General features: G+C 63.3%; 73 protein-coding genes, 2 tRNA genes and 2 rRNA genes. 54 read left to right on the top strand and 23 right to left on the bottom strand.

Going from position 1 to position 103,191, the window contains the following annotated elements; translation table 11 throughout:
* Positions 1-268 precede the first annotated feature (268 nt).
* A 5S ribosomal RNA gene (gene rrf, locus AC1AXT_RS08410) occupies positions 269-385 on the top strand.
* Between the two features lie 304 nt (positions 386-689).
* Here the strand turns inward: rrf and AC1AXT_RS08405 are convergent.
* Positions 690-1,472, bottom strand: coding sequence for a nitroreductase family protein (locus tag AC1AXT_RS08405; RefSeq protein WP_476542099.1), 783 nt, complete (start codon positions 1,470-1,472; stop codon positions 690-692).
* Positions 1,473-1,538: 66 nt separating this feature from the next.
* Positions 1,539-1,949, bottom strand: a complete 411-nt coding sequence (locus AC1AXT_RS08400; RefSeq protein ID WP_476542097.1) for a DUF4235 domain-containing protein — start codon at positions 1,947-1,949, stop codon at positions 1,539-1,541.
* Positions 1,950-2,168: 219 nt separating this feature from the next.
* Between AC1AXT_RS08400 and AC1AXT_RS08395 the strand changes: the two genes are divergently transcribed.
* Complete coding sequence (locus tag AC1AXT_RS08395; RefSeq protein ID WP_476542095.1) at positions 2,169-2,900, top strand: histidine phosphatase family protein; 732 nt, start codon at positions 2,169-2,171, stop codon at positions 2,898-2,900.
* 118 nt (positions 2,901-3,018) lie between these two features.
* Here the strand turns inward: AC1AXT_RS08395 and AC1AXT_RS08390 are convergent, their stop codons facing one another.
* On the bottom strand, positions 3,019-4,875 hold the full coding sequence (locus AC1AXT_RS08390; protein ID WP_476542094.1) for a glycoside hydrolase family 13 protein: 1,857 nt from the start codon (positions 4,873-4,875) through the stop codon (positions 3,019-3,021).
* 453 nt (positions 4,876-5,328) lie between these two features.
* Between AC1AXT_RS08390 and AC1AXT_RS08385 the strand changes: the two genes are divergently transcribed.
* The gene (locus tag AC1AXT_RS08385; RefSeq protein WP_476542092.1) at positions 5,329-6,660 is read left to right on the top strand and encodes an ABC transporter substrate-binding protein; all 1,332 of its coding nucleotides are present in this window, start codon (positions 5,329-5,331) and stop codon (positions 6,658-6,660) included.
* A 196-nt stretch (positions 6,661-6,856) separates the two neighbouring features.
* On the opposite strand, the gene AC1AXT_RS08380 is transcribed toward AC1AXT_RS08385, so the two are convergent.
* A complete protein-coding gene (locus AC1AXT_RS08380; RefSeq protein WP_476542091.1) occupies positions 6,857-7,873 on the bottom strand; it encodes a LacI family DNA-binding transcriptional regulator in 1,017 nt (338 codons plus the stop codon).
* A 353-nt stretch (positions 7,874-8,226) separates the two neighbouring features.
* Here AC1AXT_RS08380 and AC1AXT_RS08375 point away from each other — a divergent pair, with 353 nt between their 5' ends.
* The 3 genes from AC1AXT_RS08375 (at position 8,227) to AC1AXT_RS08365 (ending at position 10,841) form a co-directional block, all read left to right on the top strand.
* The gene (locus AC1AXT_RS08375; protein WP_476542089.1) at positions 8,227-9,081 is read left to right on the top strand and encodes a carbohydrate ABC transporter permease; all 855 of its coding nucleotides are present in this window, start codon (positions 8,227-8,229) and stop codon (positions 9,079-9,081) included.
* Positions 9,078-9,917, top strand: coding sequence for a carbohydrate ABC transporter permease (locus AC1AXT_RS08370; protein ID WP_476542087.1), 840 nt, complete (start codon positions 9,078-9,080; stop codon positions 9,915-9,917). The genes AC1AXT_RS08375 and AC1AXT_RS08370 overlap by 4 nt, the downstream gene beginning before the upstream one ends.
* Positions 9,918-10,244: 327 nt before the next feature.
* Positions 10,245-10,841: a DUF624 domain-containing protein gene (locus AC1AXT_RS08365; protein WP_476542085.1), complete on the top strand. Its 597-nt coding sequence runs from the start codon at positions 10,245-10,247 to the stop codon at positions 10,839-10,841.
* A 389-nt stretch (positions 10,842-11,230) separates the two neighbouring features.
* Here the strand turns inward: AC1AXT_RS08365 and malQ are convergent, their stop codons facing one another.
* Together malQ and AC1AXT_RS08355 are read right to left on the bottom strand one after the other, a co-directional pair.
* Complete coding sequence (gene malQ / locus AC1AXT_RS08360; protein ID WP_476542083.1) at positions 11,231-13,429, bottom strand: 4-alpha-glucanotransferase; 2,199 nt, start codon at positions 13,427-13,429, stop codon at positions 11,231-11,233.
* A 233-nt stretch (positions 13,430-13,662) separates the two neighbouring features.
* A complete protein-coding gene (locus tag AC1AXT_RS08355) occupies positions 13,663-15,339 on the bottom strand; it encodes an alpha-amylase family glycosyl hydrolase (RefSeq protein WP_476542081.1) in 1,677 nt (558 codons plus the stop codon).
* A 470-nt stretch (positions 15,340-15,809) separates the two neighbouring features.
* Between AC1AXT_RS08355 and AC1AXT_RS08350 the strand changes: the two genes are divergently transcribed.
* From AC1AXT_RS08350 to AC1AXT_RS08295, 12 genes are all read left to right on the top strand, one after another.
* Positions 15,810-17,078, top strand: a complete 1,269-nt coding sequence (locus AC1AXT_RS08350; RefSeq protein WP_476542079.1) for an extracellular solute-binding protein — start codon at positions 15,810-15,812, stop codon at positions 17,076-17,078.
* A 229-nt stretch (positions 17,079-17,307) separates the two neighbouring features.
* Positions 17,308-18,735: a carbohydrate ABC transporter permease gene (locus tag AC1AXT_RS08345; RefSeq protein WP_476542077.1), complete on the top strand. Its 1,428-nt coding sequence runs from the start codon at positions 17,308-17,310 to the stop codon at positions 18,733-18,735.
* A gap of 53 nt (positions 18,736-18,788) precedes the next feature.
* Positions 18,789-19,700: a sugar ABC transporter permease gene (locus AC1AXT_RS08340; protein WP_476542111.1), complete on the top strand. Its 912-nt coding sequence runs from the start codon at positions 18,789-18,791 to the stop codon at positions 19,698-19,700.
* Between the two features lie 160 nt (positions 19,701-19,860).
* Positions 19,861-20,628, top strand: coding sequence for a TraX family protein (locus AC1AXT_RS08335; RefSeq protein ID WP_476542075.1), 768 nt, complete (start codon positions 19,861-19,863; stop codon positions 20,626-20,628).
* Positions 20,628-21,458: an HAD family hydrolase gene (locus tag AC1AXT_RS08330; protein WP_476542074.1), complete on the top strand. Its 831-nt coding sequence runs from the start codon at positions 20,628-20,630 to the stop codon at positions 21,456-21,458. Before AC1AXT_RS08335 ends, AC1AXT_RS08330 begins: the two co-directional genes overlap by 1 nt.
* A 37-nt stretch (positions 21,459-21,495) precedes the next feature.
* A complete protein-coding gene (locus tag AC1AXT_RS08325; protein ID WP_476542073.1) occupies positions 21,496-22,230 on the top strand; it encodes an HAD family hydrolase in 735 nt (244 codons plus the stop codon).
* A gap of 249 nt (positions 22,231-22,479) precedes the next feature.
* A complete protein-coding gene (dnaK, locus tag AC1AXT_RS08320) occupies positions 22,480-24,348 on the top strand; it encodes a molecular chaperone DnaK (protein WP_476542071.1) in 1,869 nt (622 codons plus the stop codon).
* Between the two features lie 2 nt (positions 24,349-24,350).
* Entirely contained in the window at positions 24,351-25,058 is a 708-nt protein-coding gene (grpE, locus tag AC1AXT_RS08315; RefSeq protein WP_476542070.1) for a nucleotide exchange factor GrpE, read from the top strand.
* A gap of 48 nt (positions 25,059-25,106) precedes the next feature.
* Entirely contained in the window at positions 25,107-26,165 is a 1,059-nt protein-coding gene (locus AC1AXT_RS08310; RefSeq protein WP_476542068.1) for a DnaJ C-terminal domain-containing protein, read from the top strand.
* 5 nt (positions 26,166-26,170) lie between these two features.
* Positions 26,171-26,779, top strand: a complete 609-nt coding sequence (locus AC1AXT_RS08305) for a heat shock protein transcriptional repressor HspR (protein WP_476542067.1) — start codon at positions 26,171-26,173, stop codon at positions 26,777-26,779.
* Positions 26,780-27,081: 302 nt separating this feature from the next.
* Positions 27,082-27,360: a hypothetical protein gene (locus AC1AXT_RS08300; protein ID WP_476542065.1), complete on the top strand. Its 279-nt coding sequence runs from the start codon at positions 27,082-27,084 to the stop codon at positions 27,358-27,360.
* 198 nt (positions 27,361-27,558) lie between these two features.
* A complete protein-coding gene (locus tag AC1AXT_RS08295; protein ID WP_476553040.1) occupies positions 27,559-28,218 on the top strand; it encodes an HAD family hydrolase in 660 nt (219 codons plus the stop codon).
* A 210-nt stretch (positions 28,219-28,428) separates the two neighbouring features.
* Here AC1AXT_RS08295 and AC1AXT_RS08290 read toward each other — a convergent pair.
* Positions 28,429-28,501 (bottom strand) — tRNA-Ala (locus AC1AXT_RS08290).
* A 521-nt stretch (positions 28,502-29,022) separates the two neighbouring features.
* Here AC1AXT_RS08290 and AC1AXT_RS08285 point away from each other — a divergent pair.
* The 6 genes from AC1AXT_RS08285 (at position 29,023) to AC1AXT_RS08260 (ending at position 36,610) form a co-directional block, all read left to right on the top strand.
* Positions 29,023-30,198 carry a LacI family DNA-binding transcriptional regulator gene (locus tag AC1AXT_RS08285; protein WP_476542063.1) on the top strand — a complete coding sequence of 392 codons (1,176 nt, stop codon included), beginning with the start codon at positions 29,023-29,025 and terminating at the stop codon, positions 30,196-30,198.
* Positions 30,199-30,571: 373 nt separating this feature from the next.
* Positions 30,572-31,762: an ABC transporter substrate-binding protein gene (locus AC1AXT_RS08280; RefSeq protein WP_476562632.1), complete on the top strand. Its 1,191-nt coding sequence runs from the start codon at positions 30,572-30,574 to the stop codon at positions 31,760-31,762.
* 271 nt (positions 31,763-32,033) lie between these two features.
* Positions 32,034-32,942, top strand: coding sequence for a carbohydrate ABC transporter permease (locus AC1AXT_RS08275; protein ID WP_476542107.1), 909 nt, complete (start codon positions 32,034-32,036; stop codon positions 32,940-32,942).
* Positions 32,943-33,053: 111 nt separating this feature from the next.
* Positions 33,054-33,917: a carbohydrate ABC transporter permease gene (locus tag AC1AXT_RS08270; RefSeq protein ID WP_476542105.1), complete on the top strand. Its 864-nt coding sequence runs from the start codon at positions 33,054-33,056 to the stop codon at positions 33,915-33,917.
* A gap of 20 nt (positions 33,918-33,937) precedes the next feature.
* Positions 33,938-36,313 carry an alpha-xylosidase gene (yicI, locus tag AC1AXT_RS08265; protein WP_476542059.1) on the top strand — a complete coding sequence of 792 codons (2,376 nt, stop codon included), beginning with the start codon at positions 33,938-33,940 and terminating at the stop codon, positions 36,311-36,313.
* 96 nt (positions 36,314-36,409) lie between these two features.
* Entirely contained in the window at positions 36,410-36,610 is a 201-nt protein-coding gene (locus AC1AXT_RS08260; RefSeq protein ID WP_476542057.1) for a hypothetical protein, read from the top strand.
* Positions 36,611-36,613: 3 nt separating this feature from the next.
* On the opposite strand, the gene AC1AXT_RS08255 is transcribed toward AC1AXT_RS08260, so the two are convergent.
* Together AC1AXT_RS08255 and AC1AXT_RS08250 are read right to left on the bottom strand one after the other, a co-directional pair.
* Positions 36,614-37,456, bottom strand: a complete 843-nt coding sequence (locus AC1AXT_RS08255; protein ID WP_476542055.1) for a DedA family protein — start codon at positions 37,454-37,456, stop codon at positions 36,614-36,616.
* Positions 37,457-37,846: 390 nt separating this feature from the next.
* On the bottom strand, positions 37,847-38,500 hold the full coding sequence (locus AC1AXT_RS08250; protein WP_476542054.1) for a YesL family protein: 654 nt from the start codon (positions 38,498-38,500) through the stop codon (positions 37,847-37,849).
* 351 nt (positions 38,501-38,851) lie between these two features.
* On the opposite strand from AC1AXT_RS08250, the gene AC1AXT_RS08245 reads away from it, so the two are divergent.
* The 12 genes from AC1AXT_RS08245 (at position 38,852) to AC1AXT_RS08190 (ending at position 54,866) form a co-directional block, all read left to right on the top strand.
* On the top strand, positions 38,852-39,919 hold the full coding sequence (locus AC1AXT_RS08245) for an ABC transporter permease (RefSeq protein WP_476542052.1): 1,068 nt from the start codon (positions 38,852-38,854) through the stop codon (positions 39,917-39,919).
* Positions 39,920-39,965: 46 nt separating this feature from the next.
* Positions 39,966-40,880: a carbohydrate ABC transporter permease gene (locus tag AC1AXT_RS08240; protein WP_476542051.1), complete on the top strand. Its 915-nt coding sequence runs from the start codon at positions 39,966-39,968 to the stop codon at positions 40,878-40,880.
* A 108-nt stretch (positions 40,881-40,988) separates the two neighbouring features.
* Entirely contained in the window at positions 40,989-42,752 is a 1,764-nt protein-coding gene (locus tag AC1AXT_RS08235) for an extracellular solute-binding protein (RefSeq protein WP_476542049.1), read from the top strand.
* Between the two features lie 135 nt (positions 42,753-42,887).
* Positions 42,888-44,423, top strand: a complete 1,536-nt coding sequence (locus tag AC1AXT_RS08230; protein WP_476542048.1) for an alpha-L-fucosidase — start codon at positions 42,888-42,890, stop codon at positions 44,421-44,423.
* Positions 44,424-44,471: 48 nt separating this feature from the next.
* The gene (locus AC1AXT_RS08225; RefSeq protein WP_476542046.1) at positions 44,472-46,700 is read left to right on the top strand and encodes a beta-glucosidase; all 2,229 of its coding nucleotides are present in this window, start codon (positions 44,472-44,474) and stop codon (positions 46,698-46,700) included.
* The gene (gene yicI, locus AC1AXT_RS08220) at positions 46,697-48,742 is read left to right on the top strand and encodes an alpha-xylosidase (RefSeq protein WP_476542044.1); all 2,046 of its coding nucleotides are present in this window, start codon (positions 46,697-46,699) and stop codon (positions 48,740-48,742) included. Before AC1AXT_RS08225 ends, yicI (AC1AXT_RS08220) begins: the two co-directional genes overlap by 4 nt.
* Positions 48,743-48,869: 127 nt before the next feature.
* Positions 48,870-50,945, top strand: a complete 2,076-nt coding sequence (locus tag AC1AXT_RS08215; RefSeq protein WP_476542042.1) for a beta-galactosidase — start codon at positions 48,870-48,872, stop codon at positions 50,943-50,945.
* Positions 50,946-51,067: 122 nt separating this feature from the next.
* Positions 51,068-51,274, top strand: coding sequence for an antitoxin VbhA family protein (locus tag AC1AXT_RS08210; RefSeq protein ID WP_476542041.1), 207 nt, complete (start codon positions 51,068-51,070; stop codon positions 51,272-51,274).
* Positions 51,271-51,999: a Fic/DOC family protein gene (locus AC1AXT_RS08205; protein ID WP_476542039.1), complete on the top strand. Its 729-nt coding sequence runs from the start codon at positions 51,271-51,273 to the stop codon at positions 51,997-51,999. The genes AC1AXT_RS08210 and AC1AXT_RS08205 overlap by 4 nt, the downstream gene beginning before the upstream one ends.
* 106 nt (positions 52,000-52,105) lie before the next feature.
* Entirely contained in the window at positions 52,106-53,059 is a 954-nt protein-coding gene (locus AC1AXT_RS08200) for an ROK family protein (RefSeq protein ID WP_476542038.1), read from the top strand.
* 107 nt (positions 53,060-53,166) lie between these two features.
* Entirely contained in the window at positions 53,167-53,982 is an 816-nt protein-coding gene (locus tag AC1AXT_RS08195; RefSeq protein WP_476542036.1) for an alpha/beta hydrolase, read from the top strand.
* Complete coding sequence (locus AC1AXT_RS08190; protein ID WP_476542035.1) at positions 53,979-54,866, top strand: TetR/AcrR family transcriptional regulator; 888 nt, start codon at positions 53,979-53,981, stop codon at positions 54,864-54,866. The genes AC1AXT_RS08195 and AC1AXT_RS08190 overlap by 4 nt, the downstream gene beginning before the upstream one ends.
* Positions 54,867-54,945: 79 nt before the next feature.
* On the opposite strand, the gene AC1AXT_RS08185 is transcribed toward AC1AXT_RS08190, so the two are convergent.
* Positions 54,946-56,667, bottom strand: coding sequence for a dolichyl-phosphate-mannose--protein mannosyltransferase (locus AC1AXT_RS08185; RefSeq protein ID WP_476542034.1), 1,722 nt, complete (start codon positions 56,665-56,667; stop codon positions 54,946-54,948).
* A gap of 134 nt (positions 56,668-56,801) precedes the next feature.
* Between AC1AXT_RS08185 and rsmI the strand changes: the two genes are divergently transcribed.
* Positions 56,802-57,698, top strand: coding sequence for a 16S rRNA (cytidine(1402)-2'-O)-methyltransferase (rsmI, locus tag AC1AXT_RS08180; protein ID WP_476542032.1), 897 nt, complete (start codon positions 56,802-56,804; stop codon positions 57,696-57,698).
* Here rsmI and AC1AXT_RS08175 read toward each other — a convergent pair whose 3' ends face one another.
* Both AC1AXT_RS08175 and AC1AXT_RS08170 read right to left on the bottom strand, forming a co-directional pair.
* Positions 57,699-57,932 carry a variant leucine-rich repeat-containing protein gene (locus AC1AXT_RS08175; protein WP_476542030.1) on the bottom strand — a complete coding sequence of 78 codons (234 nt, stop codon included), beginning with the start codon at positions 57,930-57,932 and terminating at the stop codon, positions 57,699-57,701.
* Positions 57,933-58,039: 107 nt separating this feature from the next.
* Positions 58,040-58,846 (bottom strand): hypothetical protein, encoded by an 807-nt coding sequence (locus tag AC1AXT_RS08170; RefSeq protein WP_476542029.1) that lies wholly within the window; start codon positions 58,844-58,846, stop codon positions 58,040-58,042.
* Positions 58,847-59,080: 234 nt separating this feature from the next.
* Between AC1AXT_RS08170 and metG the strand changes: the two genes are divergently transcribed.
* From metG to AC1AXT_RS08140, 6 genes are all read left to right on the top strand, one after another.
* Positions 59,081-60,943 carry a methionine--tRNA ligase gene (gene metG, locus AC1AXT_RS08165; protein WP_476542027.1) on the top strand — a complete coding sequence of 621 codons (1,863 nt, stop codon included), beginning with the start codon at positions 59,081-59,083 and terminating at the stop codon, positions 60,941-60,943.
* Between the two features lie 758 nt (positions 60,944-61,701).
* Positions 61,702-62,556, top strand: a complete 855-nt coding sequence (locus AC1AXT_RS08160; protein WP_476542025.1) for a hypothetical protein — start codon at positions 61,702-61,704, stop codon at positions 62,554-62,556.
* 196 nt (positions 62,557-62,752) lie between these two features.
* Positions 62,753-65,173, top strand: a complete 2,421-nt coding sequence (locus AC1AXT_RS08155) for a glycoside hydrolase family 36 protein (protein WP_476542023.1) — start codon at positions 62,753-62,755, stop codon at positions 65,171-65,173.
* Between the two features lie 65 nt (positions 65,174-65,238).
* Entirely contained in the window at positions 65,239-66,195 is a 957-nt protein-coding gene (locus AC1AXT_RS08150) for a TatD family hydrolase (protein WP_476542022.1), read from the top strand.
* 250 nt (positions 66,196-66,445) lie between these two features.
* On the top strand, positions 66,446-68,617 hold the full coding sequence (locus AC1AXT_RS08145) for a KUP/HAK/KT family potassium transporter (RefSeq protein WP_476542020.1): 2,172 nt from the start codon (positions 66,446-66,448) through the stop codon (positions 68,615-68,617).
* A 1-nt stretch (position 68,618) separates the two neighbouring features.
* A complete protein-coding gene (locus tag AC1AXT_RS08140; protein WP_476542018.1) occupies positions 68,619-69,329 on the top strand; it encodes an HD domain-containing protein in 711 nt (236 codons plus the stop codon).
* A 52-nt stretch (positions 69,330-69,381) separates the two neighbouring features.
* On the opposite strand, the gene AC1AXT_RS08135 is transcribed toward AC1AXT_RS08140, so the two are convergent.
* The 3 genes from AC1AXT_RS08135 to AC1AXT_RS08125 form a co-directional block, all read right to left on the bottom strand.
* Positions 69,382-70,251 carry a class II glutamine amidotransferase gene (locus AC1AXT_RS08135; protein WP_476542017.1) on the bottom strand — a complete coding sequence of 290 codons (870 nt, stop codon included), beginning with the start codon at positions 70,249-70,251 and terminating at the stop codon, positions 69,382-69,384.
* Positions 70,252-70,335: 84 nt separating this feature from the next.
* The gene (locus AC1AXT_RS08130) at positions 70,336-71,313 is read right to left on the bottom strand and encodes an ATP-binding cassette domain-containing protein (protein WP_476542015.1); all 978 of its coding nucleotides are present in this window, start codon (positions 71,311-71,313) and stop codon (positions 70,336-70,338) included.
* A gap of 2 nt (positions 71,314-71,315) precedes the next feature.
* Positions 71,316-72,743 carry an ABC transporter permease gene (locus AC1AXT_RS08125; protein ID WP_476542013.1) on the bottom strand — a complete coding sequence of 476 codons (1,428 nt, stop codon included), beginning with the start codon at positions 72,741-72,743 and terminating at the stop codon, positions 71,316-71,318.
* A gap of 350 nt (positions 72,744-73,093) precedes the next feature.
* Between AC1AXT_RS08125 and AC1AXT_RS08120 the strand changes: the two genes are divergently transcribed.
* The gene (locus tag AC1AXT_RS08120) at positions 73,094-74,482 is read left to right on the top strand and encodes a hypothetical protein (protein WP_476542012.1); all 1,389 of its coding nucleotides are present in this window, start codon (positions 73,094-73,096) and stop codon (positions 74,480-74,482) included.
* Here the strand turns inward: AC1AXT_RS08120 and AC1AXT_RS08115 are convergent.
* The 3 genes from AC1AXT_RS08115 to AC1AXT_RS08105 all read right to left on the bottom strand — a co-directional run bounded on the left by AC1AXT_RS08115 (position 74,466) and on the right by AC1AXT_RS08105 (position 77,853).
* Entirely contained in the window at positions 74,466-76,007 is a 1,542-nt protein-coding gene (locus AC1AXT_RS08115) for a DUF2142 domain-containing protein (protein WP_476542010.1), read from the bottom strand. The two genes, AC1AXT_RS08120 and AC1AXT_RS08115, sit on opposite strands and share 17 nt — an antisense overlap.
* Before the next feature lie 582 nt (positions 76,008-76,589).
* A tRNA-Ser gene (locus AC1AXT_RS08110) sits at positions 76,590-76,677 on the bottom strand.
* Positions 76,678-76,857: 180 nt separating this feature from the next.
* Positions 76,858-77,853, bottom strand: a complete 996-nt coding sequence (locus AC1AXT_RS08105; protein WP_476553036.1) for a hypothetical protein — start codon at positions 77,851-77,853, stop codon at positions 76,858-76,860.
* Positions 77,854-78,033: 180 nt separating this feature from the next.
* On the opposite strand from AC1AXT_RS08105, the gene AC1AXT_RS08100 reads away from it, so the two are divergent.
* The 7 genes from AC1AXT_RS08100 (at position 78,034) to AC1AXT_RS08070 (ending at position 89,853) form a co-directional block, all read left to right on the top strand.
* A complete protein-coding gene (locus tag AC1AXT_RS08100) occupies positions 78,034-79,773 on the top strand; it encodes a hypothetical protein (protein ID WP_476553038.1) in 1,740 nt (579 codons plus the stop codon).
* A gap of 89 nt (positions 79,774-79,862) precedes the next feature.
* A complete protein-coding gene (locus AC1AXT_RS08095) occupies positions 79,863-80,711 on the top strand; it encodes an ABC transporter permease (protein ID WP_476542005.1) in 849 nt (282 codons plus the stop codon).
* Positions 80,712-80,777: 66 nt separating this feature from the next.
* Positions 80,778-82,097 (top strand): ABC transporter ATP-binding protein, encoded by a 1,320-nt coding sequence (locus AC1AXT_RS08090; protein WP_476542103.1) that lies wholly within the window; start codon positions 80,778-80,780, stop codon positions 82,095-82,097.
* Positions 82,098-82,179: 82 nt separating this feature from the next.
* Entirely contained in the window at positions 82,180-83,643 is a 1,464-nt protein-coding gene (locus AC1AXT_RS08085; RefSeq protein ID WP_476542003.1) for a polysaccharide pyruvyl transferase family protein, read from the top strand.
* Between the two features lie 127 nt (positions 83,644-83,770).
* Positions 83,771-85,639: a glycosyltransferase family protein gene (locus tag AC1AXT_RS08080; RefSeq protein WP_476542002.1), complete on the top strand. Its 1,869-nt coding sequence runs from the start codon at positions 83,771-83,773 to the stop codon at positions 85,637-85,639.
* 31 nt (positions 85,640-85,670) lie between these two features.
* Positions 85,671-87,590, top strand: coding sequence for a glycosyltransferase family protein (locus tag AC1AXT_RS08075; RefSeq protein ID WP_476542000.1), 1,920 nt, complete (start codon positions 85,671-85,673; stop codon positions 87,588-87,590).
* A gap of 349 nt (positions 87,591-87,939) precedes the next feature.
* Entirely contained in the window at positions 87,940-89,853 is a 1,914-nt protein-coding gene (locus tag AC1AXT_RS08070) for an S-layer homology domain-containing protein (RefSeq protein WP_476541998.1), read from the top strand.
* A gap of 186 nt (positions 89,854-90,039) precedes the next feature.
* On the opposite strand, the gene AC1AXT_RS08065 is transcribed toward AC1AXT_RS08070, so the two are convergent.
* The 4 genes from AC1AXT_RS08065 to AC1AXT_RS08050 form a co-directional block, all read right to left on the bottom strand.
* The gene (locus tag AC1AXT_RS08065) at positions 90,040-91,542 is read right to left on the bottom strand and encodes a GH25 family lysozyme (RefSeq protein WP_476541997.1); all 1,503 of its coding nucleotides are present in this window, start codon (positions 91,540-91,542) and stop codon (positions 90,040-90,042) included.
* Positions 91,543-91,682: 140 nt separating this feature from the next.
* A complete protein-coding gene (locus tag AC1AXT_RS08060) occupies positions 91,683-93,149 on the bottom strand; it encodes an Ig-like domain-containing protein (protein ID WP_476541995.1) in 1,467 nt (488 codons plus the stop codon).
* A gap of 147 nt (positions 93,150-93,296) precedes the next feature.
* Positions 93,297-95,393 (bottom strand): glycosyltransferase, encoded by a 2,097-nt coding sequence (locus tag AC1AXT_RS08055; protein ID WP_476541993.1) that lies wholly within the window; start codon positions 95,391-95,393, stop codon positions 93,297-93,299.
* 324 nt (positions 95,394-95,717) lie between these two features.
* Positions 95,718-98,582 carry an LTA synthase family protein gene (locus tag AC1AXT_RS08050; protein ID WP_476541991.1) on the bottom strand — a complete coding sequence of 955 codons (2,865 nt, stop codon included), beginning with the start codon at positions 98,580-98,582 and terminating at the stop codon, positions 95,718-95,720.
* Between the two features lie 140 nt (positions 98,583-98,722).
* Between AC1AXT_RS08050 and AC1AXT_RS08045 the strand changes: the two genes are divergently transcribed.
* Complete coding sequence (locus tag AC1AXT_RS08045; protein WP_476541990.1) at positions 98,723-99,703, top strand: glycosyltransferase; 981 nt, start codon at positions 98,723-98,725, stop codon at positions 99,701-99,703.
* Positions 99,704-99,721: 18 nt separating this feature from the next.
* Here the strand turns inward: AC1AXT_RS08045 and AC1AXT_RS08040 are convergent, their stop codons facing one another.
* A complete protein-coding gene (locus AC1AXT_RS08040) occupies positions 99,722-100,636 on the bottom strand; it encodes a glycosyltransferase (RefSeq protein WP_476542101.1) in 915 nt (304 codons plus the stop codon).
* A gap of 136 nt (positions 100,637-100,772) precedes the next feature.
* On the opposite strand from AC1AXT_RS08040, the gene glf reads away from it, so the two are divergent.
* Complete coding sequence (gene glf / locus AC1AXT_RS08035; protein WP_476541988.1) at positions 100,773-101,963, top strand: UDP-galactopyranose mutase; 1,191 nt, start codon at positions 100,773-100,775, stop codon at positions 101,961-101,963.
* A gap of 636 nt (positions 101,964-102,599) precedes the next feature.
* Positions 102,600-103,191, top strand: a 16S ribosomal RNA gene (locus AC1AXT_RS08030); the annotation flags it as partial.

Raw genomic sequence — 103,191 nt, 5'->3', positions numbered from 1 at the left:
CCATGTGGTGGATAGGCCGGACGTGGAAGCCCCGCGAGGGGTGGAGCTGACCGGTACTAACGGCCGAACCGCAACCAACACTATGACTCCCGTGCAACCAGCCCTTTTCAAGGGCCAGAACGGCACTGGGTCACGCCAGCGGGTTCCACCGGAACCAGCCGGCAATCACTGCAAGACCGATCCCATTCTTCTACGCGTCCACCATCCGGTTCCCAAACCGGACACCCGGAACCCGCCCCTCGGGGGCGCGTGTTCCGCATCAGGATTTCGCGGCGGCCATGGCCCAGGCGATACGCCCGGCCCCATTCCGAACCCGGAAGCTAAGGCCTGGCACGGCGATGGTACTGCATCCGAGAGGATGTGGGAGAGTAGCACGCCGCCGCGTTTACACGTTATGGAAACCCCCGGAAAGGCTTAGAGCCCCCGGGGGTTTCCGCATACCCGGGCCCCTGGAACCCGTTATGGTTCCGGGGCCTTTCGCATACCCGCCGGAGCCTATCCGGATGAAGCCCCCGCAGGCCTATGCCTGGCGGGGGCTTTCCCGTATCCGGGGCTTGTTTCGCATCCGGGGCCTTGTCGCGTGCGGGGCTGGCTGCCCGCGCTGGCGGCGCGGGACCACCCCCCGGATCGCGCTTCGCTCCGCTCGCGCTCTCCGGCCCCCGCCAGCGGGGGGGGGCGACGGGGATGGGTTAGCGGTCTAGGTGGAAGCCTTGGGGCTTGGCGTGGGTGAGGGCCTGGTTCAGGACGTTGGTGGCGACGGCCTTTTCGGCGACCTGGTCGCTGAACGGATCGACCGGGCGGCTGGTGTCGCGCTCGTCGTAGTACTGGTGCACTTGCTCGTCGAACGTCTTGACGTGCTCGAGGATGCGCTCGGGGTCGACATCATAGCCATTGACGAAGAACTGGTCTTCGCGGGCCATGCGCGGCTTGAGCTCCTCGTTCCACGGAGCCGGGTACCCGAGCGCGAGGCCCAGCACCGGATACGTGTATTCCGGCAGGTTGAGCAGCTCGATGAGCCTGGGGATATCGGCAAGGATCGAGCCGAGGATCACGCATCCCAGCCCGAACGACTCGGCCGCGGTCTCCATGGCATGCAGCGCGAGCACCGTATCGTTCTGCGCCTGCGAGAACCGGTAGCTGTCGCGCAGCGTGAACGCATCGGAGTAGATATCGACGCCTTTGCTCTGCGCGATGACGGCATTGCGATACTCGTCCAGCACGAACACGTACAGCAGCGGCGCCTGCGCGATGTAGGCCTGGCCACCGATCTTGGCGAGTTCGGCCTTGAGCTCCGGATCCTCGATGCGGATTGCCGACCAGTCATTGAGGTACTGGCTCGACGCCGCGCGCTGCGCTGCCGATTCCATTGCGTCGATAATGGCGCCGTCAATCTTGCGGTCGCTGAAGGAGCGGACGGAACGGCGTCCCAGCAGTACCTTCATCGTTTCGTTGCTCGTAAAATCGTCCACCATAATGTTCCTTTCCATCCCCTTTCGAAAGCTTATGCCGCGAAGTGCTGCGGGGAAAAATCCTGGGGTTTATTTGCTGCGTTTCGCTTCCCAATGCCTGACCAGCGCGTTCGAACCCTTCGTCGACAGCGACGTAATGGCGGTGCAGAACGCCGCCGACAGCGCTGCGAACAGCATGCTCATCAGCAGCCCCTGCTGGCGGTCCTTCGCGTCGTCGTCGGGCGACGGGTGGATCTTCTTCATGATCGCGTTCCATCCCAGCTGGAACGCTTTGCCGGCCACCGCTCCCGACAGCGCCGGCAGCGCGGCCTTGACGACCTTGTCGCCGGCCGTTTCCGGATCGCTGGCGCGGTCGTTGCGCAGCTTCGTTACCTTCTCGTTGACTTTGTCAAGCTGCTCGACGACGGTGTCGGCGGTGCCGGCAAGCTTGCTTTCGGTTGCGGCCGCCTTGGCGCCGCTCGCAGAAGACTTCGTACTCATATCCTCCAGTGTAGGCGAGTTGGAGCTGCGCGGCGCCTTTGTACCGCGGATGGCGGATGCCGTTTGGACGAAAGTTGGTGGGAAGGAATAATCTCGGGTAACGTCGGTACTCTTAACGAACGCCGCGCCGAACGCCTCTTTCAGGGAAGATTGAGACTGGCGGAGGACAATGCCGCAACGTATGCCGAGAAGCGAAGCCGCTGAAGGGAGCAGATCGAAATGACCGCTACGGAACCCAACGAATACGCAAGCGCCGCGCAAGCCGACCAAAGCGAGCTGCACCGCGGAGGCTGGGGGCGGCTCGTGCTGCTGCGGCACGGGCAGACGGCATGGAGCGTTTCCGGACAGCACACCGGGTGGAGTGACATTCCGCTCACCAGCGAGGGGGAGCGGCAGGCAGTGGCGGCCGGCGAACGGCTGCGCGCCGCGTTCCCGGACGGATTCGAGCCGGCGAACGTGCACGTCAGCGTGCTGCAGCGGGCCCGCAGCACCGCCGCGCTGGCCGGCTTCGGCGACAACCGGCCGACCGAAGCGATCAAGGAATGGGATTACGGCCGCGCCGAGGGCCGTACGCGGCAGGAGATTCAGGCCGGGGCCGGCTTCGCGTGGGACGTGTGGGCGGACGGTCCCACCGCGTTGCCTGCGGCAATGTCCGGCGAACGCGACGTCGCGCTGCCGGACGGCACCGTAATCCACGTCGTCAACGGCGCCGGCGAATCGCTGGACGACGCGGCAGCCCGCGCCCGCAGGGCAATCGAGGCGGTGATGCCGACGCTGGCGACCGGAGTGGACGTGCTGTTCGTCGCCCATGCACACATCCTGCGGATCCTGACGACGCAGTGGCTGGGCGTGGAGCCGGCGTTCGCCAAGCATCTCAAGCTCGATACCGCGCACTATTCGGTGCTCGGCATGTACAAGGGCGAGCCGGTCATCGAAGCGTGGAACTGCTAAGGCGATTTCCGGGAGCCCCTTGCGGCGCCTAGGCGGGGAAGGGGCGGCTTCGGAGAAAACTGCAGCCCGGCGTCTTGATAGGCGCCGGGCTGTTGCGTTTGCGGGAGATTGCGTGCCGCTAGATGCGCATCCAGGCGGCGGTGTCCTGCGGCAGCTCGTAGCCGTCAAACGGGGAGGACTTGAGGATGATCTCGCCGTTCGGCAGCGTTACCGGCCGTTCGCCGAAGTTGACGATGCAGGCGAAGCGGTCGCCGTTTTCGTCGTCGAGCGGGCGCGAATAGGCGATGACGTCGGCGCTCTGGTCGCCGAACGCGCCGGGAGCCGCCCACGTGAACTCGGTGCTGCGCGTCGAGGTCAGCGCCGACTGGCGCAGCGCGATGGCACGGCGGTAGAGGTTGAGCATCGAATCCGGGTCGGCGTCCTCGACGTCGGCGCAGTAGGAGCGGTACCACAGCGGCTGAGGCAGATGCGGGTCCGGGGTCGTGCCGTCGGCTGCAGGGGCTGCCGGGGCGGCAGCTTCTGCATTGCCAGCGCTATTGGTGTCGGAAGCGGAATTGCTGGTGTCGGCGGTGTCGGTAGCGTCGACGGACGGGCCGGAGAAGCCGAACGAGGCGCCGGTGCCGAACTGCGGATCCCAGTCAGCCGGCGACGGTTCGTCAGACGAATCCCACGGCAGCGGCACACGGCAGCCGTCGCGGCCCTTTTCGGCGCCGGCATGGTCGGTGTTGCGGGCTACCGGGTCCTCCAGGCGGTCCCACGGAATCGTCGCCACTTCCGGCAGCCCCAGCTCCTCGCCCTGGTAGACGTAGACGGAGCCGGGCAGCCCGAGCTCCATCATGATGGCGGCGCGGGCGCGGCGGTTGCCGGCCTCGCGGTCCTCGATGTAGGTGGTGCCGTTGCGCAGCAGCCAGTCGTTGGCGAGGCGGTGGTACTCGCGGCAGGCGGCCTGCGGCAGCCCGTAGCGGGTGGCGTGGCGCACGACGTCGTGGTTGCTCATCACCCATGTCGTCGTCGAGCCGGACTCGTCGGCCGACTGAAGCCCCTCGGTGATGGCGGCGCGGAAGCCGGGCGCGTTCCAGTCTGTCTTGGCGAACTCGAAGTTGAAGACCTGGCCGAGCTCGTCTTCGCGCGCGTACAGATGCTGGTGCTCAGGCATGACCCAGGCCTCGCCGACGGCGAAGCGCGGCGGATCGTACTCGTTGAACACCTCGTTCCATTCGCGGTAGATGTCGTGGACCTCGGCGCGGTCCCACAGCGGATGCGTGCCGTCCGGATTCGATGTGTCGAACACCGAGTAGGCGTCGAGCTCCTCGAGCGGGCGCGAGTCGAGGTCCTTCGCCAGGCCGTGCGCGACGTCGATGCGGAAGCCGTCGGCGCCGTGGTCGGACCAGAAGCGCAGCGTGTTCTTGAAGTCCTCGTGGACGTCCGGATGGTTCCAGTTCAGGTCCGGCTGCTCGGGCGTGAACAGGTGCAGGTACCACTGGCCGTCGTCGACGCGCTGCCATGCCGAGCCGCCGAACAGCGACTCCCAGTCGTTCGGCGGCAGCTCGCCCTGCTCGCCTCGGCCCTCGCGGAAGATGTAGCGCTCGCGGGTGGCCGAACCGCGGCCGGCTTTCAGCGCCTCCTGGAACCAAGTATGATGGTAGGACGTGTGGTTCGGAACGATATCGATGATGATCTTCATTCCGGCTGCATGCGCGGCAGCGACGAGGGCGTCGAAATCGTCGAGCGTGCCTAGGCGCGGATCGACATTGCGGTAGTCGATGACGTCGTAGCCGCCGTCAGCGAGGTCGGACGGATAAAAGGGGGACAGCCAGATGGCATCAACGCCTAGGGACTTGAGGTATCCGACGCGTTCGGTGATGCCGGCGATATCGCCGAGGCCATCGCCGTTCAAGTCGCGGAAGCTGCGTGGGTATACCTGATAGACCACCGCCTGCTTCCACCAGTCGGCGTGCGTATTGTTAGCGGTCATGAAAAGCCCCTTTTCTGTTCCTGTAGTTCGCTGACCCCGCCAGAGATTGGCCGTATATCTCCGATGCTACAGCGACGGCAGCGGCTCGCGACACGCTTGGAGCCCGATTGCGCGACTCGCGGAGAGGCATGACGCTCCGCAAGTGCGGGGCAGCAGCCGGCGATGGCTGCAAGGGGCTCCCTAGGGAACGCCGGAACGGAGCTGCTTCAAGCGTTTGCAGCCATTTCAGCAAACGCTTGCAAAATGGTTGACTACGCTGGAAGCGTTGAAAAACGCCGAATCTTAAGCGCTTAAGCGCAGTTCTTGTGACAAAATTTCACTCATTTTCTGATTACGTTTGCATTTCCGGCGAGGTTCGTGCATAATGAGTGAGTAAAGAAGTTATGAGGAAAGCAGCTTCTTGCTAGCGCACAGGCGCTGACATCGTATTCGATGTTTATGAAGAAAGGTTCGATGATGAATCGTAATGTAAAAACAGCACTGGGCCTCGTGGCCGTCGCCGCCATGTCCGTTACGTCGCTTGCCGCTTGCGGCTCCGACAACTCCAGCTCTGATAGCGAAGGCAGCGTGTACTTCCTGAACTTCAAGCCGGAGACCGCGGACGAGTGGACCACCCTCGCCTCGGAATACGAGAAGGAAACCGGCGTGAAGGTCAAGGTGCAGACCGCTGCTTCGGGCACCTACGAGCAGACGCTGAAGTCGGAACTCGCCAAGAGCGAAGCCCCGACGATCTTCCAGGTCAATGGCCCGGTCGGCCTTGCCTCCTGGAAGGACTACTGCGCGGACCTGTCCAACACCACCATCTACAAGGACCTCAACGACCAGTCGCTGGCCCTGAAGAACGGCGATGAAGTCGCCGGCGTGCCGTACGTCATCGAATCCTACGGCATCATCTACAACAAGGACATCCTGAACAAGTACATCGCCACCGACGGCGCCAAGATCTCCTCGATCGACGATCTCAACAGCTTCGACAAGCTCAAGGAAGTTGCCGACGACATCCAGGCGAAGAAGGCCGACCTCGGCGTGGACGGCGCGTTCACCTCTGCCGGCTTCGATTCCTCCTCCGACTGGCGCTTCAAGACGCACCTCGCCAACATCCCGCTGTACTACCAGTTCAAGAAGGACAACGTCACCACTGAGCCGTCGTCCATCAAGGACATGTACATGGACAACTTCAAGAACATCTTCGACCTGTACATCACCGACTCCACGACCGCTGCCTCGCAGCTGAGCTCCAAGACCGGTGACGACGCCAGCTCCGAATTCGCGCTGGGCAAGGCCGTGTTCTACCAGAACGGCACCTGGGCCTGGTCCGACCTCGAGAAGGCCGGCATGAAGGCTGACTCCATCGGCATGATCCCGATCTACATCGGCGTCGACGACGCGACCGAAGGCCTCGCCACCGGCTCCGAGAACTACTGGTGCATCAACTCCCAGGCTTCGGACGCCGACCAGAAGGCTTCCGAGAAGTTCCTGGAGTGGGTCATCACCTCCGACACCGGCAAGAAGGCCCTCTCCGAGACGATGGGCTTCACCACGCCGTTCTCCACCTTCAACGACGTCGAGACCGACAACCCGCTGATCAAGGACGCCAACGCCTCGATCCAGAACAAGGACCTCACCCAGGTCGCTTGGGACTTCTCGATGATGCCGTCTGAAGAGTACAAGGACGACCTCGGCCAGGCGATGCTTGCCTACGCCCAGGGCACCGGCAGCTGGGATGACGTCGTCAAGGCCTTCGTCGACAACTGGGCCACCCAGTACAAGGAAGCCAACGAGTGATCCTCGCCTGACGGCCTGAGCTGATCGGGCCGCCGCGGCACTACTTCCGCCCCCGCCTCGCGCGGGGGCTTTTTCGTATTCGGATGCAGCACATACAGGAAGGCCCCGCTCTAGGCGGGGCCTTCCTGATGGGGCGGCTTGCGGTGTTGCCGTTGGCCTGGGAATCTTGTGTTCCTGTAACGCTGGAACGTTCCGGTTAGCCGACGAGGCGGGCGGGGCCGGTGCTGGAACGGACGCACAGGCGCGCCGGCTCGACGATGAACAGCTTCTCAGGCTGCTCGCCGGAGATGAGGTCCAGCGTCATGTGCGCGGCGGTGCGCGCCATCTCGACCGGGTCCTGCGCAATCGTGGTCAGCCCCAGATCGTGGGCGAACGAGCTGTTGTCGTAGCCGATGACGGAAATGTCGCCCGGAATCGAGAAGCCGTTGCGCATCAGCTGGAACATCAGCGGGATGGCGATGCCGTCTTCCTGGCAGGCGACGGCGGTCGGCAGGTCGTCCATGCTCAGCAGTTCGGTGACGACGCGGCTGATGCGGTCGCGGCCCTCGCCGGCCGTGATGACGGTCGGTTCGATGCCGGCTTCGGCGCAGCAGGCCATGAACGCGTCGAAACGCTGCTGGACGCTGAAGTGCACCGAAACGTTGCGCGCGGTGCGCACGTAGGCGATGCGGCGGTGGTTGAGGTTGATCAGGTGCCGCGCGGCGAGCACCGAGCCCTGCGGGTCGTCGATGTTGATGGCGCCGGTGAAGCCGCGTTCCTGCGGCAGCACCGAGTTGATGCCGACGATCGGCACGCCGATCGTGGCGAGCTCGGCGATTTCCTCCGGCTCGGTGTCGAACGATTCGACGATGACGGCGTCGGCGTTGCGGCGCACCGGCAGCATGCTGAAGAACTCCTTGCGTTCCTCGACGCTGGAAATCTGGAAAATCGACAGATCGTAGCCTTCGGCGCCGAGGACCTCGTTGAGGCCTTCGATGACCGACGCGCCGAACCAGCGGCGGATATGGTCGCTCATTAGCAGCGCAATGCGCATGGAGCGGCCCGTCTTCAGGGCGGCTGCGGAGCGCGACGTCGAGAAGTTCAACTCGTCGGCGACGCGAAGGACCTTGTCGCGCGTGGCCTTCGAAACCAGTTCCGGTCGCGTGAAGGAACGCGAAACGGTGGAAATGGAGACCTGTGCCGCACGCGCAACATCTTGAATGCTCGTGTTCATAAGGGTGACCTCTTCATCGTTGAAGTTCTAGTATATTGCAAACGTTTGTTGTGAAGCCCCTTTCACAAACGTTTGCAAAAGAGTTTTGAATCCTCACAAATGGCTTACTTTCAATCATTATAGGGCAAAACGACGCAGAAACAAATATTGCAACACGCGGGTCAACACGCAAAAAATGACAACGTTTGACATTGCTCCAATGCGTTGATACTCTTAAGGCCTAGAAGGTTCGGCAATGGCGCCTGGCAAACGTCCGGCACTATCGCAGGGCCGTCACCAACACATTCAACCATGCAGGCACGCTGCCGTGGTGCGTGGGTCTTGAATATTGAAGGAAAGAAAGTGGGCGAACTATGATCAGCATGGCCGGTAAGGCGATTCGCCGCTGGTGGGCGCTGTTTGTGCTTCCGACGTTCGCAGCATTCATTATCGGTTTCATCGTGCCGTTTGTTTACGGCGTCTACCTGAGCTTCTGCAAGTTCTCGACGGTGACCAATGCGAAATGGGTCGGTTTATCCAATTACAAGAAGGCGCTGTCGGACTCGACGTTCCTGCACGCGCTGGGCTTCTCGACGCTGCTGACGATCGTCACGACGATCATCATCAACGTCATCGCGTTCGCGGTTGCATACCTCCTGACGAAGGGCATCCGCGGCTCCAACCTGTTCCGTTCGGTGTTCTTCATGCCGAACCTGATCGGCGGCATCATCCTCGGCTACATCTGGATGCTGCTGCTCAACGGCGTCCTCTCCCACTGGGCGAAGTCGCTGACCTATAGCGAAACCTATGGCTTCTGGGGCCTGGTCATCCTCGTGTGCTGGCAGCAAATCGGCTACATGATGATCATCTACATCGCCGGCATGCAGTCGCTGCCGACCGACGTGCTCGAGGCGGCCGCCGTCGATGGCGCCAATGGCCGCCAGACGATGTTCAAGGTCATCATCCCGCTGATGATGCCGTCCATCACCGTCTGCTCGTTCCTGACCGTCACCAACGGCTTCAAGCTCTACGACCAGAACCTGGCCCTCACCAACGGCGCCCCGTCGCGCATGTCGGAAGGCCTGGCGCTCAACATCACCAACACGTTCTACTCCAAGGTCGGCTATGAAGGCGTTGGCCAGGCGAAGGCAGTGCTGTTCTTCATCCTGGTCGCCATCGTCGCCCTGCTGCAGAACAAGCTCACCACTTCAAAGGAGGTCGCAGCGTGAACACCGATAAGCCGAAGCATGGCCTGCTGTGGACGCTGTTCTTCTCGGCGCTGTCCATCGCCTGGGTCTTCCCGATCTTCCTGGTCATCATCAACTCCTTCAAGTCGAAGGTGTACATCAGCACCGACACGTTCTCCTTCCCGGTGGGCGAGACCTTCGTGGGCCTCGACAACTACACCCGCGGCATTGAGACGACGAACTTCTTCGCCAGCTTTGGCTGGACGCTGCTGATCACCGTCGGCTCCGTGGTCCTGATCCTGCTGTGCACCTCGATGTGCGCCTGGTGGATCGTGCGCGTGAACAACTGGGTGGCCAAGCTGCTCTACACGCTGTTCCTGTTCAACATGATCGTGCCGTTCCAGATGCTGATGTTCACGCTCTCCTGGCTCGCCGATCGCCTGGACCTCAATACCCCGTGGGGCCTGTGCCTCATCTACCTCGGCTTCGGCGCCGGCCTGGCGGTGTTCATCTTCACCGGCGTGGTCAAGGGCATCCCGGAGTCGCTTGAAGAATCCGCCATGATCGACGGCGCTTCGGTGCCGCGCATCTTCTTCCAGATCGTCGTGCCGATCATGCGGCCCTCCATCATCTCCGTCGCCATCCTTCAGGCGATGTGGATCTGGAACGACTACCTCCTGCCGTACCTGACGCTCGACCTCAACAAGTACAAGACGATTTCGGTCGCCATCCAGTACCTGAAGGGCGGCTACGGTTCGGTGGACATGGGCGCCATGATGGCCTGCCTCGTGCTCGCCATCATCCCGATCATCATCTTCTACCTGCTGTGCCAGAAGTACATCGTCAAGGGTGTCATGGCCGGCGCGGTGAAGGGCTGACCGGGCCCAGCATAACTGAACAATAACTGAACAACTCTCTTCCATTCTCTCTTCTCTCTGGCAAAACGGGGCTGCTGGCACAACCGGCGCCCCGTTTTGTTTTCCGGGGATGGGCGCATGCCGGGGCCTCCTCCCCGGGATGCGGTTCAGAGCCGAGACGAACGTCCATCAACGAGAAAAAGAACGTATCCCCCGTGTATGTGCGGGAAGCTGGGGTCCGCAGTCCGGATTCCCGGACCGTGTTCACGGGCCGCCCTAGGCTGCATGCGGGCCGGATGCGATACGCTAGGTGCTGCAAGACGGCCGAAGCCAACAAACGAGGTGTCCATGAAATTCCTGTCCGCCGATTCCAAGTTCATGACCGCTTGGACGAACCTGACCGACGCCATCTACATCAACATCCTGATGCTCGTCACCAGCATCCCCATCGTCACAGCCGGGGCTGCGCTGGTCGCCGGCCAGACGGCCGTGCGCAAGATGCACAACTCGGAAGGCCACCTGACGCGCGCCTACTTCAAGGCGTTCAAGGAAAGCTTCGGCCATGCCACCGTGCTATGGCTCGTCTACCTGTTGTCGGGCGCCGCGCTGGCCTATTCGTGGATCGCGCTGCAGATTACGCCGCTGATGGTGCCGAAGATCGCGCTGACGCTGGTGTGGGCCATCGGCTTCGAGTGGACGTTCGCCCTCGAAGCCCGCTTCGAGAATACGGCGGGACGCACGTTCGTCAATGCGTTCATTTTCGGCGTCAGCTACATCTGGGCCACGCTGGCGCTCGCCGCCATCGACGTGGCGTTCATCGCGCTGATCGTGGCCGCATGGATCTACATGCCCGGCGGCCTGTTCCTGCTGATCGTCCTCGGCTACGGCAGCGTGCTGACGCTGCACGTGCCAATCCAGGAATACGTCTTCCGCAAGCACATGTAGCTTTTCTCCCAGCTCGAGTTCCTCAACACGCCGTCCCCAGAGGAACCCAACCCATGAAATCCCGGTTTTCTTGGTTCCGGTTCCTCAACACGCCGGGCGGGGAGGAACCCGACCCATGAAATCCGGGCCATTTTGGTTCCGGTTCCTCGACACGCCGTCATGGGAGGAACCCGACCCATGAAATCCAGGTCATTTTGTGTCGGGTTCCTCAACACGCCGTTCCTGGAGGAACCCGACCCGGAAAAACCGCGCTGTCGTGGTTCCGGTTCCTCAACACGCTGGGCGCAGAGGAACCGAACACAAGAAAAGGCCCCGGCCAGATCGTTCTGGCTGGGGCCTTGCCGTTGGCCGGCGTGCCGACCGCCAACGGCTGGGATGAGGAAAGTCTCCTAGGCGTTCATGATCGCCGCCAGCGCCTTGACGCGCGGCAGGTCGAACACGTCGCCGGCATACACGACGTCGCCGTGCTCGTCGGCCAGCGGCACGCGCCAGTTGCAGTACTCCGAGGACGTGCCCGGCTGGTTCTGCGTGCGCGTTTCGCCGGTGCCGTCGACCAGCGCTGCCTGCAGCAGCAGTGCGGGGGAGTCCTTGAGCATGCGGTGCATCGCCTCGACGATCTCCTGCACATGGCCCGGCACGTAGTCGGCTGCCTCCTGCGCCAGCCAGCCGCCTGACACGAGCAGCTCGAGCATGCGGCGCTGTTCGGTTTCGCAGGCCTTCTGGAACTCCTCGACCGGTTCGCTCAGCAGCCCCAGCTCGTCGCGCAGCTTGACCTGCTCAAACTGCAGGTAGCCGGCCGTCGGCGGCAGGTCGTGCGTCGTCACCGACGCCAGCGAGTATTCGCGGTAGTCCTGCGGCGGCATGTACGGGTCGTTGACGTCGCCGGAATTGTCGACGCGCGCGAACCATTCGACGGTCGCGCCCAGCACGCCGTGGTCGGCCAGCACCTTCGCGACGTACGCCGGAACGGTGCCGAGGTCCTCGCCGATGACCATGCCGCCGGCGCGCACCGCCTCGATGGTCAGCACCGCGAGCATCGCCTCATAGTTGTAGGCCACGTAGGCGCCGTTCTTCGCGCCCTTGCCGGCCGGGATCCACCACAGGCGGAACAGTCCGAGCACGTGGTCGATGCGGATGGCGCCGGCATGGGCGAACATGTTGTGCACCATCTCGCGGTACACCTGGTAGCCGGTGGCCTCCATGAAGTTGGGGTTGAACGGCGGCTGGCCCCAATCCTGGCCCTGCTGGTTGTAGAAGTCCGGCGGGCAGCCGACGGTGACGGTGCCGATGGCGAAGCGTTCGGGGCTCCACCACACGTCCGAGCCGTAGGTATGCACGCCGACGGCCATGTCCTGCATGAGGCCCAGCTCCATGCCGCTGTCCTTCGCGGCCTGCTGCGCCTGCGCCACCTGCTGGTCGGCGATCCACTGCAGCCAGCACGAGAACTCGAACAGCTCCGAATGCTCCTGCTTGAGCGCCTCGATCGCCTCGGTGCCGCGCGTGGCCGTATGGAACCAGTCGTTCTCGGCCTGCCACGGCGCGCCCCACACCTCGAAGGCGACCGACCACAGCGCGAACGCCTCGAGGTCCTCGCCGGCTTCCTTCTTGAACGCATCGAATTCGGCTTCGCGTTCGGGGCTGCGCGGCTGCGCGAAGATCAGCTGCAGCGCCTTGCGCTTCGCGTCCCACGCCGCGTTGATGTCGATTGGATCGGGCGTGGCGTTGGCGGCCGCGACCGTTTCGTGCAGCTGCGCCACCTGCTGCTTGTCCGCTTCCGGCAGCTCCTCGTATTCCGGGATGGCTTCGGGACGGATGTAGGTGACGTTGAGGAAGCGACGCGATTCCGGCAGATACGGCGAGGGTTCCAGCGGCGTCAGCGGCGCCGTGGCATGGATCGGGTTGATCAGCATGAAGTCGGCGCCGGACTTGGCCGCGCCTTCGGCCAGCGTCTTCAGGTCGGCATAGTCGCCCACGCCCCAGGACTGCGGCGAGCGGACCGAATACATCTGCGCCATCCAGCCCCAGCGGTGGCGTTCTGCCACCGCCGGTGGCACCGGAATGCGGGCGGGGGCGGCGATGAGCGTCGCATCGGTCTCGCGCTCGCCGTCGCGTACATGCAGCGTATGGTAGCCGGTCGGGATATCGTCGGAAACAACAAGATTGTAGACTTCGACGTCATCGTCGCGCGTAGCGAACTGCGCGGTGGCAAGCGTGGCCACGTCGGCGACGCGCTCGCCGTTTTCCAGCGTCAGCGACAGTTCCGGCTCGCCGTGGAATGTGCGGATTTCCACCGGCGCCGTTTTGCCGATGAACTTGACGACGGTGGGCGGCACCAGCTGCTCGTGCATGCTGGCGCGGATCGCCTTGAGCGCCGCGTCGATCTTCTCGTCATCGCTGGCGTCGACGCCCAGCGCCTGCAGCACCGTGACGAGCACTTCGTCGCGGATCTCCACATACGTGCCGAGCTGGTCGATGTACGAGGTCGCCACCCCCCACGACTTGGCGAGCTGGATCAGCGGTCGCGCGAGCCGTTCCGCCGATTCCTCGGTGCGGCCGGCGGCAGGCAATGCGGTAGTGTTTTCGGGCATCGTTGCTCTCCTTCAAGCGGCACGCTCAGGGCCGCTTCATGAATAATCCTTGGCGCACGGCGCAGCTCGCATCGTTTGAGCTCCGGGGCGTCTTCCCTTCGACTGTACCGCAAAATGCTATCGTTTGCAATTACCGCAAAACGCCGGTTTCCCTAGGAAAATGGCCCAAGATTGTTGGGCGGCGTTCCGTTTGCGCACGAAAAAACCGCCCACGTTTGCAATCTTGGGAAATGCTAACGCTGAATGAACGCGGCGTAGCTCTGCGGGCCCATCGTGAGCACGGTGCCTTCCAGCGCGGCGTCGCCGATCATGAACAGCGGCTCCCACTGCGCGGCCTGCAGCGCCGTGCGCACGCCGCTGGCGCCGGCGTCGCCCAGATCGTGCGTTTCCGCTTCGCGCGACGGATTGGCGGCGGCGACGATGCGTTCGCCGCCGCCTTCGCGCACGAACGCGAACGTACGGGCGTCGTCGGCGCCGAAGACGGCGCGGAACGCGGCGCCGGGAGCCAGCGCGGCGTGCGCGCGGCGAATCTCGATGACGTCGTGGACCGCAGTCCACAGCGATTCGGGGTCGCGCCGCTGCTCGGCGACGTTCGGCGCGTCGGCGGCCGGGTCGACCGGCAGGTACAGCTGGTCGGGAGCCGCGACCGAGAAGCCGGCGTCGGGCGCGGCGCTCCACTGCATCGGCGTGCGGCTGCCGGTGCGGGTATAGGCGCCTTCCTTCGTGGGCAGCTCCCGGTAGCGCATGCCGATTTCGTCGCCGTAGTAGAGGAACGGGACGCCCGGCATCGTGAACATCGTGGCGTAGGCGACCTTGATTTCGCGCGGGCTCAGGCGCGGCGCGACGCGGGCCGTGTCGTGGTTGCAGGTAATCAGGTCGAAATAGCGGCCGGCTTGCTCGGCGGCGGCCAGGCGCGGCTCGTATTCGGCGAGGAACGGCGCGATGCCGGTGCCGCTGTCGGCGTTGAAGTAGCTCTGGTCGCCCTCGTGCTCCAGCGGGGTGGACGTGTTGCGCAGCAGCATGTTGTAGCCGTTCGGGACGCCGTCCCAGCGCCAGTCGAGGTAGAAGTCCATGTCGAAGCCGGCCTGGAACGATTCGTCGGGGCGCCCCCATTCGGACACGAACACGGCGTCGGGGAACTCCTCGCGGATCTGGCGGAACATATGCTGCCAGGTGGCGATGGTGTACGGCTTGCCGTCGTCGTCGCGCTTGACGAGGCTGTCGGCCATGTCGACGCGGAAGCCGCTGGCGCCCAGCGACAGCCAGAAGCGCATGACGTCGAGCATCGCGTCGCACGTTTGCAGCGCGTCCGGGCCCAGGGCCGGCTTCTCCCAGCTGCGCTGGGGGTGGGCGAAACCGTAGTTCAGCGCCGGCTGGAACGCGAAGAAGTTCGTGATGAACGCGCCGTCGCGGTCGGCCTCGCCGCCGACGAACGGCAGCCCGTCGCCGCCGGAAATCCAGCTGTCGGTCCAGATGAAACGCTGGGAATATTCATTGGGTTGCGCGAGGGAACTCTGGACGAACCAGGGGTGTTCGCTGCTCGTGTGGCCCGGCACCAGATCGAGGATGACGTGCATCGAGCGTTCTTGCGCTTGGTGAAAAAGGTTTTGCAAATCCTCATTGTTGCCATAGCGTTGTGCCACGCGAAGGTAGTTGCGTACGTCATAGCCCGCGTCTCGGAAGGGGGAATCGTAACAGGGGTTCAGCCACAACGCGTTCACGCCAAGATCTGCAAGATAGTCCAGGCGTTCGATGATGCCCGGAATGTCGCCAATGCCGTCGCCGTTGGAATCCGAGAAACTGGCGGGAAACACCTGATAGAACACCGCGTTGGCGAGCCAAGAGGCGCGAGGGGCTGTTGCATTGGTTGCAGTGGCTGCGGCTTGCTGTGCATGGGGATTGGTGGACATGGTCTTTCGTGGACCTCCCTCTTTCCTGTGCCGCGGCTGGGGCCGCGGGAATGCGGGCGCATGGAAACGAACGGGCGCAGGGTGCGGTTGCGCAGGGCGGATGCCCCCGTGGCGCACAGCGCCGATGTCACTATGTGGACTGGAGCCATGTGCCAGGCTCGCGTCCTCGTGGCAACGTTTTCAATTGAACCCGATAGCCGGCGAAAGTCAATTGCGCTTACGGCGCGTTGATGTCGAGGCCAATGCAAAAACGGCCCGACGGATGATGTCTTTGCTGCAAAACCGTTCCGGGTTTTGAGAAAAGAACATGCCGAAGCTTGATAACGTTTGCAGATTGGGTGTACATTGCAAGGTACTGAAACGTTGCAAGTCCGACAACGGGCTTGCAGCATGGACGGCGCACGGTTGCACGCTGCCGGCCATGCTACGGCGTTGAAGTGGTATAGATGAGGAAAGAAAGGCGATCAAAGATGATCAATTGGAAGAAAGTAGTTGGAATCGGTGCAGCATGTGCCATGCTGATCCCGGTGGCCGCCTGCGGTAGCGACAACTCCAGCAGCAGCAGCTCCTCTACTTCCACGGAAGTCACGGATGTCACGCTGAGCGTGTGGGCTCCGTCCGAAGACCAGTCGAAGGACAACGGCGACTGGCTCGGCACGATGGAGGAAGCCTTCGAGAAGGCCCATCCGGAATACAAGATCACCTGGAAGAACGACGTCGTCTCCGAAGGCGACGTGGCCACCCAGGTCAAGACCGACCCGACTGCCGCCGCGGACGTCTACATGTTCGCGAACGACCAGCTGGGCACGCTGATTGACAACAACGCAATCGGCTCCCTGCCGGATTCTTCCGCCGAGCAGGTCAAGGAACAGAACTCGCAGTCGATGATCGACTCGGTTACCGGCACCGACGGCAAGCTCTACGGCGTGCCGTACACCGGCAACACCTGGTTCATGTACTACAACAAGTCCAAGCTGTCCGACAGCGACGTGAAGAACCTCGACACGATCCTCGAGAAGGCCAAGGTGACCTTCCCGCTGAACAACTCCTGGTACATGCCGGCCTTCTACGCCGGTGACGGCGCCTCCTTCTTCGGCGACCAGGGCACCGATGTCAAGGACGGCATCAACCTGGGCGACAACGCTGCCAAGGTGACCGAGTACCTCGTGTCCCTCAAGGAAAACGCCAACTTCACCAACGATGACGGCTCCTCCGGCCTGGCTGCCCTCAAGAGCGGCGACGCCGACGTCTACTTCTCCGGCTCCTGGAGCTCCGCTGACGTCAAGGCCGCCCTCGGCGACAACTACGGCGCCGTGCAGCTGCCGACCTTCACGCTGGACGGCAAGGATGTCCAGATGAAGGCCTTCGCCGGCTCCAAGGCCGTTGGCTACAACCCGAACGCCAAGAACGCCAAGGCCGCGGCCCAGTTCGCCGCCTACCTCGGCTCCACCGAAGCCCAGACCAAGCACTGGGAGATGCGTTCGATCATCCCGACCGACAAGACCCTGACCGACCTGAGCGGCATGAGCGATGACCCGTCCGTGCAGGCCCAGATGGACACCATCGAGAACACCTCCATCGTCCAGCCGACCATCGGCGCGATGAGCGTGTGGTGGGATCCGTGCCAGGCCATGGGCGAAGGCATCGTGAACGGCGATGTGACCGCGTCCAACGCTGCCGAGAAGACCACCGATTGGCAGAACCAGCTCAACGACGCCCTGAAGACCTATCAGGACTGAGCTGAAAACAACACCATAAGGCGATGAGGGCGCAAACCAGTGCAATGCCGGCACGCGCCCTCGCACCAACCAGCGGCGCATGAGGAAATGTGGCGAATGTTTCCTCCATGCGCCGCCCGCATAGGCAGATTCGGTTAATATCTGCCTTTTGCATGTCCGGGTTTCGCCGCCCTGGCATGCGCTCCGTTCCACTGTCCGAAAGCTTTAAGAGAGGCGGTTAGGGGTACCAATGACTACTGCGACCCTTTCCCCCGGCGAACGGCAAAAGAAGGCCCACAAGAAGAAAAAGAAGTACGGGCCCGACTACATTGCCCCCTCGCCGTACACGTTGAGGAATGCCCTCGCCAAGGGTGACATCTGGACCAAGCTGTCCATCGTCGTCTTCGGCCTCGGCAACCTCGTCCACAAGCAGATCGTCAAGGGTCTGCTGCTGCTCGCCGGCGAAGTCGGCTTCATCCTGTTCATGATCTTCTCGGGCGCCCACAACCTGTCGATGCTGCCCAGCCTCGGCAAGGTCGGCCCCCACGAGGTCAAGGACGCCGACGGCTTCATCGTCGCCTACGATCCGGGCGACAACTCCGTCGTCATCCTGCTCTACGGCGTCGCTACCATCGTCTTCATGATCGTGTTCGTGCTGTGGTGGATCATGTCGATCCGCTCCGCCTACAAGGCGCAGTGCGAAGCCGCCGCCAACAACGGCCACGCGATGACGTTCAAGGAAGACCTCAGCCAGCTGGCCAACGGCCGCGCATGGCTGACGCTGATGTCGCTGCCGACGCTCGGCATCCTGATCTTCACGGTGCTGCCGCTGATCTTCATGATCTCGATGGCGTTCACCAACTACGACCACAACCACCTGACGCTGTTCCACTGGACCGGCTTCGAAGCCTTCAAGCAGGTCTTCTCCAACTCGGGCTCGACCGTTTCGGCGCGCCTGTTCTGCTCGGTCCTCGGCTGGACGCTGATCTGGGCCATCTTCGCGACGTTCCTGAACTTCTTCCTCGGCATGTTCCTATCGATGATCATCAACCGCAAGACGACGCGCGCGAAGGGCTTCTGGCGCGCCTGCTTCTCGATGTCCATCGCCGTGCCGCAGTTCGTGTCGCTGCTGATCATGAGCCAGATGCTCAAGCAGCAGGGCGCCATCAACCGACTGCTGGAAAGCTGGGGCTGGATCGACGGCCCGCTGCCGTTCCTGACGGACGCCAACTGGGCCCGCGTGACGGTCATCGTCATCAACCTGTGGATCGGCATTCCGTACACGATCATGCAGATCACCGGCATCCTGCAGAACATTCCGGCCGAGCTCTACGAAGCCGCGAAGATCGACGGCGCCAACTGGTGGCAGACGTTCTGCAAGATCACCATGCCGTACATCTTCTTCGTGCTCACGCCGTACCTGATTACGACGTTCACCGGCAACGTCAACAACTTCAACGTCATCTACCTGTTGACGCAGGGCGCCCCGACACCGGTAGGCGATTCGGCCGGCAAGACCGACTTGCTCATCACGTGGCTCTACAAGCTCACCGTCGACAAGAACGACTACAACCTTGGCGCCGTCATCGGCATCATGACGTTCATCGTCCTTGCCATCGTGTCGCTCGCTACCTACCGCTCCAGCGGTTCGTACAAGAATGAGGAGGGATTCCAGTGAGTTCGCAGGTCAATTCCGCCAGCCCGTCCGCCACGTCGGCGCAGGGCTCCGCGATGGCGCAGTCCGGCGCGGGCACCGTCGAAGCGGCCAAGCCGGAACGCCAGGGCTTCTTCAAGGACCAGAAGAAGCGCCGCGTTGCGGGCGATATCGTCGCCCACGTGTTCCTGGCGCTGCTGGCCATCATCTGGCTCGTCCCGATCGTGTGGGTGGTGCTGGAAAGCTTCAACGCCAATCCGGCCCCGTACACGAAGACGTTCTTCCCGGAGCAGTACTCGCTGGACAACTACGTCAAGCTGTTCACGCAGCGCAACGTGCTTGACTTCCCGCGCATGTTCCTGAACACGCTGATCATCGCCATCTTCGTGTGCATCATCTCGCTGTTCTTCGTCCTCTCGGTCGCCTACTGCATGAGCCGCCTGCGGTTCCGCGGGCGCAAGGGCTTCATGAACATCGTGCTGGTGCTGGGCATGTTCCCGGGCATCATGTCGGTCGTCGCCATCTACTTCATCCTGAAGGCAGTGGGCCTGACCTCCGACAACGTCACGATCATCGCGCTGATCCTCGTGTACTCGGCAGGTACCGGCGCAGGCTTCTACGTCATGAAGGGCTTCATGGACACGATCCCGAAGTCGCTTGACGAGGCCGCCATGCTCGACGGCTGCTCGCGCCTGCAGATCTTCTTCAAGATCATCATCCCGATCTGCCGCCCGATGATCGTGTACCAGGCCATCATCGGCTTCCTGACCCCGTGGCTCGACTTCGTCATGGCCAAGGTCATCTGCCGTACGCAGACCAACTACACGGCAGCGCTCGGCCTGTGGCAGATGCTGCAGAAGGAATACATCCAGAACTGGTTCGCCCGCTTCGCGGCGGCCGCGGTCGTGATCTCGATCCCGATCGCCATCCTGTTCATCGTGATGCAGCGCTTCTACCAGGAGTCGATGGGCGGTTCCGTCAAGGGCTGATCCTGATGGTGGCCGTTCGGCATTCCTCAAGGTCCCCCTCCTAGCGGAGGGGGACCTTCTGTATATTGTGTGGGTTTGGGGCGGGGGTGGCGGGGGTTTGCAAACGTTTGATACGCTACGTACCGAGGGGCTTTCACTCTGGACGCAAAGGAACCCACGGATGGATGAATACAGCTATTCCCTGCAACAACGGCAAGGCCGCAAGACGGCGCGCAAGGGCCTGAGCCGCTTCAAGCTCAAGGTGCTCGCCGACATCCTGCTGTTCATGTCCATCGCCAGCACGACGATCGTGCCGCTGTTCGTGGGCGAGCCCAGCGCCGACAACATGACCGCGCTGACCGCGGCCGTCATCTGCGAAGCGATTTCCTGGGCGTCGATCCCGCTGTACGCCTGGTTCCTGTACACCGGTTTCCGCGAAACGTCGAATGCCGGCTTCTACCTGCTGCGCCTGGTCATCCTGGCCTGCGTGTGCGAAGTGCCCTACGACATGGTCACCTATGGCAAGCCGATCGACTGGTCGAGCCAGAACCCGGTGTTCGGCCTGGCCATCGCGCTCGTCGTGCTCTGGCTGCTCGATTCGCTGGAGCGCTACTCGAAGTCGGTGCGCATCGTGCTGTCCGTCCTCGTCATCCTCGTCGGCCTGCTGTGGGTCATGATGTTCAACATCGGCAGCGCGCAGGCGCTGATCAACATCGGCGTGCTCACGCTGGGCCTGTGCGTCATCTACTACTATTTCGACGGCAAGGAAAACACGATGATGCTCACCGCCGGCATGCTGTCGGCGATGTTCATGGTCATCCCGGCCCTCGGCGTCGTGGCGCTGCACTACCGCAACAACGAGTACGGCGAACGCCACAAGTGGACGAAGTGGGCGTTCTACGCCGTCTACCCGGTGTTCCTGCTCATCGGATGGGCGGTGAAGGGGTGATGGACGCCAAGCAGTACGATCTCGTGCTGTTCAACTACTACGGCACGCTCGTCCACCACGAAGTCGACGAAACGCAGGAATCGGCGTGGACGGCGCTGCGCCGCTCGCTGTACGACGACGGCGCCGACTACGTGACGAACGACCGGCTGAAGGCGCAGTTCCAGCGGGCGAAGGCGAAGCTCGCGGCGCTGTGCGGGCGCGACGGCACCGATGCGGGCGCCGACGATACGCAGGATCTGCTGGAAGCCTACGAAGCGCTGTTCGACAATCTGTGGATCGAAGGCAACGTCGAAATGTCGAAACGGGCCGCGTGGACGTTCCGCAAGGCCGCTACCCGCAAGCTTACGGTCGTCGACGGCGCGCTCGACTGCCTGCGCCAGCTCAAGCGGCACGGCAAGCGCATCATCCTGCTGTCCAACTCGCAGGCGTGCTATACGCGCCCCGAAATCGAAGAGCTTGGCCTTGCCGAGCTCTTCGATGGCGTCGTCATTTCCAGCGACGAAGGCGTCACGACGGCGTCGGCGGAAATCTATGGCCGCATCCTCGAACGCGAACAGGTGCCGGCAGAGCGCGTGCTGATGGTCAGCAACGACGAAACGTGCGATGTCGTCGGCGCGCAGGCAGCCGGCATCGACGCGGTGCTGCTCAAGCCCGACGTCATCCGCGTCATCAGCAACGGCGTCGCCCAGCGCGACGCCGAGCGCGAAATCGTCGAGCGGCAGCAGCGTGCCGTACGGAACGCCATTACGTCGTCCGCAGGCGGCGATTACCGCAGTCTTGTGGATTTCATCCTCAAGGAGGGGACGACGGCAGTCGTGCAACGGCTTTAATGTTGCTGACAGTACCGTCGACCGCACAGGAGGAGCAATGTTTCACACGAAACGACCGGTAGAGGCCGTGCTGTTTGATCTCTACGGAACGCTCGTGGACATCGAAACCAACGAGGAGATCACCCGTCCGTGGCGCGAAGTGACCGCCCGCGTATGGGATCTGGGCGGCGATGGCTGGACCCCGCCGGCGCTGAAGGAATACTTCGCGCGGCAGGAGGCGGCGCAGCGGATGGCGCATGCCGACATCCCCGACTACGAAGCCGACCTCGTGCCGATCTACGAAACGTTGCTGCCTCCCGGGCTGGAGCATCCCCGCGAAGCCGCCGAGGAACTGGCGTGGCGCTTCCGGCAGGCTTCGACGCAGCGCATCGGCCTGTACCCGGGGGCGCTGGAACTGCTCGCGAAGCTGCGCAAGTCCGGACGCAAGGTGCTGCTGGTCAGCAACGCCCAGTCGGCCTATACGAGGCCGGAACTTCAAATGCTGGGACTGGCGGACGCGTTCGACCACATCCTCATTTCCAGCGAAGTCGGACGCTCGAAGCCGTCCGCGGAAATCTTCCGGCAGGCGCTGGAACTGGCCGGCTGCGGGCCGGACGAAGCGGTGATGGTCGGCAACGACCCGCGCTGCGACATCGAGGGCGCCGCGGCCGCCCGCATCGGCGCGCTCTTCCTGGACACCTGGCCCGACAAAGCCGAAGCGCCGTTCGCTGAAGCGTACTTCCGCGGGCCTGATTACGGAAATCTTTTTCAATATATTGATTCCCGCGGCTGAAGCGGAAAGCCGGAACCTATTTTCTCTCCCACAAAATCGCGCGGCACGCCCGGTTTTGCGGGAGTTTTCTTTTTCGGTTCCGCACAGGGAATAAAGATTGACTTGGAATGTTGAGTTCGGTAGGCTCAAGTTTTGGATGGTTCGGAAACGACCCACTGACCGCGATCCCAGCGGACGGCGGATGGTTGGCCGAACCGGACCCAGGAGCTTACATACGTAACGAAGCGAACCGAACAAAGGAGAACAGTTATGGGACGCGCAGTAGGCATTGATCTCGGTACGACGAACTCGTGCATCGCCACGCTCGAAGGCGGCCAGCCGACCGTCATCGTCAACGCGGAAGGCTCGCGCACGACGCCGTCGGTCGTCGCGTTCAGCAAGTCCGGCGAAATCCTCGTCGGCGAAGTGGCCAAGCGCCAGGCCGTCACCAACGTCGACCGCACGATCAGCTCGGTCAAGCGCCACATGGGCACCGACTGGACCGTCGACATCGACGGCAAGGAATGGACGCCGCAGGAGATCTCCGCGCAGATTCTGATGAAGCTCAAGCGCGATGCCGAAGCCTACCTGGGCGAGCCGGTCACCGACGCCGTCATCACCTGCCCTGCATACTTCAACGACGCGCAGCGCCAGGCCACCAAGGACGCCGGCACGATCGCCGGCCTCAACGTGCTGCGCATCATCAACGAGCCGACCGCGGCCGCCCTCGCCTACGGCCTTGAGAAGGGCAAGGAAGACGAACGCATCCTCGTGTTCGACCTCGGCGGCGGCACGTTCGACGTCTCCCTGCTGGAAATCGGCAAGGACGACGACGGCTTCTCCACCATCCAGGTGCAGGCCACCTCGGGCGACAACCACCTCGGCGGCGACGATTGGGACCAGAAGATCATCGACTGGCTCGTCGGCGAAGTCAAGAGCAAGTACGGCGTCGACCTGTCCAAGGACAAGATCGCGCTGCAGCGCCTGAAGGAAGCCGCGGAGCAGGCCAAGAAGGAACTGTCCTCCTCGATGAGCACCACCATTTCGATGCAGTACCTGGCGATGACCCCCGACGGCACGCCGGTGCACCTCGACGAGAAGCTCACCCGCGCCCACTTCGAGGAAATGACCGCCGACCTGCTCAACCGCTGCCGCGCGCCGTTCAACAACGTGCTGGCCGATGCGGGCGTGTCCGTTTCCCAGATCGACCACGTCATCCTCGTCGGCGGCTCGACCCGTATGCCGGCCGTCAAGGAGCTCGTCAAGGAGCTCGACGGCGGCAAGGAGCCGAACCAGTCCGTCAACCCGGATGAGGTCGTCGCCATCGGCGCCGCCGTGCAGTCCGGCGTCATCAAGGGCGACCGCAAGGACGTGCTGCTCATCGACGTCACGCCGCTTTCCCTCGGCATCGAGACCAAGGGCGGCATCATGACGAAGCTGATCGACCGCAACACCGCCATCCCGGCGAAGCGTTCGGAGATCTTCTCCACCGCCGAGGACAACCAGCCGTCCGTGCTCATCCAGGTGTACCAGGGCGAGCGTGAATTCGCCCGCGACAACAAGCCGCTGGGCACGTTCGAGCTGACCGGCATCGCGCCGGCCCCGCGCGGCATCCCGCAGATCGAGGTCACCTTCGACATCGACGCCAACGGCATCGTCCACGTCTCCGCGAAGGACAAGGGCACCGGCAAGGAGCAGTCGATGACGATCACCGGCGGCTCGGCCCTGCCGAAGGACGAGATCGACCGCATGGTGCGCGACGCCGAAGCCCACGAGGCCGAGGACAAGAAGCGCAAGGACGAGGCCGAGACCCGCAACCAGGCCGAAGCCTTCGCCTACCAGACCGAGAAGCTCGTCAACGACAACAAGGACAAGCTCGCCGACGACGTGGCCCAGGAAGTCACCGAGAAGGTCAACGCCCTCAAGGAAGCCCTCAAGGGCGACGACATCGACAAGGTGAAGTCGGCCCAGGAGGCGCTGATGGAAGCCGCCCAGAAGATCGGCCAGGCCCTCTACGCCCAGCAGGGCGCCGAAGGCGCTGCCGCCGGCGACGGCGCTGCTTCGGGCGCTGCCGACAACGGCGATGACGACGTCGTGGACGCCGAAATCGTGGACGACGACGACAAGGACAACAAGTAACCATGGCCGCCTTCGACAAGGACGACTACCTCAACGACCTGCCCGACGCGGACGCCTTCGGCGCCCCCGGGCAGGCCGCCCCTGCGGGCGCATCCGCGTCCGCCGACAACGCATCCGCTTCAGCGGATGCCGACGAAGCCGCCTCGGACGGCGCGTCTGCGGCGCAGGAAGCCGGCGACGGCGCCAGCGCCGCTGAATCTGGTGCCGATAACGGCGCCGGTGACGCCGCGGAGGGTGCCGAAAGCCACGAAGCCGACTCGGTGGACGGCAAGCTGACGCCGCTGGGCCAGGCCAAGAAGGAAGCGGCGGAGTACCTCGAGGCGCTGCAGCGGGAGCGCGCGGAGTTCATCAACTACCGCAACCGCACCGCCAAGGACATGGACCGCGCCCGCCAGCAAGGCATCATCGACGTGCTCAACTCGCTGCTGCCGGCGCTGGACGACATCGACCGCATCCGCGAACACGGCGAGATGGACGATTCGTTCAAGGCCGTGGCCGCCAAGATCGACAAGACGTTCGAGAAGTTCGGCGTCGAGAAGTTCGGCATCAAGGGCGAGGAGTTCGACCCGACGCGCCATGACGCGATTCTCCACAAGCCCGATTCCGACGTCGACAAGCCGATGGTCGACACCGTCGTCGAGGCGGGGTACCGCATCGGCGACCGCGTCGTGCGTCCGGCACGCGTCGTCGTCGCCTCGCCGCAGTCGTGACGGCATGGCCATGGATGAATCCAACAAGACATCGAAAGGGGGCACAGCATGGCTGAGAATGATTGGCTGAACAAGGACTTCTACAAGATCCTCGGCGTTTCCAAGGACGCTACCGAAAGCGAAATCACGAAGGCCTACCGCAAGCTGGCCCGCAAGTACCATCCCGACATCAACAAGACGAAGGAAGGCGAGGAGAAGTTCAAGGACATCTCCGAAGCCTACGACGTGCTGAAGGACAAGGAGACGCGCGAGAAGTACGACGCGATCCGGCAGTTCGGCATGGGCGGCGCGCGCTTCGCCGGCGGTTCCGGCGCGGGCGGATTCAACGCGGCCGGCTTCGACGACATCTTCGGCTCGATGTTCGGCGGTGGCGGCGGGGACTCCCACATCCGGTTCCAGACGAACGGCGCCGGCGGTGCGGGCAATCTCAACGACATCTTCAGCTCGATGTTCGGGGGCGGGGCGTCCGGCTCGCCGTACGGCGGCAGCTACGGCAGCCAGGGGTACGGCGCGTACGACGACTACGATGACGGCTCGTTCGCCGGCTACCGGCCGACGCCGCGGCCCGAAGACGGCGGCGACCGCAACTCGAAGATTACGCTGACGTTCCGGCAGGCCGCGAAAGGCGCGACCGTCTCGCTCGCGGCGGACGGCAAGAAGTTCAAGACGCATCTGCCGGCTGGCGTGAAGAACGGCCAGAAGATCCGGCTCGCCGGCAAGGGCAAGCCGGGCAAGAACGGCGGCAAGAACGGCGACCTGTTCCTGACCGTCACCGTCCAGCCCGACGAACGCTTCACGATGGAGGGCACCGACCTCGTCATGCAGCTGCCGGTATCGGTCGGGCAGGCCGTCGACGGCGCGAAGATCGAGGTCAAGGACCTCGACGGCGAGACGGTGACGTTCAAGGTGCCGGCGGGCAGCTCGAGCGGCTCGCGGGTGCACGTGCACGGCAAGGGCATCCACACCGCCCATAAGAAGGGCGACCTGATCGGCATCGTGCAGATTTGCGTGCCCAAGAAGCCCAACAGCGCACAGAAGGCCGCGGCGAAGGAATTCGACGAGGCGTGCGGAGACTTCGTGGAGCAGCTGCATACGCAGGAAGGGTGACGATCATGGCGCGCATAGCCCAGCAGATACGCAGGCTCTACGACATGTGCGCCAAGGCTCTCGTAGCGGGACGGGCGGATCTCGACGGGGCGGCGAATGCCGGCTTCGACGTCGATCTGCCCGTCTTCACCGTTTCCCGGGCCGCGGAACTCGCCGGCGTCCATCCGCAGACGCTGCGCCAGTACGACCGCGTCGGCATCGTCGTGCCGAACCGTACCGGCGGCGGCGCGCGGCGCTACTCGCTGCGCGACATCGACCGGCTCGCCCAGGCCCAGCGCCTCAGCCAGGAAGAAGGCGTGAACCTGCCCGGCATCGTGCGCATCCTGGGGCTCGAGGAGGAAAACCGCGAGCTGCGCCGGCAGATCGACCGGCTGCGCAAGCCGCGCGGGTCGAGCGTGTTCACCGCCGACTCCGGCGGCGACATCGTCGAAGTCCAGCGCTCGCAGCACATGCGGCACTGGCGCAACCAGATCCGCGCCAACCGGCGCGCGCTGCCGGCAGGCACCGCTCCCGGCGCCGTCCATGAACGTTCGATGGTGCTGTGGCGAGACCCCGACGTCGAGCGCGGCGCGACCGACGCCGAAGGGCTCGCGGCCGGACGCTACGATGAGTAGCGCTGGCATATGGCGGAATAAATAGGACGGGATTTTCTTCGGAAATTACGGAACCTTGCGTACGGAACTTTTGGGCCGCCGCCCTCCCTCGATGGGAGGGCGGCGGCTTGTTTTTTACGCTGGAAATGGGCGGGATGGGGATGGGCGCCTAGACGGAATCTTAAGAAAAGTCGCAGAAAAAGCCGCAGATACCCCCTATTATTCTCTTTGGGCGTATTATTCCGAGGATGGACTAGTGTCTTCACTCTGGTTTGAGAAAGTGGCGGCGATTGTGCCGCTGTAGAGACCGAATCTAAGGAGTGATGGTGACCGGAGGCGAACTTTCTTCAAAAACGCGCAAATACCTGTGGACGCTGTCGGCAGTGGAATCGGTAACGCGCAAGCGCATTAATTATTCGCCGGTGTTCCGCGCCGATTGCATGCGTCGCTATAAAAACGGCGAGAGCCCGGCCGTTATTTTCCGCGAGGCCGGTCTCGATCCGAAGATCATCGGCTACAAGCGCGTCGAGCGCTGCATTTCGTGCTGGAAGCAGGCGGAAGCCGCTGCCGCAGCCGTGGAGGAAGTGGCGGCTGAAGCCTGAACGGTGGCCGGCAGCCGGGGCGTGCCGGGAACCGGGCGGTGAACCGGTTAAGTAACCGGGCGGCGGTAGGGTAGAGGCGAACTTCAACGACAGGAGGACGCCGTGAATCCGAACGCTTGCGCAGCCGCCGGGGCGACCGGTACGGCCAGTGTGGCCGGTGCCGAACCGGCCGGGGCCGCCCCGCAACTCAAGGCCGTCATGTGGGACATGGACGGCACGCTTATCGATTCGGAGCCGCTGTGGCATGCCGGCGAAATGAAAATCGCCGCGGAACATGGCGGCTATTGGGACGAGGAGCTCGCGTGGCAGGGTTCCGGTACGCCGGTGCCGCATGTCGCCGCGCGGATGGCCGAACGCGGCTGCAAGCTGCCGGTCGAGGAAATCGGCGCGCAGATGATCCAGTACGTCACCGACCAGGAAATGATCGCGCTGCCGTGGTGCCCCGGCGTGCTGGGGGTGCTGGAAGCGCTGCGCGACGCCGGCATTCCGTCGGCGCTGGTGACGACGTCGCCGCGCGAACTGGCCGAGAACCTGATTGCGAAGGCGCCGCTGGGCGCGTTCGCTACGTATGTGTGCGGCGATGACGACGTACGCAAGAAGCCCGATCCGGAACCGTACCTGACGGCGGCCGCCCGGCTCGGCATTCCCGGCGACGCTGCGTCGATGGCGCAGTGCATTGCCATTGAGGATTCGATGAGCGGCCTGAAATCGGCCGCCGCTTCCGGCGCGACGACGCTGCGGCAGACGGCGTTCATGCGGCTCGACAACGCCGCAGGTCCCCAGTTCGCCGACATCCATGGCTATGAGGGCCTCACCGTCGCCAGGCTGCAGGAGTACGTGGAGGCCCGCGCCTGCTGATTTGCGTCCAGAGTTTTCCGGGGTCGGGGCCACTGGACACTGGCGCACAGGCGGCTTGGCGCCAGACCCTTGGAATCAAGCCATTTTGCCGTGCCAGACATCCCCGGCGAACCCTTGTTTGTGTCCAGTGGCGTCGGCTCGCCAAAAGTCTGGACACTACTTTGGAAAATAAAAAGGGCCACCGCGGTGGAATGAATGCAGTGGCCCTCGTGGAGCTGATGGTAATCGAAACCACGACCTCTTCGATGCGAACGAAGCGCTCTACCAACTGAGCTACAGCCCCTTGGATGTTACCTTGCTACGCAGGGCAACTCAACCGAGTGTAGTGCAAGCCTTTGAGAAATGCAATTTGCCGCCGCGGCGTGTCGCGGACGGTTCCTGGAAGGTCCAGAGAAGATGCGCGAAGGGGTGCGGGTGAGGAGGGTTCACAGTGGGTGCGCGGAGGTTGGGCAAAGGTGCGTGGGAGGTCGTGGGAATTTGCGGAGGATTTGCGGGAAGCATGAGGAAGGCTCATGCTGGGGGATGCGTTCCTGAGCGGGCCTTCTGAACGCGTTTTGTCGAAATTCTAAGAAATTTCGACAAAGCAATGGTGGAGACGCGGGGATTTGGCGATAATGGGAGGCAGGGAAAGGCGACGGCGCCTTTCGAAGTTTCGATAACCGAATCCATGACGATAGCCGAGCGCCGATTATCGACGCGGCACAGCCGTTGCGGCTGCGCCGGAATGCAACGCACGCACAGGCGGCGTTCCGGTTGCGCCGGGACGGGCGGCGATGGCGTGGGCATGCGGTGGAGGGAGGGAAGATGCGGGTAGGAATCAAGGACGTGGCGGCGAAGGCCGGGGTGTCGATCAGCACCGTCTCCTATGTCATGAGCGGCAAGCGCAGCATCAGCGAGGAGACCGCGCGGCGCGTGCGGCAGGCGGCGGACGATCTGGGGTATGTGCCGCGGGCTGCGCGCAATGCCGGCGGCGGTGCGGGCATGAGCGGCACATCGGCGGGGCGTGGGGCTGCCGGGACGGGAATCTACGGCGTGGCGTCTGCAGGTGCCGTCGCCAACGGAACGCGCAGGGGAGCGGCTGCCTACGGTGCCTCGGCGTACGGGCCGGCCGGGAACGGGGGTGCCGACGGGCGCGCGCCGACGAATGTGCTGGCGATCAGCGCTCCGGTGCGCGGGCAGACCGATCTGTCGAACTACGCGGTGTTCTTCTTCGCGCTCGCCACGGCGGCGAAGAAGTACGGCTACGACATCCTGTTGCTGATGGACGAACGCGCCGACCGCGAGCTGGTGCGGGTCGCCAACGAGCATCTGGTGGATGGCGTGTTCCTGCTGGACGTCGAAATCGACGATTCGCGCGCGGATGTCGCCGCGTCGCTGCCGGTGCCCGTGGTCAGCGTCGGCTATCCGGCCAACCACGACGCCGTCTACGCCATCGATTCCGACTTCGCGGCGATGGGCCGCGAAGCGGTCAATGTCGCCCATGGGCTGGGCCATCGCCATCTGCTGCTGGCGGGCGGCGTCGAGCCTGCGCTGCAGGCCGGCGCGAACTACCTGAGCCGCTTCGTCGAAGGCGTGCGTGAACGCAGCGAGGAGCTCGACGTCGAATTGACCGTCATGTTTACGTCCGGCAGCGGCATCGACGACGCGACTCTCGTCGTTGACAGCGCGTTCGGCGCCGACAGCGGGATTTCCGCCATCGTCTGCGCGGAGACGACGCCGCTGGCCGGCGCGCTGATCGGCGCGCTCAGGCAGCGCGGCAAGTCGGTGCCCGGCGACGTGTCGCTGCTGCTGGCGATGAACGCGTCCGGCACCGGGCAGCTGCCGCGGGCGGTCGACGAAATGCCGATGAACCCGAACGCCGTATGCCGGCGCGCCGTCGAAACGATGGTCGCCGCGCTCGAAGGCAGCCGCCGCGACGTCGGCTCGGTAGAGCTGCTGCCGTTCGAATACCGCGCGCATGGCACGATGACGGCTCGCTGACCGTGTGCGGGCGCCGGCGCGTGTGCGCGGGCGGAGGGCTGGAAGGCCCTGCACAGGGAAGGATTCCAAAGCTACGGTGGGCTATCGGCTGGAAACCGCCGCCGCAATCTTGTGAAGAAAACCGTAAGGTTTCGAAATTTCGTCGAAATAAGTTGAACGACTTAGTCAAACCATATAACGTAGTAGTCACGGAACGATTAGAGACGATCGCGACCGATTTCAGCAACGAGGCTGACCGTAAGGAGAAGAAATGTCAATTCGCAAGTATGTGGCGGCAGGACTGACTGCGGCGATGACGCTCGCCGGCGCCTTTTCCCTTGCCGGCTGCGGCTCCAGCAGCGCCGACCAGGAATAGAACCCGACGTCGATCAAGGTGTGGCACTACGAAGACGAAAGCGGCGCGCTGTCGAAAGCGTGGGACAAGGCCATCGAAATCTTCGAGAAGGAAACCGGCGTGAAGGTCGAATTCGAACGCAAGTCGTTCGAGCAGATCCGCCAGAACGCCTCGCAGATCCTCAACTCCGACGAAGCGCCGGACGTCATGGAATACAACAAGGGCAACGCGACCGCCGGTCTGCTTGCCTCCCAGGGGCTGCTGACCAATCTTGACGACTACGTCAAGCAGTACGGCTGGGAAGACAAGATCTCCGGCACGCTCGCCGACACCGGAAAATACAACGACAAGGGCGTCATGGGTTCCGGCAACTGGTACGGCATCACGAACTACGGCGAAGACTGCGTGATGTACTACAACAAGGACATGTTCGACAAGTACGGCATCGCCATCCCGACGACGCAGGACGAACTGGTCGACGCGATGCAGAAGTTCGTCGACGCCGGCGTCACGCCGCTGTCGGAAGGCGTCGCCGAGTACCCGCTGCAGCACCTGTGGTGGCAGCTCGTGCTGACGAAGGCCGACGATTCGTTCATCCGCGCCTACGAAATGTACGACGGGGACGTCGACTGGAACTCCGAGCCGATTACCTACGCGACGCAGACGATCAAGGACTGGGTCGACAAAGGCTATATTTCCAAGGATTCGACTGGCCTGAAGGCTGAAGACGCCGGCCAGGGCTTCATCAACGGCACCTACCCGATGTTCTTCTCCGGTTCGTGGTGGTGGAGCCGCTTCACCAGCGAAATGGAAGGGACGAACGTAACGTTCAGCACCTATCCGGACGCGGCGAAGGTCGTCGGTTCCTCCGGCAACATCTGGGTCATTCCGGAGAACTCGAAGAAGAAGGCGATGGCGGCGAAGTTCATCGACATCACGCTGAGCAAGGAAGTGCAGGACCTGATGGGCAATGACGGCGGCCTGCCGATTGCCGCCGATGCCGACGCGATTACGAACGAAGACGCGAAGGCGTTCATCTCCTCCTTCAACGAAGTCATCGCCGACAACAAGATCGGCTTCTACCCCGACTGGCCGACCTCCACGTTCTACGACGAGCTGAATGCGTCGCTGCAGGAACTTGTCAACGGCACCGCTTCCGTCGACGAATGCATCGGCCAGCTCAAGGACAACTACGACAAGGGCGTCGAGACTTCCGGCGTCAAGGACTGAGCCGGCGTAATCCAAGATTCATTTCCGGTTCCTGCTTGTGCTGGGTGGGTAGGCCCCTCCTTTGGAGGGGCTGACCACCCCCCGAAAACCGCTACGCGGTTTTCGACCCCCGAACAAGGCCGCAAACGCTGTCGCGTTCGCGTATTTCAGCGGCGGGCGCCAGCGGGGGTGGAAATAGGTTTGAAAAGAGAGTGCTATGAGTGCTGTAAGCGAGAGGGGCGCTGCCGAGGGCAAGCGCAAGGCCGCGAAGGTTTCGCGGCGGCCGAAGGGCATGTCCCGCATTCCGGGCGATCCGTCGCGCCGCTTCTGGATCTACCTCATTCCCGGGTTCCTGCTGCTGATGTGGATCATCGTGATCCCGCTGATCTGGAACATCTACCTGAGCTTCACGAACTACCGCGGCATCAAGGCCCCGACCTGGGCCGGGCTGAAGAACTGGAGCCGGCTGATGCAGGACTCCACGTTCTGGATGAGCTTCAGGAACTCGATCTGGATGATCATCGCGATGGTGGTCATTCCGATTCTGATCGGCCTGGTGCTCTCCAGCCTGATCTTCGACGTCGTCCAGAAGAAGTTCGGCGCGAAGACCGCTTCTACGATGCGCGCGGTCTACTACTTCCCCCAGCTCATCCCGATCGCCGTCGGCTCGCTGGTGATGGGATGGATTTTCCGTTCCGAGAACGGCGCGCTGAACGCCGTGCTCGAGGCCATCGGCCTGGGCAATCTGCAGCATGACTGGCTCGGCAAGCCCGACACGGCGCTGATCTTCCTGATGCTGATCATGATCTGGATCCAGGTGGGCTACCCGCTCGTCATCTTCATGTCGGGGCTGCAGCGCGTCGATCCGGAACTCTACGAAGCCGCGTCGCTCGATGGCGCCAACTGGTGGCAGCGCTTCCGTGCGATCACGCTGCCGGCCATCAAGCCGGAAATCTTCGTCGTCGCCCTGACCTGCACGATCGCCGCCCTCAAGGTGTTCGCGCCGGTGCAGATGCTGACCCGCGGCGGTCCGGGCACCTCGACGATGGTGCCGTCGTACTACTCGTACCAGCAGTTCTTCCAGACCCAGCAGGTGGGCTATGGCGCCGCCATCGCCACCGCGCTGACCGTCGTCATCATCATTGTGGCCATCCTGTTCACCCATGCGCAGGAACGCGTGGCCATGGACAACGAGGAGTAGTGAGTACCGATGAAAGCTACGAAGGAAACCGTGGAAATCGCCGGCGGCACCGTTGGCGGCGGCATTGCGATCACCAAGAGCCCCACGCCGGTCAAGAACTTCAAGTACTCGATGGCGCCGGAAGAATACAAGAAGATTTCCCACGTCAAGAAGAACCGCTCGTTCGGCGACTGGCTGATCATCATCCTGCTCATTCTCGGCGGCCTGGTCATGCTGTTCCCGTTCATCGTGCTGCTGCTCAATGCCTTCAAGACGACGGCCCAGTACAATTCGTCCGGCCCGCTGTCGTGGCCGACCGAGCTGAGCTTCTCGGGCATCCAGACGTTCTGGGAGCGCGTGAACTTCCCGCAGAAGCTGTGGAATTCGGTGTGGACGAGCGGCCTGGTGGCGCTGTTCGCCGTCATCCTCTCGCTGTTCAACTCGTTCGCGCTGGGCATCGGCCGCGTCAAGGGGCGCCGCTGGATCATCCTGCTGATCATGCTGGCGAACATGGTGCCGCAGGAAGCGCTGCTGTACCCGCTGTACACGATGTTCAAGAACATCGGCCTGTACAACAACCCGTGGGCCATCGTCATCATCTTCACCGTGATCCAGAGCGCCTTCGGCACCTACCTGCTCTCGAGCGTGCTCGATACGTTCCCGCGCTCGATCCTCGAAGCGGCGACGATCGACGGCGCCTCGCGCTGGAAGATCTTCAAGGACATCGTGTTCCCGATCTCCAAGCCGACGCTGTCGGTGCTGATGGTGTTCTTCTTCATCTGGACGTGGAACGAATACATGATCCCGCTCGCGTTCCTCGTGGACAACAGCTCGCAGACGATTCCGATTGCCATCTCGTCGCTGTCCGGCGACCGACTGATGGACGTGACGACCACCGCCGGCGCCTCGCTGATCTCGATCCTGCCGACGCTGGTGTTCTACCTGATCTTCCAGCGCACGCTGAGCCGCGGCGTCACCGCCGGCGCTGTGAAGTAACGAACGAGAAGGAAAGACTTATGAAGTTTACTAATGGTTACTGGCTGCTGCGCGACGGCGTCGACGCGCTGTATGCACGCGACGACTACGAACTGGTTGCCGACCCGGAAGCGGAGCGCGTTGAGGTGCTCGCACCGGCGGCGGTGGTCCGCGACCGCGCCAATACGCTCAATCTCGGTACGTTCACCGTCGAGGCGACGGCGCCGGCCGAAGGCGTCATCCGCATCCGCGCCACCCACTGGGAAGGCGCCGAGGATGCGCCTGGCTTCCCGCTCAACGCCGACGAACCCGGCGGCCGCGACTACGTAACGGTAGCCGCGCAGGGCAACGGCGACGGCGAGCTCGGCGAGGCCGGCGCCACGGTGACGCTCTCCAGCGGCGACCTGAACGTGACGTTCCGCAAAGGTTCCCCCTGGAACATGACGTTCACCGACGCCCAGGGGCGGACGCTGACGCAGTCGGCCGGGAAATCTTTGGCAAGATTCAAGCTCAACGCGCTCGCCAACGTGACAGCGGAACCGGTCGGCGAGTTCGGCGTGACGAAAACCGGCCTCGCCGTCGACGAATCGGAAACGTTCACGTCGATCCAGCTGGGGCTGGCCGTCGGCGAGAGCGTGTACGGGCTGGGCGAGCGGTTCGGCGCGTTCGTGAAGAACGGGCAGAGCGTCGACATCTGGAACGAGGACGCCGGAACGTCGTCGGAACAGGGCTACAAGGACATTCCGTTCTACATGACGTCGAACGGATACGGCGTGCTCGTCAACAACCGCGGCCATGTGTCGTTCGAAGTCGGCAGCGAGAATACCGAAGCCGTGCAGTTCTCGGTGCCCGGCGAAACGCTCGATTTCTGCGTGGTGTACGGGCCCGAGCCGAAGGAGATTCTGCGTCGCTACACGGCGCTCGTCGGGCGCCCGGCGAACGTGCCGGCGTGGAGCTACGGCCTGTGGCTGACGACGTCGTTCACGACGAACTACGACGACGCGACGATCAACTCGTTCATCGACGGGATGGAGGAGCGCGGCATTCCGCTGTCGGTATTCCATTACGACTGCTTCTGGATGCGCGAGTTCCGCTGGACCGATTTCGAATGGGACGAGCGGTTCTTCTCCGACGTCGAAGGCACGCTGGAACGGCTCAAGCGCGACAAAGGCGTGCACGTATGCGCCTGGATCAACCCGTATATCGCGCAGCGCGGCACGATGTTCAAGGAAGGCAAGGAGCGAGGGTTTCTCGTGAAACGCGCCGACGGCACGATCTGGCAGACCGATAACTGGCAGGCCGGCATGGCGCTCGTCGACTTCACGAATCCGGAGGCGCGGGCGTGGTTCAAGGAACGCGTCGTGCGGCTGCTCAAGCAGGGTGTCGAGGCGATCAAGACCGATTTCGGCGAACGCATTCCGCGCGACGTCGTCTGGTATGACGGTTCGCCGAAGCTGTCGATGCACAACTGGTATACGCAGCTGTACAACGAAACGGTGTTCGAGGCGATCGAGGAAGTCTACGGCGAAGGCGAGGCGTGCCTGTTCGCGCGCTCGGCCACCGTCGGCGGCCAGAAGCAGCCGGTGCACTGGGGCGGCGACTGCGAATCGACGTTCAATGGCATGGCGCAGACGCTGCGCGGCGGCCTGTCGCTGACGTCGTCGGGCTTTGGGTTCTGGAGCCACGACATCGGCGGCTTCGAAGGGGCGTTCCCGGACCCGGCCGTCTACAAGCGCTGGCTGGCGTTCGGTCTGCTCGGCTCCCACTCGCGGCTGCACGGCTCCACCGTCTACCGCGTGCCGTGGCTGTTCGACGAAGCCGACGAGAAGGCCGGCAACGAGCTGGTGCCGGGGCAGACCGCCGTCGACGTGTGCCGCGAGTTCACGCTGCTCAAGCTGTCGTTGATGCCCTACCTGTACGAAACCGGCCTGCAGCCGCACCTGAACGGCACGCCGGTCATGCGGTCGATGTTCGTCGAGTTCCCCGACGACCCGGCCTGCCGCACGCTCGACCGCCAGTACATGCTGGGCGATTCGCTGCTCGTCGCGCCGGTGTTCACGTACTCCGGCGACGTCGACTACTACCTGCCCGCAGGCACGTGGACGAACTGGTTCACCGGCGAAGTCGTGCGCTCGGCCAGCGGTACGTGGCGGCACGAGCGGCTTGGGTTCGACCAGGTTCCGCTGTGGGTGCGCGACGGTTCGCTGATCGTGACGGCGCCGGACGCCGACCGCCCCGATTTCGACTACGCCGATCCGTCCCGGGTCGTCGTGCGCGCGTTCCTCGACGAGGCGCCGTCCGCTTCGGCGACGGTAACGCGGCTGGACGGCACGGCGGTGGAGTTCACCGCCGTGAAGGACGCATCCGGCGCCGTAAGCGTCACGCGTTCCGACGGCGAGCCGGTGAGCGTGGCGTAGGGCCCCGTTGTACGGGTGCCCGCAACTCCCTGCGCAACGTCGGCGAGCGTTGCGCAGGGGCGGGTGCTGCGCGCATGCGGGTGCTGCCCGGTTTGCGTGGCCGCGCCTCCGGACGGCATCAGCAGTGATATTGATGACGGCAATGCCGATGGTGGAAAAGCAGCCGTCGGGAAAGCGACCGTCGGAAAAGGCGCCGCCGTGGAAGCGCTGCGCGGCATGACCGTCCGCAAAGACCCCCTCGCCGCGCTGTCGCGCCCGGTCTTCCACGCCCTAGAAGAGGCCCTCGCCCGCCAGTAACGGTTACTGCTTGATGCCGCTGTGGTGGCGGCCGTTGACGGCGCCGGGAAGGGCGCCGTCGAATTCGCGCTCTTCGAGCGCGATGGCCGCCGCCTTGTCGGCGCTCGCTGCTGCGAGGTCGGCTTCGACGTCGCCGACTGTCTCGCCGGTCATGCGGGAAATTTCCTCGGCTTCGGTTTCAGCCGGCTTCTTCTTGCCGAACTTGGCCTTAAGCAGGCCGACGAACGTCGGGATCAGCGAAATGACGAGAATTGCAACGATGACGAGCTCGAAATGCTCCTGCACGGCCGGAATGCCGCCGAAGAAATAGCCCAGCAGCGTGAACAGCGTCGACCAGGTCAGGCCGCCAAGCACCGAGAACGGGGTGAACCGGCGCCATTTCATGCCCGAAATGCCGGAGATGAACGGCATGAACGTCCTGATGAACGGGAAGAAGCGCCCGAGGAATACGGCCAGCGGACCCCACTTGTCGATCATGCCCTCCGTTTTCGCAAGGCGCTCCGGCGTCAACGACTTGACCTTGCCGGATTCGATGATCTTGCGCCCGAAGAAGTGGCCGATGAAATAGTTGCACTGGTCGCCTAGGATCGGCGCCGCCCACACGACCGGCAGCAGCGCGGCCAGCGGCAGCGCTGCCTTGCCGGTGACGGCGTCCGGCGCGGCGAAGAAGCCGGCTGCGAACAGCAGCGAATCGCCGGGAAGGAACGGGAAGAACACCACGCCCGTTTCGATGAACACGATCAGGAAAATGAAGCCGAGCGTTGGCCCCACGCCCATTGCGATCCATCCGGCAATGGCGGTGCGCGGATCCTTGAGCAGGTTGGCAATGAAATGAATGAAACCCATGGCGTCCTTTTCGTCGGCGTTCACTAGCCGCGCCGGCGCCTAAGACGCACGCGGCGCGTTGGGCGGTGCAACTTCCCTCCGCCGTAAAACGCTAGCTACCTTACCAGCGCCGGTACCTCAGGAGCCTCATTCCATGGAATGAGGCTCCTGAGCTGTCCAGACTTTTCGGTTCCTCGGCCCACTGGACACGGGCTCCATACCCTTTTGTTGGAAATCCGCCATTTTGGAGGGTCGAAGGACTATCTCGCTGTCCAGTGAGGCGGGCAGCCCCGAAAGTCTGGACACCAGAGGGGGTGAGGGACGTTGGGCGACGGCGACGGGGTAGATGAGTGGAGCCGCCGGAGGAGGAGTGAAAGGGCCTAGAAAGAGGGTGCTGGGAGCGCGAAAGGGTCACATGCCAGAGTTGGCGTTGACGAAGGTGGGGCGCTCGACGTCGCCGTAGCCGCCGTAGCGCTTGAATCCCCACAGCAACAGCAGGCTCTTGGCGTAGGCGACCCAGCTGAAGCCGAAGATCAGCATCAGCACGCGTACGAACGGCACGAAATAGGTCAGCGCCAGCGCCACGACGTCGATGCCGACCAGCAGCAGCGAGCATGGGAACGCGCGCCACGGGAACATGGCGGCCAGCGCCCACTGGCGGCGCAGCGGGTTGGCGAAGCGCGCCTGCAGCGGGAAGATCCATTCATAAATGAACACCGTCACGACGGCGGCCGCCACCATGACGATGAGCGGCGCATAGGCCGAGTCGGCGTCCCAGGCGTTCCAGAAGCTCAGGCCGAAAATGACGGCGAGGATGAGCACAGCCAGCAGGAGCCCGGTGACGATGCCCTGCTTGAACTCCCGCTTGAACCGCTTGAGGTATTCGCGCACCAGCTTGATGTCGTCGTGCTCGTCATAGGCAAACAAGGTGCTGTAGAGCGCAGCCTGGGCCGGCCCGAACGTCACGATCGGCAGGATGGTGACGAGATAGACGAGATTGAGCGCCGTGAACCGCGCCAGCGTTCCCATGAAGTTCCAGAACGGTGAATCGATATTGAATTTCATTGCAGCTCACCTCGTCGTGCTTGGTTGCGTCGTTGCGGCGCCCGGAGGAGGGGACGTTGCGTGGCGCTCTTATCGATAAGTATATAAATAACGAAGCGTCCCGTCTATCGCTCGAATTGTTGAATTACGGCGTTTCTGGCGGAATTCCAACGAATCGAGATTCTTCTCCGGCGTGTTGAATACGACTGCAAACGTTGCCTTTCGTTGAAATTCCAACGCAAAGCGCCGTTTTGTTATCCGATTTGACAAAGATTACGCTTATTTATAAACTTCTAAATAACGAGAGCGAGAGGCTCGTAACGATGCGCAGTCCGTTCGCTGGAGCACTGCATACACTCAAAGGAGAAAGAGATGCAGACATCTACGAGTACCGAGACCGACGAGACCGTCGGTATGACCGGCGGCGCCGAAGCCGTGCTCGGCCGGGAGCTCGCCGCCGAAGAGGCCAAGCCCCGCCGCAGCCGCGCCGAACGCCGCGCGGCCAGGAAAGCCCAGAAGATGGCCGAAGCCAAGACCATCGACAAGAAGCACGCCGTCCATCTGTGGCTGATGGTCGCGCCGCTGCTGATTCTGGTCGTGCTGTTTTCCTACCTGCCGTTGTTCGGCTGGTCGTACGCATTCTTTGATTACCAGCCCCCGATCCCGCTTTCCGAAAGCAAGTTCGTCGGGTTCCAGTGGTTCGAGATGCTCGTGCAGAACCCGGCGCAGCTCAAGACGATCGGGCAGGTGCTGCTCAACACGTTCGCGATGAGCGGTCTGAACATCCTCACGTCGTTCCTGCCGGTCATCTTCGCCATCGCGCTCAATGAAATCCGCGCGAAGTGGTTCAAGAACATCATCCAGACGCTCACCACGCTGCCGAACTTCATTTCGTGGGTGCTCGTCTACTCGATCGCTTTCGCGATGTTCTCTTCGTCCGGCATGGTCAACGAGCTGCTGATGAACCTGCATATCATCAGCCAGCCAATCAAGTTCCTTGATTCGCCTGACCAGGTGTGGCTCAAGATGCTGCTGTGGAACCTGTGGAAGGGCCTGGGCTGGGGGTCGATCATGTACCTCGCCGGCATCGCCGGCATCGACCCGGAGCTCTACGAAGCCGCGCAGGTGGACGGCGCCAACCGTTTCCAGCAGATCATCCACGTGACGATCCCGCAGCTGATGCCGACCTACTTCGTGCTGCTGATGCTCAACATCTCGAACTTCCTCAACAACGGCATGGACCAGTACTTCGTGTTCCAGAACGCCTTCAACACCAAGTGGATCCAGGTGCTGGACCTCTACGTGTACAACGTCGGCCTGGCGCAGAACAGCCTGTCGCTCGGCACCGCGATCTCCATGCTCAAGTCCCTCGTGTCCGTCGCGCTGCTGCTGATAGTCAACTGGCTGTCCAAGCGCACCCGCGGCGTGGGCATCGTCTGATCCGCATACCGGCAACCTCGCAAGCATTCTTTCAGGGAGAGTAACCATGGCAAAGGCAAAGAGCATCTCGCCGGCTATGCGCCGCACGACGGGCGAGAAAGTCTACAACGTCATCAACATAGCGGTGCTGTCGCTGTTCGCGCTGATCTGCACCTACCCGTTCTACTACCTCATCATCAACTCGCTGTCGAACAACGCGGCCAGCGCCGCCGGCGAGGTGACGTGGTGGATCCAGGGACTGCACTGGGACAACTACAAGACGGTCCTCAGCCTCGACGGCCTGGCCCAGGCGGCGTGGATTTCGGTGGCCCGTACCGTCATCGGCACCGTGCTCACCGTCCTCGCGTCGGCCTACCTCGGCTTCATGTTCACGCAGCAGAAGATGTGGCACCGCTCGTTCTGGTACCGCTTCGTGGTCATCACGATGTACTTCAACGCAGGCCTGATCCCGATGTTCATCACGATGAAGAACCTCGGGCTGACGAACAACTTCTGGGTGTACGTGCTGCCGGCCATCGTGCAGCCGTTCAACATCATCCTCGTGAAGACCTACATCGAGTCGATTCCGGCGTCGCTGCAGGAAGCCGCCGAAGTGGACGGGGCCGGCACGTTCACGGTGTTCTGGCGGATCGTGCTGCCGATGTGCACGCCGATCCTCGCCACCGTCGCGATCTTCTCGGCCGTCAACCAGTGGAACTCCTTCCAGGACACGCTGGTCTACATGACCGATTCGAAGCTGTACTCGCTGCAGTACCTGCTGTACACCTACATCAACCAGGCGTCGTCGATCGCCAACTCGGTGAAGGCGGGCGGCTCGGTGGTGGCGCTGGCGAACGCCGCGACGCCGACGGCCATCCGCATGACCGTGTCGGTCATCGTCGTGCTGCCGATCATGTTCATCTATCCGTTCTTCCAGCGCTTCTTCGTCAAGGGCATGATGCTCGGCGCAGTCAAGGGCTGATCGCAAAAGCCGTCCGGCAGCCGCCGATGGGGCGCCCGGACGGCATGCACCAGGTTTCACGGCCGCCGATGGCAGCCGCATAAGGAGAAACAAGGAGGTTTCCTCACCATGGAAATCAAGAAGAAGATCATCGCCGGCCTGTCCGCCGGACTCGCCGCGGCGATGATGTTTTCCGTCGCTGCCTGCGGCAGCGACTCGGCTAGCGACGACAGCCCCGACGACGGCAGCCTAATGACCGTCGACGTCTTCGACTCGCTGGCGAACTACCAGGGCGTGCAGAAGGGGTGGTTCGCCAAGATCGTCAAGGACAAGTTCAACATCGAGCTCAACATCATCGCCCCGAACGTAGCCGGCGGCGGCGATACGCTGTTCGATACCCGCTCGGCAGCCGGCAACCTCGGCGACCTCATCATCACCGGCACCGGCAACGGGCGCCTGCAGAAGCTCGTCAAGGCCAACCTGATTACCGACATGACTCCTTATTACGACGAGATGACGAACGTCAAGGAATACCAGTCGGCCGTCGACTACGTCACGAAGGAAGCCGGCAAGGACGGCGTGTGGGGCGTGCCCCAGGGCGTGTCGAACCAGTCGCCGACGAAGACCTCCGACGGCGTCGAGCCGACCGCGGCCCCGTACATCCGCTGGGACTACTACAAGGAAATCGGCTATCCGGAAATCAACGACCTCGACGACTTCCTCGACGTGCTCAAGCAGATGCAGGACCAGGCCCGCAAGGACACCGGCGACAACGACATCTACGCGATTTCGCTGTTCAAGGACTGGGACGGCGACCTGATGCAGAACGCGCAGGCGGCCGTGCAGTGGTTCGGCTGGGCGACGCAGAACTCGGTGCTGATCAAGGCCGACGGTTCCAAGGTCGAGGCGGCCTCCGCCACGGACTCCGAATACGAGCAGATCATCGAGTTCTTCAACAAGGCCGAGCGCATGGGCCTGGTCGACCCCGAATCCACCACGCAGGACTGGGATTCGCTGTCCACGAAGGTGACCAACGGCAAGGTGCTGATGAGCATCTGGAGCTGGCTGGGCAAGCCGCGCATGAACTCCAACGACAACCAGGAGAAGGGCGTCGGCTTCATGCTCGCCCCGCTCAAGACGATGGACGTGTACTCCCCGGGCTTCCAGCCGGAAGGCGACGGCTCGACGATCATCGCCATCGGCTCCAAGGCCAAGAACAAGGAACGCCTGGCCAAGTTCGTCGACTGGCTGTATTCGCCTGAAGGCGTCTACGCCTCCGCCTCCAACTCCGGCGGCGCGGCATGCCCGAAGGACATGTGCTGGACGCTCAACGATGATGGAGAGCCGCAGCTCAACGAATTCGGCGAAAAGGCCATGTTCGACTCCGACGGCCTCGAAGTGCCCGCGGAATACGGCGGCGGCTCCTACAACGACGGCATCTCCACGCTGAACTTCAAGGCCGTGGCGCAGAACGACATCGACCCGAGCACGAAGTCCGCGTTCAACCCGCAGCTGTGGGCCACCCAGCTCGCCAAGCAGACCGCGCTGCAGAAGGACTGGTCCGACCATATGGGCGGCGCCAAGACCGACATCGAGTACCTCGAGAACAACAACCAGCTCGCCGTGGCGCCAGGCGCCACCTACACCGCGCCGGAAGAGGACTCCCAGATCTCGACGCTGCGCTCCTCCATCAAGACGGAGATCGTCAACGCTTCCTGGCAGGCCCTGATGGCCACCAGCGACGCCGACTTCGACTCCATCTGGAAGAACATGCAGGACCAGATCCAAGGCCTCGGCTACGACCAGGTCCTCAAGGTGGACGAAAACAACGCCAACGCGCTGATCAAGGCGCGCCAGGAAATCGTCAAGCAGTACGAGGACAAGGACAAGTAAAACCAGTTGGCGCCAATGAACGAGGGCGCCACGTAACGGCAGCCGGCTAGCCGGCTGCCTATCCAACGGCTCCGGGATGCCCATGTGCATCGGCCCATCCCGGAGCCGCGTTTCCAAAACGGATGGAGGTGCGCGATGGGCGCAACGCAAGCAGCACAGGCGTCGAACGCGGCAGCAAACGCGGCAGCTGCGGTAGACGCGGTCATCGCGGCTGGCCCCTACACAGCCGACTGGGCCTCGCTGGCGGATTTCAACCCGCCGCGCTGGTTTGCCGACGCGAAGTTCGGCATCTTCATCCACTGGGGGCTGTTCACCGTGCCGGAATACCGCAACGAGTGGTATCCGCGCAACATGTACATTCCCGGCAAGCCTGAGTTCGAGCATCACCGGGCCGTCTACGGCGACCAGCGCGAGCACGGCTACGCAAGCCTCATCGAACGGTTCACGGCGCCGCGCTTCGACGCCGGCGAGTGGATGGACGCCGTCGCCGCCAGCGGCGCGCGCTACGTCGTGCCGGTGGCGGAACACCACGACGGATTCCAGATGTACGCGAGCGCAATCTCGAAGTACAACGCTGCCGCGATGGGGCCCAAACGCGACGTGCTGGGCGAACTGAAGGCGGCGGCCGAGGCGCGCGGGCTGCATTTCGGCGCCTCGAACCACCGCGCCGAGCATTGGTGGTTCCTCGGGCACGGGCGCACGTTCGATTCGGACGTGCGCGAGCCGCTCGCCAGGGGCGACTTCTACTGGCCGAGCGTGACGCCGGAACCGAACGAATTCGACATCGCCAGCCAGCCGGAGCCGAGCCGCGAGTTCCTGGACGACTGGCTGGAACGCAACGTGGAAATCGTGGACAACTACGCTCCCGAACTCGTCTATTTCGACTGGTGGGTGCAGCACCGCGCGTTCAAGCCATACCTCAAGCGGTTCGCCGCGTACTACTACGACCGGGCGGCGCAGCGGGGGAGCGCGGCCGCAATCTGCTACAAATACGACGCGATGGCGTGGGGCAGCGGCATTCCGGACGTCGAGCGCGGCGGGTTCGCCGGCGCCGTGCCGTTCTGCTGGCAGACCGACACCGCCGTCGCCCGCAACTCGTGGTGCCATACCGGCACGCTCGACTACAAAACGCTGCCGGAGCTCGTCGCGACGCTCGTCGACACGGTGGCGAAGAACGGCAATCTGCTGCTCAACATCGGGCCGAAAGCCGACGGTTCGCTGGCGGCCGGCGACGTTGCGCTGCTCGACGGCATCGGCGCATGGCTGCGCGCGAACGGCGAGGGAATCTACGGCACGAAGCCGTGGCGGATCTGCGGCGAGGGGCCGGCGCTCGGCGCGGCCGCCGGCGCGTTCAGCGACGCCGCGGCGCCGGAGTATACGGCGGCGGACTGGCGGTTCACGGCGCGCGGCGGCGCAATCTATGCGTTCTGCCTGAACCCGGCTGGATGGAGCCAGCGTGCGCCGCTCGTCATCCGCACGTTCGCCGCGTTCGATGGCAGCTCGCAGCCGCAATTCAACGGCGTCGTGCGCAACGTGGCGCTGCTGGGGTGCGGGGCGGCCGACGGCGGCGTGCGCTGGGAACGCACGAGGGAAGGGCTTGAGATTTTCCCGCCGCGTTCGGCGGGGACAGACGGCCCGGTACCGGTGGGTTTCCGCATTGAACTGGGATGACGCTGGGGCGACCCCGAGGCGACCCTGAGACGACGAAAGGAGATTTCGATGACGATGATCAGCGACGCGAACGTCCGGAAGGCGAAGGAGCTTGCCGGGCAGCTCACGCTCGACGAGAAGATCGGCATGGTGCACGGCGCCGGGCTCTTCCGGACCGAAGGCGTGCCGCGCCTAGGCATTCCGCCGTTCCGGTTCGACGACGGGCCGATGGGCGTGCGGGCGGAACTGGAGAACGACAGCTGGGCGACCGTGTACAACAGCCGCGACTACGTAACGTACCTGCCGAGCGGGTCGGCCGTCGCCTCGACGTGGAACCCGCGGCTCGCGCGCGAAGCCGGGCGGGTGCTCGGGCAGGAAGCGCGCGGGCGCGGTAAGGACATGATCCTCGGGCCGTCGATCAACATCAAGCGCTCGCCGCTGTGCGGACGCAACTTCGAATACATGAGCGAGGACCCGGTGCTGACGGCCGCGATGGCGGCGCCGTTCGTCGAAGGCGTGCAGGAAAGCGACGTGTCCGCGTGCCCGAAGCATTTCGCGGCGAACAGCCAGGAAACGGACCGGCTGGAAGTCGATGAAACGATTTCGCAGCGGGCGCTGCGGGAAATCTATTTGCCGGCGTTCAAGGCCGTCGTCGAACGGGCGGGGACGCTGTCGGTGATGGGCGCGTACAACCTGATTAACGGAACGCAATGCTGCGAAGACGCATGGCTGCTCGACGACATGCTGCGCGGCGAGTGGGGCTTCCGAGGGTTCGTGGTGTCCGATTGGAGCGCGGTGAAGAACACCGAGCGTTCGGCCAGCGTCGGGCTCGATTGCGAGATGGGCGTGACCGCCAATTTCGACGAGTACTATTTCGCGCAGCCGCTCAAGGAAGCGGTGCTCGAAGGGCGCGTGCCGGAAGCGGCGGTGACGGCGAAGGCGGAGCATATCCTCGCCGTCATGGATGCGCTGCATATGCTGCCGGTGGGTGGCGAAGACGCCGGGAACGGCGAAGTCACTGGGGACGGTGAAGGCACCGGGAACGCGGATGCTGGTGGCGACGATGCAGTGGCGTTTGCGTATCCGCCGCGCAAGTCCGGATGCTACGCGACGCTGGGGCATGCCGCTTCGGCGCTGGACGTGGCACGCGAATCGATCGTGCTGCTCAAGAACGACGCCGGAACGCTGCCGCTGAACGAAACGGCGACGAAGCGGCTGCTCGTCATCGGGGCGAACGCGGACCGAACGCATTCGAACGGCGGCGGGTCGGCGGTCGTCAAGGCCGTGCATGAAATCACGCCGATCCTCGGGCTCAACGGCATGCTGGGCGGCAACGTCCATATCGACTATGCGCCGGGCTACTACGCCAAGCAGGTCGAGCAGGATGCCGCATGGCAGGAGGAGAGTCTTGAGAACTCCGAGCGCGAGGCCGTCGACGCCGAGCGCGAGGCGCAGCGGCTGCATGACGAGGCGGTCGGGCTGGCGCGCGCATACGCGGCCAGCGGCGACCCGATCGTATTCATCGGCGGCCTCGACCACGACTTCGACATCGAGGGGCGCGACCGCGAATCGATGGAGCTGCCGTACGGGCAGGATGCGCTGATCGGCGAGCTGCTCGATATCGCGCCGGACATGGTCGTCGTGCTCGTTGCGGGCTCGCCGGTGGAAATGCCGTGGGCCGGCCGGGTTCGCACGCTGGTATGGAACTGGTACAACGGGGCCGAAAGCGGCACGGCGCTCGCCGAAACGCTGTTCGAGCGCGTGGCTCCCAGCGGGCATCTGCCGGAGACGTTCCCCGTGAAACTCTCCGATTCGCCGGCGCATTGCGTCGGCACGTTCGGGCCCGGAAAGCATGTCGACTATGCGGAGGACATCTTCGTTGGCTACCGGTATTTCGAGACCGAGGGCGTGCCGGTGCGCTTCTGCTTCGGGCACGGGCTGACCTATACGACGTTCGACTATGCCGACCTCGACGTGCGGGCGGTGGGTGACGATCTGCGTTTCATGTTCCACGTGAAAAACGTGGGGGAGCACGGCGGGTTCGCCGTGCCGCAGGTGTATGTCGGACTGCTCGATACCGGCGAAGAGCGGCCTAGCAAGGAGCTCAAAGGCTTCGCGAAGGTGTGGCTCGAACCTGGCGAGACGCGGCAGGTGGATATCGATGTGCCGGCAGCCGACGTGCTGCGGTACTGGAGCGAGAGGCAAGGAGGATGGTCTTCGGCTTCGCAGGCGAACGTATTCGTCGGCGAATCGGTGGGCGACATCCGCCTGGAAAAGGAATATAAGGAGTTAGGATGAAGTTTTTGAATGGCGGATGGCTGGTGAAGGACGGCTATTCGGTGAAGTATGCGGCGAATGTGTACGCTGCGGATGTCGACGAAGCGAACGGGACGCTGACGCTGTACTGTCCGTTCGGGTCGCCGATTTACAACGCCGGGATGACGCTGGACGGCGGGATCCTGACGATTGAAATCTCAAGCCCTCGGGAAAACGTCATCGCGACGCGGCTCGTCAATTTCAAGAAGGACCGTTCCCATTGTCCGGCGTTCCAGCTCAACGGTACGCAGCCGGCGGTGGAAATCTCGGAAAATGACCAGGAATGGGCGTTCCGTTCCGGCAAGACGACGCTGCACGTCGCCAAAGGCGAGCAGATCGACTTCCGCTACGAATACGACGGCGCGACGATCGCGCACTCCGGATGGCGCGCGAAGGGGCTGGTAGACGACCCCGACGGGCGGCTGCACGTCACCGAACAGCTGGACCTCGGCGTCGGCGAGAAAATCTATGGCCTGGGCGAGCGGTTCACGAACTTCGTGAAGAACGGGCAGTCGGTGGAAATCTGGAACGAGGACGGCGGAACCGGCACCGAGCAGGCGTACAAGAACGTGCCGTTCTACATGTCGAACCGCAACTACGGACTGTTCGTCGATACCCCCGGCCGCGTGGAATTCGAGATCGGCTCCGAAAAGGTCAGCCGCGTGCAGTTCTCCGTGCCGGGCGAGGAGATGACGTACATGGTCATCGGCGGCGCGTCGATGAAGGAGATTCTCGGAACCTATACGGCGCTGACCGGCCGCGCGCCGCTCGTGCCGGACTGGAGCTACGGGCTGTGGCTGTCGACGTCGTTTACGACCGACTACGACGAGCAGACGGTGCTTGATTTCGTCGACGGGATGGCGGAACGCAACATTCCGCTGTCGGTGTTCCATTTCGACTGCCGCTGGATGAAGGAACTCGAGTGGTGCAATTTCGAATGGGATGCCGACAAATTCCCCGATCCGGAAGGGCTGCTCAAGAAACTGCACGAGCGCGGCCTGAAGAACTGCGTGTGGATCAACTCGTACATCGGGCAGAAGTCGCCGCTGTTCGAAGAGGGCGCGCGGAACGGCTATTTCATCAAGCGCAAGTCCGACGGGTCCGTATGGCAGTGGGACAAGTGGCAGGCCGGCATGGCGATCGTCGACTTCACGAACCCCGCGGCAGTCGAGTGGTACCAGGGGTACCTTCGCAAGCTGGTCGAGATGGGCGTCGACTGCTTCAAGACCGACTTCGGCGAGCGCATTCCGGTCGACGACGTCGAGTATTACGACGGGTCCGACCCGGAGCTGATGCACAACTACTACACGCTGCTGTACAACAAGGCCGTCTATGACGTGCTGGTGGAGACCAAGGGCGAGGACGAGGCGATCCTGTTCGCGCGGTCCGCAACCGTCGGCGGCCAGCAGTACCCGGTGCACTGGGGCGGCGACTGCTCGAGCAACTATCCGTCGATGGCGGAGTCGCTGCGCGCGGGGCTGTCGTTCGGCATGTCCGGCTTCGGCTACTGGAGCCACGACATCGCCGGGTTCGAGGACCAGGCGACGCCGGACCTGTACAAGCGATGGACGCAGTTCGGGCTGCTGAGCTCGCATTCCCGGTACCACGGGTCGACGGCGTACAAGGTGCCGTGGCTGTACGGCGACGAGGCGGTGGACGTGTGCCGCGAGTTCGTCGAGCTCAAGGCGTCGCTGGTGCCGTACTTGAAGCGCATGGCCGTGCAGACGCATGAAACCGGCCTGCCGATGATGCGTGCGATGGTGCTGGAATTCCAGGGCGACCGGACGTGCGAGGACATCGATACGCAGTACATGCTCGGCTCCGACATCCTGGTCGCGCCGGTGTTCGACCCGGACGGGGTGGCGAGCTTCTACGTGCCGGACGCCCCGGAAGCGCCAGGGCAGCCGTGGCGCAACCTCATCACCGGCGTCGACTACGAACCCGGCCGCTGGTACACGGAACGCTACGACTACCACACGCTGCCGGTGCTCGTGCGGCCGGGGACGGATCCGCTGGCCGCGTGAGCCGCAGATAACCGGGTGATGCGGTTCCCGCCGGGGAACCGCTGGCGGAGAGATGACGGCAGGGCGGCGCGGGGACGATGCTTGCGCCGCCTTTGCCGAAAATCTCAAGGAAACTGACGAAGGAGTCATGACGATGGAACGGATGCTGTTTGGCGGGGACTACAACCCCGAACAGTGGCCCGAGGATACGTGGGAGCACGACATCGAGCTGCTGGAACAGGCGCATATCAACGAAGCGACGATCAACGTCTTTTCGTGGGGGCTGCTGCAGCCGGGGGTGCCGGGTGAGGGCACGTACGATTTCACGATGCTCGACCGCATCGTCGCGCTGCTGCAAAAGCACGGCTTCTCCATCGTCATGGCGACGTCGACGGCGGCGGTGCCGGCGTGGATGGCCACCCGCTATCCGGAAGTTATGCGTACGGGCGTCGACGGCACCCACCAGGCGTTCGGCGGCCGGCACAACTTCTGCCCGAACAGCCCCGTCTACCGGCGGTTTGCGAAGGCGCTCGCCGGCCGGCTGGCCGAGCGCTACGCGGGAACCGAGGGGCTCGTCGCCTGGCACGTCAACAACGAATACGGCAACGGCGGCGGCTACTGCTACTGCGAAATCTGCGCCCGCGAATTCCGGGGGTGGCTGCAGCGCAAGTACGGGTCGCTGCCGGCGCTCAACCGCGCATGGTGCACGAATTTCTGGAGCCATACGATTTCCGATTGGGACGAGATCATTCCGCCGGTGACGTACGGCGACGGCATCGGCACCGACAAATGCGTCATTTCGGGGCTGCAGATGGATTACCGGCGCTTCCAGAACGACTCGATGCTCGGCTGCTTCACGATGGAGCGGGACGCCATCCGCGAATTCGACGCCACGACGCCGATCACGACGAATCTGATGGGAACGTTCAAGGACCTCGACTATTTCTCGTGGGGCCGCGAGATGGACGTCGTCAGCTGGGACAACTATCCGGGGATGGATACGCCGGCGAGCTTCACTGCGATGGTCCACGACCTGATGCGCGGGGTGGGCGGCGGCAAGCCGTTCATGCTGATGGAGCAGACGCCGAACCAGCAGAACTGGTTCCCGTACTGCAAGGTGAAGGCGCCCGGTGAGATCGCGGCGTTGAGCTGGCAGGCGATTGCGCACGGCGCCGACACCGTGCAGTTCTTCCAGCTCAAGCAGTCGATTGGCGGCTGCGAACGGTTCCACGGCGCCGTCATCGGGCACGACGACTCCGACCGGTCGCGTACGTTCCGCGAGGTCGCCGCGCTCGGTGCGTCGCTTGATGGGAACACGGCGGAACGCTTCATCGGCGCGACGACGCAGGCGGACGTGGCGATCATGTTCGACTGGGACAGCTACTGGTCGCTGGAAGGGTGCGTCGGGCCGACGCAGGGGCTTTCGTACCCGCAGGAAGTGCACCGCTTCTACCGGGCGTTCTGGGAGCGCAACGTCCCCGTTGATTTCATCCCGTCGACAGCCGGCGACGACGTGCTTGCACAATACAAGATTGTCGTTGCGCCGACGTTGATCCTCATCAAGCCGGGCGTGGCCGACACGCTCGAACGGTACGTGCGCGGCGGCGGCCGGTTCGTCACCGGGTACATGAGCGGCATCCACAACGAGTTCGACCTGGTCATCGAAGGCGGGTATCCGGGGCCGCTGCGGCCGCTTGTGGGCGCGTGGGTGGAGGAAATCGACGCGCTTGCGCCGGACGAAACGGTGCCGGTGACGGTTGCGCAGCCGGCGACCGGCTCGGGCGCCGGAACCGATTCGCACGGTGGTGACGGTCGCGCGGCTTGCGGTGCCGAAGCCGCCAATCTTGAAGTTTCCGGTTCGATCGTCGCCTCGCTGATGCAGCTGGAAGGCGCCGAGCCGCTGGCAGCGTACGGCGGCGACGGCTTCTACGCCGGTTCGCCGGCGGCTACCGTGCACCGGGTCGGCGATGGCGAATCTTATTTCATTGGAACCGCGCTCGACGATGCCGGCATGGACGCGCTGCTCGGGCGCGTCATCGCCGCCGCCGGCGTAGCGACGGTGCCGTCGGAAGCCGGAGTTGAGATTTCGCGGCGGCGCCTGGCTGACGGAACCGACGGAACCATCGTCGTCAATACGACGGCGCAGCCGAAGCAGTGCGTCGACCCAGCCACCGGCGCCCCCGCAACGCTGCAACCCTACGAGGTACGCGTAGCGTTCCAGTGAGGAGGCGATTGTTGGAAACTGGTGTTTGCTAACCGCTAGAGGGTGGGTATTCGAAGAGACGCAGCCTCATACGTGGTCGTATCATGGTAGGACCGGCATACGCATTGGAAAGGAAAACAGCCATGGAGATTACTGCTTCAGGTCGCTCTTCTTCGCTGGTTTTCCGGCGCAGGAATCTGGAATTGGCGCTCCATTCGAATGAAATGGAAGGCGGCCATGCCAGCCACGCTTTTATGCAGGATGCCCATGAATACGTGAACGGTCGCATTGATGCGCATGAGCTGCTTCGCCGCACCCAGTTGCGATACGGGGCGGCGACGCGCTCATGACCACCGAATTCCCCGACCCCTACCTCATCCCCGGAACCCAGGTCCTGCGCAACGTGCTTGGCGAAACGGACCAGGCGCGGCTCATGGAGATGGAAAACGATCTTTCCATGGCGCGCATGATGATGTTCAGGGAACACCTGCCAGCTGCTGAAGGAACGGTTGCCCAGCTGCAGCATATCCACTGGTTTCTGTTTCAGGATGTGTATGCGTGGGCGGGGGAATTGCGGACAATCAATATAGAAAAGGGTGGTTCGCTCTTCTTCCCGGTAGAACGATTCGGCATGTGCATTCAGTATTGCGAAAAGACGCTGCAAGACGATAACCTGCTAGTTGGCTTAGACCGTGATGCGTTCGTCCGTCGCCTTGCCGTGAACTACGATAACTTCAATGTGCTGCATCCCTTCAGGGAAGGCAATGGCCGGGCGCAGCGTTTGTTCTGGGACGTGGTGGCTGCTGGCGCTGGCTGGCAATTGGATTGGTCTATGGTAACGGGACGAGAAAATGACGAGGCCAGCTATGAAGCTATGCATACGAGTGGGTATGGGAAGCTGGAACGGTTGCTAGACAGAATCGTAAAGCCACTGAATGGTCCCTTGGAGCGTGGAGCTTTCATTTCCTGTGGAGACGTTTTGAGCAACGCGCGTATGGCTGAAGCCTATAGCCCCCAGGAGTATGCAGCTTTGGAACGCCGATACACTCTTCCCTCTGGCGAGAATGATACATAAAGTTGAAAGATTGTGCTTTGATAGTCAGCGTTGCAGGAAAAGCAATACCTTAGAAAACTACCGATAGCGGCGCAGAACAACGGATAGCAGCGAGGTGGCAATAGCCATGAAAACAAAGGGAACCGGCCGACAGGCGACGCATGTGCTGGCGTTTGAAATCGGCACGAATTTCACGCGGTATGCGCTGTTTACCGACGGACGCATCGGCATTCCCGGCACGATCGCCACCCCTACTGAATCGCTGGACGCGTTCTACGATGCGCTTGTGGAGATTGTGCGCCGCCAGCGCGTGCCGCTTGACGGCATTGCGTTCTCGATGCCCGGCTTCATCGACACGAAGAAGCAGGAGGCGATTACCGCCGGCGCCCTGGCGTTGCTGTACAGGCAGCGCGTGGGCGAGGAGCTTGCAGCGCGGCTGGAAGCGGAAGGGATTGCCGGCGCTGATCCCGATGGCGGCCGGATCCCGACGTGGATTGAGAACGATGCCAACTGCGCTGCAATGGCGGAGAAAATGAGCGGCAACGCCGTCAAGCTCGATGACTTCGTGCTGCTGACAATCGATACCGGCCTGGGCGGCGCGCTGTTTCTCGACGGCAAGATCCGGCGCGGCAAGGACTGGCGTGCTGGCGAAGTCGGCATGATGGTTACCAATTACGGGCAGACCGGCATGCTGCCGCTGCACGACTACGTGTCGACGATCCGCCTCTCGGAAGACTATGCCGCCGCGTTTGGCGAACCGGCCGGCAACGTGCTGCCCAGCACATTGTTCCAGCATCTTGACGATCCGCGGGTCAAGGAAATCGTCGAGAACTGGGTCAACTACATCGCCGTTGGCGTATTCAACGTCGTGGCGATTTTCGACCCCGAAGCGGTGCTGATCGGCGGCGGCATCAGCCGTGAGCCGCAGCTCATTCCGATGCTGGAGAAGGCGCTGGCCTCCAACAAGAACTGGAAGGACTTCAAAACGTCGATCCGTCGCTGCCGCCACTCCGGCAACGCCGGCCTCATCGGCGCCTACTACGCCTTCGCTACCGAAGTCCTCCGCCCCGACGCCAAGTAGGGATTCCGCAGCCGGCGACATTTCGCGGGAGGCGGGGCGCGGGGGCGCCTGCCGTAGTATTGATAACGTTGTTGATACGTTGAAGCAAGTGGCATGAGGATGTCGTAATGCTGTATTTTGAGCGCCCAATCGCTGGCATTGACCATACGCAGGGCACGATGTGCGGGTACGTTCCCGCCAATTCGCCGGAAATCGACCCGCAGCGGCGCCGTCCGGCCATCGTCATCATTCCCGGCGGCGGCTACGAAATGACCTCCGACCGCGAAGCCGAGCCGATTGCGCTGCAGTACCTCGCTGCCGGCTACGCGGCGTTCGTCGTGCGGTATTCGGTGAAGCCGTCGCGCTATCCGACGGCGCTGGTGCAGGTAGCGCAGGCGCTGAGACTGATCCATGAAAACGCGGAGAACTGGCACGTCGACGAATCTAAGATTGCGCTGCTCGGCTTCTCCGCCGGCGGCCACCTGGCGGCGAACGTCGCGACGACGGCCGGCGACGACGACCTGCGGCAATTCGGCTACGATCCGGACGCGCTGCGTCCGGCGGCGCTGATGCTTTCGTATGCCGTCATCACCTCCGGCGAGCACGCCCACCGCGGCAGCTTCGACGCGCTGCTCGGCGAGCTCGCCGACGACGAAGCGGCGCTCGCGGCCGTATCGATCGAGCGCCACGTCGACGCCAAGATGCCGCCAGTGTTCCTATGGCATACGATGACCGACGATACGGTGCCGGTCGAGAACGCGCTGCTGATGATCGAGGCGTGCAACGCCGCCGGCGTGCCGATTGAAGCGCATCTGTATCCCACCGGAGGGCACGGGCTCGCGCTGGGGACCCAGGAAACGGCGTGGCAGGGCACCGCAGGCATCGAACCGGCTGTGCAGAGCTGGTTCGAACTGTCGCTCAACTGGCTGGAGCGGACGCTATGACCGTACGGGATTCGAGCGCTGCGGAAACGCTGGATGTTTCGGAAGCGCCGGTTCAAACGGTGCCGGCTACGCTGCCGGACGAGACGCTGCCGGCGTGGGAGGAACTGGTCGCGGCCGCGAACGCCGGTCCCGAGCCGAACGGCTCGACGGTGGCGGCGCAGCTGCTCGCGGAGGGCGGCGCGCGCCAGGAGGTCGCCGAAGCGGAGCAGGGCGTTCCGGTGCGTTCCGGCGCGATGCCGACCGGCAAGCGGCGCAGGATGAGCCAGGAAGAACGGCACCTGCAGATTCTGCGCGCGGCGACGCGCATCATCGCCGTCAAGGGGTTCTGGGGCATGAGCCTGCAGGACATCGCCGACGATATCGGGCTGAGCGAAGCGGCGCTCTACCACTACATCGCGTCGAAGGACGACCTGCTGAACATGGTGCTGTCGGAAAGCTACGACACGACCGAATCGAACGTGTTCGCCGCCATGAACGCCTCGATGGTCGGCGCGGACGGCCGGCGCCTGTACTTCTTCCCGCGCTATTGCCTCAACACGGTGATCTACAACGCGCAGCGCCCCGAAATGGTGCAGCTGTACAGCGTGCTGTCCGGCGAGGCGCTCAACCCGGAGCATCCGGCGCACCAGTTCTTCGCGGGGCGGCACCTGCGCAACTGGGAAATGATCGGCTCGATGAACTGGGCCCTGCCGCCGGGCGTCGACGAGGAACGCTTCTACGACCTCTACACGCTCGCTACGAGCGCCATCGACGGCATGCAGTCGCGCTGGCTTGCCGACGATTCCATCCGCCCGGTGGAGGAGTGGGTCAGCTTTTCGTCGGTGATTTTCCCGGCCGACGTGTGGGCCGGCTTCCGCGACCCGTCGGAAGCGGCGCTGGGCTAGAATCCAAGATTTTGCTCTGTCGCAGGTTGCGGGCCGGTACCGTTGCGTTCCGGGCGGTACCGGCCCGTTCCGGCTGCCGCTAGATCCAGCTTTCCAGCCACATGTGGGCGAGCCAGAAATCGTACGGTACCGGCATGCCGGTCCAGATCGGGTAGAAGAACACGGACACGAGCAGGCATACCCCGAACAGCGCGCCCCATACCGTCCAGTACACGGCGCCGTCCGCGGCCTTGCGTATTTCGTTGACGACATAGCAGATCGCGAGGATCATCCACGGCAGGATGACGATGGAATAGAACGTGAACGTCGTGCGGTTCAAATACTGCGCCCACGGCAGCCAGCCGCCGATGAAGCCGATGGCGACGGCCCAGATTTTCCAGCACTTCTGATGCCGCGCCAGCTTGATGATGGCGAGCACGATGGCGGCGATGGCGCACAGCGAGCCGATCCACCAGATCAGCGGGTTGCCCAGCGACGTGACGGCGGCCACGCACTGCGTATCCGGCGACAGCGAGCACAGGGCGGGGTGGCCGCCGATCTTCTCCCAGTAGAAGCTCGTGGGACGCAGCTGCAGCGGCCACGTCAGCGGATTGGCCTTGTAGGCATGCCACGCGTCCAGCGTGGTGTGGAATTGCCACATCTGCCGGTGGTATTCGACGAACGAGCGCAGCCCCTCGGGCAGCCACTGGATGCCCTGGCCAGGGTGCAGCTGGGCCCAGTCGTGCATGTACGAATCGTCGTGCAGGAACCAGTTCGTCCAGCACGCCAGATAGGTGGCCGCGTACGCCGGCACCGCGTACGCCATCGTCACGAGCGCCTCGACGATGCCGCCGCGCAGCCACCGGTAGTAGCCGGCCTGCCGGCGCATCCAGGCGTCCCATACGACCGACAGCACGAAGAACGCGGCGAAGAAGTAGATGCCCGACCATTTCACGCCGGTCGCGCACCCGAGCAGCACGACGGCGCCCAGCCGGTACGGGGAGAACGCCAGCGACGGGCCGCGGGCGTCCAGCAGCATGCCATAGCGCTTCATGCGGCTCGGCGTCCAGCGCGCCGTGCGCCGGCGGCTGTCGGTGGCGAAGGCGGCGGCCAGCCGGCGCTTGGCCCATTCGCGGTGCATGAGCAGCAGCGAGAACGCACCCAGCGCGAACACCATGATGAAGTTGTCGAGCAGCCCGGTGCGGCTCATCACGATGCCGACGCCGTCGATCGACATCAGCAGGCCGCCCAGCATCGCCACCGACACGTTGTGGAACAGCCGCAGCAGCACGCGGATGAGCAGCAGGATCGCGACGGTGCCGGCGATGGCGACGGCCGCGCGCCACGCCACGACGTTGCCGGCGCCCCCGAACAGCTTGAGCCCCAGCGCGATGAGCCATTTGCCCAGCGGCGGGTGCACGACGTATTCGGCGGTCGGCAGCCAGTGGTCGGTGTCGCCGAACGCGAACAGGTCGTTGACGGCGATGCTGGCCGACTGCGCACTGTTCGCGCCGACGAGCACTTCGTCGGGCCAGTTGCGCGCCTCGCCGGTCATCAGCATCGTGTAGGCGTCCTTGACGTAGTAGGTTTCGTCGAACACGACGGCGCGCGGCTCGCCGAGCCGCCACCAGCGCAGGAAGCCGCCGAACAGCGTCACCAGCAGCGTCAGCGCCCACACCTGCCAGCGCTTGAGCTTTGTGACGATGCGGATCGGCGCCGCCCAGCGCCCCGGGGTGCGCCCCGCGCGCCCCGTGAGCTTCGGCGATTTGCCTTCCGCCGGCTTGCTCCCCGGCAGTTTCGCAGTCAGGCTCGCCCCAGCCATGCCAGCCTCCCTTGGATTGAATGCCCGACGGTTGCCAGTTGCGTGGGTCCATCGGGTTCATTGGTCGATGCAGCAACAGCATAGCGTACCCGGCTTGGCGCGGCAGGTCCCGGTAGGCGGCGAGGATGGGATTCATGGAAGATTGCACACCCGGCCGCGTCGTGCTGGCGGCCACGCCCATCGGCAACGACCAGGACGCTTCGGCGCGCCTCGTTTCGCTGCTGGAAACCGCCGACATCGTCGCCGCCGAGGATACGCGCCGCCTGTTCGCGCTCGCCAACCGGCTTGGCGTGCACGTCAACGGCAACGTCGTCACCAACCACGACCACAACGAACGCGGCAAGGCGGACGGCCTGCTCGACCAGGTCGAGCGCGGCGCCACCGTGCTGGTCGTCTCCGACGCCGGCATGCCGACGATCAACGATCCGGGGCTGGCCATCGTGCGCCGCGCCATCGAACGCGGGCTGCCCGTCACCTGCGCCCCAGGCCCGTCGGCCGTGCTCGACGCGCTTGCGCTCTCGGGGCTGCCGACCGACCGCTTCTGCTACGAGGGGTTCCTGCCGCGCAAGGGCTCGGAGCGCAAGGCCCACCTGCGCTCGCTGCAGGGGGAGCGCCGCACGATGGTGTTCTATGAAACGGTCCACCGCATCGCCGAGGCGATGGCCGACCTGGAGGAAGCGTTCGGCCCGGACCGTCCGATGGCGCTGTGCCGCGAGCTGACAAAAGACTATGAGGAGATTCGCCGCGGCACCGTCGGCTCCATCCGCCAGGGCGTCGCCGACGACCCGCCGCGCGGCGAAATGGTGCTCGTCGTCGGCGGCGCCAGCGACGACGAAGCGGCCGCCATCGCCGAACGTTCCGGCGCCGCGCTGAGCGTCGAGGAACTGGCCGAACTGGCGATGCAGCGCAGCGAAGCGCAGGGGCTGCGGATCAAGGACGCCATCGCCGAAACGGTCGCCGAACACCCGCTCGCCGACGGCACGCTGGCGAACAAGAAGCAGGTCTACGCGGCCGTGCTGGCGCGCAAGTAGCTACGGGCGCCGGTACTCGTCGTAGGAGGCGAACAGCAGTTCCAGCGCCTCCTTCACGCCCGGGCCGCCCTGTTGCGAAACGTACTCCAGCAGTTCCGCCGTCGCCGCTGGGTTGGCGACGAGCCAGCGGCGCAGCTGCGGCGCATAGGTGGCAATATGCCACAAGATTTCCGGTTCCGTCGCCGGGTCGCACGCCACCAGCGGCGTGAGCTTCACCGGAGGCGCCGGCGGCAAGCCGGCGATGCGACGCGACGCGTCGCACTCCGCCGCTGGAAGGCGCCTGCCTGGGTGCCGGCGTGCGATTCGGTGCCGTCGGGCGGGACCGTGCCGGCGTCGCGGGGTCATGCGGCGTTCTCCATCGTGTCGGTGAGGGCGGCGCCGTCGCCAATCTCGAATTCGCGAAGCAGCGCCCGCGCCTGCGTGCCGTTGCGCAGGTAGCGAATGCGCTCGAGCAGCTCCAGGCAGTCGCCGACGGTGATATGGAAGGCGTCGAGGATCTTGCGGGCCTGGGCGTCGAGGTTTTCGGAACGCACCTCGTCGTACGGAAGCAGCAGCAGGTCGCAGACGGTGCGGCACGGCGTCGTCAGCTCGAGCGGCCCGAGCATGACGCGGTCCTCGCGCGGCACCTGCCGGTTGAAGGAGCGCAAGGGGTGGCCGCAGATCGGCGCATGGTAGGTCGCCTGCGTCAGCAAGTCGATGACCGGAGGAAACGGGCCGCCCGCCCATACCCAAGCCGCCGTGCGCGCGCAGGCCGCCACGCCCTGCGGCAGCAACTCGGCGGCAATCGCAGCCCTTCCGTACAGCGAAGCACCATCGGCGGTGCGGTACGCCGTGCGGTCATCGAGGGGCTCGAGGATTCCGGCGCGGATCAGCATCTGCATGCTCATCGGGCCCGGCAGTCGCTTCAGCCGCACCAGCGCGGCGTGGGCGCCGGCAGGCGGCGGTGCGGCGCCGGACGGCTCGAACCGCTGCAGCGGCGCCGGCGGCTCGTCGCTCCACGACGGCAGAGGGGAGGCGGCGAACCGTTCCGCCGGCAAATCGAACAGCGTCGGCTGGTCGCTCCGGCCGCTGGAGGCAGGCCGGGCGGAAGGCGGCGCGGGAGCGGTGCCGGAGCTGTCCGCGGGGCGTGAAGAGGCGCGAGATTCCATAGGCTCCGAGGGTAGGGGAGGCGTTTCGCGGGGGTCAAGATTGCCGGTGGAATCTGTGCATATGTGGATAACGGGCGCCGTTATCCACCGGTTGTCCGCAGCGGCGGTTTTCGCCGGAATCTTCCGGCCCGAACGGCGCTTGGGCGCCTCTCGCAGGCAGCGGCCATCTTTGCGCAACCGTTCGTAGCCGTTGGAAGGCGCCCACGTCCTTGCTGAACCGGATAATCGGACATTATGAGTCATATTCTGGTGAGCGTTGCATGGCCGTACGCAAACGGCCCCCGTCATATTGGCCACGTTGCAGGATTCGGCGTCCCCTCCGACGTCTACGCGCGTTACGAGCGCATGAAGGGCAACGACGTGCTGATGGTGTCCGGCACCGACGAACACGGCACCCCGATCCTCGTCGCAGCCGACAAGGAAGGCATCAGCGCGCAGGAGCTGGCGGACCGCTACAACCGCGTCATCGCCAATGACCTCAACAACCTGGGCCTGAGCTACGACCTGTTCACGCGCACCACCACCGGCAACCATGAGAAGGTCGTGCAGGAGCTGTTCCGCCAGTGCCTCGAAAACGGCTATATCTATAAAGGAACGCAGCAGGTGGCGATTTCGCCGTCCACCGGCCGCACGCTGCCGGACCGCTACATCGAAGGCGAATGCCCGATCTGCCACGCCGAAGGCGCGCGCGGCGACCAGTGCGACAACTGCGGCAACGAGCTGGACCCCGACGAGCTGATCAACCCGGTGTCGAAGATTAACGGCGAAACGCCGATCTTCCAGGAAACCGAGCACTTCTTCCTCGACCTGCCGGCGCTCGCCGAAGCGAACCTCGCATGGCTCAAGACGCGCGAAGGGTGGCGTACCAACGTCATCAACTTCTCCACCGGCCTGTTCAAGGACGTCAAGCCGCGTGCCATCACCCGCGACATCGACTGGGGCATTCCGGTGCCGGTCGAAGGCTGGATCGACAACCCCAACAAGAAGCTGTACGTGTGGTTCGATGCCGTCATCGGCTACCTAAGCGCGTCGATCGAGTGGGCGCGGCGCAAGGGCGACCCCGAAGCGTGGCGCAAGTGGTGGAACGACCCGTCCACGCCCGGCTACTACTTCATGGGCAAGGACAACATCACGTTCCATTCGCAGATCTGGCCGTCGGAAATGCTCGCCTACAACGGCGCCGGTTCCAAGGGCGGCGAAACCGGCCCGCTCGGCCCGCTGAACCTGCCCGAGCAGGTCGTGGCGTCCGAATTCATGACGATGGAAGGCAAGAAGTTCAGCTCCTCGCGCGGCATCGTCATCTATGTCAAGGACATCCTTGAACGCTATCCGGTGGACGCGGTGCGCTACTACATTTCGGTGGCCGGCCCGGAAAGCTCCGATTCCGACTTCACGTGGGCCGAGTTCGTGCGCCACAACAACGAGGAGCTGGCCGCGTCGTGGGGCAACCTCGTCAACCGCGTCGCCAACCTGATCCACAAGAACTTCGGCGAAATCCCGCCGTTGGACGAAGCCGAGATGACCGACGAGGACCGTGCGCTGCTGGAACGCGCCAACGCCGCGTTCGACACCGTCGGCGACCTGATCGAGCACCACAAGCAGAAGAACGCCCTGCATGAGGCGATGGCGCTGGTCGGCGACATCAACAAGTACATTTCCGCGACCGAGCCGTGGAAGATCAAGGACAACCCGGCGCGCTTGGGAACCGTGCTGCACGTCGCCGCGCAGGCCGTGTCCGACGCGAACCACATGCTGGCGCCGTTCCTGCCGCACTCGGCGCAGAAGGTGTGGGAGGCGCTCGGCGGCACCGGCACGTTCTCGCCGCTGCCGCACATCGAGGAGGTCGAGGACCTCGACAAGCCCGGCTTCACCTACCCGGTGATCACCGGCGACTACGTGCTCGGCGAGAACGTGCACCCGTGGCAGCGCGAGGAAATCATCGTCGGCGCCCCGGTCGCCAAGCCGTCGCCGATCTTCGCGAAGATCCCGCCGGAAGCCGTCGAGGAAGAGCTCGCCCGCTTCGAAGCGGAACTCGCCGCGCGCCGCGAAGCCGAAGCCGCCCGCCTGGAAGCCGAAAAGGCGAAGCTCGCCGAGTAGCCGCCGTTGGCCGGCCCCGCGTCCGCAACCTGACGCTGCCTACGCAGCGCGGCGGCGCCCGCGACACGCCGAAGCGCAGGAAAAACCTCCCTTTTTCGGGAGGTTTTTCCGTACCGACACGCCGTTATTTTTCTGCTGGAAGCTCAAGAATGCAATGGTTTCCCGGTAGAACGGGGGTACGCAGTCGGCTGCGGGGCGTTGGTATGGTAATCTTGAAACCGTTGGAATTCCAACGGTTCTCGTGGATAACGGAACTTCGGGACAGGGGTGTGCAAAGGCGGTTACAGCTTCTTCACAACGCCCACAGGGTTCTTTGAGGACGGAGTATCGTTCTTTTAAGGGTCAAGAAGTTTCATAATACATGTCGCCAGTTCGCAAGACCTAGCGGCGAGGTTCTTCCTGAGAACCCCATAATTGAACCCTTCTTCTCTCTTCTCTCTCTCAGCCGGGGGCCTTCTCTCCCCCGGCTTTCTCTTTTCTTAAGCACCCCGGCAATCTCGTTCCCCTCTACGTTCCAGTCGGTGGCGCCGTGTGAGCGACTGGAATGTAGGCGGTTTGATACGTTCCAGTCGCTGGGGGCGCGTCAGTGACTGGAACGTAGATTGTCCGATATGGTCCAGTCGGTGGGTGGGGTGGCTTGGCGGCTGGTTGGCGGGTTGCGGAACGCTGTTGGCGAGAACGTGGGGCGAGAGGCGCCGCGCGGCTGCATAATCAGACATGACAGTGCATTGTGAGGGGGAAACGGGGAGGGGAACGCGATGAGCGATCCAGACAAGAATCTTGGCAAGAGTTTCGACGCAACCAACAGCGCAAATTCCAGCACGAATGCGGGGGCGGCCGGCAGCAAGGGCGCCGCGAAGAATTCCAGCGCGAACGGCGAGCAGATCGGCATGGCGACCGGCGATCTGGGGATGCTGCCGGAAGGCGAGCAGCGCGATATCGAGGAACTGACGGCGCCGGACCCGACGCAGCACGAAACGAAGTGGGCGACGTACCGCAAGCTGCCGAAGAACTACCGCTGGCCGTACTTCTACCGGCATTTCTTCTGGCCGATCATCGCGGCGATCCTCATTACCGCGGCGATCGTGGCGTTCGTCGTGCATATCTTCATCACGCCGCATGGCCAGGGGCTTTCCGTCGCCTATATCAATATGGAGGAAAGCAGTTCGCAGATGGCCGAACTCAAAGACGGCTACGTGAAGGCCGAGGACGTCAACGCGAAGCTCGTGTCGATGGACAACGGCTTCTTCCTCGACTCGACGAACCGCGTTTCGGCGGAAGGTTCCGACAACGACCTCGAGACGATGATTTCGGCGAACTCGCTCAACACCCTGGTCGGCCCGAAGGCGACGATCGAGGCGCAGGCGAAGCGCGGCTTCGTCGAGCCGCTGGAAAGCGCGCTGACGGCATCGCAGCTGAAGAAACTGCAGGACGAAGGGGCCGTGGTGAAGGTCGCCAACGGTTCCGGCAAGGAAATCAACGGCGCGCTCGACCTGTCGAAATCGGCGAAGTGGAAGGCGACCGGCGGTCTTGACGGCGCCGTTGTCGGCTTCGTCAACGTCAACGAAAGCGAGTACGTCAAGAAGTTCGTCGACTACCTGTTCGACCTGTAGCCTTCAGCGTTCTTTAAGATTTGAGATTCCCGGCGGCGCAATTTGCGTTCTTTAGACGCTTCCTGCGGCGCCGGAAACGTCCACGGCCGGCCGTTTTGCCTAGGCAAGCGGCCGGCTGTGGCGTATTCTTAGCGATGGGACGACGAAATGCCGGCTGCAGCGCTGCCGGCCGGAACGCGAGGGGGCGGAAAAGACGATGGACGTCATCAAGCGACAGTTCAGCAACGGAGTGCCGCAGGACGGCAAGCGGCTGGTGCCGGATGCGTGCGGGCGCATCGTATGGGGCAACGGCGTCATATCGATGGTATTCGACGTGACCGAGGGGCGCCCGGTGACGCTGGCGGGGCTGTCGGGGCGCGGCATGGAGCCGGCCGACGCGATGCTGCAGGGCGAACCGGATGCGCAGCCCATCGTCGAGGTCCGTTCCAGCCGCACGTCCGGCGCCGACAACCGCCTGAAGCTGGCGCATTCTGCCGCCGGCCTCGAGCTGCGCTTCGACGGCGCGTACCAGTACGATCCGGACGATTCGGCGCACGTCGGACAGTACCGGCTGGCGATTGTGCAGCGCGACGAACGCGAAAACCTTACCGTCGTGTCTATCTTCGACGCGTTCAAGTACATCAGCGCCGTGCGGTGCTTCACCGTCGTGCATTGCGACGAGCCCTATCCGCTGGAAGCGGTGTCGTCGTTCAACGTGACGCTGCCGATTGCCGAAGCGGGCCTGAGCGCGCAGGATGCGCGCATATTCTGGGCCGACAGCTCGTGGGACCTGGAAAACCAGTGGCACAGCGCGCCGTTGCGCGACACGACGCTCGGCGACCGCAACCAGCGCATCAATCCCGGCTGTTCGTCGGCGCGGTTCGCGCGGCGCGGCACGTCCACCTGGTCGACCGGGGAGTACCTGCCGTGCGGCATCGTCGAGGTGGGCGGGGGCCTGGAGGAACGTAAGGAAGCTTGCGAGGCTGAGACGGCGACGGGAGCCGTGCCGGCCGCGGACGGCGGCGTGGCGCAAACGGACAATCTTGAGGCCGCAGCGCTGGAAACCCCGGTGAAGCGCGAGCCGTTCTCGTTCATGTGGCAGGTGGAGAACAACGGGCCGTGGGAGTGGGAAATCGGCGAAGACGACCCGGGCCTGCGCGTCAGCGCCTACGGGCCCGAATACGAAGACCACCAGTGGTTCACCACGCTGGGGCCGGGACGCGATTTCGTGACGGCGACGGCGACGTTCGCCATCTGCGCCGGCGACTGGCAGCAGGCCGTTGCCGAAATGACGATGAAGCGCCGCGCAATGCGCGAAGTCAAGGCGTTCGAGCTGGGCCGCTCCGAACAGATGGCGATCGGGCATACGCAGGTCATCTACAACGACTATATGAACACGCTGTTCGGCGACCCGACGGCCGAGAAGGAGCTGCCGCTCATCGACGGCGCGGCCAAGGTCGGCGCCGACGTGTTCTGCATCGACGCCGGATGGTACGACAGCACCGACGGCGGCTGGTGGGACACGGTCGGCGAATGGCTGCCGTCCACGAACCGCTTCGGCGAAATCCGGTTCGCCGGGCTCGTCCACGATATCCAGTCGCACGGGCTGGCCGTGGGCCTGTGGCTCGAGCCGGAAGTCATCGGCGTCAACTCGCCGATGGCCGATGCGTTGCCCGACAGCGCGTTCTTCCAGCGCCACGGCGAACGCGTGGCCGACCAGGGCCGCTACCATCTCGACTTCCGCTCGCCGGACGCCCGCGACTACGTGACCGGCGTCGTCGAGCGGCTCATCGACGAGTTCGGCGTGCGCTACTTCAAGTTCGACTACAACACCACGCCCGGCGCCGGCACCGACTACCGCGCCGAATCGGCCGGAGCGGGGCTGCTCGGCCACTGCCGCGCCTACCAGGACTGGCTGGACGCGCTGCGGCGCGCGCATCCGGACGTCATGATCGAGAACTGCGGCTCGGGCGCGATGCGCGCCGACTATGCGATGCTGACGCGCCTCGACCTGCAGTCGACGTCCGACCAGTGCGACCCCGTCGTCTACGCGGCCATCGCCGCCGGAGCCGGCATGTCGGTGCTGCCGGAGCAGCAGGGCAACTGGGGGTACGCGCAGCCCGACATGGACGACGAGACGGCGGTGTTCACGCTGACGGCCGGCATTCTGGGGCGCCTGTACCTGTCCGGCTTCATCGGGAAGATGGACGGCCAGCGGCTTGCGCTCGTCACCGAAGCCGTAACGCTCCACCGCGCCGTGCTCGACCAGCAGCTGCACCTGATGCCGTGGTGGCCGGCCGGGCTGCCATCGTTCCGCGACGGCTGGCTTGCGTACGGGCTGCGCCGGGACCTGACGATCAGCGACGACATGTGGCCGCAGGAAGCCGAAGAACTGCGGCAGGGCAATCTTGACGACTACCTCGCCGTATGGCGCCGCGAAGGCGACGCGTCGTTCGAAATGGAGCTGCCGGAAGGCGCGGAAATCTCCCAGATTTTCCCCGCTCCCGGCGCCGGTTCGAACGCGCCGCAGGCCCCGGCGTGGCGCATCGAGCGCCTCGGCGGCGGCCGCGTGCGCTTCACCGCCGCCACGACGGAAGAACCCAGCGCAAGGATCTTCCGCGTACGGTACGCGCGCTGAACGGAACGCCGCGGGCAGGTTCGTTGTTGCCGTTCCTTTCGTGGAGCGGAAGGTAAGGTGTAGGCATGGCGAAAAAGCATAGGGACAGGAGCTGGGCGCCGGCGCCGGAAGCGTTGCCGGACGGCGTTGCGGTCATCGACAACCATACGCACGTCGCGTCGGTCGTGCCGTTCGCGCAGGCGATGAGCCACGAAGCGCAGGAGCGCGGGCAGGACCCGGTGCCGGTATACAGCGTCGACGAATTGCTGGAGCAGGCGGCGTCCGTCGGCGTCGAAGGCGTCATCGACTGCGGCTGCGAGCTGCCGGACCTGATGACGGCGATCGACATGGCGCGCGAACACCCGGGCACCGTGCACGCCGCCATCGCCATCCATCCCAACGAATCGGTGCTGCATGGCCATCGCGGCGCTCCAGGCCCCGACGGGCTTCCGGTGCGCTACAAGCCGTGGCACGACGTGCCGTTCGACGAGGCGATGGCGCAGGTCGAGCGGCTGGCGAAGGCCTACCCGAAGCAGGTGGTGGCGATTGGCGAAACCGGCCTCGACTATTTCCGCACCGGAGAGGCGTCGCGCGAGCTGCAGCGCGAAGCGTTTCGGGCGCATATCGCGCTCGCCAAGGAACTCGGGCTGCCGATGCAGATCCACGACCGCGACGCCCACGGCGACGTCATCGACATCCTGCTCAAGGACGGCGCGCCGGAACGCACGGTGTTCCATAGCTACTCCGGTGACGCCGAAATGGGGGAGATTTGCCGCCAGAACGGCTGGTACCTGAGCCTTTCGGGAACGTCGTCGTACAAAGGCAACGACGGCATCCGCCAGTCGGCGCGCATTGTCGGCCCGGAGCATCTGATGGTCGAAACGGACGCGCCGTACCTGACGCCGATGCCGTACCGCGGCCGCACGAACGCCCCGTACATGATTCCCTACACGCTCGCCTCGCTTGCCGAAACGCTGGATATGGACATTGCGCAGGTTGCGCAGGCCACGCGGCGCACGACGCGCGAAGTGTACGGAATCTAAGGACAGAAACGCTGGGAGCCGTGTTCGGTTCCGCTATAGGCGCAAGTTGCGTAGGTCTTGCAAAGAGCCTAATGTTTCCCCTTGCGAATTTTTGCGCAAAGGCGGCGCTGCACGTCTAGGCTGGGTTCTGCCAGCCGTGTAGCGCCGTTTTTGCTGCCGCTATGCGGCACTCGTAGAGGAGGATGCGGTGATGTCTGTGCCGCAAGGTGGTCCAGAAGCCGCGCGCTTACTGGTCCGGACGAATGACTGCATGACGTTCACGGCCGCCAGCCACACGGTGCTGACGCGCGAGGAACGCGAGGAGATGGAGGCCGAGCAGAAGGCTTCCCGTGCCGCTGGGCCGGGGGCCGGCCCCGGTGGCTCGGGCAACGGCGGCGGCCGCGGTCCGGCGGCGCATGTGCGCGCCTGGTGGGACCGGCTGCAGTCGGGGCCCGACAAGGTCAGCTGGGCGATGGCGCTCGTGGCGCTCGGCGTCGTCTACGGCGACATCGGCACGTCCCCGCTGTACACCTGCCAGACGTTCCTCAACGGGCAGGGCGGCATCGCCAACGCCGACAGGGAATCGGTGCTGGGCATGCTGTCGCTGATTTTCTGGACGATTACGCTCGTCACGACGATTGAATACGTGCTGATCTGCATGCGCGTCGACAACAACGGCGAAGGCGGCATCTTCGCGCTGTATTCGCTGATCCGCAAGTACGGCGCATGGCTCGTCGTGCCGGCGATGATCGGCGGCGCCGCGTTCCTCGCCGATTCGGTGCTCACCCCGGCGATGTCGATCAGCTCGGCCGTCGAAGGCCTCAAGACGCTGCCGGCGCTCGAGCACGTGTTCTCCGAGAACAGCGACCTGACGCTGATGATCACCGTCGTCATCCTGCTCGTCGTGTTCGCCGTGCAGTCGCGCGGCACCGAACGCATCGGCAAGGTGTTCGGTTCCGTCGTGCTCGTGTGGTTCGCGTTCATCGGCGTGATGGGCGCCATCAACCTGTCGACGAACTGGAGCATCCTCGAGGCGCTCAACCCGGTGCGCGGCATCGAGTTCCTGTTCTCCGGCAACAACCACGCCGGCATCGCGCTGATGGGCACCGTGTTCCTGTCGATCACCGGCGCGGAAGCGCTCTACTCGGACATGGGCCATGTGGGCCGCGGCAACATCTACTTCACGTGGCCGATCGTCAACATCGCGCTCGTGCTGTGCTATTTCGGCCAGGGCGCGTGGATCCTCAACAACCAGGACAACCCGGCGTACGATACGCTGCCGGCCGGCTCATCGCCGAACCCGTTCTTCTCGATGATGCCGACGAGCATGCGCTACGTCGCCGTCATCCTGTCGGTCACCGCAGGCATCATCGCCTCGCAGGCGCTGATCACCGGCGCCTTCACGATCGTGTCGGAAGCCACCGGCCTCAACTGGATGCCGCATATGCAGGTGCGCTACCCGGCGCGCACGCGCGGCCAGCTGTACATCCCGACGGTGAACTTCGTGCTGTGCTGCGCGACGATAGCGGTCATCTTCATCTTCAAGGATTCCGAGCATATCGCCGCCGCCTACGGCCTGGCGCTGACGATCACGATGATCTGCACGTCGATCCTCGTGACCTACTACCTGTGGCATTCGAACAAGCGGGTAGCGGCCGTGCTGTTCGGCATCGTGTTCCCGACGATCATGGTGATGTTCTTCATCGCCTCGATGGCCAAGTTCCTGCACGGCGGCTGGTTCACGATGCTGCTGACGCTGGCCATACTGACGGTGATGTACACATGGAACGAGGGCACGAAGATCGAGCGCGAGCAGCGCCGCCACATGCGCCCGGCCGACTGCATTCCGGCCCTGTCGCGCCTGCATGACGACGACACGGTGCCGTACTACGCCGACAACATCGTCTACCTGACGAGCGATCCGGAAATGAAGCGCATCGACACCGACATCTTCTTCTCGATCTTCGCCAACCACCCCAAGCGCGCCCGCGCCTGGTGGGGCGTGTCGGTGGTGACGGCCGACGAGCCGTACACGCGCGAATACACGGTGGAGAACTTCGGCACCGACTACCTGTTCCGCGTGCGCCTGCGCCTGGGCTTCAAGGTGCAGCAGAACGTGCCGGCCTACCTGCACCAGATCATGCACGACCTGATCAAGTCCGGCGACCTGCCGATCCAGAAGACGAAGTACCCCAAGCTCGACGCCGACCCGGACGTGGGCCCGATCCGCTACGTGCTGATCCACAAGGCGCTGATGCCGGAGTCGAAGGTGTCGACGAAGGGCGCGCTGGCGTTGCAGATCAAGTACGCCATCCGCCACGTCGCCGGCTCCCCGGCCAAGTGGTTCGGCCTGGCGCCCTACAACCCGGACATCGAGGTGGAGCCGATCTTCCTGCCCACCTACCAGCCCCCGCGCCTCAAGCGCGTTCCGGCGAAAAAGTAGGATGGAAGCCATGGTTCCTGATTTCTCGCAGATCGAGCAGCTGCATCGCAAGGCCGCGCCTTCGCAGGCAGCCTACGACCTGATCTATACCCATTGCCGCATCATCGCCGACATCACGCGCCGGCTGGCCTCGCGCCAGAACGCGCTGTTCATGCGCCGATGCACGCTGCCGAAGGACGGCTCGTTCGAAGTGCCGCCGACCAACGGCGTGACTGGCGGGATCGTGCCGCCGCATTACATCGACGTCGAGAAGGCGGTGACCGGGGCGCTGCTGCACGATATCGGCACCTACCAGATGCTGGTAAGCGACGGCGCGGACGGCAAGCCGCTGAAATTCGGCAGCAACTACATCCAGCACGGGCTGCTTGGCTATCGCTGGCTGCTGGAACAGGGCGTCGACGAGGAGATCGCCCAGTTCGCCCGCAACCATACCGGCGTGGGGCTGACGCGCGAAGCCGTCGAGGCGCAGGGGCTGCCGCTGCCGCCGGACGACTACGCGCCGCTGAATCTTGAACAGGAAACAGTGATGGTCGCCGACAAATACCACAGCAAGTCGGTGCCGCCGCGCTTCCTGACGGCGGCCGCCTACGAACGCAAGGCTGCGCGGTTCGGCGAGGACAACCGCCGCGAATGGGCGCAGCTGGTGGCCAAATACGGCGAGCCGGACGTCGAGGCGCTCGCCGAAACGTACGGCATGGCGCTGCAGCGGTAGCGCAGGAAGCCGCCCAGCCGCCGCGCAGGTCCGTCGCCGCTGCTAAGCCTCCCTACAGCGGCAGCACGCGGTACTTGCCGGTGCGGTTCGACGCGACGATCATATGGTTGTTCGCCAGGTCGTTCCAGCCGTCTTCCACCGGCTGCGGGAAGCCGGTCGACGCGACGACGACGCCGCACGGCGAGCCCTGTACGTCGCGCACGGCGCGGTAGCGCAGCATGCGGTAGTCGTGCGCGTCGTCTTCGCGCCCGTACTGGCGGTAGACGTCGAACACGCGCTGCGGCGTGCCGGTGCCGCCGTCGGCGTGGATGGCGATGAACTGCTCGTGCGTCTGGATCATGCAGTTGAAGCTGGAGGTCGGGTAGGCGGTGCGCAGCTCGCGGATGGCCTGCGCGGCGGCTTCGTGCAGTTCGAAGCCGAACCCGAGGTATTCGAGGACGACGGCGAAGTAGATGGCGGAATCCGAACGGCCGCCGGTCGAGGCGACCAGCGACTGGCTGATCGGGTAGTCGCGGTTCTTCGTGATGTTGACGCCGTTGGCGTCCGAAATGTCGCCGTTGTGGATGAAGCTCAGCCCGCTCGCGTAGAACGGCTGCTGGTTTTCGAGGATCAGCGGCAGGTGCGAACTGGCAAGCCGCAGGTGCCAGATGGCGCCGCGCGCCGGCACCTTCGCCATGTCCTCGAACAGCGGGTCGAAGCGGGCGGCGACGGTGTTGCGGTACAGCGACGTGCCGGTTTCGGGGGAGGGGGCGCCGCCATCGCGTACGTCGGCGCGCTGGGCGGGCTCGTTGACGAGCGACGCGCCCCAGCCGTCGTTATGGATTTCGCTCAACTCCCGAAATGCCCGGGTGGCGTTCTGGCCGAGCACGTCCACCAGCGTGGTGTTGACGCTCGCCGTTGCGTATCCGAGTAACCTGCACATAACCGAACACTGTAATGGAAAAACCCGCGGGTCGCGCGGGTTTTTCGAAAATGGGATATACGGAAAATTGAGAACCGGTTACGGCTAGCGCAGGTCGATGATGTTGCCGACCGTGTGCGCCACCTGTTCGCTGGACGTCACGACGATGACGGCGCGCTTCTTCGAGTGGCTGCGCGTCTGCGCCTTGATGAGCGCGAGGATCTCCTTGCCGTCTTCGTCGTTGAGCGTCGCCGTCGGCTCGTCGGCGATGAGCACGTCGGGGTCGCGGCAGATGGCGCGCGCCACGGCGAGGCGATGCTGGTCGATCAGGCTCAGATCGGCCGCCTTGACGCCCTTCGTCGGCACCGGCGCCTGCGGGGCGGCTTCAGCGCTCCCGGCGCTCCCGGCATCGGCCGGGGCGTTATCGCTCGGCGCCGGCGTGCCGAAGCCGACCATCGCGAGCAGCTCGCGGGCCAGGATCGGCTTGGGCTTGAGGAAGTTGCGGTTCGACGCGTCCATCGCGTAGACGATGTTGTCTTCGGCGTCCAGGTCCCTGCGGAAGCTGAACTGCTGCATGAGCAGCCCCAGCCGGTAGCCGCGGATTTCCAGCGGGCTCAGCTCGGCGAAGCTCGTGCTCTTCGTCATGACGTGCCCCTTGGTGGGCAGCGTTACGCCGGCCATGACGCTCAGCAGCATCGTGCGCATCAGCGGCGCGTCGTCGGGCACGAGCACCGCGTAGGCGCGGCCGGCCTGGCAGCCGAAGCTGACGTTTTCGAGCACTTCGGCGCCGGACTTCTTGTCGGTCACCGACACGTTGTTGAACGCATACACCGGGTAGGTGCGGAACACCGAGGCATCGAACTTGCGCCGTCCGCGCAGCTCGTGGTCGATTCGCTGCGAAACGGCGGTGGCGGTTTCGCCGTCGCGCGCCGCCTTGTGCTCGGCCGGCTCGTCGCGCTTGGCTTCCTGGGGTTCCTCCGCAACGTCCTCGATGTCGTCCTCTTCGTAGGTCACTGAAAAATCGACGGATTCAGGCGCATTGGCGTCGGGATCGTCGTTGAGGGTGGCTTTCGGATCTGCCATCGTCACTCCTTTTCCGTTTCGGTGTCACCGGCGCCGCGTGCGGCGCCCTCCGGTTCGCTGGAAGCTGCGCTGCCGGCAATCTCGTCCTTCTTCTCGTCGGCGAGCGGATCGGGATGGTACGGCGATACGAACAGCTCGCGCTTGGAGAAGAACGCGACGCGCAGCATCGCGATGACGGCCAGCGCAAGCGTGAACGCAAGGCCGATCCAGACGGTGTTCCACATGATCTGCGACGTCAGCTCCACCGTGTGGCCGCCGGCCATCTTCGTCGCCACCGACTTCGTCGTCAGGCCGCCCACCAGCAGGCCGATGCCGAAGCCGACGAGCACCGGGAAGAACACTTCCAGCATGAACTGCCAGCCCAGGCGCGCCTTCGACACGCCGAGCAGCAGCGCGTTGCCGATTTCGTCGCGGCGCGGCAGCGAGCCCCACAACGTGAACGCGAGCAGCAGCAGGCCGCCGACGCTCCACAGGCAGATCGTCATGATGCGCATCTGCGTGGCCAGCGCGTCAAGGCCGGTCAGCGACGCCTTGTACTTCTCCAGCGTCGGCGAGCTGATCTGGAAGCCGTCGGGGATGGCCTTTGCCTTCTTCAGCGCGGCCGCGAACTCATCGTATTTGGACGGGCTCGTCAGCGTGAACACGATGTTCAGGTCCGGAATGCCCCAGCCGTCGCCCTCGTCGGTGTCGAGGCCCTGCGTGGCGAACGTGTAGTAGGTGGTGTAGATGACGTTGTTGCGGTTGTCCTTCGCGAACTTCGCGTTATTGCCTTCCGCGTCGTACGGGTTGCTCGTGTATTTGTAGATGCCGCCGACCTTGAGCTTGTAGGTGGTCTTGGCGTCCGTCGGGTTGCCGAGGGTGATTTCGTCGCCGACGTGGATGTCGTTCTTGTCGGCCAGCTCCTGCGAAATCAGCACGTTCGTATCGGACGTGCTCGTGTAGTCGAGTTCGTTGCCGGCCACGATGTCGTAGGTGCCGTATTCGTTCGCTTCGGTCGCTTCGGCGGTGTAGAAGCTCTGCAGCGTCAGGTCGCCGCCGGTCTTGTCTTCGCTGGCGTCGCTGGTCGCCGACGTCGTGATGGCCTTGACCGAGTCGCTTTGGCGTACCGGCACCGATTCGGCGATCGAGTAGCCGGCTTCGACGCTGGAGCTCACCTTGCCATAGATGCTGTTGTAGTCATCCCACGACAGGTAGTTCTTCGTCCACGACGAATCGTCGCCGGCGCGGTCCGCCATCTTCGCGGCGGTGGGCCGGATGACGGAGACCGGCGCGATGGCATCGTATTCCTCTCCATTGGCACTGCTGTCGGCGTGGAGGACGGCGGTGCCGTACACGGACCATACGGTGACGAGCAATGCGACGATGAACATCAGCAGGGTGCGCCACTTGTGGCGTCCCAGCTGCGCCCAGCAGTTCTTCAGAACGAACATATTCGGTACTTCTCCAGTTTTTCTTGGCAATAGATTGCCGGCTCGCCGGCCGCGGCCCAACGTCGCCTTCGTGCAACGTTGCCCGTACGACTCTGGCAATGGCGGGAGCTTCTCGATTCAATCTTGCCGTTGGAACTGAACAAAAGCTGAAAAGAACCGTTATATCCGCTGTTCCGTTACGTTTCGTCCGCGTTCGGTGCCGTTTGCCGAGACGGCTTGAGACTGTGGATAACGCTCGCGTTATCCACTTATCCACAGATTTCCGCGGGCCGCTGGAACGCACGGTCGGCGCGGTGCGACAGTGGTCGTGACCACCGGAATCTTGGATAAAGGAGAAGGCGATGCCCACGATGCAGACAGAAACCCTCAAGCTTGACGAAGCCGATTTCCTCGAACGGCTCGCGACGTTCGAAGCGGGCTTCAACAGCGCGCTGGCCGAGTCGATGGGCGGCGAGCGCGAAACCGTCGCGCAACGCTGCACGGAGCTGCTTGAGCAGGGCACCGAACTGTTCGGCGCCGTCAGCTGGCCGTCGATGTTCATCAACGCCGTCATCACCGGCGACGGCAGGATCGTCGAACGCTGCCGCGAGTTCCTGCGTGAAACGGAAGGGCAGGTGCGTTGGCAGGGGCTGGGAGGCTGGCTGTCCGGCATGGCGCAGGACGCGGCGCTCGCGCTGGCGACGGGCAAGCCGTCCTCGCGCATGCCGTTCATGCGCACGATGAGCCCCAAGCAGGTCGACCGGTTCCTCGACGACACGGCCAGGGGGAAGAAGCGGTTCGGCACGAAGGAACAGCGCGAAGGCGACATGAACGCCTACGCGACCGAAATGTACCGGATGGCGGCGCACGGCGTGCTGCGCTGGGGCGAAGGCGGCTGCCGAGCCACCGAAGTGGCGGCGATGATCCTGTCCAACTCGGGGCTGGGCATCTGCATGCTGCGCGACGACGAATACTGCGCGGAGCCGTTCGCGAACGGGAGCGGCCGCTACGAACGGCTCACCTCGTACATCCGCACGCTGCAGGTGGAAGCCGACCTCGAATACGCTACCGAAATGGGCGGCGAGGGGCTGGGCAGCGATCCAGGCGACGGGACGGGCGGGGCTTGCAGCGCGGCCGGTGGCTTGGGGGAGGGGCTGCCCGACACGATGGTCGAGTCGATCAGCCGGCGCTACTCGCACGATGCCCGCAAGCTGGTGGCGGCGTGCCGGCGGCTGTGGGACGCGCCGATTGCCGACCCCGATACGCTGATGGACGTCGTCGAATCGACCGGGCAGTCCCCGGACCTGCCGCTGTGGGAAAACCCGCTGTTCCTGCGGGAAGTGGCCGATTCGCTGCTCGGGCCGTGGTGCGCGGCCGAGCTGACCGAAGGGTTCGCCACGCGCCGGCGCGACCTGTTCGAACACGGCGTGCAGATACTGGAGATATGCGAGCGGCACGTGGGGATGGAAGGCATCGGCATGCTGCCGCTGTTCCTCATCGCCGCCAAGACGATGCTATTCGATCAGCTGCCGCACCCCACGAAGTCGCAGATGGCGGACCACAACCGCATTTGCGGCAACATCGTGGACGACATGGCGTACATGCTGCTCATGCGGGTGCCGGACCAGAAGCTGGCGCGCAACATGGCCCTCGCCGTCATGGAAATGAACGCCAACGATCCGACTGAAGTGCTGGGCGCGCTGGCGCTGGACGATGCCGACACGCGCTACCAGGTGTGGCACATCAGCCCCAAGGGATGAGATGCGCAATGAGCAGGCCGGCGTAGCCGAATGCCGTCAGGGCGCCGATGAAGGCGAGCGTGAAGCGGGGCCGGTCGAAGCGCGCCAGGCGCGGGACCAGCAGGAACAGCAGCGGCGCGATGGGAATGCAGTAGCGGCTCTGCATGCCGTCCGCGTAGCCGCCGATGGCGCCGGCCCAGCTCGTGAGCATCGCCAGGCAGGTCATGGCGAAGAACGCCAGGCAGATGGCGGCGTCCAGCCACAGCGCCGCCGCGTGGCGGATGCGGCGGATCGATGCGGTGTAGAGCACGAGCAGCGCGACGGCGAACAGCAGCGGGACCATCGTGAACGGGCCGAGCTGCGTCTTCTCGCTGCCCGCGAAAAGCTGCAGGTTGCGGCGCGGGTTGACCAGTTCGCCGTCGATGCGTTCCTGGCTGGCGTCGAGCGGCGCGAACATTGTGACGACGATGCTCTTGAGCGTGTCGAGCGGATGGGTGAGCGCATAGTGGCGCAGCTCCTGGTATTCGGCGGAGCTGACCTTGCTCGGGGCCGACGTGATGGCCGCGAAGTTCGCGTTCCATGCCCAGCTGGAAGCGAGCGCGCACAGCGGCGGCAGGATGGTGAGCAGGTTGCGGGCGGCGATGCTGTGGCCGCTGGCTTCTCGCATGGGCTGCCGGACTTGGCGGTGGTGTGGCGGAACTTGCCGGACTCCCTGCTGGGATTGCGCGGCTGCCTGGGGCCGGCGCCCTCCTGGGCGTCGGATGAGTGCGAACGACAGGAGGGCCAGCAGCGCGCAGGTGATCTTCACCTGGCCTAGCAGCGCCGCGGCCGCGCACAGCGCCGTCCAATGGACCCATGTCGGTCGCGGCTGCTGCATGCAGTACAGCAGCAGGCCGATGAACAGGAACGACAGCGAATTCGTCATCGCGTCCGCGGTGGGGTAGATGTACGACAGGAACGTCATCGGCAGGATTGCCGCGGCGGCGATGAGCATCTGGAAATCGCGGGCGAGCAGCATGGCGGCGCCGGTCGTGAGCGTCGCGACGGCGAGCGTAAGGATGCAGGCGGCGCGTTCGTTGCCGCCGGACAGCAGGCTCGGCCAGTAGGCGACCGGCGAGTTGATGACGGTGTTGTTGAACGCATGGAACGTGCCATCGATGACGGCGCCCCATTGGTCGCTGGACGGGTCGGCGGGATTGCGCACCGGGAAGATCTGCCCCCGCAGCAGCATGCGGACGCGCAGCCAATGCGGAGTGGCGTCGTTGCGTGCAGGATTCCGGTCCCAGAAAATCATGGCGAGGCCGCACGCCAGTGTCAATGCCATGTAGATTGCCGGCAACGTCGTATACCGCCGCAGCGGAAACGCCGACGCGCCCGGTTTCGTCAGCGCGTTGGCGATGTCGCGACGCTGCGGGGCGCGTGCATGGCGCGCCCGTTCATGCCGTTGTGCCGAACGATATGAGACGGAGGGGTACGCAGTGGAATGGTGCGAGGCGGAACGCTGCGAGGCGGAATGGATCCCTGTCGGTTCCTCGTTATGCGCCATGCGTCCTCCCTCCGCTAGCCAGGCATGCGTTCGGCCCCATGCTAACCCCGCGAGCCGTCCACCCGCCGAAAACACCACAATCCTCCTCCCGCCGTCCGATTCATTCCTCCCCGTCTACATTCCAGTCGTTGACGCCCTCTCACAGTGTGAAACGTATTCCCCTGTCTACGTTCCAGTCGCTCAGGTCCCGTAAGCGTGTGAATCGTATCGGCCCACCTACGTTCCAGTCGCTGGCACGCTCTCACCGTGCGAAACGTATTTCCCTGTCTACATTCCAGTCGTTAAGGGCCGCAGCGTGTGAAACGTATCATCCTGCCTACATTCCAGTCGTTGACGACCGCTGAGCGACTGGAAAGTATCTTCCTGTATACACTCCAGTCGGTGAGGATCACAGCGTGTGAAACGTATCGTTCTGCCCACGTTTCAGTCGTTGACGCCTCCTCAGCGACTGAAACGTATTCCCCTGTCTATATTTCAGTCGCTAGGAGGTCGTCAGCGTGTGAAACGTAGCGTTCTGTCTACGTTCCAGTCGCGGGGGAGGGGGAAACGAAAAAGGGTTTTCGGGGAACCCGAAAACCCTGTTGGCGGAGGATGCGAGATTCGAACTCGCGAGGCTGTTACACCAACACGCTTTCCAAGCGTGCGCCATAGGCCACTAGGCGAATCCTCCACGTTCCAGTCCTTGCGGAATGCAACTTGATTAAATTACCTCAGCGCACGCGCAAAGGCAAGTGGGCGTGTCGTTTTGATGGGCACCCACCTTAGGGTGCCGCTGGATTCCGCCCCAATGGCGGCGATGATGCGCGGGCAAACGGCATTCCGTGCGTTTCCAGCCGCTGGATGCCTCCTGCTAGCGTGCGCGGCTCTTCAGGTAACCGGCGAATTCCGTGAGGAAGTAGCCCGCTCCGCACAGCACCAGGATGATGGCGCACAGCACCGAAACGCCGGCGCCGGTCTGCGCGAGCGTCGCTCCGGTCGCCTTCGCCTCGTCGGCGGTGCTCGCCGTGGTGGACGACGCAGCCGTCGTGGCGGCAGCCGAACCGCTCGACGTTCCGTTCACGGCACCGGAAGCGCCCGTCGAGTCCGCGGCAGCAGTCTTCGAGGCGGCAGCCGTCGCCACCGTCGTGCCGTCGGAACCAGCCGCGTTCGCAGCGGCATCGGAGCCGCCCGTGGCCAGCGCATCCGACGTGTTCGCCAGCGCGTTCGTAAACGCTTCGTGCAGTGCCGAACGCCGCGCCTCGACGGCTGCCGCGTTGGCGGCGATCAGGTCGTGGTCTTCCTTGAGATCGGCGTGCAGCGTGTTCAGCGCGTTGTTGACTTCGGTGACGTCGTTGTCGAACGTGACGACGTCGTCGTGCAGCCGCGTCGCCGTGTCGTTCGCGGCCTGCTTGACGGCATCGTGCGTCGCCTTCGCGTCCGCGGCGCCCTGCCGCACATGCGCCCGCGCGTCGGCGACGTCGCTATGGAACGCCGAATGCGCGTCCGAAAGGTCCTGCTTCGCGGCGGCCAGGTCGCCCAGCACGTTCGCCTTGTCCTGCGCGAGGTGCGCCTTGACATTCTCAAGATCGCCGCCTACGCCCGACGTCGACCCGTTCGACGCCGACCCGGCCGTCCCGTCCGTTCCAGCGTCGCCGGAACGGCCAGCGTCGGCCACCTGCGAAGTGCCGTCGCCGGAACCGGCGCCCGGGGCGCCCGCGGCGCCGTCGTCGCCGAAGGCGACGGGCGCGAACGCGAACGAACAGGCGAATGCAACGGCGCAGGCAGCCGCTGCGGCAGCCGCAGCGATCCTGGCCGGCGAAATCTTGGGGATCGGGAAAATCTTGAAAATCTTGGAAACCGAAGACACTGAAGAAACCGAAGAATCACAACAAACCGAACGTTCCATGGCAGCTCTCTTTCTCGCGGCAGGCGAAGGCCTGTGCAATTTCTGCGCACCAATTATAGGAGCCGCAATATACTTGGCGCTATGTCTAGTACCGCCTTACGCCGGTTCGGTGCCGACAGACTTCCCCGCATCCTGATCTGCATGGCGTTGGCATGCCAGTTTCTCGTAGTGGGCCTGCTGGTGCTGCTGGCTACGTTCACCACCGTCGCGTTGCTGCGGCTGCCGCTTGACGACGCGGCCGAAGCGCAGGAACTCGGCGCGCGCCATGTCAGCGAGCTGATGGAGATTTTCCAGGGCGTTCCGTCCGCCGGCTATATCGCCGGTTCGCTGCTGCTGATTGCGCTGTTCGCGCTGGCGACGCTGACGCTGACGCATTTCCAGCGCGCGGTGCCGCGCCGCACGGTGCTGCTGGCGCTGCTCGCGTACGTGGGGATCGCCAGCGTCGCGTGGATCGCCGCGCTCAACACGCAGCAGTACGACTATTCCGATTCGCGCAGCCTGATCGCGGCCGCGGACGCGCTCAACGCCCGCGACCCCGCGATGTTCGCGCCGGACGCCTGCGCCGGCCCCGACCGCATGGCGTACTGCGCGCACGCGGTGCCGTCGCTGTACGACTACCTGCACTACTACCCGTTCCAAAGCGGCCCGGCGCTGTGGTTCGCGCTCGTGTTCAAGGTGTTCGGCACCGACAATCTCATTGCGTTCCAGCTGGTCAACGCGGCGTTTACGCTCGCGCTGGTGGCCGCGCTGTGGTACATCGGCGGCAAGCTCGGCTGGGGCGAGCGCGGCTACCGTGCGTACGCGCTGCTTTGCGCCACCTGCGTGCCGCTGCTGATGCAGTCGGCGTTCGTCTATACGAACACGGTCGGCCTGGCGTTCGTCGCCCTCGGCGCGGCGCTGCTGCTGCGTGCGATCGCCGCGCGCCGTTGGTGGCTGGGCGCGCTGGGCATCGTTGCCGCGCTGGCAATCTGCGGCGTCGGCGTGATGTTCAAGTCGACCTACCAGATTCTGCTGATCGCCATCGCGCTAGCCGTGCTGTTTGCCGTGTGGCGTTCGCGGCGCTACTGGCAGGCGCTGATCGCGCTGCCAGGGGCGTGGGCGGCGACGAAAATCGCGGACCTGCCGGTGCGGTACGTCGAGAAAATCGCCGGCTATTCGCTGGGCAAGGGCATGCCGCTGAGTTCGTGGGTGATGATCGGCCTGAGCGCGCCGACGCGTCTTGAAGACGTCGAGTATATTGGCGCCGGCTGGTGGAACGGGCGCGCGCTGCGGCTCTACCGCGAAAGCGGCGGCAGCTACGCAGCCCAGCAGGACGGCGCCGTCGCCGCCATCAAGGAACGGCTCGCGTACTTCGCGGCCAACCCGTCGGAGGGCTTCGACTATTTCCTGCGCAAGCTGTCGTCGGAATGGGCGGAACCGACGTTCGAAACGCGCTATTATTCGGAGCTCGGCACCTCGGGATCGAAATATTCCGGCCGCCTCGCCGGGCTGCTGAACGAGGGCCCGGGCACCGCGTTCTTCAGCTTCGTCAACGTCTGGCAGGGCGTTGCGTACGTGCTGGCGTTCACCGGCGTCGTGACGCTGTTCGTGCGGTTCGTGCGCCGCGGCTTCGCGCAGTGGTCGGCGCAGCAGGTCTTCGCGACGGTGCTGCTGTGCGCCTCGTTCGTCGGCGGCTTCGTCTGCTACGTGTTCTGGGAAGCGAAGAGCGTGTACGCATTGCCGTTCTTCCTCCTGCTGCTGCCGCTGGCCGCGCTGGGAATGGCGCAGGCCGCAGCGGGGTTGCGCTGGGTCGTATCCAAGATTTCCGGCTCGCGCAATCTCGGCAAACACCGTTCCGCTGCGCCCGAGGAGGCGGCATTGCGGCTCGAGCCGCTGCCGTAGGCGGGGGAGGGGCGGCATTTTTTGTGTCGGCGGGAGTCTACACTGGAACAAGTAATTTTTCGAAGGGACCCAGAGTCCGCGAGCAACGCATGAGGAATCACGTGAATTCATTGACAAAATCGTTCAAGGAACGGTACGGCTATGCGATGACCGTGCTGAAGGGGCTCGTCAAGACCGACTTCAAGATGCGCTACCAGGGATCGTTCCTTGGAGTCGCCTGGTCGGTGCTCAAGCCGCTGCTGCTATTCGTCGTCATGTACATCGTCTTCGCGCGGTTCCTGCGCATGTCCGATGGCACAGCGACCTATCCGGTCGTGCTGCTGCTCGGCATTTCGTCATGGCAGTTCTGTACGGAAACGATTGGCATCGGGCTGCGCTCGATCGTTGACCGCGGCGACCTGCTGCGCAAGGTGCATTTCCCGAACTATATCGTCGTCGTGTCGGCTTCAATCGGTTCGCTGATTTCGCTTGGCATCAACTACCTGGTGGTGCTGGTGTTCGCGTTGTTCATGCGCGTCCACTTCACGTGGCGCGTGCTGTGGCTGCCGCTCAACGTGCTTGAACTGTATGCGGCGTCGCTTGCGCTGGCGTTGATTTTCTCGACGATGTACGCATACTTCCGCGATATTTCGCACATCTGGGAAGTGCTCCAGCAGATTATCTTCTACTGCATGCCTATCATCTACCCGCTGTCGTATGTCACGGACAAGGGCGGCATCTACGCCCAGATTGCCAAGCTCGAGCTGCTCAACCCGTTCGCCCAGACAATCCAGGACATACGCCACAACCTCATTGCCCCGGAAACGCAGCCAACCATTTGGAATTCGTTCAGTTCGTGGTGGATCAAGCCCATCCCGATCATCATTACCATCCTGCTGCTGTGGCTCGGCATCTACGTATTCCGCAAGAACAGCCGCAAGTTCGCTGAAGTGATGTAAAGGCCGGAAACGGGAGAATCGTTCAACATGACTACGGAAACCAGCGGCGAACTCGACGCCGTCAACATGGACAATTACAAGGAACGCCCGGTCGTCCTCAAGGTCGACCATGTCGAGAAATGGTTCAAGCTGCCGACCGAGCAGGCCACCGGCTTGAAGCAGGCGTTCATCAACTGGACCAAGGGCATCAAGGGCTATGAAGAGCAGCGCGTGCTGCGCGACATTTCCTTCGAGGTGCATCAGGGCGAATTCTTCGGCATTGTCGGGCGCAACGGCGGCGGCAAGTCCACGCTGCTCAAGCTGATTTCGCAGATCTACTATCCGAATGCCGGTTCCGTCGAGGTGCGCGGCAAGCTGGTGCCGTTCATCGAGCTCGGCGTCGGCTTCAACCCCGAACTGACGGGACGCGAGAACGTGTACCTCAACGGCGCGCTGCTTGGCTTCACGCGCAGCGAGATCGACGCGATGTACGACGACATCGTCGAGTTCGCCGAACTCGAGGACTTCATGGACCAGAAGCTCAAGAACTATTCGAGCGGCATGCAGGTGCGCCTTGCGTTCTCCGTCGCCATCAAGGCGCAGGGCGACATCCTCGTGCTCGACGAGGTGCTCGCCGTAGGCGACGAGGCGTTCCAGCGCAAGTGCGATGACTTCTTCACGAACATCCGCAAGGATCCGACGAAAACGGTCATCCTCGTCACCCACGACATGGGGGCCGTCAAGCGGTATTGCACCCGCGCCATGTTCATCGAAAATGGCGAGATCAAGGCGATTGGCGACCGCGAGACGGTGGCCGAACAGTACACGCTCGCCAATCTCGAGGTGGAGCGCAAGGAAGAGCATGCCCGTGCGCAGGAACTGCAGAAGGACCCCGACGTCTATCCAAACGGCCTGAACGCGCGTTGCCCGGTGCTGCGTACGTACGGTGTTTCGCCGTTGCTGCTGAAAAGCTCCGACACGTTCCGCTTCGCTGTGGAATACCAGTACGACGAACCCGGCGACTTCTATCTGGCCATCGCCATGCATGACATACGCCGTGGCGGCATCACCTACGATTCCGGCCCGCGCAAGTTCAAGATGGAGAAGCACGGCCACCAGACCGTCTACTTCGAACTGCCGCTCAATCTGTTCAACAACGGCGAGTTCCGGCTCATCACGTCGCTGCGCACCCCGCAGCCCGATAACGACGTGATGACGGATGCCGTCGCCGTCGCCGTCGATGACAATGCCTGCACGTTCGTCATCCGCGACCAGCGCAACGGCGCTTACGCGCTGTTGAGCGACCGCGCCGTCGAATTCGCCGAAATCTCCGAGCAGGAAGCCGAGGCGGCTGCAGCCGAACAGAAGGCGCGGATGGAGAAGGAGAACCAGGACTCCGCGCAATAATGAAAAACGCAACAGCAGCGTGCAGCACGTCCGATATAGTGGCTAGACCGGGTAAGCGACACTTGAAGGAGAGTGCTGCACTATGAGTTGGAAGTCCATGCTGCCGATTTCGAGCCGTTCGTTCCATAGCGACGCCGAATTCATGAAGCGCCAGATTGCCGAGCTGCAAAACCAGCAGCGGCATTCCGAGGAGTTGCTTGCGCGTACGCAGCAAACGCTGGAGCAGACGCAGGAGACGCTTGCGCGGCTCAACGACATGGTGCAGCGCCGGGAAGCCAACCAGAAGGCGCACTATCTGATTGCCGAACCCGGCTATCCGAACTACGGGGACGAAATCATCGCCGCGGAATGGCTGCGGTATTTGGCTAAGATTGATCCGCACACCCCGGTCATTATCGACTGCATGCGCCCTGGGCCGTCGACGGCGTTGCTGCGCAAGCAGCATCCTCATGTGACGGTGACCGACACCATTGCGCGCCTGACGATAGAGAATCCGGTGGCGGACGGGAATGCTGCCGCCGACGTGCCGGTGCAGGATGTCGCTGCAACCATCGTGGCTGCGCTGGAGGACGAGGGGCGGGCAGCCCGGCTGGCCTCCGGCATCCGTCTGTTGAACCGCGACGTCGCCACCATCCATGTGCTTGGCGGTGGCTATATGAATTCGCCGTGGGTTGCGAATCTGGCGCGGCTGGCGGCTCCGCAGTGGGGCATGCGGCACGGCATTCCTTCGATTGGCACTGGCGTAGGCATCGTGCCGCTTTACCCGCGCGATCAGCAATACGTGCGCGATGTGGCGCAGTCGATGGTGGCGTTTACGTGCCGCGACGAAAAGAGCGTGCGGGCCATCGATCCGACAGGCCATGCGAACATCGTGGCGCTGGCGCCTGACGATTGCTTCGTCAATGGGCTGTCGGGCCTGTATGACGGCCGGCGCGGGGCGGGGTTCGCGGCGAGCGGCCATCCCGACGGCATGCGGGAAATGGCCGAAGGGCAGCGTGCCCATCCGGATTGGCCAGCATCTGGCAGCGGAGTGGAACGTGGCATGCTGCCGCGTACGATGCTGTGCATCCAGAAGGATTTTGTCGAGGATCAGCAGGCCCTGTTCCACCACGTCATTGCCGTGCTTGAAGCATGGCAGGTGGATAAGGAGAAGGAAACCCTCGGCATCGTCGAGTGCATTCCGTATGAATGCCTGGAGCTCATTGCCTTCCTTAATGAAGCTGGCTACCGTACCGAACTGTTTCCCACGCAGGTGCTGATTGACGACGGGTTCCCGGCTGCTCCGGGGCAGCGCTGGCTTTCCACGCGCTATCATCCGCATCTGCTGGCCGCTGCCGTCGGCGCGAGCGGCTGCTACCTGTCGGTGCGCCCGGGCTATTACGATGTCAAGCATGAAGCCGTGCTGCGCATGGGGAGCCGTTGGAACGAAACGTCAATCGAGCAGCCGATCATTCCCCAGCCTGGCGAAGGGTTCGCTCATCCGGACGTACGGTTCGCATACCGCGATGAAATCCGCAGGACGGCGGCGGCTGTATACGGCATGTGATGTGCTCGCCATACGTTGGCGGCCGCTTCGCCTAGGGACGGATTCGGCATTCTGTGGAACTCGCGTGGTATGACTATGCTGACACGCAGGGCAGTTTGCCGAAACCGTTATATTTGATGAGGTACCCATGCCGACTATGAAGTTTGCCAACGTCCTGTTGGAAATCAATCCGCGCGCGTTCAACTATCCCGCACTGTTCTACCGTGCATCCGGCCAGACGCTGTACGACAAGGAGACCGGCGCGGCGACCCTGTGCGAAGCGGGCACCTATGATTTCACGACCTATTTCAATTCGCTGTCCGTCATGAAGCTGAACGAATACACGACGGCTACGGCCTACCGGCTCCATATCGAGCTGCGTGGAGCGGCCGCCCGTGTCCAGCAGACGATGGGCGATGCCTTCTCGTCGAGCGCCGCCGTGGTGGACTCCGTGTCGGCGGACGTGCCTGCCAGCAGCAAGTGGCAGAGCGTGGACCTTGACCTCAAGGTCGAGGATGACATGGTGCTGGTCGGCTTCCAGATCGAGACCGATGGCAAAGTGGAGATTCGCAACGGCTATTACGAGCTGGAGCTTGCCGAGGATCCCCGCGACGTCGAGCTGGCGCTGTCGACGACGACGTTCAAGAAGGAAAGCTTCATCATCAACAACATCAACCTGGTGAAGCAGTACATCCTTGATTCGGACGATGACATTGCGAAACACTTCAACATGTATGTCGTCGACAACGGCCGCACGCTGGACGTCAAGGCATTGGATTCCAAGCACATCCATGTCATTCCGAACGACAACGTCGGCGGTGCCGGCGGCTTTACCCGCGGCATGATCATGGCGATGGAGCAGAAGCCGAAGGCCACGAACATCCTGCTGATGGATGACGACGTCGCCGTCTCGCCTGAGTCCATCAAGCGTACCTACAACCTGCTGCGCATCCTTAAGCCGAAGTACCAGGACGCGATGATTTCCGGTGCGATGCTCAACTACGAAATCGGCGAGGACCAGTGGGAGGATACCGGCTTCATGACGCCGGAGGGCGCATTCGCTCCGGCGAAGCCGCCGCTGCGCCTGACGAAGTTCGAGGACCTTATCTACAACGAGCTGTACCGGCCGTCCAAAATCATGAAGTACCGCTATGCCGCATGGTGGTACTGCTGCATCCCGATTGACGTCATTGAAAAGAACGGCTTGCCGCTGCCGTTCTTCGTCCGCTGCGACGATGCCGAGTACGGCGTGCGCTGTGGCACCGAGTTCATTACGATGAACAGCCTGTGCGTATGGCATATGAGCTTCCATGAGCGCTACAATGCGGCCGTCGAGCGTTACCAGACCACCCGCAATACGATGATTGCGCAGGCGACTACCGGCTTTGCGCCGGACTCCGACTTCATGCATGAACTCCAGCACAATGTCCGGCTGGAGCTCAAAAAGTTCGGCTACGACAATGCCGAACTGTGCCTGGACGCGTTCGAGGACTTCCTGCGCGGCCCGCGCTTCATCGGAGCGAAGGGGCAGGCTGAGAAGAGCTTCATGGATGCCAACAAGCACAAGGAAAAGCTGTATGGTTTCAAGGAACTGCAGGAGCAGATCAACGCGGATCCGGAGCTTGCCGGCTTCAGCCTCGCCCAGCTCAACCGCCAGATTATCGACGCCGACGAGCGCCGTTCCATTCCGGAACGCATTTCCGATTTCGTGACCGACAACGGCCAGCGTTTCCTCAAGACCCCGGGTGCCGGCTATGCCGTTATCCCGGAAGCCGGCTGGCTGTACCCGGCTGGCTCCATCCGCGGCAAGGATACGCTGATCGTCGTTGACTGGTACAACCGCAAGGGCGCCATCCGCAAGAAGGACGTCAAGCGCTACGAGCAGATCAAGAAGCGCTACGCCCGTGACCTGAAGTACTACAAGCAGCATGCTGACCGGCTGCACCGCGAATACGCCGCTGCCCGTCCGGAACTCACGTCGGTGGAGTTCTGGAAGCAGTATCTGGACATGGACTGAAAGTCGACGGAAAACACCGAAAGGACGGATGATGACCACTTCGATGAAGTTCGCGGACATCGTGCTGGATGCCGGTGCCTGCGCGACGATGTACCCGGCAATGACGTGCCGTTCCACCCGGCTGGTGGAGCGGGACCGTCGCGACAATGACGGCGGCAGCGCCGTATGGCGACTGGTTGCCGGTGGCGACTTCGACTTCACGACGTATTTCAACGCCCTTTCGGTCGTCAAGCTGCGTGGCCTGACGTCCGCGACCGGCGCCGTTCTGCACCTGCAGGTGAAGGGCGGGGCATTCGACATCGAACAGATGTGCGGCAAGAAGCTGTCGCTGCATGCCGAGGCTGTTCCGGGCACGCTCATGCATGTCGATGCCAGCGAGGACTGGCATGAGGTGACGATGCCGATCCGCTTCGATGACGACATGGTCATCACCGCATTCTGTATCCATGCCGGCAGCGCCGGCGCCGATGACCCGAGCGGCCAGCGCGATGTCCTGTTGCGCAACGCCTACTACGATCTCGAATTGACTGAAGCGCCACGTGACATCGAGCTCGCCGTAGCAACGACGACGTTCAAGAAGGAACGCTTCATCACGGCGAATATCGACCTGATCAACCGTGAGATTTTCGGTTCCGGCGAGCCGATTGCCGAACACATGCATTACTACGTCGTCGACAACGGCCGCACGCTGGATGCCCAGGCGCTCGACACCGATCGCGTGACCATCATCCCCAACCAGAACGTTGGCGGCGCCGGCGGCTTTACCCGCGGCATGATCGCCGCGCTCGATCAGGAGCCTCCCGCTACCCATGTCCTTGTCATGGACGATGACATCAGCGTCTCTCCGGAATCCATTAAGCGCACGTTCAACCTGCTGCGCATCCTTACGCCGGAGCATTACGACGCGATGATTTCCGGTGCCATGCTTAATTATGAAAGCGGCGAGGAGCAGTGGGAGGATACCGGTTTCGTCAGCGAAGCCGGCTTCTGCAACGCCGTCAAGCCGCCGCTGCATCTTGAGAAGTTCGAGGATGTCGTGTACGGCGAGATCTTCCGGTTGCAGGACTTCATGGAGAAGAACCACTATGCCGCCTGGTGGTACTGCTGCATTCCGACCGACGTCATCCGGCGCCAAGGGCTGCCGTTGCCGCTGTTCATCCGCCACGACGACGCTGAATACGGTTCGCGTGAACCCCGTGAATTCATTACGATGAACAGCCTGTGCGTCTGGCACCTGCCATTCTATGAACGCTACAATCCGGCCGTCGAACGCTATCAGGCCACGCGCAATCCGATGATTGCGCAGGCGACGACCGGCGTGTTCGCCGACGTAGACTTCGTCAAGCAGATCCAGGACATCGTGCAGCTTGAGTTGCGCAAGTTCGGCTACGAAAATGCGTCGCTTGTGCTTGACGGCTTCGAGGATTTCCTCAAGGGTCCCAAATTCTTCATGAAGAAGGGGCAGGCCGAGAAGAGTTTCATGGCCGCCAACAAGGCGCAGGAAAAGATCTATGGATTCGACGAGCTGCAGAAGCAGATCGACGCTGATCCCGAGCTCATCGGCCTTGATCTGTCCAAGCTTGACCGGCAGATCATCGACGCCGACCGCGAACGTTCGAAGAAGGAAATCCAATATGACGAACTGACCGACAATGGCCAGAAGATCCGCGTTTCCCCCGGTAATGGCTATGCCGTCATCCCGTTCGTCGGCTGGGCGTACCCGGCCGGACTCATCCACGCCAAGCGCAAGCTGGTCCTCGTCGACTGGTTCACCCACCGCGGTGCCATCCGCACGAAGGATCCTGCGCGCTATAAGGAAGTCGTGAACCGCCTCAAGCGCGACATCAAGTACTATCGTGCCAACCGCGAACGTCTCGAAAACGAATACCGCGCCGCGAAACCAACGGTGACGTCCATGGAGTTCTGGCGCGACTATCTCGACATGGACTGACAGAGCGGTTTCGTTTCCCGTTCCCGTTCCTGTCGCCGAGCGCCATGCCACGGTACAGACGGGATATTGCAAGGCCCACAGAGTGCAAGCTCCGCGGGCCTTTGGTCTATCTGCAGGGGCGATTTCTGCAAACCATAGATTCGGGCAAGCTGCGCGGCTTTTGGTCTTTCGCCCTAGCCGCTTTCCTCTCATGGAATACCTCATTCGACAAGCAAGGCTTGATTGACGATGGCAGTAATTCGGCGTTACAGTGGACGCCATGAGGCTGGATGCCGCGTCCGACAGCGTAGCCGGGCGCCATCCATGCCGAAAGGGAAGAACGGAACAACAGAGCAGAAGGGGCACTACCATGGACTCCCATTCCCATCATTATGCAAATCAAACCAGTCGCTGGCGCTTCTGGCGTCCGATTACTGCGCTGTGCACGGCGCTGGCATCCATTGCCGCCATCCTTGGCATGGGCGTTTCCAGCAGCGCACTGCTGCACTCCACGCTCGACTGGACTGGCCTGACCGCCGATACGGCGCAGGCTGCCGACGAATACCCCGACATCATGCTGGGCGTTTTCACCAATAGCGCCTATGACACCACCGACTCCATCTATGTATCGATGGACGGCGTGCATATGGAGAAGATCAGCGAGGCATTCACGAATCTCTATCCGACGGTGGAGAACGACAATCGCGCAGTCGGTTCCATGGCAGACGGACGTTCGTGGAACCTGTATTCGTTCACATGCCCGAGCATCATCTACTATGACGGGTATTTCTGGATGCTGGCAAACGAATCCAACAGCGGCGACGACCATACGCTGCGGCTGGTCATGACGAACTCGAAGGATCTCGTGCATTGGTCCGACCAGAAGCAGGTGAAGATCAACGTGCCGGCCAATGTGCAGTCGAATGGCAGCGGCACGCAGTTCGACGCCGTCGCAGCCGACTGGGCCGTCATGCCGAACGGCAAGATCGCCGTCGCCGTCTCGCTCGGCCGTTACGGCGACTTCCACGGGCAGCCCGAGAAGGACACGATGTACCCGTATCTCGTCATCATCGACTCGATCAAGGCGACGAACGATCCGTCCGTCAATGCGAAGATCAACAACTACACCGTCAATGCGCAGACGGCGACGAAAATCGAGCTGCCTGTCAGCAGCAGCAACCGCATTGACGGATCGTGGTATTTCGAGAACGGCAAGGCCTACCTATCCATCAAGCGTGATGGCGTGACCAACGAAATCTACTCCACGGACGCCGCCCTGTCGAAGGTCGGGACCAAGTCGGCCTGGACGGCGGTCAACAAGAACGTGCTGACCGGCTATGAAGCGCCATCGATGACAAAGCTCAACGGACGCTACTATTTCTACACCGACGAACTCGGCAACTGGACTCCGGACTCGCACGTGCGGTCGCCGTATTATCGGACCGGCACGAACGTGCAGATCGGCACGTCGATGACGTCGTTCAGCGGCGCCCAGATCGTCCAGGCGACGACGTCCAGCGGCAAGTCGATGACGGTCAGCAAGAAGAACAACATCAAGGGCGACGGCCCTCGTCACGGTACGGTTACGACAATTACCGACCCGGCGGCCAAGAAGATCATCTGGGAGCGGCGCGCGGCGGCCGGCTGGAAGACCGAGATGTACCCGTTCTGGGACGTGACGTCTACGACGCCCCATGCCGCCGACATCTCCTGGCTGGCTGATCTCGGCATTACCACCGGCTACGCGAATGGTTCCTTCGGCGTAGGCAAGAGCGTGGTGCGTCAGGACATGGCAGCGTTCCTGCGTAGGCTGGCTGTTTCGCTCAACATCGGCGATGCGGCGACGTGGAAGCCATCGGCTTCCGACTGGAAGGTCTTCGCCGACGTAACGAAGGCATCCGATGCCGGCGGCCATGCCGAGGATGTGCTGTGGCTGGCGCATGCCGGCGTCGCCAAGGGCTACACGAAGAACGGCGTGACGACGTTCGAAGGCACCACGCCGGTCTATCGCCAGGACATGGCGGCGTTCCTGCGCAGGCTGGCCAAATATGGCGGCATTAGCGATTCGGGGAGCTGGTCGCCTTCCGCGAGCGACTGGAAGAAGTTCGCTGACGTGGCGAAGGCGTCCGATGCGGGCGGCCATGCCGAGGATGTGCTGTGGCTGGCGCATGCCGGCGTCACCACCGGGTACACGAAGAACGGCGTGACGACGTTCGAAGGCATGACCACCACCTACCGTCAGGACATGGCCGCTTTCCTCCATCGGCTCTACAACCTCGCCTAACTGGCGAGCGATTTACGCCAGCACAACGAAGGGCCTGCGCTTCACCGGCAAGCGAGGGTCCTTCGGGTGCCGTTTATAATTGTTTATAACTTTTATAATTGTTATAAATGGCGTAATAGCAAGAATGAAAAGGCCCGGCGCTTCGGTACAAACGAAGCGCCGGGCCTTTGCGTCGCCTAGCCGCACTCAGGAAACCAGGCTGGAAATGCGGTGCAGGAACGCCGCCATGTCCTGGCGGATAATCGTGGCCGTCGGCGCGAACGTGCCGTCGTCATAGCCATTGGCGATGCCGTTCTCGGCGCACCACCAGATTTCCTTGGCGTGCGGCGTCGACTCGGTCACGTCGCTGAACTTCTCTTTCACGGCCGCGCTCGGCGTATAGTCCGGCGAACCGGCGATGCGGTAGAGGAATGCTGCCATATCCTGCCGGATAATGACGGATGTCGGGCGGAACGTGCCATCGTCGTAGCCGGTGGTGATGCCGGTAGAAGCGAGCCACCAAATCTCGTTGTAGTGGGCTGTTTTCGCCGTAACGTCGCTGAACCGCGTTTTCTGCGCTGCCGTAGGCGTGAACGACGGCGATCCCTTTAAACGGTAGAGGAACGCGGCCATGTCGGCGCGCTGCACGCCGGAGCGCGGATGGAAGGAACCGTCGTCGAAGCCGGTCGTAATGCCCTGCTGCGCAAGCCACTTGATGTCGGCGAAGTGCGGCGTGCTGCGGGCGTTGACGTCGCTGAATATGAACTCGTCGAAGCCGCTCATGTCAACGGATCCGGAAATGCCCGCTACCGTTGCGGAACTCGTGTACTGCCAGCCGCGGCCGCCGCTGTAGTTCGGGAACGTATAGGCGGTCGTCGGGTTGTATTCGGCGATCCAGGAGATTTTGGATTGCAGCGCCGCCGTATTGAGCCGTTGGTTGGCGAAGGTGCGGTAGGTGTAGATATTGACGTCGCTGTAGCCTCGGTTCGCCAGCGTCGTGAAGAACGCGTTGACGATCGGCGTGAACGCTGCGGAAGTCTTCGGGTAGGAATGGGTAGCGCCACTATCGTCCTTCCAGCTGTTCCAGTCTTCGAGATCGTAGAAGATTGGCAGTAGCCGCGAGGTGACGCCGTACTTTTCCAGCGTATTGGCAACGAAATTCGCTTCTTCCTTGCCCAGCTGCGTGGTGTCGGCATAGCTATAGAGATAGACGCCGATTTTCATGCCGGCGGCTGCGGCTCCGGAAAGGTTGGCTTTCAGCTGCTTGTCTTCGGTGCCGTTGCCGTAGCCGATGCGGATGATGGCAGCATCGATGCCGTTGGCCTTCACCTTCTTCCAGTCGATGGTGCCCTGATGTTCGGAAACGTCGATGACCTTCATCGCCGGGTCCGCCCAGACGGTGCCGTTGCCATCAGTGATGACCTTGCCATTGGAGGAGGTACCCCAGGTTACCGAAGCGGCCGTTGCTCCCAATGACTGGCTGTCGAGGCTGTTCAAGCCGTTCTGCGCCTTCATCCGCGACGAGGAAGAAGTTGAACTGTTCCACATGTTCTCCGGGTTCACTTGGCTTCCTGGCGCCGGCGTGACGGTGTTCTCGTTTGCTTTGGCCGGTACCGGTGCAAAGCAAACGAGCGCCATCGCAAGGGCCAGCAGCGATCCTGCAAAGGCGACGAGGGAGCGGTTGCTGTAGTGGCGGGTATGGCGGTTCATGATTCTCGCCTTTCTTTGGATTCCTTGTAGTTTAGCGGCGTGCGCTCGCGTTGTCCGCAAAACTAGACATTCTTTCGCGCTTCGCTATACGAGGGCTGCTCTTGCTGCGGCTTCCGAGATGATGCGCGGTTTCGTTTCGATTAGGAAAGAAGATTGGAAAGCCGATGGAGGAAGGCAGCCATGTCTTGGCGTACGACCGGGCTCATGCCGCGGAACGTCCTTGTCCCGTCGTTTTCGGTCCAGCCAGTGGAAATGCCAGCCGATGCAAGCCATGCAATGTCCTCGGCGTGGGGCGTAGAGGAGTCTACGTCGGCGAATGCAACTGACGCACTGCTCTTTCCGGTTGCATTGGCTTTGGCTGCGAGGCGATGGAGAAAGGCGGCCATGTCCTGCCTCTTCACGGAATCCATGCCGCGGAACGTCCTCGTGCCGTCACGTTCCGTCCAGCCTTCCGAAATGCCCGCGTGCGCTAGCCATAGGATGTCTTCGGCGTGTGGAGTGTCTTTCGTGACATCCCTGAACGTCTGCCAATCCCGTGAAGAAGGTGTCCAGCTGGCAGAGTCGGCGACATTGTTTCGAGTGGCAACGCGTCGGAGGAAGGCGGCCATGTCCTGCCTCTTCACCGTTTCCATGCCCTTGAAATACCGTTTGCCTGACACGAGCCATCCCTCGGAAATCCCCGTTTCGCCAAGCCATTGCACGTCCGGTCCATGCAGCGATTCGTTGGTGGGGTCGATGTCCTCAAAGGTCACCGTTACGTTGATGGTCTTGGAAAACCAATCGTTTTTCACGGTCAGTGTCGTCGAACCAAGGGCTATGCCGGTGACTTTGCCAGTGGAAGAGACGGAGGCGATTGCGTTGTTGGAACTTGACCACGTTGCTGATGTGCTGCGCCCGTCAGGAGCTGTAATAGAGGCTTTGAGCTGGGTTGCCGAGCCTTCCGCAAGCGTTAGGGAGCATCCGGTCAGCCCGGTACCCGTTATCGAAACGGTTCGGGTCGCTGGTACCGCTACTGTTTCGGTGCCCGTCTGCACCAGCTGAGTACCCGTCTGCACCGTCTGCGTACCGGTCTGCACGGTCTCCGTGCCCGCATACACCTGCTCGTAATGCGAGAACACCGACTCCGTGCCCACCTGCACCGTCTCCGTACCGACCACTACCGTCTCGTAGTACGTATTCGTCGACACTTCCCTTACGCTGTATTCCATGTGCGAGAGGACGAAAGCGTCATATTCCGCCTGATTGACCATGACGCCATTGCGATACACTTCCGTGAAGTACACGATGTCGTCGGGATCATCCATATTGCGGTAGCGGACTACGATTTCCTTGACTTCAACCGTCTCTACGACATCGCGCGTCTCGTAGACGGGGACTTCCACGTAGACCGGCTGGTCCACGTAGACATCGCGCGTCTCGTAGACGGGGACTTCCTCGTAGATCGGGACTTCCTCGTATATGGCCCGTGTTTCGTATGCCGTTGTGGACTGTTGTACCCCGCAGGCATTGGTATCGGCGGCTTGCGCCGATACCGCTGGCCCGAGGGCCAGCAAGGTGGCTGCCGTGGCAGCCACCAATGCCGGAAGGCGCCGGTGATGACTCTGCATTATAGAAAGACATGACATGATAATCTTCCCCTTCTGTTCAAGTCGCCGTTGACTAAACTTTTCCTTTCAGCGTAACGTATGAGAGGCGGATGACCCGCCGTATGCCATACGCTGCTGGGGAAGACTATGGATGCCTTCTGCGGGGTGCTATCCTTCGTTCTGAGGTTTGGCCACGTCCGACGTGAAGATGCGCTTCCAGACATCGAAACTTGGCAGGTCGTAGTCCTTGTATTGCTGGCTGAGCTCGTCCCACCGGTCCATGAGCGCCTTCGACTGGATGAGCCCGCGGCGCGTCTGTTCCCGGAAGAGCTTGCTGTCGCGGCGGAACCAGGCCACGCCATTGCCATCAGGGGTGGTGACGAGGGCCGAGTTGACTCCGTTGAACGATTCCCAGACAGCGTCCTTTGCCGGAATGGCGACTTCAGGCTGGGTGTCCTTCGTGCCGTCGGCGCGGGATGCCAACGCCTTGAGAATCGAGCGTACGCCTTCCTTGGCTACTTGGGCAGCGGGGCGCGGTTTGGCGACGTCGACGAATTCATGCTGCGGCGCGGGGAAATCATCAAGGCGCGGCTTTGCTTGTGCATCGGTGAACTGGCTGCGTTCGCGCCGCACTTCAGCAAGCTGCGTCGGCATCGTCTTCACGATGTTTTCGGGGCCGCGCATGACGTCGCGCAACGCCAGATGGCGCAGGTGAACCGCCGAATAGACCAGCCGCAGGCCGGCCGCCATGTCGCCGTACATCTGCTGGTAGGGCACATGCCATGATGGCTTGGGCGCATGGAGCAACGCGCAGATCCAACGGTTGCGCTGGTTGAAGTACTCCTCCCAATTGCGCCCCGGGTCCTTGTCATGCCAAGCCTGATGCCAGACGGCGACGCCTGGCAGGCATACCGTGTTGAACCCATGTTCGCCGGCACGCAAGCCGAACTCGATGTCGTCGTATTTGATGAACACCGGCATCGCCAAGCCTATTTCCTTAATGACTGCCGTCGGCACCAGGCACATCCACCAGGCATTGAAGTTGACGTCGATGCGGCGATGCAGCTCCGGCGAATCACGCAGCGGTGCCGTGGCGAAATCGTGGTTATATGGCAGGCCGCCGGCGGGGTCGATGACGAACGTCTTGAAATTGAAGCTTTCGCCCGCTGAATACAGCATCGTGCGGTTGTCGAGATGCAGCATGCCGCCGCCGACGATTGTCGGTTTCCGGCAGTAGTCGGCGAACTGGACGGCGCGCAGGATTGCTTCTGGTTCCGAAATCGCGTCGTCGTCGAGCAGCAGCGTGTACGCCGACTTGCCGGCATTGACCGTTTCGTACATGCCGCGCGAGAAGCCGCCGGAACCGCCGAGATTGGCTTGGCGGATATACGTCAGCTGGGGCCCGAGTTCATTAGCGGTATCGTCGAATCCCGGCTGGTTGCGTACGAGATCGGTGCCCTGATCGGTCAGGTAGATGGTGTCCAGCCGCTTGCGCAGTTCCGGTTCTGCCGCCATCGCCTTGATCTGGTTATGGGCGTAGGAAGGACGGTTGAAAGTCGTGATGGCAATGGACAGCGACGTCTGCTGCCCGTCGTCGCCGCTGGTGCCGTGGAATATGCGTTCGGAAACGGGAACGCTCCATGCGGCGTTGGCGATGGTCAGGCCATTGTCGTCATCGGCGTTGGCATCGAACCAGAAATAGCCACCATCGACGAGCCCCTTCATGTCAAGGTCGACGGCAATGGTTTGCGGCTTGCCGGCTGCAGTGGTATCTATATCGACGGTCGCTGCAGGGGCGAACAGGCCACGGCCGGTTGAACGGAACAGGGTGATGGCGCCCTTGCCGTTGACTTCAGCGATGAACCGTACGGCCGAAACCGCGGTCCAGCGCCGCCAGTAGCTTGCCGGGAAGGCATTGAAGAACGTGGAAAGCGTAACGTGGCGTCCAGGGTGAACGGTCAGCGTCACGCGGTCGTCGACGGAAAAAACGTCGCGCGATGACGTATTGGCATGCTGATCGATGCCTTCGTTCACCAGATGCTGGAAATCCGTTTTGTTCATCGTGCTGAAATCCAGTCCCAGCCGATTGACATGTGGATCCATCACGGCGTCGGTCAAATGGGGGCGCGTCCATTCGATGACGTACAGCGGCATCGTCAGGTCGGCGTCGCGCACTGGGTAGACTACGCGGTTCACGACCTCCCATTGCTGCTCGTGGGGGGCGCTTGCCTTGGATGCCGTTGTATTCTTTCGCGTCTGTGCCATAACCCACCAGTGTAATCGCCACGGCCCCTACCGTCTGGAACGTAGAGGGATAGCCACATTCCAGACGCTGAAAGCCCCTCACCGACTGGAATGTGGAACAGGTTCTACGTTCCAGTCGCTCAGGCCTCGCCACCGACTGAAACGTATCAGGTCTTCTACATTCCAGTCGGTGAGGGGCTGTCAGCGACTGAAACGTATATGGGCGTCTACGTTCCAGTCGCTAGGGCCATGTGGCCGACTGGAACGTATCAGGCCTTCTACGTTCCAGTCGGCCAAGCCTTGTCAGCGTCTGGAACGTAGAAGAGAGAACACGGTGCGGCCGGCTTACTGGTTCTTGTAGTTGAGGGAGGTGAAGCCCATGTCCTCCAGGTAGTTGTTGCCGCAGGCCATGTCGTACTGGATGAGCTTGTAGTCTTTCAGCAGCGACTTGGCCTTGTCGGACAATTCGTTGTCGGGGACCACATTGCCGGACGAATCCAGCACGGTCACGTCGTCGGACACATCCCACTGGGACTGGTTGACGGCGATGCGGGCAAGCGCGGGCACCTCCTCATGGAGTTCGGTGAGCAACGCCAGGTATGGGGAGACCTTGGCATCCAGCTGCTGCGTGGCCTGCGCCATGAAGTAGTTCGGCGACGTATACGCCGAATCGGATGCCGGCAGCTGCTTGACGCCCGAAGTCGTCGCGTCGTTCGACCAGATGAAGTAGTCGGTTTCGTGCAGCAGTAGGTCATTGTCCTCGTTCGCCGAAGCGGACGAGTAGACGCCAGGCAGATGATCTCCGTAGAACACGACGGTAATCGGCTTATCGATGCCGTTCAGTTCGTTGAGGAAGTTTGCTGTGGCCTCATCGGTGTAGCTGATGCCCTTGGCATACGTCTCAATCGCTACCTTCTCGTCATCCGTCACGCCGGTCGACGTGTCGCCATCGCCCTTGAACTGGTTGTTGTCGTACCAGTCGGAGTACGGCATATGGTTCTGGATGGTGAGCAGCTCGATGAACTGGTTCTCGTCGAGCGACGTCGACTTCAGCCCGTCGATGACGTCCTGATAGGACTGCTCATCACTGACGAGTCCGTTGCGGTCGATATGCCCGGTGTTCTCCAGCGGGTCCTTCGCAGAATCCAGCGTGCGCAGGTTCGAGAAGCCGAACTTCTTGTAGTTGACGTTGCGCAGATAGAGGCTCTGGTAATACGGATGGTACGCAATCGAACACTTGTCGGATCCGCATGCTTCGTTCCACATCTGGTTGAACGAATAGAACTGCGGACGCGTGGGCACGAGCTGCTGGTACGGGGAAAGCAGCGACGCGTTGAAATTCGTCAGGCTCATGCCGGTCATCTGCATGAACTCGATGTTCGCCGTACCGCCACCGTACGTCGGCGCCAGCATGACTCCCTTGGATGCGGTATCGCTCAGGCTGCGGATATACGGAATCGGATCGGTCGAGAAGGAGACGCCCGGGACGCGCGTCGGATCCGAGAACGATTCACTCAGCACAAAGATCACCGTATTGTCGGTCAGCGTGGAGGACCGCTGCTCGTTGATGGCGTCTGCTTCCTTCGCGTACTTGTCATACAGTGCCGTCATCGCCGTCTTGCTGTAGTCGTCCGGCGTATCCATCGCGTTGACCTTGACCAGTGAAAGGAACGTGGACAGCGTGCCGTTGGAACGGGCGTCACTGGCGACATCCCATAGCTTCGGCGAGTAGCCGTACTCGTCGGTGAACTCGCGGACCTTCGAATCGGGGTCGGCGAGCCCGGAAGCGTAGTTGATGATGACCACCACGCTGAGCACGGCTGCAAGGATGCGGAAGATATTGCCAATGATGTTCTTCGCGTTGCGGATAGGATGGCGCCACGAACACCAGATCAGCGCGCGGCGCTTGTCCACGAACTGCAGCACGAAGCAGATGATCACCCAGAAAACGGCATTGAATACGGCTGCGTGAAGCAGCGGCTGCATGTTCTCCGGAATGAAGCTGAGAATCGATCCGCCTGCGCCGGCCGAGAAGAAATCAAGGTCGCTGGGCAGCACCGGTTCGTTGCGTACGGCAAGCTTGATGCGGTTCGCGGTGCCCATGACGATGCAGAGCAATCCGAACAAGCCCGTCGCCACCCAGAAACGGTTGATGACGAACACGAGCACCGCATAGACCAGCACGAGCGCAAAGAAGTTCATGATGGCGGCGGTTCCGCCCATGTTCAGCGCTTCCTGCTCGATGACGAACTTGAAGAAGGTCAGGTAGCCGAAACTGGGGCTTTCGCGGTACATGCTTTCTGCGCTCGCGTCTGCGCTCCAGACCTGCAGCGCGTTCATCATGAAGAGGACGACGATTGCCGTGACGGTATAGGCGCCGTACGAGAACTTGATGCGCTTTTCCCATACGTGGTAGAACTTCGTATTCTTGTAGCGCGCCCAGCCATCGCGGATCTTCGCAAAATGGCGCTTCTTCACCGCCACGCCAGTTGCGGCGGTCACGGTAGCATCAGCCGTGTCGCCAGCAGAGGCTTCATCGGCCGAGTCGTTTGCGGAAGCGGCTGCCGCTTCGTCGGCTTCCTCGGGTGCGGCTGCCGGTTCCTCGCCGGCAGCCGCACCGTCAAAAGGGCGACCGCCTTCTTCCTCCCGTATCTCCTCGGCGGCTGCCGGGTTGTCGGCGTCGCTGAACGGCGCATCGTTGTCTTCGGCGGCTTCGATATGCGCGGTGCCGGGCCCGTTGCCTTCAATCGTCTCGTCGACGACGCCGGCGATGTTCGGATTGCGCGTCTGGCCGAGCTCGTCGGCGGTCGGCGCGGCCGCGTCGCCGGATTCCAGCGCCGTCTCGTCAATCGTCACCGTCGTGCGTTCCGGCACCGGGGCGTCGGCGTCGCGCACGGTGCGCTGGTCTTCAAGGCGTTCCGTTTCGGTTTCCGCCCCCAGCGCCGGCGCGTTCCATTCGGCGGCATCGGCGTTGCCTTCGACGCTGTCGGCTGCCGCGTTCAGATTCTCCGCGTCGTCGGAAATGGATTCTTCATCGATGACGGCGCCGCGTTCGGAGTCGGCAATCTCGGATTCGAAAGCCGACGCGCCGTGCTCCTCGGCTGCGTCGAGCGCTTCCTCCTGCGTCGGTTCCGGCATGTCGGTATCGGCGAGCTTCGGCGTCGGTTCGTCGGGCAGCGCGGCGTTCTTGGCATCGTTTGCGTTGGTCATAGGTACTCACTGCTTCCTGAAAACTTAGGCAATGCGGCTCTTGATACCCATAAAATGTAGTCACTATAGCTGACCTCTCGGCCCGTTGCATTATCGTTGGGCTGAACGTTTCGTTGGCGCGCAGACGGCGGGAGGCAAGGATGCGGATTGAAGTCACGGCGGTGGTAGTTTCGTATAACCGCGAGGAGCTGCTCGCGCAGTGCCTGGATGGCCTGGCGGCGCAGACCCGTCCCGCCGACCGCGTTCTCGTTATCGACAACGCAAGTACCGACGGTGCCGTTTCGGTTGCAAAATACCACAAGATTCATCCCGAAGTCGTCCAGTTGCCGAGGAACGTCGGCGGCGCCGGAGGGTTCGCGGCCGGCATTGCAGCGGCAATCGAACCGTGGCTGGGCGCCATCGGCCCGGACGGCGCGAGCCTCGACGGCACGCAGCGGTTCGTGTGGCTGATGGACGACGACACGGTGCCGCAGCCGCCCGCGCTGGAACGCCTACTCGAAGCCGCCGAACGCTGTGTGGAACAGAACGGGCTGGTACCCACGGCGCTCGGGTCGAAGGCCGTGTGGACCGACGGCCGCGAACACCTGATGAACCGGCCGCGCCCGCGCACCTTCGTGCGCAAGGGCGTGCGCGAGCTGGCCGGCGAGCCCGGCAGCTTCCAGGTACGCTCGCTGTCGTTCGTTTCGTGCCTGCTCAACGCTGGCGCCATCGTGGGTACCGGCCGGCTGCCGCGCGCCGCCTACTTCCTGTGGAACGACGATTTCGAATACACGACGGCGCTGCTCAAGAACGGCATTGGCTACTACATTCCCGAAAGCGTCGTCGTACACAAAACGAAGGTCTTCGGCTCCTCCGACGCCGACCCCGGCGCCCGCTTCTACAACGAAGTGCGCAACAAGATCTGGCTGTGGCGCTTCTCGCGCGACGTCTTCACGCCGCTGGAAGCTGCCGAATTCCTTGCGAAAACGGCGCGCCGCTGGGTGCTGACGGCGCTGCGCGCTTCCGACCGCGCGCTCATCGCCGACTGCCTGCGCCGCGGCTGGCATGATGGTTGGAAAATACCACCGGAGCGTACGCAAGAGATCCTGCGTTCCGTCGGCGTGGAAACGAATCTCGAATAAAAAAGATTTCCTGCGCCGCTATTTGCGGTGCTTGGGCTTGTGCGGGCCGACCGTCGCATTGCGCCGCGCGACGACCTTCCGGTACGCCTTCTCGCGGATCGACGTGGGGACGATGCGGTAGATTGCGCGGGTCGCGACGTTGCGTACGAACTGCCAGCGGGTGGTGAAGCGGTCGGCGCGGAACGTGCGCTGCAGCCGCCACTCGTCGCGCAGCATCGCGCGGCCACCGCGGCGCTCGAACGCGCCGTCGTCGGCGCGGTACAGCACGAGCGGTTCGGCGACGTTGGCGAACCGCGCGCCGTTGACGATCATCTTTTCCCACAGCAGGTAGTCTTCGAACCGGCCGATGCCTTCCGGGTAGCCGCCCGCGGCCAGCACCGCCGCCTTGCGGTACACGACGCTCGGATGGTGCACCGGCGACTGCATGCGCGCGTACTCCATCAGCTCCTCGCCGCCCGCGGGAAGCAGCCGGACCTGGCCGAGCTGGCGTTCGCCGTCGACAAGCGAATATTCCTGGATCGCGCTGCCGGCGACGTCCGGCGCCTCGCCGTCCGGCCCCGCGAACAGCGCAAGCTGCGTGGCGAACCGCTGCGGCTGCGAGAGGTCGTCGGCGTCGGCGCGCGCGACGATGTCGTAGTCGCAGCGCCCGAGCCCTTCGTTGAGCGCGTGGGCGAGGCCGCCGTTCTCCTCAAGCGCGACGACGGTGACGTGCGGCGCCGGCCGCGCGGGAACCGAAATCGAAAACCATACGTCGAGCGTTTGCTGCAGCGTATCGAGAAAACGCTGGATTTCCACTGGAACCGGACCGTCGCGCACGATGACCAGCTGGCTGGGCGGCAGCGTCTGCTCGATCGTTCCCGACTGTACGGCGCGCTCGAGCTCGCGCACGCCGTTGGCCCCGTATACGGCCATCAGCAGCGAGAACGGCGGCATCTGGCCGTCGCGTTGTCCTTCGGTTCGTTGTTCCGTCTGCGTCACCGTTCCATCGTAACCCAGTGCCGCTTTTACGAGACTGCCGGTACACTGAACGCTAGCAGTCCACAGAAGATTCCAAGCGAAAGGAAGCGGCATGACTTCTCAGGATGCGAAATATCCCGACCTCGTTATCGTCGGCGCCGGCCTGTTTGGCCTCACCGTCGCCCAGCAGGCGGTGGAGAAGCTCGGCGCGACCGTCGAGATCATCGACATCCGCGACCATATCGGCGGCAATGCGTATTCGTATTTCGACGAGGAGACCGGCGCGGAAATCCACAAGTACGGAGCGCATCTCTTCCACACGTCCAACAAGCGCGTATGGGACTATGTCAACCGCTTCACCGGATTCACCGACTACGTCCACCGCGTCTACGCGACGCATGATGGCGAGGTGTACCCGCTGCCGACGAACCTCGGCACGATCAACCAGTTCTTCCGTGCGCACTACACGCCGGCCGAGGCGAAGGCGCTGATCGAGGAGCAGGCGGGCGAGCTCGCCGGCACCGATCCGCAGAATCTCAACGACAAGGGCATCCAGCTGATCGGGCGCCCGCTGTACGAAGCGTTCATCAAGAACTACACCGCCAAGCAGTGGCAGACCGATCCGGAGGAGCTGCCGGCCGACATCATCAAGCGCCTGCCGGTGCGCTACAACTACGACAACCGCTACTTCAAGGACACGTGGGAAGGCCTGCCGGTCGACGGCTACACCGCGTGGTTCGAGAAGATGATCGACGATCCGCGCATCCATGTGTCGCTGAACACCGACTTCTTCGACGAGTCGCAGCCGTTCAACAAGAAGGATCTGATGGCCGCCGGCGTCCCGATTGTCTACACCGGCCCGGTCGACCGCTACTTCGACTACGACCTGGGCGACCTCAAGTGGCGCACCGTCGACTTCAAGGAAGTGCGCTACGACGAGGGCGACCACTTCGGCTGCCCGGTGATGAACTTCTCCGACGCCGACGTGCCGTACACCCGCGCAATCGAGTTCAAGAACTTCAACCCGGAGCGCGCCGACCGTCAGAACCCGGACAAGACGGTGGTGTGGGAAGAGTACTCCCGCTTCGCCTCGCGCGACGACGAGCCGTACTACCCGATCAACACCGACGAGGACAAGGCGCTCTACGCCCGCTACGCCGAGAAGGCCGCAGCGGAACCGAACGTCGTCTTCGGCGGCCGCCTCGGCACGTACAAGTACTACGACATGCACAACGTCATCGACACGGCCCTGACCGCTTTCGAAGACGAAGTCGCCCCGATGCTCGAGGCCAAGAAGAACTAAGATTCTTCAATCCCACCTTCCAACGCCCCTCCGGGGGCGTTTTTCATTTCCGCACGTTGCCCCCGCTGCCGCCTACCATGCTGGCCGCCCCCGCTGGCGGGGGCCGGAGAGCCGAGCCGCCAGGCGATGGCGATTCGGGGGGTGGTGGATGGGCTGGCATGCTGCTGGCTTTGGTTTGGGTGGCGGTTTTCGGGTTTTCAGCGTGCCGCCTGTCGTGTGCCTGCGGGTTTTGTGTTGGCTTGGGCTGTTTTGCGACACGCCGTGGAGCCCAGTGTTTGCAGGGGTTTTGGGGTTGGGGGTTGCGGTTTTCGCGTTGGGCGTGTAAGTTGTTCTCTTGCTGCCGCTGAGCCGGCCGGGCGGGTTCCGCCCCGGTGTTCCGGGCTTGGCGCGTGGTGGTGGTTTGAGAACTCAAGAGCGTGTACTGTACTACTTGAATAAATATAACATTGTTTTTCGAGTGTTTTTGATTGCCAGTCCGGCTTCCGCTCCTTGTTTGGAGTCCATTAGGTTGGTTGATGGGGGCCGGGGTTTTTGCTTGCCCTTTCCTTAAAGGGCTTGCGGTACTTCAATGCCTGGCCTTTGGCTGGGTGGTTGATTTCTTATTTTTGGAGCCGATATGGTTCCTGACACAGTTTTTTTGTGGAGGGTTCGATTCTGGCTCAGGATGAACGCTGGCGGCGTGCTTAACACATGCAAGTCGAACGGGATCCTGGCAGCTTGCTGCCGGGTGAGAGTGGCGAACGGGTGAGTAATGCGTGACCGACCTGCCCCATGCACCGGCATAGCTCCTGGAAACGGGTGGTAATTCCGGATGTGCCGGACAGCTGCATGGCTGTCCGGGAAAGGCCTTTTTGGCGGCGTGGGATGGGGTCGCGTCCTATCAGCTTGTTGGCGGGGCAACGGCCCACCAAGGCTTTGACGGGTAGCCGGCCTGAGAGGGCGACCGGCCACATTGGGACTGAGATACGGCCCAGACTCCTACGGGAGGCAGCAGTGGGGAATATTGCACAATGGGCGCAAGCCTGATGCAGCGACGCCGCGTGCGGGATGGAGGCCTTCGGGTTGTAAACCGCTTTTGTTCACGAGCAAGGCCATCCTCTGGGTGGTTGAGTGTAGTGTTCGAATAAGCACCGGCTAACTACGTGCCAGCAGCCGCGGTAATACGTAGGGTGCAAGCGTTATCCGGATTTATTGGGCGTAAAGGGCTCGTAGGCGGCCCGTCGCGTCT

It is taken from the genome of Bifidobacterium sp. LH_450 (assembly GCF_056356715.1).
Note: the sequence above shows the minus strand (reverse complement) of the source record. Positions and strands in the feature narration are given on the sequence as shown.

What these genes read in the sequence shown, in the direction of transcription:
- AC1AXT_RS08405 (WP_476542099.1), bottom strand. Translation starts at nt 1,472, where the DNA reads ATGGTGGACGATTTTACGAGCAACGAAACGATGAAGGTACTGCTGGGA.
- AC1AXT_RS08400 (WP_476542097.1), bottom strand. Translation starts at nt 1,949, where the DNA reads ATGAGTACGAAGTCTTCTGCGAGCGGCGCCAAGGCGGCCGCAACCGAA.
- AC1AXT_RS08395 (WP_476542095.1), top strand. Translation starts at nt 2,169, where the DNA reads ATGACCGCTACGGAACCCAACGAATACGCAAGCGCCGCGCAAGCCGAC.
- AC1AXT_RS08390 (WP_476542094.1), bottom strand. Translation starts at nt 4,875, where the DNA reads ATGACCGCTAACAATACGCACGCCGACTGGTGGAAGCAGGCGGTGGTC.
- AC1AXT_RS08385 (WP_476542092.1), top strand. Translation starts at nt 5,329, where the DNA reads ATGATGAATCGTAATGTAAAAACAGCACTGGGCCTCGTGGCCGTCGCC.
- AC1AXT_RS08380 (WP_476542091.1), bottom strand. Translation starts at nt 7,873, where the DNA reads ATGAACACGAGCATTCAAGATGTTGCGCGTGCGGCACAGGTCTCCATT.
- AC1AXT_RS08375 (WP_476542089.1), top strand. Translation starts at nt 8,227, where the DNA reads ATGATCAGCATGGCCGGTAAGGCGATTCGCCGCTGGTGGGCGCTGTTT.
- AC1AXT_RS08365 (WP_476542085.1), top strand. Translation starts at nt 10,245, where the DNA reads ATGAAATTCCTGTCCGCCGATTCCAAGTTCATGACCGCTTGGACGAAC.
- malQ (WP_476542083.1), bottom strand. Translation starts at nt 13,429, where the DNA reads ATGCCCGAAAACACTACCGCATTGCCTGCCGCCGGCCGCACCGAGGAA.
- AC1AXT_RS08355 (WP_476542081.1), bottom strand. Translation starts at nt 15,339, where the DNA reads ATGTCCACCAATCCCCATGCACAGCAAGCCGCAGCCACTGCAACCAAT.
- AC1AXT_RS08350 (WP_476542079.1), top strand. Translation starts at nt 15,810, where the DNA reads ATGATCAATTGGAAGAAAGTAGTTGGAATCGGTGCAGCATGTGCCATG.
- AC1AXT_RS08345 (WP_476542077.1), top strand. Translation starts at nt 17,308, where the DNA reads ATGACTACTGCGACCCTTTCCCCCGGCGAACGGCAAAAGAAGGCCCAC.
- AC1AXT_RS08340 (WP_476542111.1), top strand. Translation starts at nt 18,789, where the DNA reads ATGGCGCAGTCCGGCGCGGGCACCGTCGAAGCGGCCAAGCCGGAACGC.
- AC1AXT_RS08335 (WP_476542075.1), top strand. Translation starts at nt 19,861, where the DNA reads ATGGATGAATACAGCTATTCCCTGCAACAACGGCAAGGCCGCAAGACG.
- AC1AXT_RS08330 (WP_476542074.1), top strand. Translation starts at nt 20,628, where the DNA reads ATGGACGCCAAGCAGTACGATCTCGTGCTGTTCAACTACTACGGCACG.
- AC1AXT_RS08325 (WP_476542073.1), top strand. Translation starts at nt 21,496, where the DNA reads ATGTTTCACACGAAACGACCGGTAGAGGCCGTGCTGTTTGATCTCTAC.
- dnaK (WP_476542071.1), top strand. Translation starts at nt 22,480, where the DNA reads ATGGGACGCGCAGTAGGCATTGATCTCGGTACGACGAACTCGTGCATC.
- grpE (WP_476542070.1), top strand. Translation starts at nt 24,351, where the DNA reads ATGGCCGCCTTCGACAAGGACGACTACCTCAACGACCTGCCCGACGCG.
- AC1AXT_RS08310 (WP_476542068.1), top strand. Translation starts at nt 25,107, where the DNA reads ATGGCTGAGAATGATTGGCTGAACAAGGACTTCTACAAGATCCTCGGC.
- AC1AXT_RS08305 (WP_476542067.1), top strand. Translation starts at nt 26,171, where the DNA reads ATGGCGCGCATAGCCCAGCAGATACGCAGGCTCTACGACATGTGCGCC.
- AC1AXT_RS08300 (WP_476542065.1), top strand. Translation starts at nt 27,082, where the DNA reads ATGGTGACCGGAGGCGAACTTTCTTCAAAAACGCGCAAATACCTGTGG.
- AC1AXT_RS08295 (WP_476553040.1), top strand. Translation starts at nt 27,559, where the DNA reads ATGTGGGACATGGACGGCACGCTTATCGATTCGGAGCCGCTGTGGCAT.
- AC1AXT_RS08285 (WP_476542063.1), top strand. Translation starts at nt 29,023, where the DNA reads ATGCGGGTAGGAATCAAGGACGTGGCGGCGAAGGCCGGGGTGTCGATC.
- AC1AXT_RS08275 (WP_476542107.1), top strand. Translation starts at nt 32,034, where the DNA reads ATGTCCCGCATTCCGGGCGATCCGTCGCGCCGCTTCTGGATCTACCTC.
- AC1AXT_RS08270 (WP_476542105.1), top strand. Translation starts at nt 33,054, where the DNA reads ATGGCGCCGGAAGAATACAAGAAGATTTCCCACGTCAAGAAGAACCGC.
- yicI (WP_476542059.1), top strand. Translation starts at nt 33,938, where the DNA reads ATGAAGTTTACTAATGGTTACTGGCTGCTGCGCGACGGCGTCGACGCG.
- AC1AXT_RS08255 (WP_476542055.1), bottom strand. Translation starts at nt 37,456, where the DNA reads ATGGGTTTCATTCATTTCATTGCCAACCTGCTCAAGGATCCGCGCACC.
- AC1AXT_RS08250 (WP_476542054.1), bottom strand. Translation starts at nt 38,500, where the DNA reads ATGAAATTCAATATCGATTCACCGTTCTGGAACTTCATGGGAACGCTG.
- AC1AXT_RS08245 (WP_476542052.1), top strand. Translation starts at nt 38,852, where the DNA reads ATGCAGACATCTACGAGTACCGAGACCGACGAGACCGTCGGTATGACC.
- AC1AXT_RS08240 (WP_476542051.1), top strand. Translation starts at nt 39,966, where the DNA reads ATGGCAAAGGCAAAGAGCATCTCGCCGGCTATGCGCCGCACGACGGGC.
- AC1AXT_RS08235 (WP_476542049.1), top strand. Translation starts at nt 40,989, where the DNA reads ATGGAAATCAAGAAGAAGATCATCGCCGGCCTGTCCGCCGGACTCGCC.
- AC1AXT_RS08230 (WP_476542048.1), top strand. Translation starts at nt 42,888, where the DNA reads ATGGGCGCAACGCAAGCAGCACAGGCGTCGAACGCGGCAGCAAACGCG.
- AC1AXT_RS08225 (WP_476542046.1), top strand. Translation starts at nt 44,472, where the DNA reads ATGACGATGATCAGCGACGCGAACGTCCGGAAGGCGAAGGAGCTTGCC.
- yicI (WP_476542044.1), top strand. Translation starts at nt 46,697, where the DNA reads ATGAAGTTTTTGAATGGCGGATGGCTGGTGAAGGACGGCTATTCGGTG.
- AC1AXT_RS08215 (WP_476542042.1), top strand. Translation starts at nt 48,870, where the DNA reads ATGACGATGGAACGGATGCTGTTTGGCGGGGACTACAACCCCGAACAG.
- AC1AXT_RS08210 (WP_476542041.1), top strand. Translation starts at nt 51,068, where the DNA reads ATGGAGATTACTGCTTCAGGTCGCTCTTCTTCGCTGGTTTTCCGGCGC.
- AC1AXT_RS08205 (WP_476542039.1), top strand. Translation starts at nt 51,271, where the DNA reads ATGACCACCGAATTCCCCGACCCCTACCTCATCCCCGGAACCCAGGTC.
- AC1AXT_RS08200 (WP_476542038.1), top strand. Translation starts at nt 52,106, where the DNA reads ATGAAAACAAAGGGAACCGGCCGACAGGCGACGCATGTGCTGGCGTTT.
- AC1AXT_RS08195 (WP_476542036.1), top strand. Translation starts at nt 53,167, where the DNA reads ATGCTGTATTTTGAGCGCCCAATCGCTGGCATTGACCATACGCAGGGC.
- AC1AXT_RS08190 (WP_476542035.1), top strand. Translation starts at nt 53,979, where the DNA reads ATGACCGTACGGGATTCGAGCGCTGCGGAAACGCTGGATGTTTCGGAA.
- AC1AXT_RS08185 (WP_476542034.1), bottom strand. Translation starts at nt 56,667, where the DNA reads ATGGCTGGGGCGAGCCTGACTGCGAAACTGCCGGGGAGCAAGCCGGCG.
- rsmI (WP_476542032.1), top strand. Translation starts at nt 56,802, where the DNA reads ATGGAAGATTGCACACCCGGCCGCGTCGTGCTGGCGGCCACGCCCATC.
- AC1AXT_RS08170 (WP_476542029.1), bottom strand. Translation starts at nt 58,846, where the DNA reads ATGGAATCTCGCGCCTCTTCACGCCCCGCGGACAGCTCCGGCACCGCT.
- metG (WP_476542027.1), top strand. Translation starts at nt 59,081, where the DNA reads ATGAGTCATATTCTGGTGAGCGTTGCATGGCCGTACGCAAACGGCCCC.
- AC1AXT_RS08160 (WP_476542025.1), top strand. Translation starts at nt 61,702, where the DNA reads ATGAGCGATCCAGACAAGAATCTTGGCAAGAGTTTCGACGCAACCAAC.
- AC1AXT_RS08155 (WP_476542023.1), top strand. Translation starts at nt 62,753, where the DNA reads ATGGACGTCATCAAGCGACAGTTCAGCAACGGAGTGCCGCAGGACGGC.
- AC1AXT_RS08150 (WP_476542022.1), top strand. Translation starts at nt 65,239, where the DNA reads ATGGCGAAAAAGCATAGGGACAGGAGCTGGGCGCCGGCGCCGGAAGCG.
- AC1AXT_RS08145 (WP_476542020.1), top strand. Translation starts at nt 66,446, where the DNA reads ATGACGTTCACGGCCGCCAGCCACACGGTGCTGACGCGCGAGGAACGC.
- AC1AXT_RS08140 (WP_476542018.1), top strand. Translation starts at nt 68,619, where the DNA reads ATGGAAGCCATGGTTCCTGATTTCTCGCAGATCGAGCAGCTGCATCGC.
- AC1AXT_RS08135 (WP_476542017.1), bottom strand. Translation starts at nt 70,251, where the DNA reads ATGTGCAGGTTACTCGGATACGCAACGGCGAGCGTCAACACCACGCTG.
- AC1AXT_RS08130 (WP_476542015.1), bottom strand. Translation starts at nt 71,313, where the DNA reads ATGGCAGATCCGAAAGCCACCCTCAACGACGATCCCGACGCCAATGCG.
- AC1AXT_RS08125 (WP_476542013.1), bottom strand. Translation starts at nt 72,743, where the DNA reads ATGTTCGTTCTGAAGAACTGCTGGGCGCAGCTGGGACGCCACAAGTGG.
- AC1AXT_RS08120 (WP_476542012.1), top strand. Translation starts at nt 73,094, where the DNA reads ATGCAGACAGAAACCCTCAAGCTTGACGAAGCCGATTTCCTCGAACGG.
- AC1AXT_RS08115 (WP_476542010.1), bottom strand. Translation starts at nt 76,007, where the DNA reads ATGGCGCATAACGAGGAACCGACAGGGATCCATTCCGCCTCGCAGCGT.
- AC1AXT_RS08100 (WP_476553038.1), top strand. Translation starts at nt 78,034, where the DNA reads ATGGCGTTGGCATGCCAGTTTCTCGTAGTGGGCCTGCTGGTGCTGCTG.
- AC1AXT_RS08095 (WP_476542005.1), top strand. Translation starts at nt 79,863, where the DNA reads ATGAGGAATCACGTGAATTCATTGACAAAATCGTTCAAGGAACGGTAC.
- AC1AXT_RS08090 (WP_476542103.1), top strand. Translation starts at nt 80,778, where the DNA reads ATGGACAATTACAAGGAACGCCCGGTCGTCCTCAAGGTCGACCATGTC.
- AC1AXT_RS08085 (WP_476542003.1), top strand. Translation starts at nt 82,180, where the DNA reads ATGAGTTGGAAGTCCATGCTGCCGATTTCGAGCCGTTCGTTCCATAGC.
- AC1AXT_RS08080 (WP_476542002.1), top strand. Translation starts at nt 83,771, where the DNA reads ATGCCGACTATGAAGTTTGCCAACGTCCTGTTGGAAATCAATCCGCGC.
- AC1AXT_RS08075 (WP_476542000.1), top strand. Translation starts at nt 85,671, where the DNA reads ATGACCACTTCGATGAAGTTCGCGGACATCGTGCTGGATGCCGGTGCC.
- AC1AXT_RS08070 (WP_476541998.1), top strand. Translation starts at nt 87,940, where the DNA reads ATGGACTCCCATTCCCATCATTATGCAAATCAAACCAGTCGCTGGCGC.
- AC1AXT_RS08065 (WP_476541997.1), bottom strand. Translation starts at nt 91,542, where the DNA reads ATGAACCGCCATACCCGCCACTACAGCAACCGCTCCCTCGTCGCCTTT.
- AC1AXT_RS08060 (WP_476541995.1), bottom strand. Translation starts at nt 93,149, where the DNA reads ATGCAGAGTCATCACCGGCGCCTTCCGGCATTGGTGGCTGCCACGGCA.
- AC1AXT_RS08055 (WP_476541993.1), bottom strand. Translation starts at nt 95,393, where the DNA reads ATGGCACAGACGCGAAAGAATACAACGGCATCCAAGGCAAGCGCCCCC.
- AC1AXT_RS08050 (WP_476541991.1), bottom strand. Translation starts at nt 98,582, where the DNA reads ATGACCAACGCAAACGATGCCAAGAACGCCGCGCTGCCCGACGAACCG.
- AC1AXT_RS08045 (WP_476541990.1), top strand. Translation starts at nt 98,723, where the DNA reads ATGCGGATTGAAGTCACGGCGGTGGTAGTTTCGTATAACCGCGAGGAG.
- AC1AXT_RS08040 (WP_476542101.1), bottom strand. Translation starts at nt 100,636, where the DNA reads ATGCCGCCGTTCTCGCTGCTGATGGCCGTATACGGGGCCAACGGCGTG.
- glf (WP_476541988.1), top strand. Translation starts at nt 100,773, where the DNA reads ATGACTTCTCAGGATGCGAAATATCCCGACCTCGTTATCGTCGGCGCC.